This is a genomic window from Mesorhizobium sp. M7A.F.Ce.TU.012.03.2.1, assembly GCF_004006095.1.
In the GTDB taxonomy this organism is placed as follows: Bacteria; Pseudomonadota; Alphaproteobacteria; order Rhizobiales; family Rhizobiaceae; genus Mesorhizobium.
In genome coordinates, this window is record NZ_CP034779.1 from 607,149 (window position 1) to 717,314 (window position 110,166).

Consider the following 110,166-nt stretch of genomic DNA (forward strand, 5'->3'; position numbering starts at 1 on the left):
TCAAACACGTTCGGCAGTTTGTCAGCGGCTATGAGGTAGAAGCAGTGCCATTGTGGCTTTGGGAAGATGCGATCCTCCAAGGGTATGCAGCCTTCCGGTTTCTCCGGGAACACCGCCGAGGGTTGCTACATATTGATTCTACGCAGAGACGCCTCACGATCGAGGAGCTACCGTGATCACACCTCGCTCTTTCACCGCCGCGCTGGCCGAACTCGAGCTTCAGAACGTCTTCAATCCCTATCGTGAATGTTGCACCACGCATGATCGAGCCGATGCAGCTCAGATCCGTCGCGACAATTTCGAACGTTGTCTCTCGGCGGCGTTGGAAGCTCATGTCGATACAATCTGGATCGCACGGGACCTCGGCTATCGCGGTGGGCGCCGTACCGGGCTCCCTTTGACGGACGAAGTGCATCTCGATGATGCTTCTCGCTTAATTGGAGGGCACAGGCTCCAAAAAGCGACCACCGGTCCGGTTGTCGCAGAGCGGACCGCGGCCGTCGTATGGAATATGTTGTCGGCGATAGACGAACCTACCGTCCTTTGGAACGTCTTTCCTTTGCACCCGTACGACGCCGGCGATCCCTTCTCAAACCGGTGCCATACTCGCAAGGAGCGCGACATTGCGTGGCCGTTTTTGACGGCTCTTATTTCAATGATAAAGCCTCGCAGGATCATCGCGATCGGCCGGGACGCCGGCCTCGCTTTGGACGGGATCAGCGTGCCCGTATCCACTGTGCGGCATCCGAGCTACGGAGGTCAGGCCGATTTCATCTCCGGTCTTCGCAAGATCTACGGCCTAACGGCCACCAGCCGACAGGGCACCACTTTAGAGTTGCCTTTTTAGAGTAACATAGCATGCGCGACTTACGCTGAGTCGAAATCGGCAAGCAACTTCTCGATGTCAGCTCGCTTGGTCGCTTTGCCTGGCTGGTCTATAACAGCATGCGTTGAGATAACGGTCAGGCTTCCGAGTTCAACCTGACCTTCCCGCGCAACGAAATCCATCAACCTACCTAACCCGATCAGGTTTCCGAGCAGCTTTTCAATATAATAGTGGTTGCGGTACATCACCGTGAGGTTCAATTTCTTCCGATTGGCGCCTTGAGCAAGCTTGAAGCTTAAAAAGCTCAGGCACTGACCGCCATAGGGTGAGTCATCGATGTCGCGGAGGGGATCAAAAATGGCCAGCTCGAACTTGTTTAAAGCGGTGACGTCAGGATCCCTAATTCGTCTGACAATGTCCCAGAGCGGATTTGGCAAATTGTCACTTCCCCCAGGGAGGTGGGTCATCCGCTCAAAGTAGTAGCCCGACCATCGGTCATTCTTCCGTACTTTCGAAAGCACTTTTTCATCGAAGACTTTAAAAAAATCCGGAGCGCCGAAGCTATAATAGAGGCTTTGCGGGAAGATCGTATTTGCGACGGCCTCAACGGCCTTCTCGTGCTTTTCAAGGAAGCTATTGACGACAGCGATTTTCGGATTGGCGCGATCGGCCCCAGCTAGGGGGCTAACGACATCAATGATTACATTGTGCGCTTCATGGCCTGGATTCGCATCGACCAAACGAACGGCCTCGCGCCACGCGGTATCGCAATCAGGCTGCGGCGGAACTGCCAGATACATCTACGTCCTCCAGTAATTCGAGTGCGCCCCACAGACGCGGTGCTAGGAAGTCTTCGGTAAGCCAGGCATAACCAGACACTCCCCAGCGCTGCCCCCAGCTGTTGCGCACGAGCACAGAGCGCTTGTTGTCCACGAAGCCGTGGGCAACTGCGATGACAGCATGTCGGCGTTCTGGCTCCGGCTGCTCCCCTATCGCCGGCGTGACGACGCCTTCGCCCGTGGGACGGAAAAACGAACGGGAGAGGCTCATGAGCAGCACTAGTGGTGTGCCTTTATCGATCAAGCCGATCACATCAGCGATCGAAGCCGCTATCCCGCGGCCGTTGCGGCCGTAAAGCGGAATAGAATTGCCAGGGGGGTGCCATGTATTTTCGTCCTCCGGCGACTTGGGCAAGTATGGCCACCAATCCTCCTCGGGCTGTCCCGCCTTTTTCAGAGCGCCAAGGATTGCAGCCGGCAGAGCCCCCTGCGTGGGCAAGCGGCTGGATCGGCGTTGAGCCTGAAAGAACAGATATTCGCAGGATAGCGGGGACCATTCCCCGCGTGCCGCTGCGTGGGTATCGCTGGCGGCAAAGGCGAGACATGTCGGCCGTGCACCTTGGTTTCGCGCCGGCCCGAACTGCAGGCGAAGATCTTCAATAACGACGATATCGCTCATGCCGCCTCAAGCAAATCGCGACGCTCTGCCCGTGAGAGCCCTTCCTCTTCGGGGCCCGTAAGATCGAACTCCACTTCGAGAGAGGTCAGAGGTGCGTCATCGGGGTCCCAAGGTCGACGCTCGTCTAGCGCCATCGTTCCTCGATAAGAGGAAGCCGGTTGTGCGGTCACCCGGCGAACGACTGGCCCGCCGACCCCACCGCCATCAACCACCTCCAGTTCTTCACGGACGATTGCGAATCCGCTCGCATTTAGCTGATCCATGTCCCAGAGATAGCCGCCGCCGCTATGCTCCTTCAGCCGCAAAACGAAATGATCATTGCGACTGCCATCAATACGCGTGTTCGCGTCTCGCTCCGTCAGCAGCCAGACATCGCCTCGATAGTTCTCGGGTTCATAAGGTTCCAAAAGGGCGGCTTTCAGTTGCCGGGGCTTTGTCAGCAGCAGCTCGCGTGCCAATTTTCGGTCAACGAGGTTATTGCGAACGAGGGTCCAGCAGGTAGCCTCGTAACTGGCCCCCAAACGCAGCGCCAATTGGTAAACCGTACTTGGTCGCCGAAAATTCTCGACCGTCCATTCCTGCCGCATCATGTGCCAGCCTAACAGCCATACCGGCAACATAAAGGCTGCCGCAAATGCATCCGCTTCGACTTCTTGAAGGTCGGACGCCGGTTGCGCATTGATCGGCATCCGGCGCAGCATGCTCTCGTCATCTAAACTCGGCGCATGTTTCATAACATAATGACCGAGTTCGTGAGCAGCGGTGAACCGTTGGATACTCATGGGACGTTCGGTCGTGACAAGGATGCCTGGCGAGGGCTCATTTAGAAATGCACCAAGCAATCCCTTAAGCGGGCGAAGCAAGAGCGGCACATCAAGTTGATGAATCGCCTTGAACACGTCGATATTTCCGCCGCGTGCTTCAATCGTCCCCTTCAGGGTCATATCCCGGTGCACCCGCGCAGCCGCCATTGCGCCTGCCCTCACTGCCCCTGCGTAGTTTTGCGCGACCATTCAATGTCCCCTACTCGCTCGGGATCGCGAACGCAGATATTCGGCAAATTTTCCAAGTTCCGCTCGATCCTGAGTCGACAGGTCCGCAGCACGCCTTGCCAAATGGGCGACATCAACGGGCAGCTCCGACGTAGTTTTATCCTCGCCCGTGAAATAGCCAACAGGCTGGCGGTATAATTTCGCCAAACGACTAAGTTCGATGGCCTCCACCTTGCGTTGACCATTTTCTATATCTGTCAAAGCGGTTCTTGGGATTTTAAGATACTGAGCAACCTCTTCTTGCTTCAACCCAAGATATTTCCGAGATTCACGAAGGCGTTCACCCAAACGTCTTCGCTCGACATCATCATCATCGTCCTTAGCGATCGCGGAACTCTTCATACCTTGATACCTTTGTGTTTTTTCCACCTATCTTCGATTTTCGGCAGCAGATGCTGGATGGCCTCGTCGACCGATGAATATCCGCCCGATTTTACGACCTTGTCGGGCAGCAGGAACCCGAGCGTTGGTTCGACATTGCACAAGATTGAGACCACAACCAGGGAGTCTACCGGCACGGGCATGCTCGAGATCGCAGCGATAGTCGATGGGAGGACAATCCCCTTCATCGCCGCCTCATTCTTGATCGCATCGACCAAATCAGCGCGCAGCGTCGCCTCGATTGACGATGCAGGGAATGTAACACTGCCAAGCGTAGCGGTCGTAGTCGGCACGATGACGCCCCCGTCGTTAACCAGGACATTTTGGGATTATAATGTCGGAAATTCCGACATGCAAGAGTTTTTTACAAGACTGTCATGATGCCATAATTCTCAATTCACCGCCAAGATGACGATCATGATGGAAGCGGATGATGCCCGCCCGTCTGACATGGCTCACGCTTCAACTGCGTCAAAAATTGCCCTACTTATCTTGGGGCTGCGAAGATAAGCGGCGATATCGTGACGATCGTCTTCATTGTCAATAATATCGGTCACGTCTTCGACGCCCTCGAAGCCGATCGATTTCTTTGTGATCGCCTTACCCATCGTCACGAAATCTTCCTGGTTCCGACCATTAACCCATCTCGCAACGGGTGGGGACGGGAGCCGGCCCCGCTTCGGAAGGATCGGCCGGAACATGTCCACGCTCAAAGGCGATCCCACCGTCACAAAAAGGGGAAGCGAGCGCCCCGCAAATGCCTGCCCCGCAAGCATCCGGTAGCTGACGACGGAACCCAGAGAGTGACCAATGACGATGCTCGGATCCTGCTTTCCGGTGAAGACCTGCTTTGTAACGATGCTTTCAATTTTAGCGGCCAATGCCGGATCACCGATATAGATCGCGGCCTGTCTCAAGAATAGCCTTGCGACATATTTCCCTTTTGTCGGTAGCAGCCTCTCCAGGACCCTAGCGAAGGCAATGACCCATCCCTCGTGGGGCACGCCTTGGGCCACGGCCTCCGGCGGAATGCCTTCGGCAATCGCAGCGGCCCGAAGCTCTTCTTCGCTAACGTCGGCTTCGTCGGCATATGCTCTCAGAAATTCGATTGCCAAACCCGAGCTTACGTCGCCGTCACCCATTTCCACGGCCGCGTTCTTTCCATCGCTGGCCTGCGCGAGGATGTCTGCGTAATAAGCAGTGTCGACGGTGAACGTTCTGGTCGGAACGAGTTGCTGGTCCTGCCAGCCTTTTTGGAGTGCCGATAGCCATCTCTCTTTGATGTCATCGACCTTGTACGATTCATTATTGATCCCATGAACAAAAACTAATCTCACGATCAATCTCCTCTGAAGGCAGCGGCGATGTATTTGACGGGAAAGCGTCCGGTGAACGTAGTCACCGGCGACGGCGCTAAATGGTCGATGAATTTCCAGCAACTCTTGTGAAATGGATGGCGGCTCTCGCGGAGGTAGGGCCATCCCATCCGGAGAACAGGCGCTAGACCAGCAACGTTCCCCGATGCGTCAGGAGTGGCGACTTGCGTGAAGTTCGGCGCACCTTGATCTTGTTCAAGAGCTCTTGGTACCGCGGGAACCTCTACCGAGAAGCCATTGTCAGACGGGATAAGTTCAAGTCCCGCGAGCATGGCGATATCGAACGGAATCGGCTGGCCGCGTGTCGTGTAATAATAGGCCATGCGCCGGACGTTATCGATGTCGCCGACCCCATTGTAGAGATAGGCAGCCACGATACCCATCATTGGGTCAAGGTGCTTCGCGTAGCGAACTAGGCCGGCGATCTTTTTGGCGTCGGTGGATCGTAGGTACCCTTGAGACAGACCCTTAAGCGCCTCGGCCGAATGAAGTACGCGGTCTTCGCGACGATCGCCGTAAACAGACACCCAGCTAAGAAATTCAATCCCCTGCTCGTGCTCAAGATTCTCAACGGATGCTACTACGTGCATATCCGCAAAGATCGGAACGAGACTGAGCGAACGGCCCCCATACCGCAGGCAAGCCGTATCGCCGAATCGACGACTGATATTTCCAAGAGTGAAAAAATCAACCCGAGAACCGGGGGCGTCCGTGGACAACAGACGTCGGGCCTTAGCGTGTCTCGGCCCCTGGAACAGGATGTTGGGCCGGCGGCTTCCAACGATCGCAATCGATGATCTTTCTGGACTCGCCTTATAGAGTTCCTCCGCGATGAGCGTAACTAGCGGCGCGCGCCACTCCGAACGGGACAACTCAAACCGCTCTGCCTGCCCTCGCTTGATGCGGTCTTCTTCCTTCGACCGGTATTGCTTTCGGAGGTAGGCGGCAATGTCAGCAAAAACCGTGCGCTCAGACTGTTCCCTGTCGTCCCCACCTTCCCCGGATGCGCCATCGCTGAAATCGGGAAGGTCGGCGCTGCCGTTGCTGAAGGTTGCATTATCGACATCCGATTCTTGGTCGTGAGCGTGGGAAAATGAGAACTCTTCGTAGATGTGATTGAGTGGCCGAAAGCCCGGGTCACACTGTGGCGCCTGTTGTCGATCAACTCCCAACGCAGCTGCAGGGACGTTGCCCTCCAGATAGTCTGAAAGGCTTTGGCTGGTTACTGCCTGTCGGTTTAGTTGCGTTAGTAGGGGGTCGATGTTCGCGCCATCTGGGGCCGACAGCGCCCTCATCAAAACGGACGAGAAAATAAGATATGCCGGCTCGCTACCTGTCGCTGGCATTGCAAAGGAGCTTGTTCCCTCTCGGCACGAATAGAAAATATCCTTCTGCGGATTGCGGGAGCTCCCCTCGAGACGATCTAGTACCGGGTCTCCCGTTCCCGAAAGTGTGCCAGGTGACCGACAAGCATCACTTATGAAAGCGATCTGCAAAGGATCGTAGGATGCCAATACATCACGAAAGGCATTGGCACTTATGCGATCGCGAGATTGGTTTGGGCCAGGTGACAATATCCAGTACTGATCAGGCCACGCGGAAATACCATGCCCGCAGAAGTAGACCACGATACGGTCACGGTCCAACAATACTGATGGATCCGGTTCGTCCTCGCGGTTCGGCGTCAGGAGTTTCCGGATACGGTTAACGGTAACTGGAGCCTTCCTGTCATCTATCTGGACAACATCATAATTGCGTCGCGCCGCCCAGGCGCAAATTCTGTCGTTGGCTTCCAAAACCCCCGGAAGCGTCGCCATATAACGCGGTTTGTGAACTGCTATCCCAACAAAAAGCGGCTTCCCCACCTGAAGTATCTCCCAAATATGATTTACAACTACCTCTAAACGAGCTCCGCAATAAAGTCGCCACCTGTGATTTGCTAGTCAATAAGATCCGCAAGTCATTCTCAACATTCAATTCGCGTTTGCTGGGGACCAGTTAGACGCAGGTTCGGCGGGAGCCAGTCGATCCGCCTCCCGCTGCGAGGCGCCCCCGTGTCGAGGTCAGGCTCTGTGATAACTCTCCTGGGACGACACGAGATCGTCGTTTGCAATCGGTCGCAGCGGTCGCTGATGACAATTTGCTGGCTTCAGTTTTCGACAAAGGTCGAGCTTGCTAAGGAGTGGCGAGATGTCCATGGCCAGATAATTCTCGCACGGGACCTGTTCACTGGCGGTATCAGGGATTGGCTTCGCCCGGCGGACCTAGCCAATCGAACTTAGAGGCCTTTGGTTCGACTGCATTCAAAACCGGCGTCCCACAACTGCTCTTCTTCCTTTCGGACGTTGGCCGGCCATTGGCAAGGTGTCCGCGTTTGGGGGGGCAGTCAGGGACCTTGGACCTACCGGATTGAATGTCCGCTATCGCTATTTTGCTTGCCAGAAACTGCCTGTCGGCAAACGGGCCCCATGGCAGTCATCAAGCAGCGGATAGCCGCACACTACGGCCCCGCAGCTCGCACTTCAGGGTATGCCCTGAAGTGACGTAACATGGTCAGTGTCGGACGATGTAACATCGGAGTTGACACCGACTATTTGTGACAGTGTAGCCTCGGGCTTGAACCTTGAGGTGACACCACATGAGCCGGATCGGTTACGCCCGCGTCAGTACGATTGATCAGGATCTCGACACACAAATCGCCAAGCTCAAAGCTGAAGGCTGCGAAATTGTCCGTTCTGAGAAGGTGTCGGGAGGAAGTCGCGACGGGCGCACTGAGTTGGCAACCGTTTTGGATTTCTTGCGGCCAGGCGATGAGCTGGTGGTGACCAGGTTGGACCGGCTCGGCCGCGATACGCGCGACGTCCTCAACCTGATTTACGAGTGTGAGCAGAAGGGAGCATTTGTCACCGTCCTTGACCCACACGTCTCGACGAGAGGTGAGATGGGTCACATCGTGTTGACCGTTCTTGGGATGGTCGCCCAAATGGAGCGCCGTTTCATCAAGGAGCGGCAGCGGGACGGTATCGAACAGGCTAAACGTAATGGGGTCTACAGGGGTGGCCAGCAGCGCTTAGATTACCACTGTGTGATCCAACTCCACGGTGATGGGGTCAAACCCGCCGAAATCGCGAAAGCTGTTGGCTGTTCTCGAATGCAGGTTTATCGAATTCTGGGCGGCAGGACCAAGCTTCAACATGAACCTACCGAACCCTAACGCAGCAAAGCTCGGCGGCCATTGAATGACCGATATTGGCCGGAAGCAGTCCGACCGGTTCTGGTAGGAACGCACGGCAATGCAGACATTCAATCCGGTGGGTCCGAAGCCTCGAACTGACTCAAAGCAGACCCAGACTGAATGACAGGAACGCGCCGGAGTTGGCGTTCGACGCCGGGGGACATTGCGAAATTGAACTGGTCACCACTCGTCCGTGACGTGTCGTGTCCGCTCGTCAATCTGCGATTGCTGAATCCTGCATCTCCAAAGCTTCCCAAGGCAGGCCTGGCCGCCATACAAAGGCATCCGGGGCGATACCGCGACGAACAACAACGTCTCGCGCCTCTTGAGCGCGTTCGAGCGTGGTACAAGCGGCGACCATTGCTGTCCAATATTTGTTGCGGCCACGAGGTCGCCAAGCCTCCGCTGTCATGTCTGGATACGATTGGCGCAATCTTTCGACGGCCTGCCGAACGCTTTTCTCAGTCCGATAGGAGCCAGCGATAGTCCAATGAGGAGACCCCACCAATGGTTTCCCACATTGGAAATAGCGATCCAGGTATTGCTGACGGTTTGCTGTCTGAAACTCGCTGAGATCTCGATCCGGCTGCGCAAGACTGCTGCACGTCGTGTCCTCGGACAAGAGCCGCCCTGTTTGTGGGTCCTGAGTGTGCGGGAATGGATGCTGCTTGCAGGCGGGGAAGCGATAGTTTCCCCACTGCAGCTCTTTTCTCTGCCCAAGCGCGCCGAGTACCCCTTCCGGGAAGAGTTTCGAGAACACGCGCTCCCTAAGGTAGACATTGGTCCAGATTGGCATTCCTTGCGCGCTGTCTTTATATCCGTCCCTGCCGTAGGTAAGGCGCGCGGGTCCAGAGTGACCTACGCCAATCCTCCTGGGATAGGGAAGACCGTAGGCCTGCCACTGATGGTTCCCATCAATGCTGCGCACCGCATTCTGCAGAAGCGTGTAGTTTCCGCCAAGGGTCGGAAATATTTCTGAAGTGGGTGAGCCGGGTGCAATGTTTCCCACCAGTCGGTTAAGTTCGGGTGGAGCTAACAGGGTGAGCTTGGCTAGGGTAACGGCATTCATGAGCGCAGGAAACTTCTCGGGGGTTAGCTTTGAGTTCTGGATCGACAAATCCCTCTCCACAACACTCGCTACGTCGCCAAAGGTAATAAGTCCCTTTCCCGATTCATCTCTTCCGTAGACATCGTTCAATTTCTGCCTATCTGCATTTCCCTGATTCGTCAGCAATTCGAGAAATTGGGCGGTGCTACGATCAGTAAGGAACCTCACAATTTGGAACGTTGCCTTTACGATTTCAGGCCGTACCTTCTTCTCTACTTGCTTCCTAATTTCTCGTGTAGGCGCAACAATCCATCGAACGATCTCCGGAAGACCATCGATAACTCTATCGACTTCTCCTTGAACGTCCTCAACGAAATTGCGGACTAGGCATCCAGCCTGTCCAACTTCCTTCGGAGCGGCCACAAACACCTGCCCGTAGCACGCGTACCATTCTTGATACTCACCCAGAGGGTTGCCAGTGCTTTGCAACATCGACAATCCAGCTCGATGGCTGGCTTTTATATACTCCTCCATCGCGATGTCGATATCGTCTAGCCAATTTTGAATGAGCAGCGTAAGAGGATTGTAGCTGTCTATGGCCTTCTTGATCTCCGCAACTATCGGAATTATATTTTCCAACTCGTTCGATATCTTATCGCTAAGAGCTTCAGCTTCGATTACGATTTTCTTCTTCGCGTCAAGAATTTGCTCCTGCAATCTAACATCTGCCTCTGCTGCAGCAACCGCAGCATCGTATGTGCCTTCCGCAAGCCCTTTCGTAGCACGGTCTAGTTCAAGCCTCAAATTGTCCAAAATTCCTTTCGTGGCGTCTCTTAGTCGAGCTGCCTCATCGGCTATTCTCTGGGCAGCGTCCTTTCGACGGTGCCAATCTCCGATCTGTCTTCTTGCGCCGGATATTTTATCCTGCAGTTCTTTACATTCTGGCAAAAAGCCCAACAACGTATTGCAGACAAGGTTGCCTAGGCGATCTGCCCATCCAGTAATAGTGTCCTCTAACGCGTCTATTGCCCCCAGCGCTTGAGCCGCTATCCTTGCGGCTTCGGCAAGGGCGTCCGCAGCTATTATCCCCTGTTCGATCCAAAGCTGTTCATTAAAGGTGATGAGTCGCGGGTTTCGCTGAACGATGTTCTTCGCTTCTTCCAAGGCACCCAGCGCCGCCTGATATGCATCGCGCTTTAGGTTCATTGTGGCTTCCTCGGCCTGCAATGAGGTCTTAGCGGCTTGCACCGCGAGCTTTGCACTGGCGAGATCGATCTCGAGTTTGAGCTGCTGCTCAAAAAATTTCGCAGCCCACGACGTAAGCGTCTTGATGACTCCCTGTGTCCCTTTCTGCAGTTCTTCCACCGCGTGGCGGACCTCGTGCATTGAGGTCAGATGATAGCCCGCTTTCGACATTAGATTCTGACGAGCGACTTCGCCGCCCTTGATGAGTGTTTCGCGAAGGAATGATGTCGCGGTGCCAAGGTCTCGACTGAGGTCTATTTCGGCCCCGTTTATGTCGGTCGGATTAGGTGTAAGCCCCTCAATGTATTTCTCCAGAACAAAATGGCGGAGTTCGACCTCGGTTTCACCGTCTGTCAGCAAAAAAATGTCACCGGCATATGCATTTACATAAGAGTGCGCAAATATATCTGCCGCGGCATGACCAACAAATCCGTACGAGAAAGCAACTTCTTCCGACGAATTTGCGTTAGTCAGCAAATGTTTCAGCCAGTCATCGGTCTGCCAGCCACCTTCCACTCCAGGGTGTGTCGTCATCTGTCCAACGATAGGATCAGGAAAGACATCTGGCCCGAGGCTGCCCATTCTATAGCGATCAGGGTGCGCTCTTAGGGCTTGTAGGATGTTGGTCGGAACGTCGTAGTTGTCACCGGCAATCGTTAGGTGGCCATCAGCGGCGTCATTGAGCACTTGCTGAGATATCCAAACGTGAGTCTTCAAACTCCACGCGTGGGCCGACGGGCTGAAGTTGCCCAATATCATTGATACCGTTAGTACAAGGGCCGTTGATCTCCTCTGAAAGAGCAGTTTCATCATCCCCTCCGGTAAAAAGGGTGAGACTTAGGGCCTCGCCCATCTCGTAATAACAGCAACAGGAAAATCCTGAGGTCGGCACTCTGACACAAAGGTATCAGAGTTGCGAGTCGATATATTGTGGTCTGGGCCATCGATAAGTACTTATCGTAACATCGCGGGCGCCAGCGAGTTGAATGTGTTCATTCACAATGCCTCTCCTGCGAGGCGACGCGACGCGAAGGTCCGCTTCTGCAAGTTGAATGCCTCAACGTCTGCCGCGCGAATTGGACAACGTCCGCTCATGGCGCAACCGCGACCTCCAGCGCGGTCGCCGGCGACGTCAGCTTTAAGGAAGCGGCAAAGCTGATCTCTACGGCTGATATTGGGCGCATAGCGGATGTTCGTGCTAAGGCCGAAACTGGAGCCGGCTTATCGCCATTGTCACATCGAGGTTTAGGCTCAACGCTACCTTGTCACAAATAGTCGATATCAACCCAGATGTTACGCTGACGCGTCGCCGGCTGGTTACGTCACTCGGGGGTATACCCTGAAGTGCGAGTGACGGCACAAGGTGAGGGAGGGGAACTACCCGATAGTGGCATCCGGCTTGATCGAGCTAGCTGGCTCCAAGTTGTGTCGATCACTGACATTCTCTCGGCGATCGCCCGCACTGATCGATAGCACGAGCTGCGGTTTCTCTGCTGTGTCCGAACTACAACTTGGCCGCATCGGCCAGGTTCAGGAATCGGCCAGAGGTGCCGCCAGCCCGGCTAATCTATTTGCAGGCGGTCAGCTCCTCAGCGAAGTGAGACAAGGATAGGACATTCGGCAGAATTCTGCGACCCAACCATTTGGCCCCGACGTCATCTGTTCACCCGAACGCGTGTCAGATTGGTTGCTGCGGCGGTATGATTACCGCCGCAGAGTTTTAACGGTCACTTTCTATAAGTTCGTCTGCACCGCCAATCTTCGGCCCTGTCATCCAAGGCGGCGCCACGGGAACGTCTTCGATCACACCCACCCTGCGTGCCCAGGTCGCAAACGTCTTGTGCGCGGCCTCGACCGACTTGCGACCATCATATGCCGAGTAGCATGTATCACAGGCCGCTCCATGGAGGAGGCCGCGCCTTTCGACCGGCCATTCTTCCAGAAATTCTATGGCATCTATGACGCAACCGATCTTTCTAAGGACGAAACTGTCATCTCGTACAAGAATCGGCTGTTTGAACGTAGCGCTTTCCATCGTGACCTCCCTTCCAGCCTAAAGCGACGCTTGTGCCTCTTCGGGTGACGCAGGATGGTTCCTCGGCAAAAGTATGCCGGTCTGCGTGACGCCTTCTGGGCATAGAGAGGATATTGGAAATGGCTCTTTTCAGTTCAAGAGAGAATTGGCGGCCGAGCGCAGCAGCCCCTTTGTGTCGATGGCATCTGATACCCGGCCAGCGCGTCGCTTCAGTCCGCGAGGGCTTCGCACCACCAACCTGTACCTCGGCGCTCTTGGTGGCGTAGCAGGGCCTCGAACCGGCTATGGGGAATTGGCGTCCAGATGTACTGGAAGAGCACCAGCCCCGCGAACGCGCCGATCCTCTACCGGACGGTGAACTGTGTTTCTGTTACTCATGTCCGTTGCGGCCACTCCACACAGGTGCGGGATATAGGTCGCCAAACCGGGACGGCATCGATTGTGGTCTCGCGAAAAAAGAGCGGGCCCGGAAGATTCGGACCCGCCAGCGGCTATGATCAGGCTGCAGAGAGCGGTCGGTCGTTCGCCAGCCAAAGGCTGGCTGCTGCCAGGGCAGCAACCACAACGCCAGCGATGACGTGCGACCACATTGCTGCCGCCAGGCCGGCAAAGCCAAGCACCCAAGGTGCGGCCACAATCCACAGGCCGACGACAAGGTTCGCCCATTCTTCATATTTTTGGAACGCCACCAACGCGCGCGCCGCGATCAGAACGGTGATTACGCCCGCGATGAAGGCGTGCCAGACGGCAACAGCATCGGCAGCATAGCCAAGGAGCCAGGGCGAGAGCGCCAGCGCGATGCCGGCAAGGATGTTTACGACGTCGAGCGCCGGCCTGCTGCTGCCGGAAGTGAGGTTCTTCAACATCGATCATTCTCCTTTCCTGCGTTTCAGTACGTCAATGTACCGCCCTTGAGTCGAGGGCGGGTGCGGCAGCGGGCCTGTTCGGCCCGATGCCGCAAAGCTTCTTGGGTCCGGGTTTGAAACGGACGCAGTCCTTCGGCGAGATCGGCTCAGTCAGGAGGAAGGGTTCGATCTCCCGAGGTTCGAACGCATTGCCGGCGATCTCACTCAATGCGAGATGCGGCCGGCTCGTCGGGCTGGCCGCCAACCGGGGCGCTGCGCCGCGCGCCAGTGCGCGCGCCCGGCCCGCTGCCGCGACCGCAAGCGCGAAGGGGTTCGGGATGGTCCGTTCGGCGTCGAAGACGATCAGTGGGTCCATTCTTGCCTCCAATCATGCGGCTATCCGGGAGCATACCGGGCTGAGCCGAGTCTGGAATCTCTGGGTGTGGCCTTCCAAGGCCAGCAGAGCGAGTTCAACCTCGTCCAATCGCGTCGGACGTGCATTTTCCGGCATGCCTTCAGCGGTGGCCAGGTCGATCAGGTACTCGTTCCAGGCCCAGTTCTTGAGCACGGAACGTTTCTCGTCGGGTGCGAGTACCGGGTCATCCACCACCTCCATCGGGGAGGCGTAGAATGTCTCGGGCTCGGAAAGCGCCGTCTGTATGTGCGCTGCCTGTGCACCAGCGCCATAGTTGTGGCTTGCCTGAAGCCATGCCAATTGCAGACGCTGCCAAACCACGTCGGAAAAGGCGTGCCTCTCCTCCGAGGCTTGCCTGACCTTGGCCTGGCAGCCAGAAGATGGTGCCTGCACCACGTGGTTGAGGCCTTGGCGCTTCGCATAACGGATCGCCGCCTCCAGCGTCGGAAAATCCAGTTGAACCTGGGTCAGAGTGTCCCGGCCGCCCGTATATCCCATCAGCGGCTCGATGAACGGGGCTGTGCGAGGTTCGAAGATCAATCGCCACTCCTTGCGGGGCCTTGCCGAGGTCGTGGCCGAGCGGCATGGCTGGTAGATCCGTGCCGTCACGCCGTCCGGAAACACTGACCGCCCCATTGACAAAGCCGGCTCGTCGAGACGAGGCCGATTGTCATTGTCCGGCCGGACGGAGGTCCTGGTTGGGTTTCTGATGTCGCTGCTTTGAACTGTCTCCATTGTCTGTCCCTCCCATCATTGAAGGGTGGTACGAGCAGCGGCCGTGACGGCCGCTGCTCATACTGCCGTGCGTCAGCTCTTGCCGTTGATTGCGATCCGCTTGGCCTTCGCTTGCGCCCGCTCGGTCTTGGGCAAGGTCACGGTCAGCACCCCGTTCTTGAAGGCGGCGTTGACCTTGTCTTCTTCGACCTCGTAGCCGAGCGGAATGAGGCGCTCGAAGCGACCGTAGAAGCGCTCGGAGAATTGCCGGTCCTTGTCCTCGGTCTCGGAACGCTTCTCGCCTTTAAGCTTGAGCGCCCCGTTGTCCAGCAGGACTTCTATGTCGCTCTCGTCGAGGCCAGGTATTTCCGCCGTGACGCGGACTTCCTTGTCCGTGTCAGAAATTTCTACGCTGGGCCAAGTGGCGGCAAAAGAGGGACTGAAGTCCGGCAGTCTGGCGCCAAAGCTGCGGAAGGCGTCATCGAACAGCCGGTTTACCTCCCGGTGGAGGGAGACGAAGGGGTCTCGATCTCCATCAGGGAAGAGACTGGGCGCGGAGTTTCCGTTGCCCCGGCCCCATGGGATCAAGTCGCGCACGCTCATTGTCTTTCTCCTTTCGTTGGTCTCTGAGCCGGGCCGGACGCCCGGCTCAAGCGATGCCTTCACAGTGGATTGCTCAGGCCGCCAGCTTCTCGGTCTCGACCCTGGGCGCTTCGATCTTCGGCATGCGAGCCCCGCTGGAGATCTCGACCTTGCGCGGTTTCATCTCCTCGGGAACCTCGCGCTTGAGATTGATGCTCAGCAGCCCGTTCTCGAGGCTGGCGCCAGCAACTTTGACATGATCGGCCAGTTCGAACCGACGCTCGAAAGCGCGCCCGTTAATGCCGCGGTAGAGATACTGGCCGTTCTCATCGCCCGATTGCGACCCGCTCACAACCAGCATGTTGGGCTGGCAAGTGATCGTCAGCTGGTCCTGCGAGAAACCGGCGACCGCCATCGTGATGCGATAGGCATCATCATCAACCTTGGCGATATCGTAGGCCGGCCAGTTGTCGAACGAGGCCACACGGCTCGCATTTTCAAGCATGTCGACCATGCGGTCGAAGCCGATGCTGGACCGGTACAGGGGGGTAAAATCGAGGTTCATAACCACATCCTCCTTTGAGCAACATGGATCATAGGAGGCGCCAAGAGCCTTGCCGCCTCCTGGTCTGCCGGCCCCATTGGGCGACCGGCGACTATCAAATTTAGAATCGCGACTTGCACCTTCAAGAGGAAGAATAGGAAAATTTTCAGCGACAATCTGGGCAGACGCACCCATGCCACCCTCCCGCCGGCGGGGTCACTCGCCGACGGGTCCATGGTGCAGGAACATTATGTCGCGCTTAAATCCGATCGATGAATGGCACGAACCCGGCCACCACCGCGCCGTCACTGCCATCAGGACCGGCAAGCTCTTCCGATTGATCCAATTGTTGCAACGCATCCATGATCGCATCGAAGCTGACCGGTTCACCCGCCCCCGGCAGCATACGAAGCGCTGGCACGGATTCTACCGCGCAGGCATCCGACGCCCATGACGAAAGGATGGCGCGCTTCTCCTGAACGTCCAGGGCAACGTCGGCCAAAACGTCGTGGGGGTGTTTGAAATGCCGTGCCGGATGCAGCAAGCGGTCCAGAAAAACGTCAGGGGCCACGGGTTCAATCGAGGCAAAATGGGTCGAAATGGCTGCTTCCATTGATGGTCCTCCGCTTCAGACAATCTCCTGCGTGGTTGAATTTGGCGGCTCTCGCGATTCCCGCCAGACGAAATTTTGGAACGCCTCAAGCAACTTTCAATGGCTCGGCACGGGTCACATCCCCGTCGCAACGCCTTAGAACCATTTTATCGGGCCGGTGAAACAATCGGCGAGAATCTCAGTTCTGACGTCGGGCGAACGAAGGGCCGAATCCGGCAGGAGAACCAGTCATGTCTTACCTCCCAAGGAACTTGTGCATTGGCTTGATCACAGGAGCCCTGATGCTCTCGGCTGGCGGCCTTGCTCCGGCCACCGCACAGGAAATTCCGAACGACTTCAGCGTAATCGTGCGTCAGAAGCTGCCAGCGGTTGTCGCGATCACGACCAGGCAGATCATCCAGGATCAAACGACGCTCAACGACTTTCTCAATCCCTTCGACCGCGGAGGGCATATCCAGCCCCAGGTGCGGGAAGCACTCGGCTCCGGCTTTGTGATCCGTCCCGAAGGCTACATCGTCACCAATAACCATGTCGTCGCCGACGCAACTGAGATTCATGTCGTGTTCTCCGACAAGGAGACGGCGCCCGCGCGGGTGGTGGGCCGCGATCCGGCAACCGACATCGCGGTATTGAAAGTCGATCCTCGACCCAACATGACGGCGACGGCCTGGGGGGATTCGGACGCGATGCAACCAGGGGCTTGGACCATCGCCATCGGCAGTCCCTTCGGCCTCGGGGGCACGGTCACTGTCGGCGTCCTTTCTGCCCGCTCTCGCGATATCCAGGCCGGTCCTTACGACGATTTCCTGCAGACTGACGCCTCGATCAACAGAGGTAACTCGGGAGGTCCTTTGTTCAACGCGCGCGGCGAAGTCATCGGAGTCAACACGGCAATCGTGTCGCCGTCAGGCGGCAGCATAGGCATTGGGTTCGCGGTGCCCTCGCGCACAGCTCGGACCATCGTCGATCAACTGATCAGCACTGGCCGCATCGAGCGCGGCTTCATCGGCGTGCGTCTTCAGGAGATCACGCCCTCCATTGCCGAGGCGCTCGGAATGCCGGGCGCCAAGGGAGCGCTGGTTGCCTCGGTCGAGGCTGGCAGCCCGGCGCAGAAAGCGGGAATCCAGTCCGGCGACGTGATCACCCGGTTCAACGGCAAGGACATCCAAGGCGTCCATGACCTGACGCTGGCGGCAGCAAGCCAAAAGCCGGGATCGAAAGTGACCGTGACAACGAACCGGGGCGGCACAAATCAGGAATTGTCGCTGACTGTCGATCAACGCAGGGACCAGGAGGAACAGACCGGTGCCATTCCAAGCCTGGGGACTGAGGACCAGCGCCTTGGTCTGTCGCTGAGCGCCATTCCGGACGAAGCGCGCCAGCAACTCGGCCTGCAGGCCGACACCACGGGCGTGTTCGTCCAGGATGTCGCTCCCAACAGTCTTGCAGCCGAAAGCGGCATCCGGCCAGGCGACGTCATCGTGTCTGCCAACAACCGAAACATGACCCAGCCGTCCGACGTCCGTGAGGAATGGGCGAAATCCCGTCAGCAGAAAAAGCCAGTGCTATTCCGTATCGACCGGCAGGGACAATCGCTTTTCGTTGCTGTGGCAAACTCTTGAATGGCTGGGGGGCATTGGTCATGTGTCAAAGGGTAGGTCGACACGATCAGTTTACCAAGCAAGGGTCACGGTGATCGTGCCGACCAGCACTGGTCATAAGGAGGGACCCATGCATGTAACCTTTCCGGAACGAGGGATTGCCCAATTATCGCCGACACCCAGGAAGGGCGGTTGGAGCTAGGCATGGTCGGATCGGAGGGTCTGGCGGGAACGGCTGTCGTGCTCGGCGTCGACTGCACGCATCACCTAATGTCCGTTAGAAGTAGGCCCGCACCGCGGGGTGAGCACCGATGCGGGCCCGGCCGAGGGTTGCCTTTCCTCGGCTAGCAGCGCGCGGAGTCGCTGCCGCCAAGAACTGGCCAGAAGTTATTGGGTTCCGCTGATACAAAAAAAAGCCCGCCAGCCGTCAAGCAGCGGGCAGTTCTCATGGGGGAAAGCACTGAATGGGAACAGTGCAACGGCCGAAGTTCGACAGCGCGATTTTGTTCCACCATCCGTGAACCGGCCTGACGTGATTTGGTAAAACCCGTACAGCACCTTTCCGGCCTTTTCGATTTCCATGCGATATGGCTCGCCATGTCTTCGACCTTCCCGACACCGATGCCTGACCGAGATCCTTGCGGAGCTGGCGAGTTCTGGTGCTGGTTCGCGTCTCGATCTGATATGCAAGGTCTGCGATGACGAGGGCAACGAAATCCAGCAATTCAGGGTAGCGTTAAAGGTTCGTGAGAGCCCGGACCTGACGTTTACCGGCCAACCTGCCATTGAAAAAGCCCGCCACCTTTTCGGCAACGGGCAGCATCGGGAGGACGCCCGCCGACCGCCAGCGCTCGGTCAGACGCTCACTGCTTGCGCCACCCCTCGTATCGGATGCGGAGTTTAGTTGCGCATTCACGCTGATATTAAATGGAGCGATTTGAGCGCACGGGAGTTGAGGACCGTGATTATCATTTATGGGTGGGGTCCCGATGTCGCTACCTATAAGTGTTCTGGTTGTCGAAGACGAGCCGCTTATCCTCATGGACGTCGCGGATTTTCTCCTGGGTGACGGGTTTCTGGTTTTTGAAGCGGCCAATGCCAACGAGGCTATTGTTATACTTGAAGCCGGCGTAATGATTGAGGTGATGTTCACCGATATCGATATGCCTGCCGGTATGGACGGCTTGAAACTCTCGGCTGCTGTTCGTGATCGCTGGCCGCCGATCAAAATCGTCGCGACATCCGGCCGTCGCGTCGTGGCGGTGGCGGATCTTCCGCCAGGCAGCGTGTTCTTCGGCAAGCCATATGATCGTGCAGTGGTAGCCGCATGCCTGCGAGGCCTGGTTTCCCGGCCAAGGGTGGCCGGGCGAGGACATGATTAAATCAGTTCGCGCAGGTCGCTTTTGCGATCATTGACCAAGGCGTTCGGGCTGGACTTTCAACGTGACAACCAGTCCATCCTTTGCCCAATCATAATCGATCGAACCGCGCAAATGACCGGTGACGCTGCGTTCGACCAATTTGCTCCCGTAGCCTGGAGCGGCGGTCGGCGGCTTGACGAGAGGCCCCCCGCTCTCCGTCCAGACAATGGAGACGGCATCGGGTTGAGCCGAACAGGAAACGTCGAGCGCTCCCGTCTCGGTCGACAGGGCGCCATATTTCAGAGAGTTGGTTGCAAGTTCGTGGATGATAAGGGCGAGGATCGTTGTCGAAGACTCGCCAACGCTCATCCTGGGCACCGAAACCCGTATGCGACCGCTGAACGCACCCAGATCATCGTACGGCGCAAGAAGTACCGTCAGAAGGTCGCCAAGCAGCGCCGAGGCGGCCTCCGTCTGGCCGGGCACGGGCCTGACCAGATCATGAGCGCGCCCCAATGCAGTCAACCGCTGGGTGAGTTCGCGCGCCATGTCATTTGTCGTGGTCGTGGAACGGGAGGTTATATTGGTAAGGCCGGACGCGATGGTCAGCAGGTTCTTGACGCGGTGGCTCATTTCGCCGGCCAGAAGTTCCCTACCTTCCTCCGCCTGTTTTCTCCCTGTGACATCAAGAAAAATGCCGAACATTAGCCTCTGGACCATTCCCTCGTCATCGCCTTGGCCTCGGGCCGAAATCCACTTCAGTTCGTCACCGATCATGATTCGGAAATCGATTTCATAGGGGCCGACTATCGCCCGCGTCGCGTTGAATGCCGCTCGCACCCGGTCACGGTCGGCCGGATGAATGCGCGCGGACAAGTCCTCAAACTTAACGTCGGTGGCGCGGGGTATACCCCAAAGGTCATAGGCGCGATCGTCCATGGCCAACGCATCGCTATCGACATTCCACGACCAAAGCGTGACACCTGCCGCTTCTATGGCCCGGATCAGGTTCCTGGGCTCCCACAAGAGGGGCTTCAGTTGTTCGGTCGTGGTGGCCATCAACTCGCAAAAGTGTTCGTGGGGGAAATATCTGACGTATAGGAAGCGGACCCTCGGTCCGGTTATTCCAGATCTGCATAAAAGTCGCAGATCAGATCGGCGAGTTTGGTCGCTTCGAAATCCGTCATGTGCGCGGCCGTTTCGACGGCGGTCGTTTCGAGGTCGTCCTGATCCACAGCCAAAAGGTCGAGTATCCGGGCAAATCTGATCTTTAGCTCTCGCGTGCCTTCGAAGTCGTCAATCGTGACCTGAAGAATGCTCTGCGTCGCGTCGATGAGGCGGGTTTGAATGCTGTCGGGAGACGATGCGAGGGTACGGATAGCGGAGAAAAACTGGTCGCGCGCATTGGTGTGGAGTTCGTCCATGGGGAAAATACCTTCTCCGCTGAGGCATGCCTTGGACGTGAGGCGTGAAACGGAATTAGAGCTGGGGGCTATTGGTAGCGAGACGTTTGCCAATATCATATCTCTCAACGATTACCCAGCCTGCAAAAGGCCGGCACTGTCTCAGTTGAAATTGATCCGCCGTCAATCGGCGTCAACCCTCTGTCGCACGACGGGCCGATCTCCTGTATGCTTAGCGGAAAGCATGTGAGTGCCTATGCCCTTCACTGTCATCTGGTATGGAAGACGCGGCATCGTCGACAAAGTGTCCTTCGACGCGGAGAAGGCGGCAAAAGACCATGCCATCGCAATGTTCCCGACCCGTAAGGGTGACGATGGGATCATTTCCGTTGAAGTTCGTAAAGACAACGGCGCTGTCGTCTTTAGTCACGCGGAGAACTGAGAGAGTGAGACCAGCGCCACAGCCGTTATGCCGGTCCGCCTTTCAACAGCAGAGCTTGTGAGCCGGACGCTCAGTTTTTGGCCCGCTCATCGGTCCAGTTACGGCCTGCCTACAATCATGGTTGTGAATGTCAGTTCTAGACGTATTAGCCGCAAGCTGCGCGCTTTAGATTACCCCGCCCGTCGGTTTCGAGGTTCAGCCTCGTGTCGCTGTAGTTGTGAATGACGGCCTGGCCGGGCGCGATTACTCTGACGTCCCCTTTGGACCGGACCGGCGCGCCACCTACACGGACATCCTCAGCGGAATTGCCCGTGACGGGAAGGCCGATCTTGTTTTGCAGAGCGGCGGCTCCGCAGTCTGGTGGATGGCGTGCGGGCGGAGCAATACCAGTGCACCCGGCCATGGTGATCGTGCTCGCGATGAGACTGAAACCGAAACATGACCGCAACTGCATTTGGGCTGGTCTCCTTTGGGCAGGCATCCGCTCGTGCGGCCTTATCTATCGTTCTTGGTGGATATTCGAAGGCTTTGGTGCTCATGAACGAATTTTATGACGATATGCAGGCAAGGCTTGGAGATCCTTGGCGAATCGCGCGCCCCATTAACCACCTTCATGGATAGAGTGGACCCCAAAGGGCAAGCTGGGGGTTGAGGTTGCATGGAAAATCACCAGCACAGATTCTACTGTCATATTGAACGCGACGGATCGTGGGGAGTTTGGGATTGCGTCGCCAATAAGCCGGCAAGGTTGGGCGGTGGCGACCTTCTCGGGTGCACTGCCCAAAGGGCGGAAGCTGCTGAGCACGTCCTGACGAGAATTTACGATGGCGGACTTGATGCCGTCGCTATCCGCATCGCGGGGATTGTCAGATCTGCGGGTTCTGCGTGATCGATCTCCCGGAGTCACGTTGTCGGTTCCATCTCCATCTAAAGCTCCTTGAAGCCGCGTGTTAGCGTCACTTGGCTAAGCCAAAGCGCGGCCAGTCGCGGCGAGCTACCGGTCAAACTGACTGAGGGTGGAACCCCCGGCTCTCCAAAGCTCGGTTCTGTACTGCTTGTGCAGGCCGGAGCCTCAAGAACTCGACAAAGTGCGGAGCAGGCTGTTTCGCGCCATATCCGTCAGTGGATTACTTCAGAGACGATCCGCCGCCAACTTCGTCATTTACTGAAGCTGCCATATGTTCGCCTGGCAGCCTGCTGATGCGTGGGAGCGTCGGCTGAACATCTCGATGTGGGGTTACGCCGAGGGGACTTGCTAGTCCTCGAATGCTCAGGACCCTGAAGCGCAGGGTATCCCAAGATGACGGCCTAGGAGCTGGTTCGAGAGGTCCTTTTAGGATCCCAACCGGCGACATCATTTCCATGAAAGCAACCATTACATTGGTGCGCGCACAGCGGCATTTGGATGACCTATAATAGGCCGCAAGCGGCGGATGTGCGATAGCTAAATGCAAACGAGCAGGGAGGCGATTGAGTTGCCTCGCCAAGCTTTCCCAGCAACCATGAATCGGAATTGGACGGCAGCAGTAATTTTCTCTTAAGCCCGGGCCGATAGAAACCGGTATGGACGAGATTTCTGAAAACCTTTTCCACCTTTACGCCAACACGCCGGTGTTGATGGCGGCATATGATGGCTTCGACCGCCTCCGTTACGCAAATCAAGCATTCCGTTCAGCGTTTTTCCTCGACGACGATGAGACGCCGCTTTGGTCAAATCTGATGCGCCGCAACTTCAAGGCGGGTAGAGGGACCTTTGTCCGCGACCCCGACTTCGAAACATGGCTGATTTCCACGCAATCGCGGCGCGGCAAGACCGGGTTCAGAGAGTTCGAGACGGACCTTGTTGACGGCCGTTGGCTATGGATGACGGAAACGGTCCAAAACGACGGTTGGATGCTTTGCATTGCGACCGATATCACCAAATTGCAATCCGATGGACGGTCGGTCCGGCAAGACCGCGACAGAGCCATAAAAGCTTCTTATACGGACGAACTGACGGGCGTTGCCAATCGCCGCTTTGTGAACGCGCGTATGGAAGAAGTGCTCCAGCGACCGGGCGTTCTGAGCTGCGTCTGTCTGCTAGACCTCGACAACTTCAAATACATCAACGACAGGTTCGGGCATCACTCGGGTGACATCATTCTGCGCGACTTCGCGGTGCGGATTCAACGCCAAGTGCGACGGTCTGATTGTTTTGGTCGTGTCGGCGGAGAGGAATTCGTGTTGGTCTTACCAGCCACCTCGACGTCAGAGGCAGAATTGATTGTGGAAAGGATGCTCGCCGCCATTCGCAAATCGAGGCCGCTTAAGGAAAGAGCGGATTTCGGTTACACCTTTTCTGCGGGTATTGCGGCAGCGTTATCGGGCGACGCCATCCCCGATTTGCTGTCGCGCGCCGACACTGCGTTGTATTCCGCCAAGTTCGCGGGGCGTAATCGCATCCATCTGGCTGCTTAAAGTATGGACCCATAAGTCCATTCGTCTAGAGAGCTATGAGCGCTATTCCCGGCCATCAATGACAAAGAACGGGTTCAAAGCGTCGTTAACCATCATATCTTGGCCCTGTCGGCAGGGCTGCCGATGGGCGCTCGGCGGGCTCACACGCTGGAGCCCCCACAGCCTAAAAAGGAAAGCCGGGTAAGCTCAAAGCCCACTCAGCTTCTTCTGAAGGGTGATGCTCAAGCTCAGCAGCCCTTCACCAGTCTCGTCCCTGACGTAGATAGCTAATTGCTGGCCATCGAGATCCTTGAGGGATTCTCGGGCCAGATCTCTGAGTCCTTCTATGCCCTCACGACATGCTCCCTCGATGCCGTCACATTCAATTCCCACCTCGTCTTTCACGAGCTCGTCACAGTCAGCGCTGTCAAAGAAATATCTCGCCATGGAACACCTCTGTTGCAACAACGCTTCAGCGGCCTGTTTGGTGCAGATAGGTAGGGTCAAAATCTCCGGCGCGAATGAGCCCTGCCCAGTCGGTTGCATGAAAACGGGAACCAACGGTGGAGATCAGACCGTCGCGTCTAAGGTCCTGGAGCACTCGGTTTACATGCACGGTGGAAAGGCCAAGCGCATCACCAAGCGCAGCCTGCGTTATCGGAAGACGGGCCACATGATCTTCAATGCGGCCGACCGCCCGGAGGCGGACAATGAGTTCGCACAAAATGTGAGCCATACGAGTATAGGCGTCGCGTCTTCCAACGTTGGTGACCCACTCTCGATAGATCGCCGCATCAATTACTGTCGAGCGCCAAAAAACCCTCATGATGGAGGGGTGCTGGTCGCAAATAGCGCGAAGGGCGTCATGCCGCATGAAGCCTACGCGAGAGCGCATTAAAGGTGTAAAACTGCAGTCCATGACCGACAGGTGCAGTCCATGGAGGTCAGGAATATCGCCGGGAACGAAAAACGAGGTGATCTGGCGTTTGCCATCACCTGTCATTTTAGTCGAGCCTATCAGGCCGTCTAGAACAACAAAGGAAAGCGTCGGCTGGTCGCCGTCGCGCAGAATGTCCGCATTGGCCTGATATTCCTTCTCCTGAATTTCGACGTTTTCCAAAATCGCAGTGTCTGATTGTCCGAGGCCAGAGATCGTCTGGAGCTTACGGATCAAAATGTTCGAGGAAGGATTCTGTGCCATCGAGGACCTTATTGGGGTTGGAACCCAACTTACAGCGGGCGCTAATGTTCCGCTGCGCTGCCGAGCAGATGACGGCCGTGGCCAGAAAGCGCGGCCATTCTTGCGACCGAAGCCTTTTTTGCGACAATCGAGATGTCACTATCATAGTTGATTGTGGCTGCTGGTGACCTTGCGTAAGGGACAGCTATCGTAACTGTCCAACAGGGAAACGGTATGTTGTATCCGGGTAGGTTTTTGGAGCCGAGCGATATTGAGATGCTGGCCCGAGTTTGTCACATGGTCTGCAAAGAGCACGGCGTATCTCTTAGTTCGCAGAACGGAGAGCGCATAGCTGCGCACGTGCTCAGGCTTTTTATGAATGGTTTGACTGGGCAGAGTGAACTGCTCGACGCTGAAAGGAACTGGGCCAAGCAGCGTTCGGTCCAGCAGATCGATGTCAACTACGCAAACATGAGAGAGGCCGCGTGATACAGCACGGTTGTGGCAGCCGAACACCCGCCGCTACCCGAGATATACGGCGGGGTTGTTCTCCTTCAAGGATGTAGCCGGTTGCTGCAAGGATGAGACGAAGCCCGCCGCGCTCTTAACTGTGGCGGGTTCTCGTTGTCCGCGCTACCCAGCGGTAGGATAGCCGTGCTACATGGGGGATGACATTCCCGCAATGGCCGTTTAGTCGGGCGTGATTCCCGATATTCCGGACGGCTTCAACGAGATCGTGCTGGCGCGCGCTCTACGCGCCAGCCTTGCACACCAGAGGGCGCGAATGCGTGTGTTGCTTGACGAACTTGCCCGCCTGCGCATGGAGGTCAGGGACGCCTCTGCCTTCCGCTATCACGTGCGCGCAGACTTCCTCAGCAGCTTTGCTTCGCGGAGCAGCGAGGACCAATTGAGCCCAAGCAAAAATATCAGTTCTCGGGCTTGATCCTCGGTGATCCCGGCCTCTTTGACCAGCCTTTCAATCCATGCAGTAGCCGTGTCGTTTTTGGTCTCACCCATAAGCGAACCTTCGATTTGGCCCGCCTAACAACCACGTAAGTTGAAGGGCGTTCCACCCCTACGATTGACTGTCTGAAAGCGTAAGAAGATGAGCCGACAGTTGGAAGTGGCCTCATTGGGGTCCCAGCGCGTGACCGCGCTAAGCGGCTTTTCTAGAAAAGGCCTTGAACGGTTGTGCGAGCGTGAAGGCGTCCGGCCGGACCTAAGTCCCGCCGCCCAAACGCATTGGTCTGAGCTTGGCTTCCGGTAAGGAACTGTCTCGAGAGATCGATGTTGGGTGCGCAGCCGCAGCTACGTCCCTTCCTGCGTCGATTAGGTTCGCTCGTCGTTTCGCTCGGGGGGCGAACCCTAGGCTCAAAAGGGATGAGCGGTAGCGTGGGATGGACCTATGATTTTCTAATCTTCGACCATGGTCACCGGGCTTACCCTGACCGCAGTTTACCGGATGGATCAAAACTCCCCAAAAAGGACTTTCAATGCCCATACCTGACGAGTTGGGGGATGCGGAGCTTGTTTTCGACTGTCCCAAATGCTCACATCCTATTGTAAGGCGAGGGTCATGGTTCAAGGTAATATCCATGTTTCGCTGCGAGACGTGCGATGCTAAGATTCGTCTCGGCTACCCAGACAAGCTAGTGTTGTTCGAACGGCATCGCCATTTGGTAAAAATCCCACCAGCGGATGCATCGGCTCTTTGAATGAGTTCATAGATCGGTGGGACTATTCGGGAATTCCGGCGTCGAAGTGGGCGATGGCTTCCACGAAAATGCGGTAGAGGCTCTCCACATCCTCATCTAGCTCTATCCTCTTGATGCCGACCGCTTTGGCGTCGGCCAAGAGCTTGTGGGTGAGTTCTCCGATTGAGACCGCATCGGGAGGCGCTGTCTCTGGGATGTCGTTAGCAATCCATTTGTGCAGAAAGTTGATGCCGCGTGTGCTCATCTAAAGATCCACCAGCCGCCAAGAGCACAGAACGCGAGCACAACGACTGCGGCCGAGATCAAAATTCCCTTCCGGTTCTCCCACTTTGGTGCAGGGCCGGGTCCCAGCTTCTCGGCATGATCGTTCATATCGAGACAAGCAACGCCGGGAGATTAGGTTCCGCTAATTTGACGCGTTCGGCGAACGGCAGGTGCCGGAGAGGTAAGCTGGACCGCAGCTAGTCGGCTTTGTGCCTATCGCTTAACCTTTGTTATTGCGGTGGTTCTGCCCTGCGGTATTTACGCTGCGCCGCTGCGTCCTATGATCGGTCACCGAGAGCTTCCGAAATTGAGCACGTGAAGGAATCGACCTATTTTGGGTGATGCCGATGCTCGTCATTGTCCATCTTTCGAGTGTCGCGAACGCCGCAGATCAACAGGATGGATTTGGCCGTGAAAGGAAGCCGACCGAGTATTTCGTTGTTCGATTTTGACATACTCTCCCGGGCTCTAACGTCAGCCGTCCGGGATAGCCCGGACTCCGATTGGAAGGTCCAGGCGCGCGAGCTTGTGCGCCTATACACCGGCAAAAAGTCAGCCGACGAAAATTTGATCGCAGCATTGCTTCATGCCAGTCGCGCCCAGTTGGACTTGGAGGAATCCAAGGCCGGTCGGCCCGGCAAGATTGACTGAATACCTGCACCTGCTCGACGTGCTCTCACCGGGTTCTAGGTGGCGGTTTGATGCGAGGATTGAAATTCAGTGCGGCGGAATTTGACCTCGGGCATCTGAGTCACGAGACAACGTCTTTCTCAGCTGAAAATACGCTCAGCACCAGCGGGTGCACATGGAACAGTTCCAGCAAATCGAAGTTCGGCTCCGAACGGAGACGGACGTGGCGGTGACACAAAATTCCAACGACAATCGAATGCCAGAAAAGAAGCCGTATGGCCGCGCGGGAGAGATGTCGCGCGAGCAGGCGGAAGAAGCAGTCAGATCGCGACGCAGGTACAAGATGGCGAGACGGGCACGGGAGTCGAAGCGAGGCTCGGCCATGCCTCGCATCGTTGCTGTCAGAAGCCAAGAATAGGCCGTTGCCGCTTCCGCTGGTCTGGCTAACTAGAACGCCGCATCAGCCAACTACAGTTCAGCGGCGACAGAGCTACGAGCACGAACCACTCGCTGACGTGCAAACAGTCGAGGGCGCTTGGCTTAAGAAGGATAGCTCGTGAAGAGGACCGTCTTATATTCCATAGCTCAGCGCAAGCCATAGCGCGGGGACAAAGATCAGGCAGATCGCCATCCCAACTACCAATGCGATGGCCTTGCGCTCGGTCCGCCTGACGAGGTCAGCAATGGCTTCATCATCGTCTGCCAAATAGATGCCGTCGAGAGCCGAAAGGAATGCAGGAGCGGCATTATCGTTATCATTTGCAGGGCGGTTTGCGCCGTCACCGGCATCGGATCTCTGGATCAAGGTCAACGCTTCTTGCTCCCACTATTCATGACCGAAACTGGACCTACGGTCGGCGGCCCGGCGGTAACGCATCCGGTCCATACAGGTTGCACCGTAAGACCTCAGTCGGAGCGCTCCGCAGACCTTAGCCCCCCGGCGGAACGCAACGCGGCGGGCAACGTTGATGATCCGTAACCGATTGAAATAGGAGAGGAAATCATGGCCGATGGCCCAACTGTTGTTAATTCGGGAGGTGGCGGCGGCACTGCGGTCGCCGTTGTTCTCGGACTGATCGCAATCGTTGTCTTGCTGATTTTCACCGGCGTCATCAACATTCAAGGTGGAAGCGGCAAGGACATCAACGTCAAGGTTGAGGCGCCAAAAGTGGAAGCGCCAGCCGCACCCTCCAAGCCCTCAGCTCCTGCCCCTGCTGGCTAACGCCACTTGGCACCGCTGAGTTAGCTCCAAATCCTGAGAAGGACTTTCCAAATGAAAAAATTTGTCGTCAGCGCAACAGGCGCTCTCATGCTCATGGCCGGTATCGCCACTTCGTTTGCCGGTGACGTGCTGATCCTCAAGCCTGAGCAGCAGACGGTCGTTCGCGAATATATCCACAAGCAAAAGCTCGCATCGGTCAGCCTCCTAGGCGTGGAACTCAACGTCGGCACCGCGCTTCCTGATACCGTTGAGCTTCACACAATCGACGTCCCCGACGTGAGATACAAGTACACCGTCGTCGGCGATCATGCAGTGCTCGTAGATCCCGATACGCGCAAGGTCGTGCAAATCATCGAGTGATCCTATCCACCACGTGGAGGCCGCCCGCCGCTTGTTGAGGAGCGGCGGGCGTACTTTGTGAGGCAGCCGCCGGTGCCAGTTGGGTAGACAGCTCGAGGGGCGCCTTTGGTCCCGGCTCAGACTGAAGTCCTATACGGGAACGTTTGGCCTCGCTCCCTGTTCGGTCGGCGCACAGAGGATAATCGCTGTCGCTAGACACTTGAGGAGATAAACTATGAGGATGCACCTTTCCAGCGCCGCTGCGGGGCTCTTGCTGTTAGCCAGCGTCGGTTCGGTTGCGGCACAAGATGTTGTTATCACGCCGGAACAGGACACCGTCGTGCGCGAGTACGTGAAAAAGCAACCGATGGCTTCTGTTAAGCTTCCGGGTGTGGAGTTGACTGTCGGCACGGCCTTGCCAGACACGGTCGAACTCCACGAGGTTCCCAATGTTAAGTACCGGTATGTGGTGATCGACAACCGCACCGTTTTGGTGGACCCGAGCACCCGCAAAATCGTGAAAGTCTACGACTGAAAATCGAACTGATCAGCAACCCGCCGCTCGCCATGGCGGCGGGTTACGCATGTCAGCTCGCCACTCACTCGGACAACGAAAGATGATGAATCTTGAAGCCGAGACGTCGCAAGCCCTCTTTGCGCGCCTTGCTGATCTCCAAGCGAAAATGCGGGAAGGGCGTAAAGCGAAGGTCGACATGAAGACCTCCCAAAAGGTCGCATCGGACGAAGATCGCAGCCAGATTGATGGTGACAACCTGAAGGCGAGTGTAAACCGAACAACACCGTTGTCATGACGGCACCAAAGTCATCGAGTACTTTTCAAAGAGATAGATCGCGGACGATGGTGGCAAAATGTCTAGCTCGCGCAGCCGCGACCGATCAGTCGCTGACGGAGGTTCCATGGTTGGTAGCGGTGAAAGCAGGGGCACGAAGCTGAAACGGCTCGCGTCCTTGGTGCCCAAACATGAATTCGAATTCCTGATGAAGCTCGGCAAAATGACTCGAGAGGAAACATTGGCGTTGATCGAAAAGTACGACGGCGACCGGACAGAAATTTATGCCGATCTGGCGCGCAGGGCCGCTCGCTGAGGGTCTTCGCTGCCCTCAAGAGGGGGCGAGATTGCAGTCTCTCTGGCCTAGTCGCTACTCGAAATTCGCTTGCGGAACGCGTTCGACCGTCAATGTCAAATTGTTGTCCATCTGATGGAGCGAAGCCGTAAACCGCTCCGAGTTGGCTTCCCTGATGCCGACGTACTCTGTGTACTTGAACTGGTACGCTCCATCGCCGCGCATTTCCCAATGGCCAGACATGCCGTCCTCGAGCTCATAGGTCTCGGTGATCTGTCGCGCGAAATCGCCGATCGACATCCCATCGCCGATATCGAAATAGCACTGATAGAACCGCAGGCGAGCTGCAACACCGTCGCGCATTAAGATCTGCCCACAAGCTCGTTGGCCCTTGACGATAAACAGCATCTGGCCCTGCGGTCCGTTTGGGTTCAGGTCTTTGGCAAGAGCGGAAAACGCTTGCAGGGTGCCAGCCCACTTTGAGGTCAAAGCAAATGATTGATCCAACGATTGCGTAAGCTGGGCTTGTGTCATTCCCAACTGGACGCCGCGGAAAGTCGATCCATTCAAAGTGGCGTCCGTGACGGATTCTTCAGCCACGTTTGGGGCAGATTGTTCGGCGTCGTCAGGGCTGATTTCTTCGGCAAGCTCAGGAACGGGGTCTTCTCGATCGGCTCGCTCAACTCTGGCGGGACACAGCGCCTTGAACGCCTCAATCGCCACATCATAGTTGGCTCTGTAATCAAGCACTTCGTGCGGAACGACGTCTGGTTGAACTATGTAGGAATAATCGCCATTGGCAGCGCGGCCCTTGAATTGGAAGCCGTTGCCCCATGGGCTGGTGAATTTTCCTGTAAAACAATTTCCTACGATGCTCGATTGAACTTTAGCGGTGGCCAGCCTTTTGCCAACACATGTCTCACCGTTATCCCCGTTGGAATCGATACAGAAGCCCTTCGAGTTCGCGGCTGTGGGATCGAGGGTAATCTCGGCATGGTCGGTGTCGATGCCGGACCGGCCTGTGATCGTGACAGTCATCCCGGCGCGTGATCCGTACGACAGGAGATCTCCAGTCTGCGCTGCGTTGGCAACGCTGAGGCTCGGATCTATCGCCAACTCAGCGATCAGGAAGACCGCCGCGCAGGCAAGCCAGATCCAAAGGTATCTGAACGGTGCGCGTATGACGGCCGATCGACGCCAGAGATAGCCGACTGGGGTCAGCAGCATGAACGGAACGAGTGCCTTGCCCGTCGGGTTTTGCCCGGCGTTCTTGATCGCCTTGGCGTCCTTGTAAGCCAGCCAAAAAACGCCGATCGCTGCCCACAGCGATACGCCGGTGCTGATGGGCGGGATGTTGGGGTGGCCACCGGCGAGCAGGACGACCGTATCGGCGGCGAGGATGATCAGGGGCGAGAACGCGATCCATTTCGCCCATCTATCGACAACAGCGGTCGCGGGAACAGCCGTTTGAACAACACTCAACGGAGGCGGAGTTACCCTGACTTCTTTTGGGAAGATGTCCGTTTCGGAGGCCGCTTTCCACTGACTGCCGAGAGCATCCGTCCAAACCTGTGTATTTGCCGGAAGCGCTTTACTCGAGAGCATGGCAGCCAGATCGGTTTCTGCGATCGGGCCGCGGGGCTGTCCGTCTTCTTCGTAAAACCAAGCAGTCATTTTGGGGTCGCTCCCGAAGGCGTAGTCTTGGCCTTTCGAGCGCTTCTCCACGCGAAGTAGGCCATGGCAGCGAGGATCAGGTCGGCGAAGGCCCAAATCTTCATGTCGGTGAATGAGCTGGCCGCGATGAGAGCAAACAAGCTGCCGACGACGAAAATGATGGCCGAGACCAGCGGCAGGCCGAAGGCGAAGGCACCGCCGACGAAAAACAGCAAGCCGACCAACAGGCCGACTGATCCAGCGCCCGCCAGATCATGATTGGCTACGATGTTTCCACCTGTCGCGACCGCGCAGGACTGCAGCATCGAAATCATGCCAAGCAGAATTCCGATAATTCCAACTGCGATTTTCATTTCACTCCCCCAAGCAAGCACATGAATCGTGCGATCCCCCGAAATCGGAAATAGGGGACTATTGGTCCGTCGATTGTCAAGCCGTTTGTATTGCCTTCTTGCCTACGATGAACGTGCGCAAGATCATTGGTTGGAATCTCCGCAAGCTGCGTGTCGAACGCGGGCTGTCGCAAGAGCGGCTGGCGCTGGCGGCTGAGATCGATCGTTCGTATGTCGGTCGCGTCGAACGCGGTTCTGAAAACGTAACGACCGATACGCTCGAAGCTTTGGCGAAGGCACTTGCCGTTCCGGCCGCGGCTCTTCTGACCGAACCTCCGAAAGGGGCTCATGAGCCGCCGCCGCTTTCGTCGGGAAGAAAGCCAAAGGCAGGTTAGACGAGCGGGGAACTGCGCCCCTGTGCCCTGTGCAGGGGAAAACATCAGTATTCCTCCGGCAGCATGACGGTCATCACCCGGATAGTGACTGCGGGGTCCGAGGCGTCAGGCGACAGGTTCGCCAGAGCGCGGTCATAGTAGTCTATCTTGAAGAATAGCTGGCGATCGCCGACGTGCAGCAGCGCGCAATCGTGCTGGCCCCATGGATCGTTGTTCTCGTCAAATGCGTCGAATTTGGCGATGGCCAGCAGGATAGCGCCGATCTCTTGGGCAGGCAGGGCGGCGACACCGGCGGTCATCACCATGCGCCCGCCAGCGCCGGTCTGGCGCAGTTGGTCATTGAGGGTCCGAATACGCGCGGTTCGATCAGCCGCCGACAGCCGACCGACGCGCTCTGTTGAGCATGTCATTGGGTGGTTCCTTCGAATAGATGTCTGGTTGAGGGGTGACGGGCCAGGACGAACCTTGGCCCGTTTGCAAGGCCGATTACTTCTTCGCCAGCTGGCGGGGGTGAATGAGGCCGAGCTGGTAGTAGCTGCGATCGACCTGCGGGGCTTCCGGGTAGTCTCTGAACTTCAATGTGAAGATACCCTTGGCTTTCGCCTTCATGATGCGGGCCTCGAAATATCCCTCGTCGGGTCCTTCCGATGCCAGCACGACATCGCCAACAGCTAAGCGGGCCCAGGGGTCGGGCGAACCGCCGTCGCCGCCACCGTCGCCCGAACCACCCCCTTGGCCCTCGTCGGCATGGCTCGTCAGTGCCTCAGGCGAGCCCGCTGAAGCGTTTTCGGGGCTGTCGGGGTCACTCGCATCGGCCGAGTGGGGCCGAGGCTCGTCAGCAACCCCCGCCAGGGCGGCGATGCGAGTGTAAAGCTCCGATTTGACGAACGGCACGAAAGCCTTGCCACTGTCGAACAGCTTGCCCGCTGGCAGCCGCAGGACGATGTCGGGCGCATCGCCGGGTTCAACTCGATGCGAATGCATCCCCATCAGCCTCGCTGCGCTTTCTGCCGCTTCGACTTCGGGTAGCAGGAACACCGACGCGTGAGCCTTGCGGGACTCATCCCGGCCAAAAACGATCAACGAGCGGGTGGTTTCGGAGGCGACATTCATTCGCCGGCCCCCTGATATGCGAAGGGGGCCAGAAGGCCCCCGTCGAAGTTATTTTCGTGCCGCCGCCAAGGCGCTTTCGGTCGCTGGTCAAACGTCATTTTCATCTCCTGTTACGATCTGGCCCAGTTTGCAAAAATCGATGCAACTTGCCGTTGTCATCATAGCAGGAATATTTTCCTATGTCAATGAATCCCCTTTAATGCCGATCGGGATTGGGCCGAATTCACGGATCGAAGAGGCTCTCAAATCACCTCCCGCTCGGCAGCTTCGAGACCTCCCGAGTTTGGCACCCTCACATCCACAGAAGCTCCACGCGCTGCCTCGAACCTCCTTCGACTTCTTATCCGGACATGCTTCTTGGATTCGGTAACCCGTAACTTGGTCTGCAGCGACATAGCCTTGATCAGCACAAAAAAGAGGTAGTCAGCTCCAACGTCAGTGCCGCTTTGCATTCCCCGAGCAAGGATCAATGGCGGGATCCACTTCACGTAGGGGCTGCACCTGACCATCTTCGAGCTGTTCGCGAGGACGCCGAATGAATTTGCCAGGTTTTCTGACCATTGGTTGCCGAGGTGGACGTGACATCCATTGATCCGGAATTCGTCTATTGTCACATCGAACACCTCGATAAAGCCGTCCGGCACATCGATCTGGGGCGGAGACGACTTAACCTCTTGTACAAGTAGGTCAATCAGATCGTTGCACTCGGTGATTTTGCGCAGCGCTGGCGTGACGCGTCGAGCGTTTGGCATGTGAATTCTCCTTGCTTGTGGAAGTCGCTTTAACAGCGATGCGGAACCCGTGATCGACAAGGAATTGGCTTGTGCTGACGACCTCAAGCCCGGCCCCCCGTTCCCTAAATGTGGCGTTGTCATCTAGCTCGAGCATTGGCGTTAGGGACCGGACGAACGTGGCAGCCGTCACCTTGCCACCAGTCCGACCGCTGCTCACTAAGATGCCCCTAATAGACAGGATCGATGGGCTCCCTGAGCTTCTTAGGTATCGTGAGATCGATGGCCACCCCTTCCGCCCCGTCAAACTCGACGCACGACTGAAATCGGACACCCTTCTTGCCGAGATCCTTCACGTTGATTTTCAATTCAAGTGCTGCGACTAGAAAACGACAAAACTCGTGCAGTTCGATGTGAGGTTCCTCCGGCAGCAGCAACTCGTTGAAGACTTCCTCCAACAGCGATTGCAATCCGGCGTGGCAGGAAGCAGGCTTGCCTTGCCTGATGAACCCGTCCGCTACATGCTGCAGCAGCTCAAAACGACCCGATCCGAGTACGTAGCCATAAGCCCGCGCGCCTCTTATCAGCGCCTGAAAATAGGTCACGGCTTGTTCAGTCACTTGAATCTGTGGCTCTCGATGCAGCATGCAGCTTTCGAGCCAGCCGAGAAACTGGTCTACGTTGTAAATCCGGCGAAGTGGTTCGACATTTTGCATAGTTTGCTCTCCATTTGGGATGATTGGCAACACGAGGCTTCCATCGCAAAAGCGAAGCCAAGCTCGATGCCGTGCTGTGCTTTGCGGAATGAGAATTGGCCCTGGGCCGTTGTCAAAGATCGGCATCAAGAACTTTGCACTGCCAATCGGCTTCGGATATTAACGCGCCGGAAGCCGATCGTGCGTGAGCAGATCTCCCGTGCGAATAGGCTTCCGGAGTCGGTGAGCACTTACTGTCAGCATCGGGAATAACAGGCCGGGACCGCCACCATCTTGGCCATCCGGTGCGCTCAGCGCCGGCTACCTGCTTCTCTGTTGATGATGCCGCCTTGGTGCTTTACCGCGTTGGAATTGGCCATCGGAATGCGAAACGCTCAATCTGGCGGCCACCTCACGTCGTTAATCGACGTATTCCCCGTTCTTCACAGTCACGTCGCAGCGGAAGCCGAAGCGCTCGCGAAAACCTAGTGTGCTCTTGAAGCGGGTGCGGTCGTCACCTTTTGTTGCTACTACCCGTTTCGTCAGATCGAGCGCGTCGAGCATAAGGGCAATGAAGCACTCCGCTCCGGCATCACCATTTTGGAACACGTAGCCGAGTGCTTCGGCAGCAACCCAACGAACCCTGGCGGAACATTCTACTTTCTCGTCCTGGTCGGCAATATCGTCAAAGACCTCGCTAAGGTATTCTCCCGGCTCCATCGGGGCACAGAATCGCCCATATTTGAATTCCTCGGCGATCGAATCGAAGAGCTGGACTTCACGGGCTCCGACCAACGTCGGCTCGGTAGCTTTCACTTGCTCGACCAGCCAATCGATAAGTTCGACTTGATCCGTTATGGTGCGCACGACTTTCGTTGGATCTTTTGCCATGGGTTCTCCTAGATTTGCAGGTTGGGAAATTGGCTACATGCGACTCGTATGCGGCACAGCCCTTTACGCGTTGGGGATCTCATCGAAGGCCGCTGCTCGGATCTGGTAGGGAATGTTGGTCGTTCACCGGAAGCGACGGCGGCGGCGATTGTTGCCGCCCGATGCACTGCTGAGCTTCCGCAGTTGTCGCGGGAGCTTCACGCAGACAAGGATGCGGTGCGCTTCAGCCAAGGCCACGGGAGAGGAAATGACGACCTCGTCTCCTGCAACTTCGTCGGATGTCGTGAGGGTCAGGCCAGCGATGTCCGCCAGACGCTGTACGACCTCATGAAACTCGATTGGCTGCTCGAGGACGAGAAGCCGATGCATAAACTCTGCCAGCAACGGCAAGAGACTCTCGTTGCAGAGGAACGGTGCACTTGGCTGGGCAATGGTGGTGAGCGCTTCGCGAAGATAGTCTCCTGAAACTGCCGGAACGGGCAAGAACCCGACCTTATGGAGATGAGCGATCTCGTAATTGAGGAGATCCAGAACGCTGCCGGAAGCCTCAACGACGGGATCAGCGTTGACCGCCACATCGACGACCCAGTCGAGCAGCCTATCAGGGTCGATGATCACCTTCACCACGAACACGTTGCTGTTCATTGACAATTCTCCATACGAGTTTTCTGCTGGCAAAGCGCCGCGCTTAGACGTCGAGAAGTGGCGATCTGCGCGGTCGCTACGAGGACAGCGGTATTCGAAACGTGACATGGCGAGGACCGAGCAGCGGTTCGCCCTCCTTGGCAAAGAGCGAGACGTCGATGCTAACGCCGTGGCGGAGCTCGAACCCCTTCTTCGACTGAAGTCGCGTGTGTTCGCCGTCTTCCCAGAGCAGCAATTTGGTGCTCTTAGCGATGCCCCCGAGGAGGGTGAGAAGGGCATAGAGGTAGTGGACCCGAAGCTCCCGTGGATGGCGAACATCCCGCATGGTATTTGCAATCACGCCGACGAATTCCCCAACCTCGTTGCCGCATGACACAAGGCCGGCTTCCGGCTTCTCGACCCCGTCCAAAAGGGCTTGGATAAACTCGTCGTGCGATCCGTCAAAAAACCACCACCCTGTGGCTCCAAATGCTTCGATCATCTCGTCAAAGCGGCCGATCATGGGAGTGGGCATTTGTGTACGGGGCTTAGACAGCTTGCACTTATCGCCCAGCCAGTTGAAGAGCGCGGTTTGTGTAGTGATCTTCACCGGCTCTGCGGTTTTGATCTTCGGTTTGTCTGGAGGCGTTGTCATGTCACTTCCTTTCCGTTGTGGATGTTGGATGCGCAGCGCTTTACCGACCGGGAATTGGATTCCCGGCATCAGCAGTTTGGGTGATCAAACGTCAGGTATTTTGGGGATGAGACCCATCACAAGAGGGCGGGTCTCATCGGTCATCAAATGGCCCATCAGGGCGTAGTTGATGATGATATGACAGGGCTATAAGTGACCTATCGATGAACACATCAAAAACGGGCGATGAGTGAGTTGTTGATGAAGGCGGGGTAGTTGATGGGTTCAAAGGGGCAGTTGGTGATGGGTACATTACCTACTGCAAGCGCCCCTCATTCACGTCTCCGCATCCACCGTTGATAAGATTAAAACCCGCCCGCTCACCGTCTCCTTTTTCGCGGCACGACTCCTCCCCTCGACACCATCATCCCGCTCAAAAATGAACGGTCTCGCGGTCTCATCGTCATCATCCAGCGATCATGCTCAAGCAGAGCAGCGGCGGGCACATCGAAGGGCCGGCGGTTGGTGTTGCCGCGACCATCCAAAAAAGCTTCGCGCGTCCCCACTGTTGGCTTGAGGCTGTAGGCGATCGCGTTGGCGAGGTTGGTCACCCGCTCCACCGTGACCGGCCTGAAGGCGCGCCCGACCATGTCGGCCGGCGGTGCACGACGTGGCTTCAGTACCCGTCTAATCTCTTTGGCTTGCGCATCAACCGCGATCGCAAGGTGGATATGAGGTGCCCACCACTCACGACCGTCCCGCTCGCGATCGTAGGCCATATCTACGGCACCGACGATGCGAGCAGAGTTCCAGGTTTCCGGAGCTTCACGCAGGCGACGCCGCAAGCTCTGTATGAGCGCGCCGATCGAGAATCGGTTGAGGCGTCCAGGCCGCAGGAAATAGTGGGGATCGATGATGGTGACGAAGTATTGGTGGCCTTCCCCGCCCCTCACCAACCTCCGGCTCTGGCGCACGAGGCGGTTCAGCTCCTTGCGCTCGCCGAAAACACAGGCCGCCGAGCAGGTCTTGTGCGGACACTCGGACCCGCGGCAGCGCCTCAGATGGCTCCAACTCTGTTCGTCGACGCCGGCTAGGGAGAGCCTTTCGAGGCGCTCACCATGAACGTGAGCTAGTTCTTGAGGGCTCAGCACACACTGGACGCGTAGCCGTTGCAACGCTTCGGCGTCGCGGGCGGCATGAAGATCAAACTGCTGGGTTTGCCTAGTCATCCTGACCCTCCCGGTAGTTCCAGGGCGACTTCTCGTATGCGTCGGCCAAGCGACGGAGCAGCGTGGGCAGGGAGTCCGCGTTGGAGACGCGCGCCACCACACCGACGCGATTTTGGCTGGGTCCGTAGGCGATGACGTACTTGGGCACTGAGTTGTGCGTTCTGACAGCTACCCTGAGCTTGTAGCCGCTGTCTTCAGCGACGCGTCCTTCTGGGGCGCTCGGCATTTTCGCATCGGATTGTGCCCTGGGTTGGCCGACATCCCCATGAACGGCAGCGGTCCTTTTCGACTTGGCTGCTCGCTTCGCCCTGGTGGCTTTCTTGCAGTCGCCCAGTGTCGTGCTCGCCAACCAGGTTACGATCTGCTCAGGCTTGATCCCTTGATCATGCGCAGTTTCAAGAACGCAGGCGTAGTCTGAGCAAAGTGACTTTTCGCCTGTAGCCTCCGGCCGCGCAAAATATGTGATCGCGATGAGAGCGGCCTTTTCAAGATTGGGCTTTCGTTTGCGGGGCGGAAAAAAGGCGTCGGCGAGCACGTGCTCGACCGCTCTTTGACCACCAGCCTCCATCGCCAGAAACAGCCTGAACGGGGCAACGAAGGAGGCAAAGCGAGATCTCCAAGAGGGAAGCAACAGTTGTTCGTCGCGTCTAATGCGACACACTTCCATCGCCTTCACCAACTCTGGTGAGACGCTGACGGCCGCTACCGCTCCATCCGCATCGGTCAGGTCGTGCTGTTGGATCGGCACCGATGCTATTTCGGTTGCGCCGGAATAGGGCTGAATCGAACCGCGCTTGGCGTTTGCCAACAGCCCATTCGGCATCCTTTCTCCAGCGAAGATGCAGGTTCCTCCCAAGGTGAGGGGTCTAGCCGTAACAGGCATGTGTCACTCCGTTTCATAAATGATGGCCGGCGCCGGTTTCCGGCTGAGAAGGCGCAAAACGACCGCCCAGCCCTTCACGGACTGAGATCGTCGTCGCAGCGATGTTCAAAGACCCGCCCGCGAATCGCTCGTCGGCCGGTGGCCTAAGTCTTACTTGACTCAGAAAGTCTTTCGATAAGAGCCCTGACGTCCTGAACTTTCCATCCGTTCGTCCGAGGTCCGAGCTTGATCGGGCGTGGAAACTCTCCGGCTTCGACACGCGCCAGAAAGGCAGATCTCGAAATTGGGATCGGACCTCCCGGGCCAATGATGGCGGGTAGCCGAACGAAACCCTCGGCCGGTAGCGTTGATCCGAGCGAATTGTTGTTTCTGTCTGATGTCTCGTTCATTTGAGGCTCCGTTGTCGCCAAAAGATCTATCGACGAGAGCCGCAGTTGAATATTCTGCAAGTCGAGCTTGCACTATAAAAGGCGCTGCAAAATCCAATTGAATTTTCGCGATCCGCATCACCCGGAAAACTGGCGTCGGATATAATACTCTTCCTCAACCGAGAAGGGCGCGATCTCGAACCGGAGAGGCGGCACGGCTGGCAAGGCTTTCAACGCGTTCTGAGCCAATGAGTCGTCGCGCAGCCTGGAGAGAACTTCCTCGCCAACGTAACGGGCACGTCCGATTAATTCACCAATCAAAGTTGGCTTGCTCGCAAAGCGTTTTCCATCAAACATGGCGTCGATAAGTGTGCCATTAGCATACTCAATCGAACTCGCGCTGTACGCAATTGCTATGCTTTCCACGTGCCGAGCCCAATAACTCTTTAAAGATCTCGGTCCGGAAATCCAGTCAAAACCGGGTACACGCTGCCGAATATCCCCAGCGACCATTATAGCTCCGTTCAAGCTCGGCCTTCTTCCACCGTGTGATGATATTTTCTCAGCGACAAACTGCAATATTCGTATGACATAAATTAGATTCCTAACGGCATTTTTATTTCTACGCAACGAACGTAAGTGCGATTGTCGAGCGCTTGTCTTGTGAAAAGCTGCAGCACCGCCGATCGGATAGTATATCTCCTCGAAGAAATGTATTCCAATTTCCTGGTATCTGGCTAACAGGTCGATCGCCAGCCTGACCCTTGAGAATTCACCAATCAGCCTGGATTCTCCCTTGACCATTTAGCTGATGGCGGCCAATGCAATTGCATTTCGACGTAGCCGCAACTTGTCCGGTCTGATTATCCAAGCTGTATAGCCTTGCAACGCGGTTTCTTTCAGGCCAAAGAACGCGCGCCGTTTGTCTAGAAGAACTTCGGCTACCGAGACTGGGTCGAACACTTCCCATACAGAGTCTCGAAAGTTGAATTCTTCAATCGGCAGTTCTGGACTCTGTTGCCGTTTAAGTTCCGCATCAAATTTCAGCCAGACTTCTGCGGCCTTAGCTCGACTATCTGGTCGTTTCATGGTGCCGTGCCGACTACCCTGTTAGCCTACCTGCTCCAAATCGTAGCACGGGCGTGTTGGGTCCGCATGTCGCGATTCCACGCTTTACATCGCCCCAAAGCGACGAATTCAACAGTGTTTTAATATGGGGGCATTGTAGGGGGTATTTTGATTTTCCGCTTGAAAATTTCGCTTATATTATAGCTGGAAGTTAGTGCTGTTAGGTGCCCGCAAGCGGCACCATTCCTCCTCCATTTTTGTCGTCTGTCTGCCCCTTCGCAGCTGGTGCAAAGGATTGCGGCGCCGGCCTGGCAGATCTGCCATTGTCGAGACACCGGTTTGGTGTGAAAATCATGGCCTCAGCATGGGAGGTCAAAAATGCCCAACAATTTCAAGACCGGAGACGTCGTCAGGCTGAAATCCGGAGGTCCCAGGATGACGATCAGCGATGGGGCAGCCTCGGGCATGTATCTGTGCCACTGGTTCAATCGCGAGGGCGAGGTGTGGACCCCGCAACATGCCGGGTTCAAGCCGGAACAACTGATTGCGGCGGACCAGTCGGACTAGAGTTCCTTCCATCCCGATCGAGTCGGGATGGGCACCCTCTTTTGTCCGGGCGTGAACGGATCAGCAGGCGCGACCGACGGATTTTCCGGGTCGCGGCGTTTAACGGTTGAAGCGCGATGGCGGCACAAGCCGTCTGCGTCGCGCCAACCTGGAGAGACGCACAACATGATCAACCGTTCGATTCGTTGCCTTGAGTTTGCAGGCCGTTGCGGCTCTCGCCCAGGCAACGACGCCGCCTGCACCGCCGACCGCCGCGCCACTTGCCGCGCCAGGCGCCTCGGTGGCCAGGTCCGACATCACGCTGGCCAAAATTCCAGAAGCGGCGCGAAAAGGCGATCATGGCGGCCGACACGGATGGCGACGGCAAGATCAGCCTGCTGGAATGGGAGGCCTTTCAGACGAAGCGCAACGTCAAGGGCGACGCCGCCAAATCCTTCGCGCGGATCGATTCCAACCATGACGGCTTCATCGACCGCGCCGAACTCGATGCCTTCTTCGCCAGGCGCTTTGCAAGGCTGGACAAGAATGCCGACGGCATTCTGACGGCCGACGAACTGCCGGGCCATAAAACCGCTCCCAAGCCGGGGCAATGACCAAGAGGCAATGACGCGCGATGAATATCGGGAGTGCGCCGACTGATGGCTGCGGATCCGGACGAGGAGCTGGTTCGCCGTGTTGGCGCCGGCGAGCCCGCAGCCGTGCAAACCCTCGTCGCGCGCAAGCTGCCGCGTATCCTGGCGCTTGCCGTGCGCATGCTCGGCGATGCGGCGGAGGCCGAGGATGTCGCGCAGGAAACCTTCGTGCGGATCTGGCGCCATGCCGCGAGCTGGCGGCGCGGCAATGCGCGCTTCGACAGCTGGACCCACCGGGTGACGCTCAACCTTTGCTACGACCGGCTGCGTCGCAGGCGCGAGTGGGTGACCGGCGACCTGCCGGACGTGGTCGACCCTGCGGCACTTCCCGACGCCCCTCGCCAGGAGGACGCGCTTCGGGTCGAACGGGCGCTGCAAGCCATAGCGCCGCGCCAGCGCGAAGCGATCGTTCTGGTCTACTATCAGGAGATGTCCAATATCGAGGCGGCAGCGACCTTGCAGATCAGCGTCGATGCCCTGGAAAGCCTGCTTGCGCGCGGCCGGCGGTCGCTGCAGGCGATCCTGGCGGGGGATGGCACCGATGAGTAAGCGCCGGGCAAGCACCAACGCACCATTGCGCCTTGCTGGTGCCGCCTGGCGCTCGGCGCCGACGGGCAAGGGGGAGACACATGGCTGAAGGATCCAGGAACGAACCCGCAATGGATGCCAGGCGCTTTGCCGTCTTGGCCCAGGCCTATGGCGGCGACTTGCGGCGATGGCCCGCGGCTGAGCGAATGGCCGGCACGGTCTTTGCCGCGAGCGGCGCGGGCAAGGCCATCTTGAGGCAGGCCGGAACACTTGACGCGCTGCTCGACAGCTACCGCGTCGACGCCCCGGACAAGGCACTGCACGGCAGCATCTTGCAGGCTGCCGGCCGGCACCTCGTCCAGCGCCGGCGTCAGCGGTTCTGGTGGCTGGGACTTGGACTTGCCGGCATTGGTCTGGCCGGCGCCGTGGCAGGGCTGGCCCTGGTGACCATCGTCACGCCGGAGGTCCAGCCCGACCATACTGTGCTGGATGCCAATGTGACGGCGTTTGGTGATGCCGGCCCCGCTGCCGAGAACGGTGAGGAAAGCCTATGAGCACGCGCTGGGTCCGTGGTCTGGTCATTGCTTCCGTGGTGCTGAACGTCTTTCTTGCCGGCGCATTTGTCGGTGGTGCGGTCTGGCTGAGAAATGCCAAATCGGGTGTCTCGCTGGAATCGGCCGGCCGACAACTTCCCGACCAGGATCGCAAGGCGTTCCGCGAGGCGCTGCGCCAGGTTCGCGTGCAGTCCCGTCAGATCATTCTCGATGGCCAGCAGGCCAGGCAGCAGGCAGCGGACCTGCTGCAACAGCCTGTCATGGACAAGGCCGCCTTGTCCGCCGCCCTGGAGCGGGCACGCAACGCCGACGCGACGGTTCGCACCCGGCTCGAGCAGGCCATTGTCGACTTCGCGGCGAACACATCACCCGAAAACCGGAGCGTGCTGGCACAGGCATTGCTGCGCCATATGGAACGCCGCGCTGCCGTTGCGCCGAAAAAATCGCCATGACGACCGACGGAAAATGCTCGAGACGCCGTTTAACGAAGAGAAGGGACAAGCCTGCCCGATCGCACCGTGCCGGGCGGCCATCTTCAAACTCGAATGCACTCGGAGCCCAATTATGAGTCGCCTGAAAAACTATGCAGCAGCCGCTATCCTGGCGGTCAGTGGAACTGTCGTGACCGCCACCGCGTCCAGCGCAATGCCCATCGTGTCCGTTGCCCAGCCGGCCGCCCTGGTCGAGCATGTCCGCTGGGGTTGCGGCATCGGCTGGCACCCGAACCGATGGGGCCGTTGCGTGCCGAACGGCGTCGTCATCGTGCGCCCGCGCTACCACTACTGGCACGCTCCGGTCTATGGCTGGCACCCGCACCATCACTGGCGCCGCTGGCACCATTACTGATCAAAGCACCGCGGGGTCAGGCACCTGGCCCCGCGTCAGCGCCGGCGCACGGGCAATCCTGTCAGCCAGCCCGGAGTTAAGGTTAGCGCCGCTCCAATCCGTGGACGCCCGCTAGATATCTCAGCTGATTGGGTCCGGCCCCAGCGTCGCCACCGTCTTCAGCGCGCCGTCGAGCATGTCGCCCTTCTCGTCCTTCAGCGCCATCTCGCGCAGGCGGCGGATCCAGTCGGCGGCGTCCGTCCGGCCCTTGACCAGGTCGAGCGCCGACAGCACGCGGTCGAATTTCGACTGTGCCCGGACATGGGTGTCGCTGTAGCCCTTGATCAGCCGGCGGCAATTGAGGATCTCGACGGCCAGTGCGTAGTCCTGGGGCACATGGTCGAGAGCCAGCGCGTACCAGCGATCGAGATGCGCGACCTCGACCTTGTGGCGCAGCAGACTGCGACGCCAGCGGCGCAGGCCGCCGATGAACCACAAAGCCGCAAAGCCGGCAAAACTGTCGGTGCGGATGCGGCGGCCATGGTTGATGCGGCGGTCGAGAAAGGCGGCGAGCTTCGGCCGTTCCTCGATGTAGCTGCCCAGTCCCGCCGGCAGCGTGCCGCAGAACTCCTCGATGCGCGGGTGGAAATATTCGGTCACCTGCAGGATCGAGCCGTCCTTGACGCCGACCTCGCGGCGCACACGTTTGCCGCGCGTCGAGCGCGTCTTGAGATCGGCGACGCGGATCATATCGTCGTAGCATAGCGCGTTGGCCAGATGCTTGGCGGCGGCGATGGACAAGCCATAGCCCTGAAGCGGCCCGTCCAGCGCGACGGCCTTGTCCAACCGGTCGAGATACTCGCACCCATAGGCGATGTCCTGATAGTCGACGACCTTTCTCAAGCCCCGAAGTGCCATGTCGCGCACGGCTACCGGCAACAGGTCGATGCGGGCAGCCAAGGCCTGCCAGCCCTGCAGCAGGTTTTGCGGGCCACTCACCTGTCCTGTGCCCAAGGCAGATTCGACCATCGCGGGCTCGGCCGGCTTCGGCGCCGGCGCTGCCGTGCCGCGCGCGCGGTCAAACGCAGCGCCGAAGGCAGCGAGGCTGGCCTTGACGCCCCGGCCGCCGGCACCGATCGCCTGTTCGTAGCTCTCGCGGGTGAAGGGCAGCGCATCGGACCCCGCCAGCGCGCCAAGCAGGCTGGCCGAGATCATCGAGCCATTGTCGGCTGCGATCTTCTCCATGTCGAAAGCGATGAAGCGCTTCGATGCGGCTTCCGCCGTCGCATGCACCTTGGAGGACGAAGCCCGGCCATCGCCCGGTTCGATCTTTTCCGACACGGCGGCGATGCGGTGCGACGAGGCAATCAGCGTGGTCCGGTCGGGCGTGACGAAGCCGCGAATGATGGCACGGCCGGCTTCCATCAATTCGGCGGCGATCAGGATGTCGACGTCGCCCTGCGACGGCGACAGCGCGAAGACCGGCAGCCGGCCGGTGTCGCGGGCCATCTCGACATAATAGATGGTGGCGCCGGTACGCTGGGCGACGCCGGCGACCGAGGTCGATTGCCCAACATAGCCGTTGCGCTCGGCGACAGCGGTGATCCAGTCGGCGAGCACGCCACCGCCTTGGCCGCCGACCGCCAGCACGGCGAGCTTGATGACACGCTCGCTATCCTGAGCGCCGGCGCGGGCGCGAAGTGGGGGGACGGCGTCAAGCATCGGCGAAGGTCAGGCGCCGGCTTTCGCGGCGGCGTTGCAACAGGCTGATGGTGGCCCGGCGCGCGGCTTCCAGGAAGCGATCCCAGCGGCTCGGATTGTGCACGACATCGGCGCGGTAGAAGGATGGGCAGAGCACCGCCGCATCGGCGACGTCGCCACAATTGCCGCAGCCAACGCAGCTCTGGTCGATATGAGCGACCGGATCGTCGCGCAGCGGATCGTCTGTTGACTTGACCGACAGCGAGGGACAGCCGGACAGCCGCATGCAGGCATGGTCGCCCGTGCAGATGTCCTCATCGACGCCGAATTTCGGTTTCACCACACGCTCGCCGCCCTTGATCGCCTTGTCGACCAGCGGCTTTTCGCGGCGCTGCCGGTTGAGCATGCATTCGGACGAAGCGACGATGACCTTCGGCCCTTTCTCCTCCGTCGTCAGTGCTTCGCGCAGCGTGTCCTGCACCTTGGTCACGTCATAGGTGCGGTCGACATGGCGCAGCCATTTGACGCCCATGCCTTTGACCGCCTCGGTGATCGGGTGCTTCGTCGACTTGGTCTTGTTGCCGGCGCGCGATGACAGGATGTCCTGCCCACCCGTGGCCGCCGAATAAAAATTGTCGACGATGACGATGACGCCGTCGTTCTTGTTGAACACCGCATTGCCGATCGAGGAGGTCAGGCCATTGTGCCAGAAACCGCCATCGCCGACGAAGGAGATCGAACGGCGCTTGGCATCGGGCGAGTTGAAGGCTGAGGCAGAGGCCGGACCCAGGCCATAGCCCATGGTGGTGGCACCGAGCTCGAAGGGCGGCATGATCGAGAACAGATGGCAGCCTATGTCGGAGGCTATGTGGTGCTTGCCGAGCTCCTGCTCGACCAGCTTGGTCGCGGCAAAGATCGGCCGTTCCGGGCAGCCGATGCAGAAGCCCGGCGGACGGCCCGGCACGACATTGATCAGATCGGCTGCGTCGACGCCGTCACCGACCTTGTTGGGCGCGCGCACTTCGCCGGGCAGCAGATGCGGCGCCTCGGCGCGCAGGAAGGCGCCGATGCCGTCAAGCATGACCTGGCCGGTATATTCGCCGGCCATCGGCAGGTACTCCTTGCCGACCAGCCTGGTGCCGCGACCGGCCTTGTGCAGCATCGAAGCAAAGGCCTGTTCGATGTAGTTGGGCTGGCCTTCCTCGACGACCAGCACCGCCTGCTTGCCCTCGCAGAACGACAGGAACTCGTCATCGATCAGCGGATAGACGGCGTTGAGCACATAGAGCGGCACGTCGGTGTCGCCATAAATGTCGGCAAGGCCGAGCCGCTGCAGCGCGCGGATGACCGAATTGTACATGCCGCCCTGCAGGACGATGCCGACCGAACCATGATCCGAGCCGAAGAACTCGTTGATCTTGTTCTTGGCGATGAAGTCCACCGCCGCCGGCCAGCGCTTCTGCACCTTCTCCTTCTCATGCAGGAAGGACGCTGGCGGCAGCACGATGCGGCCGGTGTCGCGGCGCGGCGCGTCGAGCGCATCGGCGACGGTCATCGGCGGCCGCTTGTTGTCCTTGGCGATGAAATGGCCATGCACGTGGCAGCAGCGGATGCGCACCTGCAGCATGACCGGCGTGTTGGAAATCTCGGACAGTTCGAAACCATCCTCCACCGCCTTGACGATCGACGGCAGATTGGGTCGCGGGTCGAGCAGCCAGACCTGGCTTTTCATGGCGAAGGCATGGCTGCGCTCCTGCATGATCGAGGAGCCTTCGCCATAGTCCTCGCCGACAATGATCAGCGCGCCGCCGGTGACGCCGCCGGAGGCGAGGTTGGCCAGCGCATCGGAGGCGACATTGGTGCCGACCGTCGATTTGAAGGTGGCGGCGCCGCGGATGGGATAATGCACTGACGCCGCCAGCATGGCGGTGGCGGTGGCTTCCGAAGCGCTGGCTTCGAAATGCACGCCGAGTTCGCCCAGAATGTCCTGCGCGTCGGCCAGCACGTCCATCAGGTGACTGATCGGAGCGCCCTGATAGCCGCCGACATAGCCGACGCCGCATTGCAGCAGCGCCTTGGTGATGGCGAGGATGCCTTCGCCGGCAAATTCCTCGCCGGCGCCGAGCCGAAGCTTTTCGACTTCCCTGGCAAAAGAGCGTTCGGCCATTTTTCAATCCTTCCGTTGCCGCCCTGCGCTGGCGGCGCGTAGGTCTATCTGCTTGAGCATGACCTCTTCCGAAAACCGGGATCCACTTTTCGGGGTCATGTTAGATGTCGTGCTTGCGAATGTTCTTCAGCATCTTCAAAAGCGTGGCGATGAGTGCGGAATATTCGGCGTCGTTGATATCGTCGAACATCGCCTCGAAGGCGTCATGCATGGCCGGCCAGGCGCGCGCGAACTCGGCGCGGCCCTCGTCGGTCAGGAACACATGGCGGATGCGGCTGTCGGTGACACCCTGTTCGCGCCGTACCAGGCCCTGGCCCTCCAGTGAGTCGAGCGTCCGGCTCAAGGTCGATTGCTCGATGACCGTATAGACCGAGAGGTCGTTGACGGTGATGCCGTCGGTGACCGACAGCACGGCCAGCGTGCGGACCTGCGGAATGGTCAGGCCTTGCTTGCGGAAATCGTCGCGCAAAGTGGCGTTGTAGCGGCCCATGATGCGGTTCATCAGATAGGGCGCGAATTGCTGCAGGCCGATCTGCCCCAGGGTCGAAATGCGCTGGCGCTTCTCAGTGACCTTCTCTTCCATTACAGCCTCCCCGCCAGGAGAAAGCCGGAACCGCCGCCAAGGCCCGCGCCCGGGTGGGTCGAGGCGCCGATATGGTAGAGGCCCTTGATGCCGGTCTGATGGTTGCGGCTGGTCTTGAACGGCCGCCAAAGGAAGGACTGGTCGATGGTCGAGGAACCGCCATAGGGATCGCCGCCGATCAGATTGATGTTCATCGCCTCGAGATCGGCCGGCGAATAGGCGCGCCGCGCAATGACGCTGTCCTTGAAGCCCTCGATATGGCTGGCGAGGATCGCTTCAGCGCGATCGGCATAGGCTTCGCGCAGCACATCGGTCCATTGCCCGTCCGCTGGTGCCTGCAGCTTGCCGGCGGCGTCGCCCTTGATGTGGCGAGGCGCCTCGGGCAGTTGCAGCCAGAGGACCGCCTTGCCTTCCGGGCAGCGCGACGGGTCGAGCGCATGCGGCTGGCCGACACAGATGGTCGGCACCTCCGGCAGCATACCGCGCGCCGCCTCGTTGCAGGCTTTGGAGACGCCATCCAGCCCAGGCGTCAGATGCAGCAGTGCCACCTTGTCCAGGCCTTCGCCCCGCCATGCTGGCGATTTGTCCAGGGCGTAGTGGATCTGGAAATTGCCTTTGCCGTAGCGGTATTTCCGCGTCGCCTCGACATCGGCTTTGGGAGCATCCGCGCCAAGCAGCCTGCCATAGAGCTGCGTCGGCGTGACCGAGCAGATGACGCCCTTATTGGCCGTGATTGTCTCACCCGAGGCCAGCAGCACGCCGGTTGCCCGGCCATTGCTTTGAACGATCGAAGCGACGTCGGCGCCGGTGCGGATGTCGCCGCCGCGTTCCCGGATCAAAGCCTCGAAGGCCGCCAGCAGGTTTTTTGCCCCGCCCTTGACGATCGGCGCGCCCGCCGCCTCAAGCGCGAAGGCGATAACCCTGGCGATCTGGCCGGAGAACGCATCTTCAGGGCCTAATCCAGCATGCAGTACCCAGGGCGCCCACAGCGCACGGATGGTTTCAGACTGGTAGGTGCTTTCGAGCCAGCCGCGCGCCGGCACGAGCGCTTCGCCGAGAAAGGCGGCAAGGCCACGCGGGCCCCGCCGCCAGCCATCACCGGCAAGCAGCTTCGCTGTCGGGTAAGACCACAGGCTGCCGCCGAGCAGGCCGAAAAGCAGGCCGGCATTGCGCTCGATGCCGCCGACATCATCCGCGTGCCGGTCACCCTCGCCTGCCGCGATCGCATTAAGGGCGACGACGTTGGCGGCACGGTCGGTGGCGAGCACGGCATGGCTGCCGTCCGGCCGCAGCACGCCGGTCGGCGTGCCCGTGTGGCAGAACTCCAGCCCGTGGCGCGCGAGGTCGGCGCCCAGTGCCGCAAAGGCCGGCGAGGTGATGAACAGCACGAAGGTCGTCGCCATCACATCATGGATGAAGCCGGGCGCGGTGATCTCCTCGGTGCGCAGGCAGCCGCCGATGCGGTCGTTGCGCTCCAGGACGAGCACACGCGCCCCTTTGCCGCCGAGCATCGCCGCGCAGACCAGCGCGTTGATACCGCTGCCGACGATGATGTGATCCGGCTGGGTCACGGCAAACGCTTTCGCTTAGCCCTTCGAAACCAGCGCCAGCGCGCGGATCGGGCTGCCGGTGCCATGTTCGATCTTGAGCGGCGCCGCGATCAGGATGGCGCCCTTCGGCGGCAGCTGGTCGAGGTTGCAGAGGCTGGCAAGACCGTAGCGGTTGGCCTTGTGCATCAGCGTGTGCGCCGGGAATGGCGGCTCCATGCCGCCGGCCTTGCCGGCATCCGTGCCGATCGTCTCCGAGCCCCAGCCCTTGATGTCCTTGCCGATCAGGAACTGGATGGCTTCGGCCGTCGGCCCCGGCGTGTGCGGGCCGGTCTCGTTGGCGTTGAGGAACTCGGCTTCCGAGCCGTTGCGCTTGTACCAGTCGGTGCGCATCACCACCCATTCGCCGGCATTGATCGCGCCATGCTCGGCTTCCCAAGCCTTGATGTGGTCGACGGTGAGCAGGAAATCGTGGTCGGCGGCGGCTTCCTTCGAACAGTCGATGACATTGACCGGGCCGACGAAATTCTGCGCCGGAATGGTGTCGGTGGCGCCGTCCGGATAGTCCTTGCCGGAGATCCAGTGCTGCGGCGCATCGAAATGCGTACCCGAATGCTCGCCGAGCTTCAGCCAGTTCCAGGCCCACCACGGACCGTTCTTGTCGTAACGGGAGATATTGTGGATCTCGACCTTCGGCGTGTCGACGGCGAGTTCCGGCGGCAGCTTGATCAACGGCGTATCCGGCCCGAGCGTCGCCGACAGGTCGACCACCTTGATGGCGCCTGAAAGAAGCTGGCTGGCGACTTCGCCGAGGAGTTTTTGCGTGTCCATGGTTTGAAGTTCCCTCTTTCGTGTGATGATCAAGGCTCGTCTCGGCCCTTAATATCCTACTAGACGAAAACATATGCATCTGCAATTATCTTTAAGCATAAAGGAAATGGGGACGAGGCGTGAGCGAGTTCGACGCCATCTTTGTCGGGGCGGGCCACAACAGTCTGGCATGCGCCGCGCATTTGGCGCTCAAAGGCTGGAAAACCGGGATTTTCGAGCGCCGCGCAACAATCGGCGGCGCCGTCCAGACGCGCGAATTCACCCTCCCCGGCTTCCGCCACGATTTCGGCGCGATGAATCTCAGCCTCTTCGCCGGCTCGGCCTTCCACCGGAAATATGCAAATGAATTGAAAGCGCAGGGGCTGGAGTTCGCCCCGGTCGTCGACTGTTTCGCCAGCGCATTCCCCGACGGACGCTGGTTCGGCGTCAGCAACGATCTGGAAAAGACCGCCGCGCGCATCGCCGCCTTCTCCGCCGCCGACGCCCAGACATGGCGCAGGCTGGTCGCCGCCTTCCCGGCGGAGGCCGAACACCTGTTCCGGCTGCTGGGATCGCCGATGAGCGCCCGTGCGCTGGCCGGCACGGCGTGGAACCTGTGGCGCAAGAAAGGCATGTCTGGGGCGGTCGACACCTGCCGGCTGCTGTTGTCCTCGCCCCGCGCCTGGCTGGAGGAGAATTTCGAGTCGCCGCATATCAGGGCAACGCTCGCCACCTGGGGCATGCATCTCGACTTCGCGCCCGACATCGCCGGCGGTGCTGTGTTCCCTTATCTGGAATCGATGGCCAACCAGAGTTTCGGCATGGTGCTGGGCAAGGGCGGCGCCGACACCATCATCCGTGCCCTCTCGGGCATGGTGACCTCCGCCGGCGGCAGGATCGTCACCGGGGCCGAGGTAGCGGAAATCACGGTTTCAGCCGGCAAGGCGACCGGCGTGCGGCTCGCTTCGGGTGAAACGCATAGCGCCACCAAGGCGGTCATTGCCGGCGTCGCGCCCAAGGCGCTGACCGGCAAGCTGCTGGCGAACGGTTCGGGCGATGCCGGCTTCGATACGGCGATGCAAAAATTCCGCCACGCGCCGGGGACGATGATGATCCACCTAGCGCTCGACGATCTGCCCGACTGGCGTGCCGGAGCGGAGCTTCGGCAGTTCGCCTATGTGCATCTGTCGCCGTCGCTCGACGCCATGTCCCGCACCTATCAGCAGGCGATGGCGGGCATGCTGCCGGACGAGCCGGTGCTGGTCGTAGGCCAGCCGACGGCGATCGACCCGTCGCGGGCGCCTCAGGGAAAGCATGTGCTGTGGGTGCAGGTGCGCATGCTGCCCGCCGAAATCCTGGGCGATGCCGCCGGCAAGATCGCGCCGGACCATTGGGACAAGGTGAAGGAAGCCTACGCCGAGCGTGTCCTCGATATCATCGAGACCTATGCGCCCGGCCTGCGCAACAAGATCCTCGGCCGCGCCGTGTTTTCGCCCATCGATCTCGAGCGCGAGAACCCCAACCTCGTCGGCGGCGACCAGGTCTGCGGCAGCCATCATCTGGCGCAGAATTTCCTGTTCCGCCCGGCGCGCGGCTATGCCGGATGGAACACGCCGGTGGCCAATCTGCACCTCACCGGGGCCGCGACATGGCCGGGCGCCGGCACCGGTGCGGCGTCGGGCTTCATGCTCGCACAACAGCTTGGCGGGAGGTAGGAGCCGAGGATTTCCTTGAGGCTGCAAGGGGCAAGGCGCTGCTGCCCAAGAAGCCTGAACCAATGAACTAAGACGCCGCGCGCAGAAACAAAACCAACAAGGGGAACGACCATGACAATCAACAGACGTGAATTGCTGGGATACAGCGCCGCGGCACTCGGGGTGGCCGCCGTCGGCCTGCCGTCGATCGCTAGGGCGGCTGCCGGCGAACTGACCATCGCCTACAACGTCAACCTGCCATCCTGGGATCCAACCACCGGCCCCTCGGCCGTCAACCCGACCATCCAGGGGCTGTACCAGTCGGTGTTCGACCAGTTCATCCCACAGAAGCCCGACCTTTCCTTCGCGCCGGGCCTGCTCACCGAATGGGGCTGGAACGACGACCGCACCAAGATCATGATGACGGTGCGCGAGGGCGTGACCTGGCATGACGGCTCGCCGTTCACGGCCGAGGACGTCGTCTGGTCGCTGCAGCGGGCAGGCGACGAAAAGACCGGCAACCCGATCCAGTTCGTCTGGAAGAACGTCAACAACTTCAAGATCGACGGCAACAAGATCACCGGCGACGTCGTGCAGTTCGACCCAGTCTATTTCAAATGGATGTCGTTCCTGACCGGCTACATCATGCCGAAGGCCTACTACGAGAAGGTCGGCGCCGAAGGTTTCGAGAAGGCGCCGATCGGCACCGGCCCCTATATGGTCGAAAAATTCGAGCGCAACGCCTTCCTGCGGCTCAAGGCAAACCCGAACTACTGGGGCGGCAAGCCGGCCTTCGAGAATGTGACGATCAAGTTCGTCGCCGACGCGGCAAGCCGCGTCGCCGAGATCGAATCCGGCTCCTCGCAGGTGACGCTCGAAATTCCCTATGAGGAGTATGACCGGCTGATCGCCAAGGACGGGCTTGCCGGCTCGTGCAAGAACGTTTCCGACATCGGCATGATCTTCTTCAACGATATCGAGGCGATGCTGGACAAGAACGTCCGTCAGGCCGCCGTGATGGCCGTCGACAAGAAGCTGCTGGTCGATCGCCTGCTGCGCGGCTACGGGCAGCCGATCGATACGCTGGAAACGCCGGAATACGCATCCTACGACGCGTCGATCAAGGTCGAGCACAATCCGGAAAAGGCCAAGGAATTGCTCGCCGCTTCCGGCTACTCGCCGGAAAAGCCGGTCAAGTTCACCATCCAGACGACCAAGGGCTTCAAGCCCAAGGACTATGAGATGATCCAGGCGATCGTCGGCATGTGGCGCAAGGTCGGCATCGAGGCGACGATCGAGGTCTACGAGATCGCCAAGCACTACGAACTGCGCGCCGCCGACAAGCTGGCGCCGGCCGCCTTCTACAATTGGGGCAATGCCATCGGCGATCCGACCACCTCGACCGGCTTTGCCATGTACGGCCCGAGCCCGCATTCGGTGTGGGACAGCCAGGATCTGATCGACATGATCAACCCGCTGTGGGGCGAAAAGGACGAGGCCAAGCGCATCGCCGGCTGGAAGGGTGTCGACAAATACATCGCCGAGCAGGCCTATGTGCTGCCGCTGATGCAGTATGCGCAGCCGATCGTGCATGCCAAGGGCGTCAATGTGGTGCAGCATGTGTCCGGCGCGCTGCTGCCGGCCCTGATGACCCCGGCCTGACATCGGCCTGGAATTGCCGCGCGCCGTCCATAGCGACGGCGCGCATTTCTATCCGGCATACGAGCCAACGAGCTCCTGCAAAGATTTACATGCTCCTGCAACGATTCCTGATCCGCCTTCTGACGATGCTGATCACGCTGTTCGGCGTGGCCGTCGTCGTCTTTGTCGTGATCCGCGTCGCGCCCGGCGATCCGATCGCCATGATGCTGCCGCCCGGCGCGACGGATGCCGACATTGCCCGGCTGCGCGCGCTCTACGGCCTCAACAAGACCATCGTCCAGCAATTCTTCATCTGGCTGTCGGGCGTGGCCCGGGGCGATTTCGGCACTTCGATTTCGCTGCGGCAGGATGTGCTGGGCCTCGTCTTCAACCGGCTGCCGGCGACGCTGGAACTCGCCATCGTCGCACTTGTGATGGCGGTGGCGATCGGCGGCACGACGGCGATCATCGGCGCGCGCGAACGCGGCACGGCGGTCGAGACCGGCATCGACATCGCCAGCGGCGCGGCGCTTTCGATTCCCGATTTCCTGTGGGGCCTGGTGCTGATCCTGCTGTTCGGCGTGCTGGTGCCGATCTTCGACATTTCCGGGCGGGTGTCGCCGCAACTGGACCTGCCCTTCGTGACCCAGTTCTATCTGTTCGAGAGCCTGTTGCGCCTGCGCCTCGACCTCACCTGGGATCTGCTGAAGCACATGCTGATGCCGGCCGTGGCGCTGGCGCTGCCGCTGGCAGCAATCATCTCGCAGCTGCTGAAACAGTCGCTGAAGGAAGTGCTCGACCTCGACTATGTCGTGCTGGCGCGGGTCAAGGGGTTTTCGGAAACGCAGGTCATCCTGCGCGAGGCGCTGAAGAATGCCGCGCTGCCGACGCTGACGCTGGTCGGCGTGCAGTTCACCTTCCTGATCGGCGGCACCGTCATCGTCGAACGGCTGTTCTCCTATGAGGGTCTCGGCAATATGGCGATCGACGCGGTCATCAACCGCGACCTGCCTTTGATTCAAGGCATCGTGCTGGTCTTCGCGCTGCTGTTCGTGCTGATCAACCTCAGCGTCGACATGATGTATGCGCTGCTCAATCCGAGGCTGCGCCATGGATGAGGGCCGTGCTCGAAGGCGAGGTGTGTCGCCACGCCTGTGGCTGGCCGGCGGCTGGCTGCTGCTGGCGCTGTTGGCCGCGATCTTCGGTCCGCTTGTCGCGCCCCAGGATCCGCTGGCACAGGATCTGATGCTGGAACGACTGCCGCCATTCTGGATGAATGGAGCCGAACCCGGCTATTGGCTCGGCACCGACAGCCTCGGCCGCGATCTGTTGTCGAGGCTGATCTTCGGCGGCCGCATCGCCTTCATCGTCGCATTCGCCGCAGCCATCGCCGCCTGCGTGGTCGGTTCGACGCTAGGCCTGATCGCAGGCTATTTCGGCGGTTGGGCCGACCGCATCATCTCGCGCATCGTCGATGTCTGGATGGCGTTTCCGCCGGTGCTGTTTGCCATATTGCTGGTGGCGGTGCTCGGCACGGGCTTGAGTTCCGTCATCCTGGCCATCGCCATCATCGACTGGACGCGTTTCTGCCGGGTGATCCGTGCCGAGACGATGGGTCAGTCGCGCATGGACTATGTCGAGAATGCCCGCATTGCCGGCTACGGCCGCATCGGCATCATGCTGCGCGAAGTGCTGCCCAATGTGGTGCCGTCGATCGTCGCGCTGCTGTCGCTGGAAATGGGCATCGCCGTCATCGTCGAGGCGATCCTGTCCTTCGTCAATCTGTCGATCTCGACCGACGATCCGACCTGGGGCGGCATCATCGCCGAGGGCCGGCTGTCGATCCATCAGGCCTGGTGGGTGCTGGTGTTTCCGCTGATCACGCTGATCCTGACCGTGCTGTCGTTCAGCCAGTTCGGCGAGGCGCTGAAGACGCGTTTCGATCCGGTGCTGCGATGAGCGCCTGCCTCGACATCAGGGATCTGAGTGCGGTGCTGCCCAACGGCCAGCGCGTGCTGCGCTCGGTGTCGCTCTCCGTTCAGCCCGGCGAAGTGCGCGCGCTGGTCGGCGAGAGCGGCGCTGGCAAGACGATGATCGGCAAGGCGGTGCTCGGTGTGCTGCCGTCGAGCGTGCGCATTGTCGAAGGCGACATGCTGCTCGAGGGTGAAGACCTCGGCAAATTGCAACCCAAGGCACGACGCACGCTGATCGGGGCGCGCACGGCGCTGATCCCGCAGGACCCGCTGACCGCGCTCAACCCGTCGCGGCGCATCGGCTCGCAGATGACCGACCGGCTGGTGCGCATCCTCGGCTGGAGTGGCGAGAAGGCCGATACCCGCATCCGGCAATTGCTGGACGAGGTGCAAATCCGCGATCCCGACCGCGTGCTGAAGAGCTATCCGCACGAACTTTCCGGCGGCATGCGCCAGCGCGTGCTGATCGCTGCGGCCTTCGCCGCGGAGCCAAGGCTGATCGTCGCCGACGAGCCGACCACGGCGCTCGACGTCACCGTGCAGAAGCAGATCCTGCGGCTGATCGTGCAATTGCAGCGCGAGCATGGCACGGCGATCCTGTTCGTCACCCATGATCTCGGCGTCGTCGCCAAGATCAGCCAGAGAGTCTCGGTGCTTTATGCCGGCAAGGTGGTGGAGGAGGCCGACACGGCTGCCCTCTTCGCAGCACCGCAGCACCCCTACACGCGAGCGCTGATGGCGGCGACGCCACGCTACACCGATCCTTTCGCCTCGCTGAAGCCGGTGGACGAGGCGGTGCTGGCCGGGCTTGCTTCGGAGATCGCTGCCGCCGACCAAGCCTGGAGGCGGCCGTATGGTTGAACCGTTGTTCTCCGTGCGCGGGCTGAAGGTCGCGCTGCCCGACATGACGCGCAAGCCACTGATCGGCCGCGCGCCATTGGTCGAAATCCTGAAGGGCCTGGATTTCGACCTGCCCAGGGGCTCGGTGACCGGCATCGTCGGCGAATCCGGTTCCGGCAAGTCGACGCTCGGCCGCGCTTTGGTGCGCCTGCTGGAACCCAGCGCAGGCAGCATCACTTTCGACGGCCGCGACATCACGCATCTGCCGGAAGCGGAGCTCAGGCCTCTGCGCCGCAATCTGCAGATGATTTTTCAAGATCCGATGTCGTCGCTCAACCCGCGCCGCACCATTGCCAGCATCATCGCCGCACCGCTCAAGCAGAATGGCCTCGGCGACAATCTCAAGGCGCGCGTGGCTGAGGCGCTGCAGCGTGTCGGCCTGCCGCAAAGTTTCGCCAGCCGCTACCGCCACGAACTGTCGGGCGGCCAGCGCCAGCGCGTCGGCATTGCGCGCGCGCTGGCGCTGTCGCCGAAATTCGTGCTGGCCGACGAGATCGTCTCCGGCCTCGACGTGTCGACGCAGGCGCAGATCCTCACCCTGCTGGAGAAGCTGGCGGCGGAGATGGGCCTGACCGTCGCTTTCATCAGCCACGATCTGTCGGTCATTCGGCGGCTGTGCCGGCAAGTGATCGTCATGCGCGAGGGCGTGATCGTCGAGGCGAGCACCACCGACGTCTTGTTCGACAATCCACGGCAGGCCTACACGCGCGACCTGATCGCAGCCATTCCGCTGCCCGAGATCGATGCTGGCTGGCTGGACATCCCCGCCGCCGCCAAGGCGCCGACATGAATGCATACGCACGCCGAAGAGCGGGCCTCGGGCGTGCGACCACAAAGACCCAAGTCCCGCCAAATGGAGAGGACTGACATGAAGACCACTATCGCAATTGCAACGCTGGCCGCCGCGATGCTCGGCAGCGCCGGCATGGCCTCGGCGGATTCGATCCCGGGCATGCGCGGCCACGACCACACCGGCATCACCGTTCCCGACATGAAGCAAGCGGTCGACTTCTTCACCGAAGTGGTCGGCTGCAAGAAGGCGATGTCGTTCGGTCCGTTCGCCGACGACAAGGGCACCTTCATGCAGGATCTCCTGGGCGTCGACCCGAAGGCGGTGATCGAAGAGGTCACCATGGTGCGCTGCGGCTATGGATCGAACATAGAGCTGTTCAAATACACAGCACCGGACCAGAAGGACCTGACGCCGAAGAACAGCGACATTGGCGGCTTCCACATCGCCTTCTATGTCGACGACGTCGCTGCCGCCAAAGCCTATCTCGAAGGCAAGGGCGTCAAGACGCGGATGGGGCCGCTGCCGGTCAAGGAAGGGCCGGCCGCCGGCCAGACCATCCTCTATTTCCAGGCGCCGTGGGGACTGCAACTGGAAGCGATCAGCTATCCCGATGGCATGGCCTATGAGAAGGACGCCGAGACGGTGCTGTGGAGCCCGAAGAACCCGGAAAAGTGATCCGGCAGCGCGCTTGCGCGATGACACGCAGGCGCGCTTTCGCCATGTCAGGATAATCGTTTTGATATAAAACTTTAAGCTTGAAATATCTTGTTGCCGGCGCGATACTGAACTCCAGCAAGCGAAGAGGAGATCGCAGACATGAAGGTTGCGGTTCTCGGCGGCGGACCAGCCGGCCTCTACTTTGCCATTTCGATGAAGCTGAGGGACGCCGCGCACGATGTGACGGTGTTCGAGCGCAACCGCGCCGACGACACGTTCGGCTGGGGCGTCGTGCTGTCGGCCGAGACGCTCGACAATCTGTCGAAAAACGACCCGGTCAGCGCTGTCTGGATCAAGAAGCACTTTGCCTACTGGGACGACATCGCCGTCATCCATGACGGCGTGCGCACGGTCTCGTCAGGTCACGGTTTCTGCGGCATCGGCCGCAAGCGGCTGCTGGTCCTGCTGCAGCGCCGGGCGCGCGAACTCGGCGTTAAGCTGATGTTCGAGACGGACATCGCCGATCCCAAGCCCTACATGGAGACGCATGATCTGGTTGTCGCGGCCGACGGCCTGAACTCCAGGGCGCGCAACAGTTTCGTCGACATCTTCAAGCCCGACATCGACACCCGCAAATGCAAGTTCGTCTGGCTCGGCACCAACCAGAAGTTCGACGACGCCTTCACCTTTATCTTCGAGAAGACCGAGCATGGCTGGGTGTGGGCGCACGCCTACCAGTTCGACAGCGACACCGCGACCTTCATCGTCGAGTGCAGCGAACAAACCTGGGCTGCCTTCGGCTTCGGCGCGATGTCGCAGCAGGAATCGATCGTCCTTTGTGAGCGGATCTTCGAAAAACATCTCGGCGGCCACGCGCTGATGACCAATGCCAACCACATCCGAGGTTCGGCCTGGATCAATTTCCCGCGCGTGCTGTGCGAGCGCTGGTCCTACAAGAATCTGGCGCTGATGGGCGATGCGGCGGCCTCAGCCCATTTCTCGATCGGCTCCGGCACCAAGCTGGCACTGGAAAGTGCCGTGGCGCTGGCCGAATATGTCGAAACCGAGCCGGACCTGGATGCCGCCTTCCGTAAATATGAGGATGCCCGCCGCACCGAGGTGCTGAAGCTGCAATCGGCGGCGCGCAATTCGCTGGAATGGTTCGAGGAGGTCGAGCGCTATCTCGGCCTCGATCCGGTGCAGTTCAACTATTCGCTATTGACCCGCTCGCAGCGCATCAGCCACGAGAATCTGCGACTGCGCGATGCCGAATGGCTTGAAAGCGCGGAGGAATGGTTCCAGCGCCAGGCGGGCGCCGGCGGCAACAGCCTGCGCCGCGCGCCGATGTTCGCGCCGTTCAAGCTTCGCGACATGAGGCTGCAGAACCGCGTCGTCGTTTCGCCGATGGCGCAGTACAAGGCCGTCGACGGCTGTCCGACCGACTGGCATTTCACCCATTATGCCGAGCGGGCCAAGGGCGGCGCCGGCCTCATCTATATCGAGATGACCTGCGTCAGCCCGGAAGGGCGGATCACGCCCGGTTGTCCGGGGTTCTATGCGCCCGAGCATGAGGTGGCATGGAAGCGGCTGGTCGATTTCGTCCACACCGAGACCGAGGCGAAGATCTGCGCCCAGATCGGCCATTCCGGCGCCAAGGGCTCGACCCGGCTCGGCTGGGAAGGCACCGACATGCCGTTGACCTCGGGCAACTGGCCTGTGATGGCGGCCTCGGCTGTCGCGTGGTCGCCGCAGAATCAGGTGCCGAAGGCGATGGATCGCGCCGACATGGACCGTGTGCGCGACGAATTCGTCGCATCCACCGAGATGGCCGCTCGTTGCGGCTTCGACATGCTCGAGATCCACGCCGCACACGGCTATCTTTTGTCGTCCTTCATCACGCCGGTCACCAACCGGCGCACGGATGAACATGGCGGTTCGCTGGATAATCGCATGCGCTATCCCCTCGAAATCTTCCGCGCGGTGCGCGCCGCCTGGCCGGCGGAGAAGCCGATCTCGATGCGCATTTCGGCCAATGACTGGGTCGGCATCGAGGGCGTCACACCGGCCGACGCGGTCGAGATCGCACGGCTGCTGCACGAGGCCGGCGTCGACATCTGCGACGTCTCGGCAGGCCAGACCTCGGCACTGGCCAAGCCTGTCTATGGCCGCATGTTCCAGACGCCGTTTTCCGACCGCATCCGCAACGAAGTCGGCATGGCGACGATGGCGGTCGGCAACATCTACGAGCCGGACCATGTCAATTCGATCCTGATGGCCGGCCGCGCCGATCTGGTGGCGCTGGCACGGCCGCATCTCACCGATCCCTACTGGACACTGCATGCCGCCGTGACGCTCGGCGACCGTGGTGTCAAATGGCCAGATCCCTATCTGCCCGGGCGCGACCAGCTCTACCGTCTGGCCGAGCGCGACGCCGCAGCGGGGCTGAAAGTATGAGTACCGCCGCGACGATACCCGGCAAGCATGCGCTGGTCACCGGCGGTGGCTCCGGCGTCGGGCGGGCCATCGCGCTGGCGCTGGCTGCTGCCGGCATCGATGTCACCATCTGCGGCCGCCGGGAAGCCGAGCTCACTGAGGTGGCCGGGGAGAACGGCCGCATCTTCGGCATTGCCGCCGATGTCACCGACGAAGTGGCAATGGCGGCGCTCTACGAGACGGCGCAAGCCGCGCGCGGACCCTTCGACATCGTCGTCGCCAATGCCGGCATGGCCGGCAGCGCCCCGGCGCACAAAACCGCGCTCAGCGACTGGCAGCGAACGCTCGACGTCAATCTGACCGGCGCCTTCCTGACGGTGAAGCCGGCGCTGGCCGGCATGGCCGTGCGGAAAACAGGACGAATTGTTTTCATCGCCTCGACCGCCGGCCTGAAAGGCTACGCCTACGTCGCGTCTTACGTCGCCGCCAAGCATGGCGTCGTTGGCCTGATGCGGGCGCTTGCCGCCGAAACGGCGAAATCGGGCGTCACCGTCAACGCGGTGTGCCCAGGCTTTGTGGAAACCGAAATGCTGGAAGAGTCCATCCAGCGCATCATCGAGAAGACCGGCCGCTCGGTCGAGCAAGCGCGGTCAAGCCTCGCCTCGACCAACCCGCAAGGCCGCTTCATCCAGCCGGATGAGGTCGCCGCCGCCGTGCTGTGGCTGTGCGGCGACGCCGCCCAGTCGATAACGGGACAGGCGATTTCCATCTCAGGAGGCGAAACATGGTAGCCGGCCCCCTGCCCGCGCCGTCGGGACCCGGCAAAGACCGCTTGCGGCTGTGGATCAGGCTGCTGCGAGCCTCCCGCACGATCGAGGCCGAGCTGCGCGAGCGGCTGAAGAAGGAGTTCAACACGACGCTGCCGCGCTTCGACGTGATGGCAGCACTCTATAGGATGCCGGAAGGCATGCTGATGAGCGACCTGTCGCGCTTCCTGCTGGTCTCCAACGGCAATGTCACGGGCATCGTCGACCGGCTGGTTTCGGAAGGACTTGTCGCCCGCGCAAGGCGCAATGGCGACCGCCGCACGTCGATGGTGCGGCTGACCGAGGAAGGCGCGCAGGCATTTGCCGCCATCGCTGCGGCGCATGAAGGCTGGATCGGCGAATTGCTGGGCAAGGTCAGCGAGGACGACGCGCGCCGGCTGACCGGCATGCTGACCTCGTTCCGCAGCAACTGGGAGGGACGCGAATGACCGCAATGGCCGGGCGCAAGCCGAAGCATTTCCTGTGGGAGGTCGAGGGCAGGATCGCCAAGGTCCGGCTCGACCGGCCGGAGCGCAAGAACCCGCTGACCTTCGACAGCTATGCCGAGCTGCGCGACACGTTCCGCGACCTCGTCTATGCCGACGATGTCGACGCCGTGGTGTTCCTCTCCAATGGCGGCAATTTCTGCTCCGGCGGCGATGTCCACGACATTATCGGCCCGCTGGTCAAGATGGACATGAAGGAGCTCTTGGCCTTCACCCGCATGACCGGCGATTTCGTCAAGGCGATGCTGAATTGCGGCAAGCCGATCATTGCTGCGGTCGACGGTGTCGCGGTCGGCGCCGGCGCCATCATTGCGATGAGCTCCGATATCCGCATCGCCACGCCGGAAGCCAAGACCGCATTCCTGTTCACCCGCGTCGGCCTCGCCGGCTGCGACATGGGCGCCTGCGCGATCCTGCCGCGCATCATCGGCCAGGGCCGCGCCGCCGAACTGCTCTACACCGGCCGCACCATGACGGCGGCGGAAGGCGAACGCTGGGGTTTCTACAACCGGCTGGTCGATGCCGCCTCGCTGGAGCACGACGCGCTCGATATGGCGGCGCGCATCGTCTCCGGCCCGACCTTTGCGCACGGCATCACCAAGACGCAGCTCAACCAGGAATGGTCGATGGGTCTCGACCAGGCGATCGAGGCGGAAGCGCAGGCGCAAGCGATCTGCATGCAGACCCGCGACTTCGAGCGCGCCTACAAGGCGTTCGTGGCCAAGGAAAAGCCGGTGTTCGAGGGCGATTGAGGATGATGCATTCCGTGGAGACGTCGGCGGGACAGCGCCCCCCTCTGTCCTACCGGCGCCGCAGAGCGCAGGGCCTGGAGAATAGTGGTGGAAGCACCCATGCCTGACCGCTCCTTCCTCTCCTGGCCGTTCTTCGAAGACCGCCATCGCAAGTGGGCCGAGCAGCTCGACGTATGGTGCGCGAAAAACCTGCCGGTCTCCCACCATGATGTCGACGCCGCCTGCCGCGAGCTGGTCAGCAAGCTCGGGCGAGACGACTGGCTGAAGCCGACGGCGATCGACCCAGACAATCCTGGCCCCCTCGACGTCCGCACTTTGTGTATCACGCGCGAGACACTCGCCCGTCATGACGGGTTGGCCGATTTCGCCTTCGCCATGCAGGGGCTTGGTACCGGCGCGCTCAGCCTGTTCGGCACGCCGCACCAGCAGCAATGGCTTGCGAAGACGCGTGCCGGAAAGGCGATATCCGCCTTCGCCCTGTCGGAACCGCGCTCGGGATCGGATGTCGCCAACACGGAAATGACGGCGACCCGCGACGGCGACAATTACGTTCTGTCGGGTGAAAAGACCTGGATCTCCAATGGCGGCATCGCGGACCTCTATGTCGTCTTTGCCCGCACCGGCGAGGCGCCGGGCGCCAAGGGGCTTTCCGCCTTCCTCGTGCCTGGCGACGCCAGGGGCCTTGGCATCGCCGAACGGCTGGAAGTGATCGCGCCGCACCCGCTGGCGCGCCTGTCTTTCGACCAGGTCCGCCTGCCTGCCGCTGCGCGGATCGGCAAGCCCGGCGACGGCTTCCGTATCGCCATGTCGGTGCTCGACGTGTTCCGCTCGACCGTCGGTGCGGCGGCGCTCGGCTTTGCCCGCCGCGCGCTGGACGAGAGCATCAAACGCGTGGCCGAGCGCAAGCTGTTCGGTGCCCCGATGGGCGAACTACAAATGGTGCAGGGCCACATCGCCGACATGGCGCTCGACATCGATGCGGCGGCGCTGCTGGTCTACCGCGCCGCCTGGACCAAGGACATGGGCGCCGCGCGGGTCACCCGCGAGGCGGCGATGGCCAAGCTGTTTGCCACCGACAAGGCGCAAGAGGTGATCGACAAGGCCGTGCAGTTGCATGGCGGCGACGGCGTCCGCAAAGGCCATATCGTCGAAAGCCTGTATCGCGAGATCCGCTCGCTGCGCATCTACGAGGGTGCCTCCGACGTGCAGAAAGTGGTGATCGCGCGGCAAGTGATGGGCGCGGCCTGACGGCTGGAAATCGACGAGCGATTTTTGAGACTTGGTTTTTTGGGTACCGGGAGGTTTTGAATGCATACGATTCTGCAGCCGGAAGGCTGGGCAAAACCTGTCGGTTACGCCAATGGCGTCGCGGCACGCGGACAGCTCGTCTTCGTTGGTGGACAGGTCGGCTGGAACGGCCAATGCCAGTTCGAGACCGACGACTTCGTTGGCCAGGTGCGACAGACGCTTCAGAACATCGTGGCGGTGCTGGCCGAGGCCGGTGCGGGGCCGCAGCACATCACCTCGATGACCTGGTATTTCACCGACAAGGCCGAGTATCTGGCCAACCTCAGGGGCATTGGCGAGGCCTATCGCGAGGTGATCGGCCGGCACTTTCCGGCGATGGCCGCCATGCAGGTGATGGCGCTGGTCGAAGACCGCGCCAAGGTGGAGATTCAGGCAACTGCCGTCATCCCGGAATAGGTGTACTGATATTCAGGTGATGCCGGTCTGCAAACGGCAGCTTCCTGCGCTTCCGGTGCTCGCGTACGAAAAGTACGCTCCGCTCCGGTTCTCGTAACCCACCGTTTTCGACTCGGCCTGACCTGAATCTCAACACACCTTCGGCTATACGCGCAGTCCCGCTTGCCGTAAAATCGGCAGTACGTGATCGCAGAAATAGGGCAGTTCTTGCGTGTAGTTGACGAAGGACAGCGCGATGCCCTGGTAGCCGTGTCCGGCGATGGCGGCCATGTCGGCGGCGATCGTTTCAGGCGTTCCGATCAGCGGGTAGGTGCCGGCGCCGCCGGCGAAGCGCTGCCGGTAGCGGTCATAGGCGTGCGGGTCGTGGGACTGCGAGAATTCCTTCTTGCCGGCCATATGGGCATCGACCGCATCGTGGTCGGCCATATCGAGGGCATAGCGCGTGTAGTAGGCCTGCGCCTCTTCCATGGTAGGGCGGCAGACGACATGCGCCACCGTGTAGACACCGACATCACGGCCTGCCTTGTCGGCCCGCTCGCTGATATCGGCGACATGCTTGCCGGCATCGCTCATTTCCGAAAAGGTCGTGAACAGATAATCGCACCGGGCGGCGGCGAAATCGCGGCCCGGCCCGCCGAATGCGGCGTTCATGGTCACGGGGCGGGGAACCTGCAGGCTGGCCGGCCGGCTGACAGCCTCCTTGAGGCGATAATAGGTGCCTTCGTAATCGAGCGGTTCGGCCGAGGCATAGAGCTTTTCGAGGATTTCGATCCATTCGGCCGCCTGGTCATAGCCCTTCTCGACCAGCGGCGTGCCGAACATGCCGAATTCCTTCGGGTTCCAGCCGCAGACGATGTTCAAGCCCGCGCGGCCCTGGCTGATATGGTCGACCGTCGCCAGCGCCTTGGCGGCATAGAGCGGATGCACCAGCGGCACATGCACGGTCATGAACAGGCCGATCTGCTCGGTAGCCACAGCAAGCGCCGCCGCCCATGTGAAGGTTTCGAACGACCATTCGCGCACCTTGTTGCGGCCGCCAAAACCGCGCCAGCGCGCGATCGGCAGCATGAACTCCAGCCCTGCGCGGTCGGCGATCTGGGCCGCGGTCACATTGTCCTGCCAGTTTGCCGTCCAGCGTTCCGGAACGTCTGTGATAGCAAGGCCGCCATCGGCATTGGTCGAAAAGACGCCAAGCTTCAATCTGTTCGGGCCGTGCAAAGGGTGTGGTTTGTTCATGTCGCGACCTCCCGGCGAGAGAGCACACGCTAGGCCCGTGCCGAGATATTTCAAGCCTGAAATAGCTTCGGGTCGCCATCGCTCGCGGGTATCGGTTCCAGCGGGCCGCACGGTGTCCGCCACGCAACCGACACCGCAGCTTTTTAAGCTTAAAACTTTCGCCTTGAAAAGCGCCGCACTTTGGATAAGCATTCCACAGTCGATGGCGATTGCCTTGCCGGACGGGCTTGCCGGCCAGTCCATCGTGCAGACCAGTCCATCGTGCCGGCCAGTCCATCGTGGGTGCTCCGGGTGGGAGTCTCAGTTCTTGTCGTTCATACTGTCCCAGTCATCATCCAATGCGCGCCATGCCTTCGATGACGTGCGCGCGCAGATCCGCGATCTGCAACAAAAAACGTCGCCAACCATGACCGCATTGGTCGCTGCCATGAATTGACGCCCTGCGGTGCGGGGCGGCAAAAAACCGTGCGGGAGCAACCCGCCCGATCAACAACAGAGGGAACACAAATGAGCTTCACACGTCGCAAATTGCTTCTTCTCGCCGCCGCCATCGGCATCGCCGCCGGCCCCGCCACCGCTTATGCCGCCGATGTGCTCAATGTCGGCGCCTACCCGACCAATCCACCCTTCGAGTACAAGAACGAGAGCGGCACTTTCGAAGGCTTTGAAGTCGACATCGTCAACGAAGCCGCCAAGCGCATCGGCATGACCACCGACATCGCCGATCTCGGTTTCCAGGCACTGTTTGCCGCCACCACCTCGAAGCGCATCGACGTCGCCATCTCGTCGATCACCATCACGGCGGAGCGGCTGAAGTCACAGTCGTTCACGCAGCCCTATTATGATTCGGACATGGGCATCGCCACCAAGACCGACAGCGCGATCAAGGCCGAGGCCGACCTCAAGGGCAAGATCATCGGCGTGCTGTCCGGCTCGACCGGCGAAACCTGGGTCAAGGCGCATCAGGAAGCCGATGGCTTCAGCGACGTGAAGGGCTACGACACGCAGCAGAACCTGCTCCTCGACCTCAGCGCCGGCCGCGTCGATGCGGCCGTCAGCGACATTCCGGGCATGGAGTATTCCTTCACCAAGATGAAGGACCTGGTCGTCAAGGAGCGCATCAAGACCGGTGAGCAATACGGCCTGATGATGACCAAGGACCACCCGCTGCTCGGCAAGCTGAACGATGCGCTGAGCGCGATGAAGAAGGACGGCACCCTGGCCGCCATCCACAAGAAGTGGTTCGGCAGCGACGCGCCGGCCGACTCCTCGACCATGAAGGAAATGCCGCTGCCGAAGGCCTGATCTGAAAGCTGCGCTGACATCGTGCCGGCTTTCCAGGCCGGCACGATTCATTTCATGCTCCAGCGCCGGCTTCCGCGCCGACTGCCTCGCCATCTGCGAGGCATATTGGTTTTAACCTGAGCATGATTGCTCTCGGGTTCGGGAACGCTCCCATGTCGCTGCTGGATACCTTCTTTAACCCCGACGTCATCATGTCCAGCCTGCCGGCGCTGCTGCGCGGCTTCCTGAACACGCTGCTGCTCGGCATTTTGAGCATCGGCATCGGGATCCCCATCGGCCTGGGGATCAGCCTGGTGCGGCTCTATGCGCCGAAGCCGCTGCGCTGGCTCGCGGTCGGCTACACCGACATCTTCCGCGCCCTGCCGGTGCTGGTCGTGCTGATCCTGATCTACTACGCGCTGCCCTTCCTCGGCATACGCCTGTCGTCCTGGGCGTCGGCGGTGACTGCCTTCGCCTTCATCATGTCGGCTTACTCGGCCGAAGTGTTCCGCTCCGGCATCGAAAGCATTCCGCGTGGCCAGTTCGAGGCGTCGCAGGCGCTTGGCCTGCCGTTCCTCCTGACCTTGCGCAAGGTGGTGCTGCCGCAAGCGATCCGCGTCGTCATCCCGCCGATGACCAGCAACTGCGTCTCGATGTTCAAGGACACCTCGCTCGCCTCCACCGTGGCGCTGCCGGAACTCTTGAAGGAGGCGACCAACGCGCAGTCGCTCTACGCCAACCCCTCGCCGCTGATCGGCGCAGCCCTCGTCTATCTCATCTTCCTCTGGCCGATGGTCCGCCTCGTCAGCCTGCTTGAAGAGCGCTTCAAGACCGAAAAGAAGCGCTGACCTCCGCCACCTGATCCCCGCCCAAGTCCTTTGCAGGAGCCTACCCGTGAACAAGCACCAGACCGACAATGCGAATGCCACCGCGTTCCCCGTCGACGCCATCCGCGCCATGTTTCCAGCTTTACAGCGGGCTGGCGACTTCATCTTCTTGGACAATGCCGCCGGCGCGCAAATTCCGCAGAGCGTGCTCGACGCGGTGACCAACCATCTGGTTTCGCACAATGTGCAGCGTGGCGGCCGTTATGGCCGCAGCGTCACTGTCGACCAGTCGGTCGCCGATGCGCGGACAAGCGTCGCGCTGCTCATCAACGCCTATAGCCCGGCGGAAATCTGCTTCGGCATGAACGCCACCTCGTTCATCCGCCTGGTCAGCCTCGGCATCGGTCAGATGCTGCAGGAGCGCGACGAGATCGTCATCACCGACATGGACCATGATGCCAACATCGCGACCTGGCTGGCTCTGGAGTCCGCCGGTGCAAAGTTCAAATGGTGGCGCATGCGCGAGGACGGCAATCTGCATGTCGACGACCTTCGCCCGCTGGTTTCCGACCGCACCCGTCTCGTCGCCAGCACGGTCACCGCGCATTCGATCGGCTCGATCGTCGATGTCGCCGCGGTGGCCGAGATCGCACATGCGGCCGGCGCCGAAGTGTTCCTCGACTGCGTGCATTACGGACCGCACGGGCTGATCGACGTGCAGGCCTGGGATTGCGACTATCTCGTCTGCTCCGGTTACAAGAATTTCTCGCCGCATATGGGCTTCCTGTGGGGCCGTTTCGAAACGCTGAAGCGGCTGCCGACCTTCCGCGAGGATTTCATCCCCGACGAGCCGCCCTACAAGGTCGAGGCCGGCACCTTCATCTACGAGAACGTTTCCGGAATGGATGCCGCCGTGCAGTATCTTGAACTGATCGGCCGCAATCTGGCGCCGTCCAACAACCGCTCGCGGCGCGACAACATCGTTGCCGGCATGGGCGCCATCCGCGACTATGAGCTGGTGCTGGCGCGTGAGATGCTGGCCGTGCTGAAAGGTTGCGGCGCGACCATCTACGGCGTTGCCGACGAGGCCCGCATCAATGAGCGTGTGCCGACCTTCTGCTTCAACATCGGCAGACTGTCGCCGCAGCGGGTCGTCGAGGAAATGGCCGAGATGCAGATCGGCATCCGCGACGGCCACATGTACGCGCCGCGACTGATGAAGCGTCTCAACCTCTCAATGGACAGCGGCGCCATCCGCGCCTCCCTGGTCCACTACAACACCGTGGGCGAAATCCACAAGTTCGGCGAGGCGCTGCGCGCCATCATCGCCAAGCTGTCGTGATCGGCGTCTAGAGCGAGATGCAGTCAGGCCGAACCGGCGTGGGCTCCATCTACCTTCAGCGCATTTGGTGCGACGCCAAGTTATTCCACCTAGCTGAAAACGCTCCAAGTCAAAACTCGGTCGGCTGGCAGCCGCAAATGGCTGGTCAGAAATGGACGCTAGGACCGCGCCAGAAGCGGCCATTCGGATATGCATTTCGGAACGATGGGAACGGGGCCGACAACGGACTGTCAGCATTTATCGGTAGAATGGCTATTGGGTCGGCCAGGCTCTCATCGCGATATCAGCGATGCGGTGGAGTTCGTCTGGCTGGGCTCCGCTCGCGGCCTCGACGGCGATGCCGCGCAGAATTGCAACCAGGTATCCTGAGAGGGCAGCTGTATCGGTGTCCTTGCCGACATCACCGTCTATCTGAGCACGTTCGAGACGTTTAGCTATCTGGTTTCTAAGTTGCCCGCGTCGAAGATTTGTCTCCTTGCGGGCCGACGCGCTGTCGTCGCTCCCTATCAGGGCACCATGCACCATAAGGCAACCTGGCGGATTTCTCGTGTCGGAGTGGAACGCGCATGCACCATATATCAGCCCCGCAGCAAGCGCGCGTGCAGTTGGCGCGTCCAAGGCATTCTGGATGAAATGCGACGTCTCGCGGTCATAGCGGTCGAGCACCTTCAGGAACAACTCTTCCTTGTTGCCGAACGCCGCGTAGAGACTGGGGCGCGTAATGCCTAGCTCTTCAGTAAGGTCAGTCAGCGATGTGCCCTCGTAGCCCTTGCGCCAGAAAAGCCGCATCGCCTGCACGAGTGCTTTCTCGGTATCGAACTCTCTCGGCCTGCCCATAGTCACTCACTCTCTTTATTGTACCGACTGGTATATTATCGCTTGACGCGTGAATCGATCTGCCTTTTATATACCGATCGGTAGATAATGGGGAAGTGAAGCGATGTCGAAGCTGTTGATCTTTTGTACTGCGCTGTTGCTGGCCACGCAGACCGCCAGCGCCAACGTTAAACCGTTTCCGGCCAGCTTCGAAACGCGCGAGGTCAAGACGGACGGTGTGACGATCCACGTGCGCGTAGGTGGTTCCGGTCCTGCGGTACTAATGCTGCACGGGTACGGTGAGACGGGAGACATGTGGGAGCCGCTCGCCGTTGAAATGGCAAAGGATCACATGGTCGTCGTGCCGGATCTACGTGGCATGGGTCTGTCGTCTCATCCTGAGACTGGCTACGACAAGAAAACTCAGGCTGCCGACATGGAAGCAGTCCTGCGCAGCCTAAATATCCAAAGCGTCGATCTCGTCACGCATGACATTGGCAATATGGTGGGTTTTGCCTTTGCTGCGCAGCATCGGGATCAGGTGTCCAAATTTGTGCTGATCGACGCACCTGTTCCCGGCGTCGGCCCCTGGGAAGAAATACTCAAGAACCCGCTTCTCTGGCATTTCAGGTTCGGTGGACCGGATATGGAGCGGCTCGTGGCAGGTCGGGAGCGGATTTATCTCGACCGATTTTGGAACGAGTTTTCTGCCGATCCATCACATTTCGACGAAGCGTCCCGTGAGCACTATGCCGCTCTCTACGCTTTGCCGGGCGCGATGCACTCCGGCTTCGCGCAGTTCGCAGCCTTCGACCAGGACGCGCTCGACAACAAGGCGATCCTGGAAACGTCAGGAAAGCTGAAGATGCCCTTGCTGGCAATCGGAGGAGAAATGTCGTTCGGTACTCAAATGGCGACGGTGATGCGCTTCGCCGCGGACAACGTTACCGAGGGCGTCATTCCCGGTTCGGGACATTGGATCATGGAGGAGAATCCGGTCGCCACGGTGAAAGTGGTCACTGACTTCCTCAGATAAACGCGATCGGTTTGCTATCAGCTTTCAGGCATCGCGCAAACAGAGTTTGGTGGACGACTTGGGCGCAAAGCTGCCGTCCACTTCGCGGAAGACGTAAGTCGTGTTCGGGCAAAACTCAATCGTTCAGAGTAATTGGGTTTTGGCTCAAGCCGCCTTCTTCTTCGCCAGTCTTGCCTTGATCGAGGCGACGTCGGCGCGCGGGGTCGCGGCGAACAGCGTCCTGGTGTAGCTGTGCTTGGGGTCGGCGAAGACCTCGTCGCGCGAGCCGTATTCGACCGCTTCGCCGAAATACATCACCATCACATCGTCGGCGATGTAGCGCACCACGGACAGATCGTGGCTGATGAAGACATAGGTCAGCTGGAACTCGTCCTGCAGGTCGGCGAGCAGGTTGAGCACCTGTGCCTGCACGGAAAGATCTAGCGCCGAGACCGGCTCGTCCAACACCAGCAGGCTTGGGTTGAGCATCAGCGCACGGGCAATGGCAATGCGCTGGCGCTGGCCGCCCGAGAACATGTGCGGGTAGCGGTTGTAGTGCTCGTGACCGAGGCCGACTTTCTTCAGCATCTTCATCGCCAGGTCGCGCCGCTCGGCCGCCGGCTTGTCGGTGTTGATCAAAAGCGGCTCGCCCAGCACGTCGCCGATCTTCTGGCGCGGATTGAGCGATCCATAGGGGTTCTGGAAGACGATCTGGACCTTGCGGCGCATCTCTTTGGTCAATCCGCCCTTGGCGATATCGACCTTGTTGCCGTCGATGAACAGGTCGCCTGACGTCGCCGGATCGATCAGCGTGATGATGCGGGCGAGCGTGGACTTGCCGCAGCCGCTTTCGCCGACGATGGCCAGCGTCTTGCCCTTGTCGACCTTGAACGAGACGCCCTTGACCGCGTGCACGGTACGCGGCCCGGTGAACAGGCCACCACCGATGTGGTAGTCGCGGACAATGTTCTTGCCTTCGAGGACCGTGGTGTTCATGAGGCGGCTCCCGCGGCAGAGGGGGCCGGCTCGAACAGCATGTCGGAAACGGTCGGCAGCCGGTCGCCGACGGCGTTCTCCGGCAAAGCCGACAACAGCGCCCGCGTGTAATTGCTTTTCGGCGATTCGAACAACGACAGCACGTCGGCCTCTTCCATCTTGCGGCCCTTGTACTGGACGATGACGCGATCGGCGGTCTCGGCCACCACGCCCATATTGTGGGTGATCATGATCAGGCCCATGCCGTATTTGGCCTGCAGCGAAACCAGCAGATCGAGGATCTGCTTCTGGATGGTGACGTCGAGCGCCGTCGTCGGCTCGTCGGCGATCAGCAGTTTCGGATTGCAGGCGATAGCGATGGCGATCATGACGCGCTGGCATTGGCCGCCCGACATCTGGTGCGGAAACGAGCTCAGCCGTTCTTCCGGATCGGCGATGCCGACCAGCTTCATCAATTCGATGGCGCGGGCCCGCCGCTGAGCGCGATCCATACCCATATGGAAGCGCAGCACCTCCTCGATCTGGAAGCCGACGGTGAAGCACGGATTGAGGCTGGCGATCGGCTCCTGGAAGATCATCGAGATGTCCTTGCCGACGATCTTGCGGCGTTCGGACGGGCTGAGCTTCAGGAGATCGACGCCGTCGAAGGCCATGCGGTCTGCCTTGACGGTTGCCGTGTTGGGCAACAGGCCCATCACCGCGAGCATCGCCACGGACTTGCCGGAACCGGACTCGCCTACAATCGCCAGCACTTCGCGCGGCTCGATCGAGAGGTCGATGCCTTGCACGGCCATGAACGGTCCGGCCGCGGTGTCGAAGGAAACGGTGAGGTTCTTGATCTCGAGCAGAGGCATGCTCACGACCTCTTCAGCTTGGGGTCGAGCGCGTCGCGCAGGCCGTCGCCGATCAGGTTGATGGCGAAGACGGTGATCAGGATGGCGAGGCCCGGGAAGGTCACCACCCACCAGGCGCGCAGGATGAACTCGCGCGCTTCGGCCAGCATGGTTCCCCATTCCGGCGTCGGCGGCTGCGCGCCCATGCCGAGGAAGCCAAGGGCCGCCGCCTCGAGGATGGCGTTGGAGAAGGACAGCGTCGCCTGCACGATCAGCGGCGCGATGCAGTTGGGCAGGATGGTGACCAGCATCAGCCTGAGATGGCTGGCCCCGGCGACCTTGGCCGAGACGACATATTCGCGGGTCTTCTCGGCCATCACGGCGGCGCGGGTGAGCCGGGCGAAATGCGGCTGCAGCACAAAGGCGATGGCGATCATGGCGTTGACGAGGCCAGGGCCGAGAACCGCGACAAGCACCAGGGCCAGCAGCAGCGACGGGAAGGCCAGGATGATGTCCATGATGCGCATGATCAGCGTGTCGACCCAGCCGCGGCAGTAGCCGGCGAGCAGGCCGAGAATGACGCCTGAGATCAGCGCTGACGTGACGACGACGAAGCCGATGGCGAGCGAGAACCGCGAGCCGTAGATCAGCCGCGACAGCATATCGCGGCCGACAGCGTCGGTGCCGAGCAGGAACTGCGCGTTGCCGCCTTCCTGCCAGGCCGGCGGCGTCAGGAAGAAGTCGCGGAACTGATCGTCCGGCGAATGGGGCGCCAGCAGCGGCGCGAAGATGGCGATCAGGATCAGCAGCGCAAAGACGAAGAGCCCGATCACCGCGCCCTTGTTGACGGAGAAGTAATGCCAGAACTCGCCGAACATCTGCAGCCTGGCGTCCTGCGGCTTGACGACGGTCGCGGCTTCGATGGTGGCTGGGCCTTCGTTGCTCATGTCAGTTGGCCCGGATGCGTGGGTTGATGACGGCGTAGAGCACGTCGACGATGAGGTTCACCGACATGACGATCAGCGCGATCAAAAGCAACCCGCCCTGCACGGTGAAATAGTCGCGCTTGGAAATGGCGTCGATCATCCATTTGCCGATGCCGGGCCAGGAGAAGATGCTCTCGGTCAGGATGGCGCCGGTCAAAAGCGTGCCGACCTGCAGGCCGATGGTGGTGACGACCGGGATCAGCGCGTTGCGGAAGGCATGCAGGCCGATGACGCGGCGCGGCGCCAGGCCCTTGGCACGCGCGGTGCGGACATAGTCCTCACCCAGCACTTCGAGCATCGCCGAGCGCGTCTGCCTGGCGATGACTGCGAGCGGGATAGTGCCGAGCACGATCGTGGGCAGGACGAGGTGCGACAGTGCCGAGCGGAATGCGCCCTTCTGGCCCGAGATCAGCGAATCGATGGTCATGAAACCGGTCACCGGCTTGAAGAAATAGAGAAGGTCGATGCGGCCGGAAACCGGCGTCCAGTGCAGCGTGCCGGAGAAGACGATGATCAGCAGCAGGCCCCACCAGAAGATCGGCATGGAATAGCCCGCCAGCGCCGTGCCCATCGTCAGCTGATCGAACCAGGAACCGCGACGGATGGCGGCGAAGATGCCGGCGGCGACACCCAGGATGACGGCAAAGATCATGGCGAAGATGGCGAGTTCGACCGTTGCCGGGAAGCGCACCAGGAAATCCTTCAGCACCGGCGTCTTGGTGGAAAACGAGGTGCCGAAATCACCGCTGAGGATGTTGGTCAGATAGGTCAGATATTGTTGCCAGATCGGCAGGTCGAAACCGAACTGGTGCATCAGCGCCGTGTGGCGTTCGGGCGACAGGCCGCGTTCGCCCGCAAGCACCAGCACCGGATCACCGGGCAGGATGCGCACGAAGCCAAAGGCGAGGATGGTTATCCCGATGAAGGTCGGGATGATGAGGGCGAGCTTGCCGAGGATATAACGCAGCATGGCGGGCGAGTGGGGGCGTCACCATATGGTGGCGCCCCCGTTTCGCAACCTTATTCGGCGATATCGACGCCGTCGAAGCGGTGGATACCGAGCGGATCCATCGCAAAGCCGGTGACGGTCTTCTGCATCGGCATGAACACCTTGGAGTGAGCGAGCGTCGCCCAGGGTGCCTGTTCCTTGAAGATGACCTGTGCCTGTTCATAGAGCTTGGTGCGCTCGGCCTGATCCGAAACGGTCTTGGCCTTGTTGATGAGCGCATCGAAGTCCTTGTTGCACCATTCCGCGCGGTTGTTCGAACCGACGGAAGCGCAGCTCAGGAGCACGCCGAGGAAGTTGTCCGGATCGCCATTGTCGCCGGTCCAGCCGACGATGACGGCGCCGTCGTGATCGACCGCGGAAGCGCGCTTGAGGTATTCACCCCAATCGTAGCTGACGATCTCGACGGTGACGCCGACCTTGGCGAAGTCCGCCTGGATCAGCTCGGCGGTACGGCGCGCGTTCGGCATATACGGGCGCGACACCGGCATGGCCCAGACGTTCATCTTGAGGTCCTTGACGCCGGCCTCTTCAAGCAGCTTCTTGGCTGCATCCGGATCGTAAGGATCGTCCTTCACTTCCTTGTTGTAGGACCACATGGTCGGCGGGATCGGATTGATCGCCACCTGGCCGGCGCCCTGGAAGACGGCGTCGATGATGGCCTTCTTGTTGATGGCCATGTTGAGCGCCTTGCGGACGCGCACGTCGTCGAACGGCTTCTGCTGGGTGTTGTACATCAGCGCGCCGACATTGAGGCCTTCCTGCTCCTCGACCTTCAGGTTCGGATCGGCCTGCAGGCCTGCGATGTCGGCCGGTGCCGGGTACGACATGATGTTGCATTCGCCGGCCTTGAGCTTCTGCGCGCGCACCGCCGGATCGGTGGTGATGGCGAAGACCAGATCGTCGATCTTCTGCTTGCCGCCCCAATAGTCCGGGTTGGCCTTGTAACGGATGGCGGCGTCGGTCTGGTAGTCGACGAAGATGAACGGACCGGTGCCGATCGGCTTCTGGTTGAACAGCTCAGGCGTCTTGTCGGCCTGCAGCTTGTCGGCATATTCCTTGGAGACGACCGAAGCGAAATCCATGCCCAGCGTTGGAATGAAAGTGATCGCCGGCTCCTTGAGGGTGAACTTCACCGTCAGGTCGTCGACCTTCTCGACCTTGGCGATGTTTTCGCCGAACTGGTCATTGTAATACTGGTATGCAATGCCCGGAATGTACTGAAACCAAGCGCCGTTCTTGTCGACCTGGCGTTCGAACGAGAACACCACGTCGTCAGCGTTGAAGTCGCGCGTCGGGGTGAAATAGTCGGTCGCGGCGAACTTGACGCCCTTGCGCAGCTTGAAGACATATTCCTTGCCATCGTCGGAGATCGTCCAGCTCTCGGCCAGGCCCGGCGAGGTCGTCGTCTTGCCGTGATCGAATTCGACAAGGCGGTTGAAGACGGTGCGCGATGACGCGTCGAACGTCTGGCCTGCGGTATACGGCGCCGGATCGAAACCCTCCGGCGAAGCTTCCGCGCAGTAGACCAGAGTTTTCGCATTGGCCACGCCGCCCAGGACGCTTGCAGCCAGCAACGCGGCTGCAAAAGTCAGCTTCTTATTCATTGAGCACTCCCTGATGTTCTTCCAAGCCCCTCTATCAGGCTCGCGAAGCGCGCATATAAGCACCGTTTTTCCGGCTTTGGAACACCCCGTTTGCTTACCCCGCGGGAAGCAGGAAAAAAATCCGCTATTTTGCCAAATTGGAGAAAAAATTAGCAGTTTCTTCCATTCACGAGATTATTAACAACCGAATTTTTTTATTGATCGCCAAGCTGACGATATAATGTTCCCCGCGCTTCCGAGCGGCCGAGGGATGCGCCAGAACACCGTTTGGCAGCGCTGGCGGCGGCAAGGACTTTCGACGGCAAATCTTTCGCCGTGTTGCCGCAAGGGCAAGACTTGCACGGTCACCAAGGGAGGCAATACATAGGGTATAACGGCCGCAGCGGAGGGCGCCCTTGTCAATTCAGAGGCGAGGTCAATTCAGGGGCGAGCGCGGCGCGAATGAACAAGACTTGTCCAGGGAGGAACGGGTGGCAAAAGCATCAAGGACGACGACGGTGAAAGCGGGAGCCAAGGCGCCGTCGAAAGCAGCCGGTACTGCCAAGCCGAAAGCACCCGTTGCCAAGGTCGCCACGCCGAAGGCGGCCGCGGCGCCCGTAAGGGCAAGCACAAAGCCGGCGGTGAAAGCCCCGGCCAAGGCCGCGGCCGAAAAGACGGCGCCGGGGAGTAAAGCGGGTGCGGCAAAGCCCGCTGTCAGGCCGGCGTCGAAGGCTGCGGCGGCGGTGAAGGCCCCACCGGCGGCAAGGCCGACCGCCGCCACCGCCAACCGATTGCCGAAAGCATTGACGGCGCTGGCCGCCGGCTTGCCGGAAAAGCCGTGGCTCAAGAGCTATCCGAAAAACGTGCAGGCGGAGATCGGCGCCCTGCCCTACAGCTCGATCGGCGATTTCCTCGTCGGCGCCTGCAAGCAGTTTTCCGCGCAGCCGGCCTTCACCTGCATGGACAAGTCCATCAGCTACACCGATATCGAGCGGCTGTCGGCGGCCTTCGGCGCCTACCTGCAATCGAAGGGCCTGCAGAAAGGCGCGCGCGTCGCGCTGATGATGCCGAACGTGCTGCAATATCCGGTGGCGATGATGGCGATCTTGCGCGCCGGCTATGTCGTGGTGAACATCAATCCGCTCTACACGCCGCGCGAGCTCGAACACCAGTTGAAGGATTCCGGTGCGCAAGCCATCGTCATCCTGGAAAACTTCGCCAACACCTTGCAGGCGGTGATCGCGAGGACGGCGGTCAAGCATGTGGTGGTCGCCGCGATGGGCGACATGCTCGGCGGCCTGAAGGGCACCATCGTCAATTTCGTCGTGCGCCGCGTGAAGAAGATGGTGCCGGCATGGTCCTTGCCCGGCCATGTCAAGTTCAATGCCGCCATGAAGGCCGGCGCCGGCATGGGCTTCAAGCCGGCCAAGGTGGAAGCCGACGATGTCGCCTTCCTGCAATATACGGGCGGCACCACGGGCGTGTCGAAGGGCGCCACACTGCTGCACAGAAACGTGCTCGCCAACGTCGCGCAGAACGCGCAGTGGATGGAGGACGCCTACACGATCAAGCCGAAACCGGCGCACCCCAACTTTATCTGCGCGCTGCCGCTCTATCATATTTTCGCGCTGACCGTGAACGCACTGATGGGCATGCAGCAAGGCGCCCGAAATGTCCTCATTCCCAATCCGCGCGACATTCCCGGCTTCGTCAAGGAACTGCAGAAGTATCCGGTGCACATCTTTCCCGGCCTCAACACGCTGTTCAACGCGCTGCTCAACAATGAGGATTTCCGCAAGCTCGACTTCAAGCCGCTGGTGCTGACGCTGGGCGGCGGCATGGCGGTGCAGAAGGGCGTTGCCGAACGCTGGAAGACGCTGACCGGTTGTTCGGTCACCGAAGGCTACGGCCTCTCGGAAACTTCGCCGGTGGCCACCGCCAACAAGTTCACCGCCGGCGACTTCACCGGCACCATCGGTTTGCCGCTGCCCTCGACCGAGATCGCCATCCGCGACGACGACGGCAACAATTTGCCGCTCGGCGAGGTCGGCGAGGTCTGCATCCGAGGACCGCAAGTGATGGCGGGCTACTGGAACCGGCCCGATGAGACCGCCAAGGTGATGACCAAGGACGGCTACTTCAAATCCGGCGACATGGGCTTCATGGACGAGCGCGGCTACACCAAGATCGTCGACCGCAAGAAGGACATGATCCTGGTCTCGGGCTTCAATGTCTATCCGAACGAACTCGAGGAAGTCGTGGCCATGCATCCGGGCGTGCTCGAAGTGGCGGCGGTCGGCGTGCCGGACGAGCATTCGGGCGAGGTGCCGAAACTGTTCGTGGTCAAGAAGGATCCGGCGCTGACCGCAGAGACGCTCACCGCCTTCTGCCGCGAGAACCTGACCGGCTACAAGCGGCCCAAATACATAGAATTCAGGACCGAGCTGCCGAAGACGCCGGTCGGCAAGATCCTGCGGCGAGCTTTGCGCGAATGATTGCAGCCGGCGGCGCGGATGCCGTAAATGCACCTTGCCGTCCTGACCCGGCAGAATTCATCAGGACGAACATGCGCCTCGCCCCGGTGCCGTCGGTGCCTGAGATCCGGCTCTACACGCCGCACCCGGCCAGCGGCCTGAGGCGGCTTACCGATCCGCTCCAAGGCTCCGACGCCGATGACGACACATTCGAGGCGGACGAACCTGAGCCGCAGCCGCCTTACTGGGCTTATGTGTGGGCCGGCGGCGCGGTGCTTGCGCGCCACATCATGGATCACCCGCAAACGGTGGCCGGTCGCCGCGTGCTCGACCTTGGCGCCGGTTCCGGCCTCGTTGGCATCGCCGCAGCCAAGGCCGGTGCGCGCGAAGTGATCGCCGCCGAAATCGACCGCAACGGCGTTGCCGCAATCGGCCTTAACGCCGCGGCCAACGACATCGAGATCACCATTGTCGACAAGGACATCACGACGGCTCCCCCGCCGCCGGTCGACCTCGTGCTTGCGGGGGACGTGTTCTATGGCCGCGAGGTCGCTCTACGCTTCATCCCGTTCCTCGACCGCTGCCTGGCAGCCGGCATCGAAGTGCTGGTCGGCGATCCCCGCCGCAACGACCTGCCGCTGTCGCGGCTGCGGTTGCTCGCCGAATACAAGGTGCCGGATTTCGGCGACGCGAAGGGTGCCGCGAGCAAGCCGAGCGGTGTGTTTTCCTTCGAGGCGGATAACCGCTGGCGCTGAGATCAAAACCCAGTCAGTCGGAATGACCGGGTTCGACCTCCATCTTTGCCGCAACGACGTTGCTGGCCATTACCTGCAAGCAGACATTCGACTGCTGCACCACGTTGGCCGTTTTGCGCCTCATTTCGGCCGTTGCCGTCGTGACGGCCGCTGCCCAGAAGCGGACAAAGGCGAGGCAGAGCACCGTGGCACCTTTGCGCCAGAAGCTGCCATTGGCAAATGACCAAGTTAGGTCAATCCCCCTGCTCGACCGCCAGTCCTTCGATGAGAGTGTCCAGTGCCGCCTCGAGGGGGTTCGGCCCCACCTTTTCGGGCACGAGAAGGCCGTCAATAGCAAGCATGGCGATGCCGTGCAGCAAGGCCCAGCACGTCGCTGCCTGGCCCTGTATTGGTCGATTGCGAATAAGGCCGGCGGCCTGACCCCGTCGCAACAGCTCGACCGTCACCTCAAATACGCTGAGAGCACTATCGCTCAAGTGGAGGCCTGTCGATCGTCCCTCTTCAGCGCTGAACATCAGGCGATAGAGCGCCGGATTTTGCATGGCGAAGGCGATGTACGCCTGTGCAATCGGCACGACCTCATCGCGCAATGATGCAGTGTTTTTTGGTGTCGCACCGTTGAGTGTTGCCGCTAGTTCGGCAAATCCCAACTTCGCCAGCTCGGCCAACAACGCCGACTTGTCGTGAAAGTGCTTATAGGGCGCCGCGTGGCTCACACCGGCCCGGCGAGCGACTTCCCGCAGCGTGAACTGCCAGTCCTTCTCCTCCCGAAGCATGTCCTGTGCCGTGTCGATGACTGCACGACGGAGATCACCGTGATGGTAGGGGCGACTAATCGGGTCTGGCATGATAGCAAAGTTTCTCGTGGATACATTGTTGACAGTGACTACTTCAAGGCTTATGTAGAGGCATAAGTTTCTCTTGTCTACATCAGAGTGGATCATGAACGCCATATCAAAAACCACCGACGCCGATCACATAGGCGGTTTTCTGTCAGCCCAGCTGCGCGACGAGGCCCTGAGCCATGCCAAGGGCATCTATGAGCAGGTTCGGTGGAACACCATCAAGCTCCTGCACGCCCCCTCCGGGCGGCCGGTCGAAATCAGTCTCAACATGATGCTGCGGTGACCGGAATGGCGTCCCCAAATGAAACCCAGAAGCATCAGCACGTGACCGCCGACAGCTCGTTCCCGCTCACCGGCTCGTGCGAGTGCGGCGCCTGCTCGTTCGAAATCCAAGTCGCGCCAAAGGGCAGGTTCCGGTGTCATTGTCTCATATGCCAAGGCTTCACTGGCAGGCACTTTTCCGACGTCGTCGTCGTGCCGGCCAGGCATGTCACGCTGAATGACGCCTCGAACATCTCCTTCGCTAAGTATCGCCCGCCGCCGAACTTCAATCGCGGCAAATGCCGGACATGCGGAAAGCCCGTAGTCGAGGTCGCGGGGGTAGGCTCCCTGCAGCTGATGTTCATTCCGGTCTTCAATCTGCGGCCGACCGCGCCTTTGACTCCCGTTCGCGCCGACGTCTTCTACCACCGCCGCGTCGAGGACATGCATTACGGCGTCCCCCACTACAGCGGTTACTGGCCAAGCCAATATGCCATCACCCGCACGATTATCCGCAGCCTGTGACGAGCTGCTTCTCAGCGCTTGCTGCCATCACAAATCGAACCAACTGAAAGAGACATTCAAATGAGCAAAGACAACAAGGCAATCGCGCTGGTGACCGGCGCTTCCTCGGGCATCGGCCTGGCGACCGCCAAGGCACTGGTCAGGGCGGGCTACTGGGTGTTCGGCACGAGCCGCAAGGCCGTTGCAGACCGCGACGGGATCACCATGCTGGTCTGCGATGTCACTGAAGATGCATCGGTGGAGGCGCTGGTTGCCGAGATCGCGCGACGCGCCGGGCGCATCGACCTCGTCGTCAACAACGCCGGGATCGGCATGCTGGGTGGCGCCGAGGAATCATCCATTGGCCAGACTAAAAGACTGTTCGACGTCAATGTGTTCGGCGTCGCCCGCGTCGTCAACGCGGTGTTGCCCATCATGCGCCGTCAGAAGAGTGGTCGGATCATCAACATGAGTTCCATTCTCGGCCTGATCCCCTCGCCGTTCAACGCCTTCTATGCATCGACCAAGCACGCCATCGAAGGTTATTCGGAGTCGCTGGATCACGAAGTGCGGGGCTTCGGCGTCCGCGTCCTCATGGTCCAACCAGGCGTAACGCACACCGCCTTCGAGGAAAACCTGACGCGGGCGGACCAGCCTATTGACGTCTATGGCGTCGGCCGCGACCGCAGCGAGAAGCTGATGCGCAAATGGGTGGATGCTGGCGATGATCCGCAGGTGGTCGCCGATGCTGTGGTGAAGGCCGCAACCGCGGCCAACCCCCGGCTGCGTTATCCTGCAGGACCACAGGCCCGCCAGCTCAGCATGGTGCGCCGGTTCATGCCGCAGCGCATCATGGACCGCATGCTGCATCGGTATAACGGCTTCAACGGCTAACGCTCGCAAACCGAAGGCCCGCAGCCCGACCGCACCTTGGCGAAGCTCGCGACGGCGATCCGGCACACCCAAACAATCAATCAATCTGGAGGCGATGATCAATCGTGCCGTACTGCCGCCCGACGCCGACCTGGTCGCCGCGTATGGTGAGTTCAGCCGATCACTCACCTTGCCAGGATTTCTCGTGCGTGCCGCTGGGAGCCAGGCCTTGATCCAGCAAGCGGGCTCCGATATCGAGTACCGTCTAGGGCACTACCTCGGCATCGCCAATCAACGGGGCTGAGACAACGCCGGGTGACGAGCGCAACAGCGCTCCTCACCCCCACTGCTACACAAAGTGTGAGGCAGCTTTGGGCCACTTCCGGCCCTAGGCTTTCATCGGCGGTATGTCCGTTTCTCGATAAACGTCCCCCAATAGCGGCCTGTCTGCCACCGGCCCCATGACAGACATAGAAGCGAGCGAACTGCACGTCTGCTTTCCTGAACTGCTTCCCCGAAACCTGCCGTTCCGCTTTCCACCAATCAGCCGTTGGCGGGAAAGCCCAAGTTGATTTTGCCCCGCCTCGGCCGTCAGATCGCCTCCTTGACCCGCGCCGAGAGAAAATCCGGCAGGTCGGCGACCGAATCCAAGATCACATCGGCAATGCCGGCCAGCGATTCGCGGGTGCCGGTGCCGGAGAGCACGCCGACTGCCAGCCCGCAGCCACCGGCACGCGCCATTTCGAGGTCGTGCCTGTTGTCGCCGACCATGGCGATCTCCGCCGGCCTGAGGCCGGTGAGGTCGCTGAAAGCCAGGATGGTGTCGGGCGCCGGCTTCGGATTGGCCACCGCGTCGTAGCCATAGGCCGCGTCGAACAATTGGGCGACGCCGAGCGTCACCAGCGTCTTTTCCGCGCCGCTGGTCGAATCATTGGTGGCGACGCCAAGCCGGTAGGATTTCCTGTGCAAGGCCGTCAACGTGTCGACGATGCCCGGCAGCGCCACGGCCATCGCCGAGCCCTGCACAGAGGTGATCTCGTTGAAGCGGGCAACCGCAAGCATCTGGTCCTCGTTGGACAGGCGCGGAAACCACAATTCGACGACGTCGAGATTGGTGCCGGACGCAAAGATCGAGTCGGGCTTGAAGCGTTTGTTGGCGAAATCGAAGCCGGCGGCGGCCAGCAGCCTGTCGGCTTTCCAGCGATCGCCTTCGGACGCATCCATGGCCATGAAGTCGGCAACGCCGAGCCAGGTTGCGTTGAAGTCGACAAGCGTGCCGTCCTTGTCGAACAATATTCCCTTGATGTCTGCCAAGCTTTTCACTCCGCGCCACGCAAATGGTGGATGAATCCCACAAGGCCAGCGGTCGATGCATCCCGCTTGGCGGCACTTTCCTTGCCCTCCACGACAGGCAGAAGGCCGGTGGCCAGTTCCTTGCCGAGCTCGACGCCCCACTGGTCGAAGGAGTTGATGTCGAACAGCGTGCCCTCGACGAAGACGCGGTGCTCGTAGAGCGCGATCAGCCGGCCGAAGGTGCGTGGGTCGAGTTTGCGGTAGAGGATGGTCAGCGAGGGCCGGTTGCCCGAGAAGACGCGGTGCGGCGCTATCTTGTCGACGTCGGCCGGCTTCATGCCCTTGGCCAGCATCTGGGCGCGGGCTTCGTCCAGCGTGCGGCCCTTCATCAGCGCTTCCGACTGCGCCAGGCAGTTGGCGAGCAGCAGATCGTGCTGGTGTTTGAGTTCCGGCTCGTGGCCGACCGCCGCGGCGAGGAACTCGACCGGGATGAAATCGGTGCCCTGGTGCAGCAGCTGGAAGAAGGCATGCTGGCCGTTGGTGCCGGGCTCGCCCCAGACCAGCGGTCCGGCCGGCGTCGTCACCTCTGTGCCTTCGAGGGTGACGCTCTTGCCGTTCGATTCCATGTCGAGCTGCTGCAGATAGGCCGGCAGCCTGGACAGGCGCTGGTCATACGGGATGACGGCGCGCGCCGGGTAGCCGCAGATGACGCGATGCCACCAGCCGACCAGTCCAAGCAGCGCCGGCAGGTTCTCCTGCACCGGCGCGGTGCGGAAATGCTCGTCCATCTCATGCGCGCCATCGAGGAAGGCGCGAAAATTCCGCGGGCCGACAGCGATCATCACCGGCAGGCCGATGGCGCCCCAGAGCGAATAGCGGCCGCCGACCCAGTCCCAGAAGCCGAAGACGCGATCCGGCTCGATGCCGAACTTGGCCACCAGGTCGAGTGCGGTGGAGACGGCGGCGAAATGCTTGCCGACCGCTTCCTTACCCAGTGCTTCCTGCACCCATTTCCGAGCGGTTTCGGCGTTGGTCATCGTTTCGACGGTGGTGAAGGTCTTGGAAGCGATGATGAAAAGCGTGGTTTCGGCGGAGAGGCCCTTCAGCGTGTCGTGGATATGGGCGCCGTCGATGTTGGAAACGTAATGTGCGCGCGGCCCGTCATGATAGGGCGCCAGCGCCAGCGTCGCCATGGCCGGGCCGAGATCGGAACCGCCGATGCCGATGTTGACGATGTCGGTGATCTTCTTGCCGGTGGCGCCAGCCGCCTTGCCCGAGCGCACGGCATCGGCAAAGGCGCCCATGGCGTCGAGCACGGCGATGACGTCAGCCTTGACGTCCTGGCCATCGACGGTGACGCCCTTGCCGGTCAGGTTGCGCAGCGCCGTGTGCAGCACGGCACGGTCCTCAGTGACGTTGATCTTCTTGCCGGCGAACATGGCGGCGCGGCGGCCTTCGAGATCGGCGGCCTGGGCGAGCTTTTCCAGCAGCTCCATGGTGGTCGCGTCGACCGCGCATTTCGACCAGTCGAGCAGCAGATCGCCGTCGGCAGCGGAGAATTCCACGAAGCGCTTGGGATCGGCGGCGAAGGCCTGGCGCATGCTGGCGGGCGCCGCCGCGCGGTGGTCACGCAAGGCGGCGAGCTGTTTTTGAAAGGACGATTGATCCACTGCCAAACTCCGAGACCTCGAGCCATCATTACGGACCGGATGTTTCCGGCGCGTGTCGTCGCGACAATCTATCGGGCCGAACTCCACCCGTTTCAATGCGCAGCGATGACGCACACCGTCACCCCAGCGATGACGCAGACGTCACGCGGCGATCACGCAGACGTCACGTACGGTGTCATCGCCGGGATGAGGCGCCGCGTCACCCCAGGATGCCGCAACGCGGCATCAAAAGGACGTGAAGGATCACTGGCATAAATCCCAACGATCAGAAAAATTGATTGGCGCAACCCCTTGTGCCACGGTTACGTTCGGCTGGTCCAGCCAAGCGAAAAAGGCTGGCCATCGAGGAAATCTCCCATGCCACAGCGAAACGACACGGCGATATGGTCCGGCCTGTTCCGGATTTCGGCCGAATCCGGCCAAACCCTGCAGGCGCAGATCCGCCAGGCCATCGTAGCCGCCATTCTCGACCGCCAGATCGCCGCTTCGATGCCGCTTCCTTCCTGCCGGATCCTGGCCGAAAAACTTGGCGTGGCTCGCGGAACCGTGGTGCTGGCGTTCCAGCAGCTCGTCGACCAGGGTTTCCTGGTGGCGCGCGAGCGGCGTGGCCATTTCGTCAATCCCGATGTGCTGGCGACACCGGCCAAGCCCCACCAGAAGGCGCCCGACCAGGCCAACGAGATCGACTGGAAGGCACGCCGCAAGATCGCCGCAAGCGACATGCCGCCGCCAGCGAAGCACGAGAACTGGATCAAGTCGTCCTATCCCTTCGTCTACGGGCAGTTCGACCCGGCGCTGTTCCCGACCGCCGAGTGGCGCGAGTGCAACCGCATGGCGCTTGCCGTGCTGGAAATCCGTAACTGGGCGTCCGACATGGTCGACCGTGACGATCCGCTGCTGATCGAGCAGATCCAGGCGCGGCTCCTGCCCCGGCGCGGCATCTTCGCCAATCCGGACGAGATCATCGTCACGCTGGGCGCTCAGAACGCGCTCTACATGCTGGCGACGCTGCTGATGTCCAAAGGCTCCAAGGTGGCGATGGAAGACCCGGGCTATCCCGACGCCCGCTCGATCTTCCGCCTTGCGGGCGCGGAGATACAGCCGGTACCGGTTGACCAGTCCGGCATCGTAACTGCTTCTATCCCCAACGATTCCGGCTTCGTCTTCGTCACGCCCAGCCATCATTGCCCGACCATGGTGCCGTTGTCGGCGGAGCGGCGGCAGGATCTTCTGGCGCGCGCCAACCGCTACAACCAGATCATCATCGAGGACGGCTATGACAGCCAGCTTCTCGACGAGGCACCGCAGCAAGCGCTGAAGAGCCTCGATCGCTCCGGCCGCGTCGTCTATGTCGGCTCGATGTCCAAGACGTTGGCTCCCGGCCTGCGGCTCGGGTACATCGTGGCGTCCGCTGGACTAATCTCCGAGCTGCGGGCTCTGCGCCGCTTCATGCTGCGTCACCCGCCGGCCAACAATCAGCGCGCCGTAGCGCTGTTCCTGTCGCTCGGCCACCACGAGGCGCTGGTGCGGCGGCTGTCTTCAGCCTTCGATGAGCGGCGCAAGCGGCTGGTCCATGCGATTTCCGCCTTCCTGCCGGAATGGCGTTCGACCGATTCGGCCGGCGGCACGTCGCTGTGGCTCGAAGGGCCGCGCGGCACCGATTCGCGCGGGCTGGCCGAGGCAGCCGCCTCGCGCAGCGTCATCATCGAGCCAGGCGACCGTTTCTTCGATCGCACTGAAAAGCCTTCGCGTTTCATGCGGCTGGGCATCTCGTCGATCGCACTGCAGCACATCGAGCCAGGCATTCGCGAACTGGCCACGGCCGCCGGACGCAGACCCGCGGCCGCCTGATCCATCGTCGATCTCTCGTGACCGGAGCCGTTCGCAGCGGCTCCGGTATTTTAGCTCTGGCACATGGAACTGGGCCAGCTGGCCCATAGGATGAGCCAGTGCCAGCGGCATAGTCGGCGTCAGGGGAAGAAGCAGGCCGATAGTGGAGCAACCGCCACGAGTCCCTGCCGACGACGGTGGAGTGCTTCCATGCCAGTGGCTGTCGAACAGCAGGACACGCCGGCGAACCGTCGTCCGCAGCGCTCCGGTCTTCGCGAAACAGGACATGCCATGCGATCATCTCCCCTGGTGGAGGATACCAGACCCCAGCACAAGGCCATCGAGGGCGGCGGCTACGGGCCGCTGCGCGGGGATGACCGCGAGCGTATCCACGAGGGCGTGATGACGCTTTTGGAGACAGTGGGTTTCGCCAACGCCATTCCTTCCTGCATAAAGGTGCTGACCAAGGTGGGGGCGGTCCACGGCGACGATGGCCGGGTCCGCTTTCCGCGCGCGCTCGTGCTCGACACCATCAAGCGGGCGGCACGACATTTCACGCTTCATGGCCAGGACCCCAGGCACGACATGGTGGTCCAGGGCAAGCGCGTGCACTACGGCACGGCAGGCATCGCCGTGCACCTGGTGGATCTGGAGAAGCGCGAGTACCGCGAGTCCAAGCTGCAGGATATTTATGATGCCGCCCGCATCGTCGACGGGCTGGACAACATCCATTTCTTCCAGCGGCCGATGGTGGCGCGCGACATCGCCGATCCGCTCGAGATGGATTTCAACACGCTTTATGTCTGTGTGATGGGAACATCGAAGCACGTCGGAACATCCTTCACCGTGCGTGAGAACGTGAAGCCTGCGCTTGAAATGCTGTACGCCATCGCCGGCGGCGAGGAGAATTTCCGTGCCCGGCCGTTCGTTTCCAACTCCAACTCATTCGTCGTGCCGCCAATGAAGTTCGCCGAGGATGCCTGCGGCGTGCTTGAGGCCTGCGTCGAAGGCGGCATCCCGATCCTGCTGCTGTCGACCGGCCAGTCCGGCACCACGGCACCCGCGGCGATGGCCGGCGCCGTCGTGCAAGCAGTGGCCGAAGTGCTGGCCGGCCTGGTCTATGTCAACGCGCTCAAGCCCGGCCATCCGGCGATCTTCGGCGCATGGCCGTTCATGTCGGACCTGCGCACCGGCGCCATGGCGGGCGGGTCGGCCGAGCAGTCGGTGGCAACGGCGGCCTGTGCCCAGATGGCGCAATTCTACGACCTGCCCGGTGGCTCCGCCGCCGGCATGACGGATTCGAAATTGCCCGATATTCAGTCCGGCTACGAAAAGGGCATCACCAATGTGATGGCCGGCCTCTCCGGCCTCAACCTCGTCTACGAGGCGGCCGGCATGCATGCCTCGCTGCTCGGCTTCTGCCTGGAGAGCCTGGTCATCGACAACGACATGCTCGGTCATTGCCTGGGCTGCGCGCGTGGCATCGACGTGACTGACGAGGCCCTGTCGATCGACAGCATCGCCGAGGTCTGCCTCAAGGGGCCGGGCCACTATCTCGACAACGAACAAACGCTCAAGCTGATGCAGACCGAGCACTTCTATCCCGCCCTCGGCGATCGTTCCTCGCCGAAGGAATGGAACGAAAAAGGCCGGCCTGATATATTGCTGCGTGCGATCACCGAGAAGAAACGCATTCTTGCCGAGCGATTTCCGCGCCACGTGCCAAAACAGGTCGACGACAGATTGCGTGCCCGCTTCGGCAACCTGATCCACCTGCCGCGCACGCAAATGGGCGGCTGACCGGAGACGAGTTCGTGCAGCCATACAGCCACCACCCGGAGCCAATTCAGGACGGAAAACCGCTTCACACTTTTCCTGGAATTGCGCTCTTCGTTTGACGCAATTCCTAACAGAAAACCGCTTCACACTTTTCCTGGAATTGCTCCGGGATCAACCATCGGGCAGAACGACAAATGAGTGTGCATCCTATCCAGCAAGCACCCACCGACGGCGACGCGATCGATCGGCTGGTGGCATCTCATCGGCCAGGTCACGGCCTGGTGCGTGCCTTCTATCATGATTCGGCGATCTTCGAGCGCGACATGGAACGTGTCTTTCGCCGCCACTGGCACTGCCTGGCGCATGCCAGCGTCATCGCGAACCCGGGCGATTTCGAGCTGTTCAAGCTGGGTGACGAGGCGGTCATCCTGACGCGCGGCATGGATGGCACCGTGCATGCCATGCTCAATGTCTGCCGCCACCGTGGTGCCGAGGTCTGCACCAAGGAGAAGGGCAATGCGAAGATGTTCGTGTGCCCCTACCACGCATGGGCCTATTCCAATGACGGATCCTTGCGTGCCGCGCGCCTGATGCCAAAGGATTTCGACCGCTCGGCGCACGGGCTGAAGAAGCTTCATGTCCGCGTCGCTTCCGGGCTGGTCTTCATTTCCTTCGCCGAGACGCCGCTCGATTTCGATCCGATCGAACAGTCGCTGCGCACGAGTTGCGGCCAATATGGCTGGGGCGACGCCAAGGTGGCGTATCGTCAGTCCTATGCGCTCGACGCCAACTGGAAGCTCGCCGTCGAGAACTATGTCGAATGTTACCATTGCGGGCCGGCGCATCCGGAATATTCGCAGACGCATGCGCTGGAAAAACCGGCCGAGATGATCGAGCAGCTCAATGCGGCGATGGAGCAACGCACCTGCGCGCTCGGCATCGAGATCGGCAGCGCCAACCGCTGGCAGAACTCGGCCGCCGGACAGGAGGCGATCCACACTTTCCGCTATGCGCTCTATGACGGCGTTTCCAGCGGCAGCAAGGACGGCTCGCCGGTCGCGCCGCTGATGGGCCGTTTCACCGACTATGATGGTGGCGTGACATCGATCCATCTTGGCGGTACGACCTTTCTCGTCTGTTATCCCGATCACGGCATGATCTATCGTTTCATCCCGAAAACAGCTGGTACCTGTGAGATGGAGCTGATCTGGCTGGTGCGCGGCGACGCGGTCGAGGGCCAGGACTACGATCTGGAGAAGCTGACCTGGCTGTGGAAGGTCACCACCGAAGAGGACAAGAAGATCATCGAGCACACCGCGCGCGGCGTGCGTTCGCACTATTTCGTGCCCGGACCGATCGCGCCGATGGAATACAACGAACTGCGCTACATCGGCTGGTATCTCGAGGAGATCAGCCGGGCCTGATCGGCTCGGCTGCCGCGGGGGATCAGGCAGATCTTGCCTTTCGCGTCATTCCGCGCTGAGCCCGTATCGGTCGACGACTTCAGCGTTGATGAGCTTGGCATGCAGCGTCATCAGCACGATCTGCGCGTCGAGGCTGTCGCCGGTTTCAAGCGCCGCCTCGATGCGACGCTCGGCTTCCAGCGTCCGCTCATGGCCATTGGCTTGCTCGAAGGTTTCCGGACCCGCGATGCAATAGCTGCATAATTGTGCCACCGACGCATAGGTGCCCGGCGGCGGCTCGTCGGGCCAGCGATCCTTCATCAGGTTGACGATGGTAAGCTTCACGCCCTCCGGCACAAGGGCTGGATGCAGATCGGCGCCGCGCAAGGCATCGTCGAGTTGCCTCAAGTCGCCCGAACGGCCGAACATTCCGAGGAAGCCGAGGGAAGAGCGCCGTCCGGCCATGATGTTTCCTTCCGTTTCCAGCCCACTTATGTGGTGGGCAAGCGGATTACAAAGGCGGTGCTGGCTAACCAGCCGCCGCCAGCAAGACCCCTGCAAGGGCGGATAGCGCGAGTGTCGGCAGCATGCCGACTTTCAGCTTCAGGATGGCGACCATGGCGGCCACGGATAGCAAGGCCGCACGCCAGTCGATGGACGAAAGCACCGGCACGTTCATGCCAAGCCCCGTCGCGTGCACCTCACGGAAAATGACATGCAAAGCAAACCATAGGGCCAGATTCATGATCACCCCAACAATTGCGGCAGTGATCGCGCCCAGTGCGGCCGACAATGCCTTGTTGCCGCGCAAGGCCTCGATGTAGGGCGCCCCGAGGAATATCCAGAAGAAGCAGGGCGTGAACGTCACCCACAGGGTGAGCAGCGCCCCCAGCGATCCGGCAAGTAACGGGTCGAGCGAGCCGGAATGGCGGAACGCGGCGATGAAGCCGACGAACTGCAGCACCAGGATGAGCGGTCCTGGCGTCGTTTCTGCAAGTCCAAGACCGTCGACCATTTCACCCGGCGCCAGCCAGCCGAAGGACTGGACGGCTGCCTGGGCGACATAGGCGAGCACCGCATAGGCGCCACCGAAGGTGACGACAGCCATCAGGCTGAAGAACCGGCCTATCTCGGTCCAGACGCTTGCGGAGCCGGTGAACCACCAGATCAAAAGAACAGGCCCGAGCCAGATCGGCAGCCAGATGGCGAGGGTGCGCGGCGCGTGCCATTTGGTCGGTTTGACATGGGCCAGTTCGCCCCGCTCGAACATCAGGTCGACCGCTCCCTTGGAGTCGGCAACACCGTCCTTGCCATGGGCCGAGCCGGAAAACAGGCCGGGAGCAACGCGGTCCCCCAGCCATCCCGTCAGGCCGGCGAGAAGGACGATGAGCGGAAACGGCACATTCAACGCATAGATGGCGATGAACGCCGCGACCGCGATCGACACCATGACCGGATTTTTCAGGGCGCGTCGCCCGATCCGGATCACCGCCTCGATGACGATGGCGAGCACCGCCGCCTTGACCCCGAAAAATAGCGCCGCGACGAGCGGCATGTCGCCATAGAGGACGTACAGGCTGCTCAAGGCGAGCATGACGAGCGCGCCCGGCACGACGAACAGGATGCCGGCGACAAGGCCACCGGCCGTCCTGTGCAGCAGCCAACCGATGTAGATGGCGAGTTGCTGGGCTTCCGGGCCAGGCAGCAGCATGCAGTAATTCAACGCATGCAGGAAACGCCGTTCCCCGATCCAGCGCCGCTCCTCGACCAGTTCCTTGTGCATCAGCGCGATCTGCCCGGCCGGTCCGCCAAAGCTGAGCAATCCGATTTTCGCCCAGACCTTCGTGGCTTCCGCGAAGGTCGGCGCAGCCGGCGGCTCGACGGTCACCGCCTTATTGTCGGGGACAAGAATGGTCATGATGGTTTACCTGCAGCGGGCCAGTTGTGCGTTTCTTCGGTGGCGTCGCGACACCAGCGGAAGAACGCGTCGTAGAGCAGCATGCCTGCTTCCAGTTGTTCCAAATCGTCGCGGAACATACGCGACAGGCCCAGCGAGGCAGCCAGAAAACCGGCCGCCTGGGGCACTAGGTCGAGGCTTGCGGTGTCGGCCGCGCGCACGATTGCGGCGAGGCGATCGAGCGCCCCGGATTCCAACCCGAACTCCTCGATCATCGTGTCGAAGGTGCAGCGTTCGCCGCGATGGCTCCAGAACACATTGTCGATGTCGAACGGCACGGCCTGAAAGCGGTCGGCAACAGCCAGTACTTCAGCGGGTTCGACAAACAGGAACACCGCGTCAGGGTCGAGGAAACGCCGGATCAGCCATGGGCAAGCGATGCGGTCGACCTTCGGGCGGGATCGCGTCACCCAGACGGTGGCGCCCTTTTCATTGCGTGGCGGCAACTTGGCGGTGCGGACCAGAAGCCCCCCGGCATCGCGCCAGGCCTCAAAGCCGCCTTCAAGGGATTCGGCTGATATCCCCTCATGGCGCAGCCATGCGACGACGCCTTGCGAGAGCTTTTGCCCCTTCTGGCAGACGACGGCCACCGGCTTGCCGGCGAATGCAGCGGCCCAGGTCGAAACGGTTTTGAAATCGCGCCGGCAGGAGGCCGGCAACAGGCGCGGATCGGCTTCGAAATCTTCTTCGATGCGAACATCGATGATGACAGGTGCACCCGGCAGACCTATGAGCCGGGACAATTGCGGTACGGTGATAGCGGTTGTTGACGGCATGGCGTCCACCTCCTGAAAAGAGAAGCTTGGACGCGAACGTTGGGCTGACGCCTCACGGGGTCGTCGCGATGCACCCCTTGTCATGATGGTGGATTTGTTGGGCGCGCTTGTCAAGGACGGTGACCGTTCTCGACCTACCCGGCCGGGATGCGACACGCCGACCGGAAAAACCGATGGCGGCCTGATTTGATCAAGCCGCCGTCCGTCGATCCAGAATCAATGATTGTCTCTGGGGACACCGCTGGTGTGCGCGACATCCTGGTATTTCACCGCCGGCTTCAGCACCATTCCCTCCGAGAACTGCGCGACCATGCCGCGCTGGATCTCCTGCCAGGGTGTCTGGTGCTTGGGATAGTGGAAGCCGCCATTGTTCTGCAACTCGGCGCGGCGCCGGGTGATCTCGTCGTCGGTGACGAGGATGTCGGCCGTACCCTTGCGCAAGTCGATGCGGACACGATCGCCCGTCTTGAGCAGCGCCAGTCCGCCGCCAATCGCCGCTTCCGGCGAGGCGTTGAGGATCGAGGGCGAACCCGACGTGCCCGACTGGCGGCCGTCACCGATGCAAGCGAGCGCGTGGATGCCCTTCTTGATGAGATAGGCCGGCGGCTGCATGTTGACGACCTCGGCACCGCCGGGATAGCCGACCGGGCCAGCGCCGCGCATGAACAGGATGGTGTGTTCGTCGATGCCTTGCGCCGGGTCGTCGATGCGGGCGTGGTAATCCTCCGGCCCGTCGAAAACCATGGCGTTACCTTCGAAAGCCTCGGGATCCTTGGGGTTGGAGAGATAGCGTTCGCGGAATTCCGGCGAAATGCCGCTGGTCTTCATGATCGCCGAATCGAACAGATTGCCCCGAAGATTGATGAAGCCGGCATTGGCCTTCAGCGGCTTGGCGACAGAGCGGATGACGTCGGGATTTTCGTTGGCAACGCCCTCGCTGTTCTCACCGATCGACTTGCCGTTGACGGTGCGCGCGCCGGGATGCGGCAACAGCCCGCCCTTCATCAGTTCGGCGATGACCGCCGGCACGCCGCCGGCATGATGGTAGTCCTCGCCGAGATATTCGCCCGTCGGCTGCAAATTGACCAGCAGCGGCACATTGAGGCCGACCGTCTGCCAGTCGTCATTGTCGAGCTTGACTCCAAGGTGGCGGGCGATGGCGTTGAGATGGATAGGCGCGTTGGTCGAGCCGCCAATGGCCGAATTGACGACGATGGCGTTCTCGAAAGCCTCTCTCGTCATGATATCGGACGGCTTCAGATCCTCATGCACCATCTCGACGATGCGTTTTCCGGTCTCATAGGAAATCTGGCCGCGCTCGCGGTAGGGCGCGGGAATGGCGGCCGAGCCCGGCAACTGCATGCCAAGCGCCTCGGCCAGCGAGTTCATCGTGGTGGCGGTGCCCATGGTGTTGCAATAGCCGGTGGACGGCGCCGACGAGGCGACGATATCCATGAACTCGTCATAATCGATCTCGCCGGCCGACAGGCGCTGGCGTGATTCCCAGACGATGGTGCCGGAGCCGGTGCGCTTGCCCTTGTGCCAGCCATTGAGCATCGGGCCGACCGACAGGGCGATCGCCGGGATGTTGACGGTGGCCGCCGCCATCAGCAGGGCCGGTGTCGTCTTGTCGCAACCGATGGTCAGCACGACGCCATCGAGCGGATAGCCGTAGAGCACCTCGACAAGGCTGAGATAGGCAAGGTTGCGGTCAAGTGCCGCGGTCGGGCGCTTGCCGGTCTCCTGGATCGGATGGCAGGGAAACTCGAAAGGAATGCCGCCCATCGAGACGATGCCTTCGCGCACACGCTTGGCGAGTTCGATATGGTGACGGTTGCAAGGCGACAGATCCGAGCCGGTCTGGGCGATGCCGATCAGCGGCTTGCCGGACATCAATTCGGCGCGCGTCAGACCGTAATTGAGATAGCGCTCGAGATAGAGCGCCGTCATGCCCGGGTTGTCGGGATTGTCGAACCACTCCTGCGAGCGAAATTTTTTCTTATGGGTGGGGGCGCCTGCCATCATGGTCTCCGTATTTGTAAGACAAATCGATATGGCAACGCGCGGGAGCAGGCAAGAGGGCGTGCGGTCGCAACCGGACTTTGGTGCGATAGACACGCACCGAGCCGTGCGTTACGGGTTCGGGCAGTCTTGTCCGGGAGGTTTTCATGGCTTTGGTGATCGAAGGCGAGGAGCGCATTGCCGCACCGCTGCAAAAAGTGTGGGAAGCGCTGAACGATCCCGAGGTCTTGAAGGCGACGATTCCCGGCTGCCAGAGCCTGGAGATGAAGTCGCCGACCGAGATGGCGGCGACCGTGGTGGTGAAGATCGGACCGATCAAGGCGACGTTCAACGGCGAAGTGACGCTGAAGAACCTGAAGCCGCCGCACTCCTACACCATCCAGGGCGAAGGCAAGGGCGGCATTGCAGGATTCGCCAAGGGTGGCGCCGACGTGACGCTGACGGCGGATGGACCCGACGCCACGATATTGAACTACGCGGCCAAGGCCGATGTCGGCGGCAAGATCGCACAACTCGGCAGCCGCCTGATCGAATCGACCTCGAAGAAACTGGCTGGACAGTTTTTTTCCAGCTTTGGCGAGAAGGTCGGCGCGGCCTAGGCTGCAGCACGGCGGCGCCTGCTATTCAAACACAATACTCGGCACGGCAGCAGCAGCCGCACCACGCTCTTCGTTGACCCGGTCCCAAACCTTCGAGGCGATGTCGCGGTAGATTTTCGCCTCGGCGCCGTCAGGCTTGGAGACGACAACCGGCGTGCCGGCATCCGAGCTTTCGCGAATGCCCATTTCGAGCGGCACCTCACCGAGGAAGGTGACGCCGAGGCGCTCGGCCTCGCGGCGGGCGCCGCCATGGCCAAAGATGTCGTAGCGCTTGCCGGTGTCCGGGGCGATGAAATAGCTCATGTTCTCGACGATGCCGAGCAACGGGACGTCGACCTTCTTGAACATGTTGAGGCCTTTTCGCGCGTCGATCAGGGCCAGGTCCTGTGGCGTCGAGACGATGACGGCACCAGCCAGCGGCACCTGCTGGGCCATGGTCAACTGCGCGTCGCCAGTGCCGGGCGGCATGTCGACGACGAGCACGTCGAGACGGCCCCATTCGACCTCACGCAGCATCTGCGTCAGCGCCGACATCACCATCGGGCCGCGCCAGATCATCGGCGTTTCCTCGTCGACGAGGAAACCCATCGACATTACCTTCAGGCCGTAATTCTCCATCGGTTTCAGGATCTTGCCGTCGACGGTCTGCGGCCGGCCGTGGATGTTGAGCAGCCTTGGCATGGACGGTCCGTAGATGTCGGCATCCAGCACGCCGACGCGCAGGCCGTTGGCGGCGAGGCCGAGCGCGATGTTGACGGCGGTGGTCGACTTGCCGACGCCGCCCTTGCCGGAAGCAACGGCAATGATCGCCTCGATACCGGGCACGCCACGTTTGCCCGAACTGTGCGAGGCGGGCGCGTGCGGAGCCGCACGCGGCGCGGCGGCAGCGGGCGCAGCCGGCGGAACGGGCCTGGGTGCGGCGCGCGACGGAACCGGCGCCTCCATGCCGCCGCCCTTCTTCTCGGCCGTCAGCGCGACGACCGCGCCGGCGACCCCGGGGATTGCCTTGACGACGCGCTCGGCGGCGGCGCGCAGCGGCTCCATTTCCTGGGCACGAGCGGCGGGAACGGTAATCGAGAAGAAGACCTTCCCGTCGGCGATGAAAATCTCCGAAACCATGCCGAGGTCGACGATGTTGCCGGTGAAATCCGGCCCGTTGACCGTCTTCAGACGCTCGGTGACGATTTCCTTGGTGACGGACATGGCAGTTTTTCCTTACGCAGCTTGCGCCTGAGATGCAGCTTGCACCTGAGATAATGCAGTTTCCGGACAGAACCAAGCCGTGGAGCAATGGCTGCCTTGGCGTGTCTGGAAAAGCGGCGGGTCCTGTCGGATTTCATCCGCGCCAAACGTCTTCCAGATAATCGAGCGCCGATGCGGCCAACAATCAGGTCGAGCGACAGTCGTCAAACGATCGCGGCGACCTATTTCGGTGACCAGCACGGGGTCGACAACCAGGAAAGGAGACCATCATGCTCGCAAACAGCAATGCAACGGCCAATCTCGCGGTGAAGGATCTCGCGAAAGCCAAGGCTTTCTATGAGGGAACGCTTGGCCTGAAACAGGTGCACGATGAGGGCGGCGAACTGATCGTCTACAAAAGCGGCGATACCACCCTCAACGTCTATCATTCTCAATTTGCCGGAACCAACAAGGCGACAGCGGTAACCTGGATGGTTGGCGACGAGATCGGCAACATCGTCAAGGAACTGAAGTCGAAGGGCGTCGCCTTCGAGCACTATCAGATGCCGGGCTTGACGCTGGAGGGCGATCTCCACGTCGGTTACGGAATGAAGGTCGCCTGGTTCAAGGACCCGGACGGCAACATCCTGAACCTTGTGGACAGGTAGATTTCTTTACGTCACCTCGCCAGGCCAACCGCCAGGTAGGTGAGCGCCGAAATCAAAGCGGTGGCCGGCAAGGTGACGATCCAGGCAATGACGATGTTGCCGGCAATGCCCCAGCGTACGGCCGAGACGCGGCGTGCGGCGCCGACGCCGACGATGGCGCCGGTGATGGTGTGCGTGGTCGATACGGGAATGCCGAGCCAGGTCGCCGCAAACAGCGTGATCGCCCCGCCGGTCTCGGCGCAAAAACCCTGCATCGGGTTCAGCCGGGTGATCTTCGAGCCCATGGTGTGGACGATGCGCCAGCCACCGAACAGGGTGCCGAGCGCCAGCGCGGACTGACAGGTGAGGACGACCCAGAGCGGTACGTAGAAAGTCGCGCCGAGCATGCCTTGCGAATAGAGCAGCACGGCAATGATGCCCATGGTCTTCTGGGCGTCGTTGCCGCCGTGCCCGAGGGAATAGAGCGAGGCGGAAAAGAACTGCATGACGCGGAACGTGCTGTCGACCGCAAACGGCGTCTGGCGCACGAAGAGCCACGAGACGACGAGAATCAGGACGAGCGCCAGGATAAAGCCGGTCGCCGGCGACAGGACGATTGCCGCAACCGTCTTGCCAAGCCCGGTCCAGACGATGGCGCCCACGCCTGCCTTGGCCACACCGGCGCCGACCAGGCCGCCGATCAGCGCATGCGAGCTACTCGAAGGGATGCCGGCGATCCAGGTGACGATGTTCCAGACGATGGCGCCGACGAGGGCTGCAAAGATCACCGCCGGGGTGACGATGCTGACGTCGATGATACCTTTGCCTATGGTCTCGGCAACGTGGAGGCCAAAGAACATGAAGGCGATGAAATTGAAGAATGCCGCCCACAGCACCGCATATTGCGGCCGCAGCACCCTGGTGGAAACGATGGTAGCGATGGAATTGGCGGCATCGTGCAAGCCGTTGAGAAAGTCGAAGAACAGTGCGACGCCGACGAGGCCGACCAGCACGGGAAAGGCAATGGTGGCTTCCATCACCTAGACATTCTCAATGACGATGCCGCTGATCTCGTTGGCGACGTCCTCGAAGCGGTCGACCACTTTTTCCAGTTGGCCATAAATCTCGCTGCCGATCATGTAGGCCATCGGATCGCTGCTGCCGTGCTTCCTGAAGAGATCCTTCAGCCCTTGCTCGTGCAGGTCGTCGGCCCGGCTTTCGACGCGCATCACCTCTTCGGCGATGGCGTTGAGGCGCACCGTGTGCGTCGCGACCTTGTTGAGCAGTGGGATCGCCTCGGCCACCAGCTTGGCGGCGGCGACGATGACGCCAGCCATTTCCTGCATCAGCGGATCGAACTCCTTGCGCTCGAACAGCTTCACCGTCTTGACCGTCTTGTGCATCATGTCGATGGCATCATCCATCGACTGGATCAGGTCCTTGATGTCGCCGCGATCGAAAGGCGTGATGAAGGAGCGCCGCACCGCCAGCAGGACTTCCGCGGTAATGTGGTCGGCCTCATCTTCGAGATCGATGATTTTCTGGCACCAGAGGTCGATGTCCCTGCCCTGGAGAAGCTGCTCCAGCGCCTCGGCGCCGCCGACCACGGTGCGGGAATGTCGTTCGAACAGGTCGAAGAAGCGATCTTCGCGCGGCAAAAGCTTGCGGAACCAGCCCAGCATGGTCGATCTCCCAGTTTCATCCACATAGCGCCGCATCGCGCCGCGGGAAACAGGTAGCCGGCTTAAAGGTGTGGATGCAGGGCAATTGTGCATCGCGCTTGCGGCGAGGCGCGATTTCCCCGACCTTGCAGCGAACCACCGGAAAGATCGCATGATCGACAAACTGGAATTCTTCATCGCGCTCGCCAGGGAGGAGCATTTCGGCCGGGCGGCGGAGGTATGCGGCGTCACCCAGCCGACGCTCTCGGCCGGCATCAAGCAGTTGGAGGGCCAGCTTGGCGTCATGCTGGTCCTGCGCGGCTCACGCTTCCAGGGCCTGACGCCGGAGGGAAAACAGGTGCTGGTGTGGGCACGCCGCATCGTCGGCGACACCAGGACCATGCGCGAGGAAATGCGCGCGGCGCGCCACGGACTTTCCGGCCGCATCCGCATCGCCGCCATCCCGACGGCACTCGCCATGCTGCCGCGGCTGACGACGCCGTTTCGCGAAAAGCATCCCGGCGTCACCTTTTCGGTGCTGTCGCGGACCTCGATCGAGGTGCTGTCGCTGCTCGGCAATTTCGACATCGATGCCGGCATCACCTATCTCGACAACGAGCCGCTGGGGCGGGTGACCAGCGTGCCGCTCTATGACGAGCGCTATCAATTGATCACCGCGATGGGAAATCCCTATTCCGACCGCGACAAAGTGACATGGGCGGAGCTCTCAAGCCTGCCGCTGTGCCTGTTGACGCCGGACATGCAGAACCGCCGCATCATCGATCAGCATCTGGCCGAAGCCGGCGTGCAGGTGCGGCCGACGCTGGAATCCAATTCGATGATCGTGCTGTTTTCGCACATCCGCACCGGCAAATGGTCGTCGATCATGCCGCTCAACCTTGCGGAAACATTCGGTTTTTCCGAGCCGATCCGGGCCATTCCGATCGTCGAGCCAGACGCCAGCCACACGGTCGGCCTGGTGGCGACACCGCGCGAACCGCACACACCTTTGGTCTCGGCGCTGCTGGACGAGGCAATGGCGCTGGCGGACGATTTCCATGCCAACCGTTCCGCTAGACAGGATTAGTCAAACGGAGCGATAGAAAATTTCTATCGTGCAACGAAACCGCTTTATTGATTTCAGAGGTTTTCTCTGGTTTCTTAAGCACTTAGCGATAAAGCGGCACGCGCATGTCGTTGTTCCAAAACAGCTTGATGCTTCTGGCCGATATGTATGGGTCGCTACGATAGGGAGGGCGCTGCATGACAATGCAGCCTGCAAGTACCGAGATTACATCGCGCACGGTCGCGATCATCCAGGAGATGAAGGGCCTTGAGGGCCCGTTGCTGCCGATCCTCCACGGCATCCAGGAAGAGTTCGGCCATGTGCCCAAGGATGCGCTGCCGGTTATCGCCGAGGCGCTGAACATTTCCAGGGCCGAGGTGCACGGCGTCGTCAGCTTCTATCATGATTACCGCAGCCACCCGGCAGGCCGGCATGTGCTGAAGCTCTGCCAGGCGGAATCCTGCCAGTCGATGGGTTCGGACGCCATCGCCGCCAAGCTGAAGCAATTGCTGGGCATCGGCTTCCATGAGACGACCCGCGACGGTTCGGTGACGCTGGAGCCGGTCTATTGTCTCGGCCTGTGCGCCTGTTCGCCCGCCGCTATGCTGGATGGCGAGGTGATCGGGCGGCTCAATGACGAGAAGCTCGACGAGATCGTTGCAGAGGTGCGCTCATGATCCCGCGCATCTACATTCCCGGCGATTCCGGTGCGCTGGCGCTTGGCGCCGAAAAGGTCGCCAAGGCGATCGCCGGCGAACTCGCCGAGCGCGGCATCGAAGCCAAGATCGTGCGCAACGGGTCGCGCGGCGCCTATTTCCTCGAACCAATGGTCGAAGTTGCGACAGCGAACGGCCGCGTCGCCTATGGGCCGGTAAAGCCGTCCGACGTCAAAAGCCTGTTCGACGGCGGCTTTCTCACCGGCGGCCATCACAAGCGCTGGCTGGGCTCACCGGACAAGATCCCCTTCTTCGCCAAGCAGACGCGGCTGACCTTCGCGCGCTGCGGCGTCACGGATCCGCTTTCGCTCGAATCCTACAAGAAGCATGGCGGGTTGAACGGACTGACGAACGCGCTGGCGCTGACGCCTGCCGACATCGTCGCCCAGGTTACCGAATCGGGCCTGCGCGGGCGCGGCGGCGCCGGCTTCCCGACCGGCATCAAGTGGAAGACGGTGCTCGATACCGTTGGCGACCGCAAATACATCGTCTGCAACGCCGACGAGGGCGATTCAGGCACCTTCGCCGATCGCATGATCATGGAGGGCGATCCCTTCGTGCTGATCGAAGGCATGACGATCGCCGGTATAGCCACGGGCGCGACCAAGGGCTTTGTCTATATCCGCTCGGAATATCCGCATGCGGTGGCGGTGATGAACAAGGCCGTCGAGATCGCCCGCAAGGCTGGCGTTCTTGGCGCCAGCGTGCTGGGCTCAGCCTACGCCTTCGACATGGAGATCCGGGTCGGCGCAGGCGCTTATGTCTGCGGCGAGGAGACGGCGCTGCTCGATTCGCTCGAGGGCAAGCGCGGCATGGTGCGGGCAAAGCCGCCGCTGCCGGCGCATAAGGGGCTGTTCGGCAAGCCGACGGTGATCAACAACGTCATCTCGCTGGCCTCGGTGCCTGTCATCATGGACAAGGGTGCGGCCTTCTACAAGGATTTCGGCATGGGCCGCTCGCGCGGCACGATCCCGATCCAGATCGCCGGCAACGTCAAATATGCCGGCCTGTTCGAAGCCGCTTTCGGCATGACGCTGGGCGAGATCGTCGACGAGATCGGCGGCGGCACCGCTACCGGCCGGCCGGTGAAGGCGGTGCAGGTAGGCGGACCGCTCGGTGCCTATTTCCCGCGCGCGCTGTTCGACACGCCATTCGATTATGAAGCCTTCGCCGCCAAGGACGGGCTGATCGGCCATGCCGGCATCGTGGTGTTCGACGACACCGCCGACATGCTGAAACAGGCCCGCTTCGCCTTGGAATTCTGCGCCATCGAAAGTTGCGGCAAGTGCACGCCCTGCCGCATCGGCTCGACGCGCGGTGTCGAGACCATCGACAGAATAGCCGCGGGCATCGAGCCGGAGAAGAACCTCGCTCTGGTCACTGACCTCTGCAACACGATGAAATTCGGCTCGCTGTGCGCGCTGGGCGGCTTCACGCCCTACCCTGTAATGAGCTCGATCACCCATTTCCCCGACGACTTCAAGCCAGCGCCCGTGCGCGTGGCTGCCGAATAGGAGCTGGCAGATGAACATCAAGGCCGACTTCCCTTCCCTCGTCGAAGAGATCGACTACGGAACCCCGCAATCGAAGGCGCAGAAGCAGGTCACGCTGAACGTCGACGGCCGCAGCATCACCGTGCCGGAAGGCACCTCGATCATGCGTGCCGCGATGGAAGGCGGGGTCGAGATCCCGAAGCTTTGCGCCACCGACATGCTGGACTCCTTCGGTTCGTGCCGTGTCTGCCTTGTCGAGATCGAAGGACGCGGCGGCACGCCGGCATCGTGCACGACGCCCGTCGGCGAAGGCATGATCGTGCGCACGCAGACCGAGCGGCTTGACGCCATTCGCCGCGGCGTCATGGAACTCTATGTCTCGGACCATCCGACCGGCTGGAACGAACAGGCCGGAACCGGCGCGAGCGAGTTCGATGCGGTGGCGAAGTCGATCGGCCTGACCGAGAACCGCTACGGCATCGAAGGCCGCAACCACGTCAAGCCGGAAGGTGGCGTGGCGCCCGGCCATGGCTCGCTGGCGGTCGACTACATCGCCCGCGATGAATCCAACCCCTATTTCACCTATGATGCCTCGCAATGCATCGTCTGCTCGCGCTGCGTGCGGGCCTGCGAAGAGGTGCAGGGCACCTTCGCGCTGACCATCGAGGGACGAGGCTTCGAATCCCGGGTTTCGGCGGGGATGCACGAGGCGTTCATCGATTCGGAATGCGTGTCCTGCGGCGCCTGCGTGCAGGCCTGTCCGACCGATGCGCTGCGCGAGAAGACGGTGCTTGCCAAGGGCCTGCCGGAGCGCTCCGCCGTCACCACCTGCGCCTATTGCGGCGTCGGCTGCTCGTTCAAGGCCGAGGTGAAGGGTGACGAAGTCGTTCGCATGATGCCCTATAAGGAGGGGAAGGCGAACCACGGCCATTCCTGCGTCAAGGGCCGTTTCGCCTATGGCTACGCCACCCACAAGGACCGCATCCTGTCGCCGATGATCCGCGAAAAGGTCACCGACCCGTGGCGCGAGGTGAGATGGGAAGAGGCGATCGCCCATACGGCCAAGGAATTCCGCCGCATCCAGTACCAGTATGGACGCACCTCGATCGGCGGCATCACCTCGTCGCGCTGCACCAACGAGGAAACCTATCTCGTCCAGAAGATGGTGCGGCAGGGTTTCCGCAACAACAATGTCGACACCTGCGCACGCGTCTGCCATTCGCCGACGGGCTACGGGCTCGGCCAGACCTATGGCACCTCGGCCGGCACGCAGGATTTCGATTCCGTCGACTTCACCGACGTCGCCGTCATCATCGGCGCCAATCCGGCTTCCGCTCACCCGGTGTTCGCCTCGCGGCTGAAGAAGCGGCTGCGCCAGGGCGCCAAGCTGATCGTGCTCGATCCGCGCCGCACCGAGATGGTCAAGTCGGCCCATATCGAAGCGGATTACCACCTGCCGCTGAAGCCCGGCACCAATGTGGCCGTGCTGACGGCGCTGGCGCATGTGATCGTCACCGAGGGCCTGTTCGACGAAGCCTTCATCCGCGAACGCTGCGACTGGACGGAGTTCCAGGATTGGGCATCGTTCGTCGCCTTGCCGGAAAACAGCCCCGAAACCGTCGGCAAATTGTCCGGCGTCGATCCCGAACTGATCCGCGGTGCCGCCCGCCTCTACGCCACCGGCGGCAACGGTGCGATCTATTACGGCCTCGGCGTGACGGAACACAGCCAGGGCTCGACCACTGTGATGGCAATCGCCAATCTCGCCATGGCCACCGGCAATATCGGCCGGCCCGGCGTCGGCGTGAACCCACTGCGCGGCCAGAACAACGTGCAGGGCTCCTGCGACATGGGCTCCTTCCCGCACGAACTGCCGGGCTATCGCCACATCTCCGGCGAAGCCGTGCGCGATATCTATGAGACCTTGTGGGGCGTGAAGCTGGACGACGAACCCGGCCTGCGCATCCCCAACATGCTGGATGCCGCCGTCGACGGCAGCTTCAAGGGCATCTACATCCAGGGCGAAGACATTCTGCAGTCCGATCCCGACACCAAGCATGTCGCCGCCGGCCTTGCCGCGATGGAATGCGTCGTCGTGCATGACCTCTTCCTCAACGAGACGGCGAACTACGCGCATGTCTTCCTGCCGGGCTCGACCTTCCTGGAGAAGGACGGCACCTTCACCAACGCCGAGCGCCGCATCAACATGGTGCGCAAGGTTCTTGAGCCGAAGGCGCGCTACGCCGATTGGGAGGCGACACAGGAACTTGCCCGTGCGATCGGGCTGGACTGGAACTATCAGCATCCCTCCGAGATCATGGACGAGATCGCGATGACCACGCCGAGCTTCGCCGGCGTCTCCTTCGAGCTGCTCGACCGTGTCGGATCCGTGCAATGGCCCTGCAACGAGAAGGCGCCGCTCGGCACCCCGATCATGCATATCGACGGGTTCGTGCGCGGCAAGGGCAAGTTCATCCGGACCGAATATGTGGCGACGGACGAAAGGACGGGGCCGCGCTTCCCGCTGCTGCTCACCACCGGCCGCATCCTGTCACAGTACAATGTCGGCGCGCAGACCAGGCGCACCGACAACAGCATGTGGCACTCGGAGGACCGGCTGGAGATCCATCCGCACGATGCCGAGAACCGCGGTTTGCGGGACGGCGACTGGGTCCGGCTGACCAGCCGATCGGGCGAGACGACGCTGCGCGCGCTGATCACCGACCGGGTGTCGCCCGGCGTGGTCTACACGACGTTCCATCATCCGGACACGCAGGCCAACGTCATCACCACCGACTTCTCCGACTGGGCGACCAATTGTCCGGAATACAAGGTGACGGCGGTGCAGGTCGGCGCCTCCAACGGACCGTCGGAATGGCAGCGCGACTATGACGAGCAGGCCAAGCAGAGCCGGCGCATCGCGTCTTTGCAGGCGGCGGAGTAGTCTTGAGCGCGCGCCGCAAAGCCACGACGCAGGTATCGCGGCTGGCGCACCGCGCGGTTGGGACGACGGCTGCCAACCGGATGGTGCCGGAAGAGACGCCGGTGGCGTTCTCCTTTGCCGGCACCACGCATGCGGTGATGATGGCAAGCCCGGCCGATTTCGAGGATTTCGCGCTTGGCTTCTCGCTGACCGAAGGCATTGTGGCTGCGCCGGAAGAGATCGAAGCGATCGAGGTCGGGGACCATGGCGCCGGCATCGACATTCAGATCCGGCTGAAGGACCGAGCCAACACACGTTTCGAAGCGCGGCGGCGAAGGCTCGCCGGCCCGGTCGGCTGCGGGCTTTGCGGCATCGAATCGATCGAGGAAGCAATGCGCTCGGTCGATGCGGTTGGTGCCTCAAAACTTACACTTGACGCCGACGACATCGTCCGCTCGGTCAAGCTTCTGTCGAAAGTGCAGCCGCTGCACACCGAGACCGGAGCCGTGCACGCCGCCGGTTTCTATATGCCTGGCAAGGGCATCATCATGGCGCGCGAAGATGTCGGCCGTCACAATGCGCTCGACAAGCTGGCCGGTGCACTCGCCAGGGCCGGCATCGATGGCGCATCCGGTGCCGTCGTGGTGACATCCAGGGTGTCGGTCGAAATGGTGCAGAAAACGGCTTCTATCGGCTCGGCCTTCATCATCGCCGTCTCGGCGCCGACCGCACTTGCCATCCGCACGGCGCAAGAGGCCGGCATGACGCTGGTGGCGCTGGTTCGCGGCGACGATTTTGATATTTTCACCCACCCCGACCGGGTGGTTTGCGGAGTTGCCAAGCATGTCGCATGACGAAGAACACATTATGAGCACCGCCGAGAAGCTGGTGCGCATGGCAAACCAGATCGCCGATTTCTTCCATTCCAAGCCGCGCGAGGAAGGCATTGCCGGCGTCGCCGAGCACATCAACAAGTTCTGGGAGCCGAGGATGCGGCGGCAGTTCTTCGAAATGCTGGACGACGGCACCGGGAACTTCAACGAGTTGGTGGTGGCCGCCTCCGCCAGGATCAGGCGGCCGATCACGCCGGCTGCGGCCGACCTCAAACTCGGACTCGAGCCCTCCCCTGCCGACGTCGCCGCCTCGCAGGAATAATCGCCAAGCCGCGCCGGCTTACATTCGTCATCGCTAAAGTTTAAGCTGCCGCATCCGCGCTGTTCTGCTATGGTTTGACGACCAGAAATCGTCAGGCCGGGGTGGAAATCTCGTGAGGCCGATCGAGACGCGATACGCCCGTAGCGGCGATATGAGGATCGCCTATCAGGTGGTCGGGCAGGGATCGCTCGATCTGGTCTTCGTGCCGGGCTTCATTTCCAACCTCGACCTGCACTGGGAAGACGAGGGCTATACCAGGCTCTTGAAGCGGCTTTCGGCATTCTCGCGGCTGATCCTGTTCGACAAGCGCGGCACGGGTCTGTCCGACCGCGTCGACGCGCATAACCTGCCCAGTCTCGAAACGCGGATGGACGATGTGCGCGCGGTTATGGACGCCGCCGGCAGCGGCCGTGCAGCCCTGCTCGGCTCCTCCGAAGGCGCGCCGATGGCGATGCTGTTCGCCGCCACCTATCCGGAGCGGACGCGGGCGCTGGCGCTCTATGGCGGCTATGCGCATTTCCACAAATGGGTGATGTCGCCCGAACGCCTCGACGCTTTCATCGAGATGGCGGAGACAGCCTGGGGCACCGGCGCCACTCTGCCCCATTTCGCGCCGAGCCGGGTCGACGACGCGCATTTCGCCCAGTGGTGGGCACGTTTCGAACGATTGTCGGCGAGCCCGACGGCGGCGGCGGCGCTGGCGCGCATGAACGCCGACGTCGACATCCGCCACATCCTGAACGTGATCAGCGCGCCGACGCTTGTGATTCATCGCCGCAACGATGCGCGGGTCGACCCCGATGCCAGCCGCTTCCTTGCACAGAAGATTCCCGGCGCCCGGCTGGTCGAGATTGCCGGACGCAACCATCCGATCTGGACCGGCGATGTCGACGGGGTGGCCGATCTGATCGAGGAATTCCTGACCGGCGAGCGCGCCGTAGGCGAAGTGGACCGCGTGCTGGCGGCACTTCTGGTGACACGCATCTACGATACGGCGCGGCTCGGCGACCGCATGTGGAGCGAACGCAGCCAACGTTTCCAGGAAACCTGGCGGCTGCTGGTCGGACGCCATGGTGGGCGCTCTGTGGGCCTGCATGGCGAGTTGATGATTTCGCGCTTCGACGGCCCGGCACGCGCCATACGCTGCGCGGCAGCCCTGCGCGAGGCGGCGCAGGAAATCGGCGTGGCAAGCGCGCAAGGGGCGCATGTCGGCGAGATCGAAATGCGCGGTCCGCCCGTCGGGATGACGGCGCGGGTGGCGATGCAACTGGCCGCCCATGCCGGCCGCGGCGACATTATCGCGTCGCGTCTGATCGCCGATCTGGCGGCTGGGTCGGGCCTGCATTTCACCGACGCCGGGCGCATCAGCGTCGACGAGTTGGAGGAGCCGCTGGCGCTGGTCCATGCGACGTCCGAACAGCATCTGGAACCCGCCTGCCGGCCCAAACCCAGGGTTGCCGAGCCGGCCGCATTGACGGCGCGCGAAGGCGAGGTGGTGAGCCTCGTCGCCGACGGCAAGAGCAATGCCGCGATCGCCGCCGAATTGAGGCTGAGCGAACACACGGTCAAGCGCCATGTCGCCAACATACTGCTCAAGCTGGACCTGCCGTCGCGGGCGGCGGCGGCGGCGTTTTCGGCCAGGCACCCTGGCCCGCACGGGCCATGAGAGCCATGGCGCTTTCGGGCGAAGCGGCCATGGGCGGGTCAGCGCTATCAATTCTCTCCATGCAGGCCAGGCGGATGTCGTCGGGAAAGGTGCTGCGAACGGAGGAGGAAATGCTGACGTCGAACCAAACACTCAAATCGCTTGCGATAGCGGCAGGGCGCCAGCGATGAGGAGATCAAGGAGGCGGTGGCGATGTCTGCGATCGTGCGCCACTGGCCGACGATGCTCAACGGCAGCCAGGTCGATCTGACGACCTTCAAGGAGCAGGCCGACGACGTGTTCGCGGCCGTCAAGGCGAAGTCGCAGTAACAACCACTGCCCGGCGACGAGCGCCGGGCAGCCCTTCGACCATCAACCGCCCGGTCGCAAGACGGGCCAATGGAGGATGACATGCTGACCAAGACCCAAACAGTGGATGGCGCATCGATCAAGAAGGCCATCGAAACCCGTGACGGCAAGATGCTGTCGAGCTTCTACGCCGACGACGCGCTGGTGCGGGTGATCGACCGCAACAACCCGCCGAGCAAGCCGCGCGAGATCCGCGGACGCGCGGCGATCACCACATTCTGGGACGACATCTGCAGCCGGGCGATGACCCACAAGGTCGATACCACCATCGCCGACGGCGACAGTCTCGCCTTCACCCAGGCCTGCGCCTATCCGGACGGCACCAAGGTGTTCTGCGCGGCGATGCTGGAGCTGAAGGACGGGCGGATCGCAAGGCAGACCGTCGTGCAGGCCTGGGACGAGTAAATCAACAAGCCGGTGGATCAACCGCGGCCTGGGCCGCAAACTTGGAGGAGAAGACAATGTTCAGCGCCAGATGGCAGATCGACGCCAAATTCGGACACAAGCAGACCGTGCTCGACCTGTTGAAGAAATGGGAACGCGAGATCGGGTCACAGGTCGGCCTCGCCGAGCTGGAGTTCCAGATCATGACCGGTTCGATCGGGGCGCGGGAGGCGACGGTAGAGTCCCATCATCAGGTCGAAAGCCTGGCCCAGTTGGAGGCGTTCTTTGCCAAGATCGGCAAGATCGACGCGCATGCCAAATGGGGCAAGGAGATCGAGCCCTATGTCGTGTCGGGCACCAGCCTGTGGAATATTTACCGCATTGTGGAGTAGTGATTCTTCTCCTCGTTTCACGGGGAGAAGATGCCGGCAGGCAGATGAGGGGCGGAGCCGGCTTTGCCAGCGACGCGCTGCTCCTCATCCGGCCCTTCGGGCCACCTTCTCCCGTAAAACGGGGAGAAGGGAAGGCGCTAGCTGTGAGCCACCATCACATGGCGCACGGCGGTGTAGTCTTCCAGCGCGTAGAGCGACATGTCCTTGCCGTAGCCGGACTGTTTCAGCCCGCCATGCGGCATCTCGTTGGTCAGCATGAAATGCGTGTTGATCCAGGTGCAGCCATATTGCAGGCGGGCGGCCGTCGCCATGGCGCGCGAGACATCCTTGGTCCACACCGATGACGCCAGGCCGTAGTCGCTGTCATTGGCCCAGTTCACCGCCTCGTCGACCTCCGAAAAACGGGTAACCGAGACGACCGGGCCGAAGACTTCGCGGCGGACAATCTCATCTTCCTGCAGCGCGCCGGCGACGACGGTCGGCTGGTAGTAGAAGCCAGAACCCTCGCCCGGCTTGCCGCCGGTGGTGATCTCGATGTGCTTCAGTTCCGAGGCGCGCTCGACGAAACTCGACACGCGGTCGCGCTGGCGGCGGGAGATGAGCGGGCCGATCTCGTTTTCAGTGTCGTCGGGACGGTTGTACTTGATGGTCGAGACGGCCGAGGAGAGATCGGCGACGAGTTTGTCGTAGATCTTCTTGCCGGCGTAGATGCGGCAGGCGGCGGTGCAGTCCTGGCCGGCATTGTAATAGCCGAAGGCGCGCAGGCCGTTGACCACGGCACCGAGGTCGGCGTCATCGAAGACGATGACCGGCGCCTTGCCGCCGAGCTCGAGATGCGTGCGCTTGACCGACTTGGCAGCCGCCTGCAGCACTTTCTTGCCGGTGGCGACGTCGCCGGTGATCGAGATCATGTTGACCTTGGGATGATTGATCAGCGTGTTGCCGACGCTGTCGCCGCGGCCGAGCACGACGTTGACCACGCCCACCGGCAGAATATCGGCGAGGATTTTCGCCAGCTTCAGCGCCGTCAGCGGTGTCTGCTCGGATGGTTTGAAGACGACGGTATTGCCGCCGGCGATCGCCGGCGCCAGCTTCCAGGCCATCATC

At 61.0% G+C, this 110,166-nt stretch carries 116 protein-coding genes and 1 pseudogene (2 of these 117 running past the window's edge); 58 read left to right on the forward strand and 59 right to left on the reverse strand.

The window, feature by feature from the left end; genetic code table 11:
- Positions 1–176 carry the 3' portion of a nucleoside triphosphate pyrophosphohydrolase family protein gene (locus EJ079_RS02870; RefSeq protein ID WP_127808004.1) on the forward strand. Its footprint begins 979 nt before the window's first position, so 176 of the gene's 1,155 nt are visible here — the last part of the coding sequence; its start codon lies off the left edge, out of view; it ends in the stop codon at positions 174–176.
- Positions 173–847, forward strand: coding sequence for a uracil-DNA glycosylase (locus tag EJ079_RS02875; RefSeq protein ID WP_245481805.1), 675 nt, complete (start codon positions 173–175; stop codon positions 845–847). Before EJ079_RS02870 ends, EJ079_RS02875 begins: the two co-directional genes overlap by 4 nt.
- Positions 848–867: 20 nt before the next feature.
- On the opposite strand, the gene EJ079_RS02880 is transcribed toward EJ079_RS02875, so the two are convergent.
- From EJ079_RS02880 to EJ079_RS02910, 7 genes are all read right to left on the reverse strand, one after another.
- The gene (locus EJ079_RS02880) at positions 868–1,626 is read right to left on the reverse strand and encodes a hypothetical protein (RefSeq protein ID WP_210214654.1); all 759 of its coding nucleotides are present in this window, start codon (positions 1,624–1,626) and stop codon (positions 868–870) included.
- Positions 1,598–2,284 carry a C1 family peptidase gene (locus EJ079_RS02885; RefSeq protein ID WP_127808005.1) on the reverse strand — a complete coding sequence of 229 codons (687 nt, stop codon included), beginning with the start codon at positions 2,282–2,284 and terminating at the stop codon, positions 1,598–1,600. Before EJ079_RS02885 ends, EJ079_RS02880 begins: the two co-directional genes overlap by 29 nt.
- Positions 2,281–3,297, reverse strand: coding sequence for an ImmA/IrrE family metallo-endopeptidase (locus EJ079_RS02890; protein WP_127808006.1), 1,017 nt, complete (start codon positions 3,295–3,297; stop codon positions 2,281–2,283). The genes EJ079_RS02885 and EJ079_RS02890 overlap by 4 nt, the downstream gene beginning before the upstream one ends.
- The gene (locus tag EJ079_RS02895; RefSeq protein WP_127808007.1) at positions 3,298–3,678 is read right to left on the reverse strand and encodes a helix-turn-helix transcriptional regulator; all 381 of its coding nucleotides are present in this window, start codon (positions 3,676–3,678) and stop codon (positions 3,298–3,300) included.
- Positions 3,675–4,010 (reverse strand): hypothetical protein, encoded by a 336-nt coding sequence (locus EJ079_RS02900; RefSeq protein WP_210214655.1) that lies wholly within the window; start codon positions 4,008–4,010, stop codon positions 3,675–3,677. The genes EJ079_RS02895 and EJ079_RS02900 overlap by 4 nt, the downstream gene beginning before the upstream one ends.
- Positions 4,011–4,172: 162 nt before the next feature.
- A complete protein-coding gene (locus EJ079_RS02905; protein WP_127808008.1) occupies positions 4,173–5,054 on the reverse strand; it encodes a hypothetical protein in 882 nt (293 codons plus the stop codon).
- A gap of 2 nt (positions 5,055–5,056) precedes the next feature.
- Positions 5,057–6,958: a caspase family protein gene (locus EJ079_RS02910; protein ID WP_127808009.1), complete on the reverse strand. Its 1,902-nt coding sequence runs from the start codon at positions 6,956–6,958 to the stop codon at positions 5,057–5,059.
- A 773-nt stretch (positions 6,959–7,731) separates the two neighbouring features.
- On the opposite strand from EJ079_RS02910, the gene EJ079_RS02915 reads away from it, so the two are divergent.
- Positions 7,732–8,307, forward strand: coding sequence for a recombinase family protein (locus EJ079_RS02915; RefSeq protein WP_127808010.1), 576 nt, complete (start codon positions 7,732–7,734; stop codon positions 8,305–8,307).
- Between the two features lie 235 nt (positions 8,308–8,542).
- Here the strand turns inward: EJ079_RS02915 and EJ079_RS02920 are convergent, their stop codons facing one another.
- The 8 genes from EJ079_RS02920 to EJ079_RS02955 all read right to left on the reverse strand — a co-directional run bounded on the left by EJ079_RS02920 (position 8,543) and on the right by EJ079_RS02955 (position 16,369).
- Complete coding sequence (locus EJ079_RS02920) at positions 8,543–11,434, reverse strand: zinc dependent phospholipase C family protein (RefSeq protein WP_127808011.1); 2,892 nt, start codon at positions 11,432–11,434, stop codon at positions 8,543–8,545.
- 907 nt (positions 11,435–12,341) lie between these two features.
- Positions 12,342–12,656 carry a DUF982 domain-containing protein gene (locus EJ079_RS02925; protein ID WP_127808012.1) on the reverse strand — a complete coding sequence of 105 codons (315 nt, stop codon included), beginning with the start codon at positions 12,654–12,656 and terminating at the stop codon, positions 12,342–12,344.
- A 497-nt stretch (positions 12,657–13,153) separates the two neighbouring features.
- On the reverse strand, positions 13,154–13,522 hold the full coding sequence (locus EJ079_RS02930; protein WP_127808013.1) for an SPW repeat protein: 369 nt from the start codon (positions 13,520–13,522) through the stop codon (positions 13,154–13,156).
- A gap of 31 nt (positions 13,523–13,553) precedes the next feature.
- On the reverse strand, positions 13,554–13,877 hold the full coding sequence (locus tag EJ079_RS02935; protein ID WP_127808014.1) for an RNA polymerase rpb6: 324 nt from the start codon (positions 13,875–13,877) through the stop codon (positions 13,554–13,556).
- A 12-nt stretch (positions 13,878–13,889) separates the two neighbouring features.
- Complete coding sequence (locus tag EJ079_RS02940) at positions 13,890–14,651, reverse strand: NADH dehydrogenase ubiquinone Fe-S protein 4 (RefSeq protein ID WP_127808015.1); 762 nt, start codon at positions 14,649–14,651, stop codon at positions 13,890–13,892.
- Positions 14,652–14,723: 72 nt separating this feature from the next.
- Entirely contained in the window at positions 14,724–15,233 is a 510-nt protein-coding gene (locus EJ079_RS02945; RefSeq protein ID WP_127808016.1) for an Hsp20/alpha crystallin family protein, read from the reverse strand.
- A 73-nt stretch (positions 15,234–15,306) separates the two neighbouring features.
- Positions 15,307–15,783, reverse strand: a complete 477-nt coding sequence (locus EJ079_RS02950; RefSeq protein ID WP_164873915.1) for an Hsp20 family protein — start codon at positions 15,781–15,783, stop codon at positions 15,307–15,309.
- A 232-nt stretch (positions 15,784–16,015) separates the two neighbouring features.
- Entirely contained in the window at positions 16,016–16,369 is a 354-nt protein-coding gene (locus EJ079_RS02955; RefSeq protein WP_127808017.1) for a hypothetical protein, read from the reverse strand.
- A 281-nt stretch (positions 16,370–16,650) separates the two neighbouring features.
- Between EJ079_RS02955 and EJ079_RS02960 the strand changes: the two genes are divergently transcribed.
- Positions 16,651–17,991, forward strand: a complete 1,341-nt coding sequence (locus tag EJ079_RS02960; protein WP_245481806.1) for a Do family serine endopeptidase — start codon at positions 16,651–16,653, stop codon at positions 17,989–17,991.
- Positions 17,992–18,959: 968 nt separating this feature from the next.
- The gene (locus EJ079_RS02965) at positions 18,960–19,352 is read left to right on the forward strand and encodes a response regulator (RefSeq protein WP_127808019.1); all 393 of its coding nucleotides are present in this window, start codon (positions 18,960–18,962) and stop codon (positions 19,350–19,352) included.
- A 27-nt stretch (positions 19,353–19,379) separates the two neighbouring features.
- Here EJ079_RS02965 and EJ079_RS02970 read toward each other — a convergent pair whose 3' ends face one another.
- Positions 19,380–20,390 (reverse strand): sensor histidine kinase, encoded by a 1,011-nt coding sequence (locus EJ079_RS02970; RefSeq protein WP_127808020.1) that lies wholly within the window; start codon positions 20,388–20,390, stop codon positions 19,380–19,382.
- Between the two features lie 62 nt (positions 20,391–20,452).
- Positions 20,453–20,755: a hypothetical protein gene (locus EJ079_RS02975; RefSeq protein WP_127808021.1), complete on the reverse strand. Its 303-nt coding sequence runs from the start codon at positions 20,753–20,755 to the stop codon at positions 20,453–20,455.
- A gap of 229 nt (positions 20,756–20,984) precedes the next feature.
- On the opposite strand from EJ079_RS02975, the gene EJ079_RS02980 reads away from it, so the two are divergent.
- Together EJ079_RS02980 and EJ079_RS02990 are read left to right on the forward strand one after the other, a co-directional pair.
- Complete coding sequence (locus tag EJ079_RS02980; RefSeq protein WP_127808022.1) at positions 20,985–21,176, forward strand: hypothetical protein; 192 nt, start codon at positions 20,985–20,987, stop codon at positions 21,174–21,176.
- Between the two features lie 1,563 nt (positions 21,177–22,739).
- Positions 22,740–23,633, forward strand: coding sequence for a GGDEF domain-containing protein (locus tag EJ079_RS02990; RefSeq protein ID WP_127808024.1), 894 nt, complete (start codon positions 22,740–22,742; stop codon positions 23,631–23,633).
- Between the two features lie 186 nt (positions 23,634–23,819).
- On the opposite strand, the gene EJ079_RS02995 is transcribed toward EJ079_RS02990, so the two are convergent.
- The 5 genes from EJ079_RS02995 to EJ079_RS03025 all read right to left on the reverse strand — a co-directional run bounded on the left by EJ079_RS02995 (position 23,820) and on the right by EJ079_RS03025 (position 28,212).
- Entirely contained in the window at positions 23,820–24,059 is a 240-nt protein-coding gene (locus tag EJ079_RS02995) for a hypothetical protein (RefSeq protein ID WP_127808025.1), read from the reverse strand.
- Between the two features lie 25 nt (positions 24,060–24,084).
- On the reverse strand, positions 24,085–24,813 hold the full coding sequence (locus EJ079_RS03000) for a Crp/Fnr family transcriptional regulator (RefSeq protein WP_127808026.1): 729 nt from the start codon (positions 24,811–24,813) through the stop codon (positions 24,085–24,087).
- A gap of 831 nt (positions 24,814–25,644) precedes the next feature.
- Positions 25,645–25,809: a hypothetical protein gene (locus EJ079_RS33170; protein ID WP_164873719.1), complete on the reverse strand. Its 165-nt coding sequence runs from the start codon at positions 25,807–25,809 to the stop codon at positions 25,645–25,647.
- A 720-nt stretch (positions 25,810–26,529) separates the two neighbouring features.
- Positions 26,530–26,751, reverse strand: a complete 222-nt coding sequence (locus tag EJ079_RS03015) for a DUF768 domain-containing protein (RefSeq protein WP_127808029.1) — start codon at positions 26,749–26,751, stop codon at positions 26,530–26,532.
- Between the two features lie 1,221 nt (positions 26,752–27,972).
- On the reverse strand, positions 27,973–28,212 hold the full coding sequence (locus EJ079_RS03025; RefSeq protein WP_127808030.1) for a hypothetical protein: 240 nt from the start codon (positions 28,210–28,212) through the stop codon (positions 27,973–27,975).
- A gap of 192 nt (positions 28,213–28,404) precedes the next feature.
- Here EJ079_RS03025 and EJ079_RS03030 point away from each other — a divergent pair, with 192 nt between their 5' ends.
- The 5 genes from EJ079_RS03030 (at position 28,405) to EJ079_RS03050 (ending at position 30,069) form a co-directional block, all read left to right on the forward strand.
- Positions 28,405–28,623, forward strand: a complete 219-nt coding sequence (locus EJ079_RS03030; protein ID WP_127808031.1) for a hypothetical protein — start codon at positions 28,405–28,407, stop codon at positions 28,621–28,623.
- 51 nt (positions 28,624–28,674) lie between these two features.
- Positions 28,675–28,983 carry a DUF1236 domain-containing protein gene (locus tag EJ079_RS03035; RefSeq protein ID WP_127808032.1) on the forward strand — a complete coding sequence of 103 codons (309 nt, stop codon included), beginning with the start codon at positions 28,675–28,677 and terminating at the stop codon, positions 28,981–28,983.
- A 214-nt stretch (positions 28,984–29,197) separates the two neighbouring features.
- A complete protein-coding gene (locus EJ079_RS03040; protein WP_127808033.1) occupies positions 29,198–29,497 on the forward strand; it encodes a DUF1236 domain-containing protein in 300 nt (99 codons plus the stop codon).
- Between the two features lie 82 nt (positions 29,498–29,579).
- Positions 29,580–29,774 carry a hypothetical protein gene (locus EJ079_RS03045; RefSeq protein WP_164873720.1) on the forward strand — a complete coding sequence of 65 codons (195 nt, stop codon included), beginning with the start codon at positions 29,580–29,582 and terminating at the stop codon, positions 29,772–29,774.
- A 106-nt stretch (positions 29,775–29,880) separates the two neighbouring features.
- Positions 29,881–30,069 (forward strand): hypothetical protein, encoded by a 189-nt coding sequence (locus EJ079_RS03050; RefSeq protein ID WP_127808034.1) that lies wholly within the window; start codon positions 29,881–29,883, stop codon positions 30,067–30,069.
- 54 nt (positions 30,070–30,123) lie between these two features.
- Here the strand turns inward: EJ079_RS03050 and EJ079_RS03055 are convergent, their stop codons facing one another.
- Both EJ079_RS03055 and EJ079_RS03060 read right to left on the reverse strand, forming a co-directional pair.
- Positions 30,124–31,722 (reverse strand): DUF4339 domain-containing protein, encoded by a 1,599-nt coding sequence (locus tag EJ079_RS03055; protein ID WP_127808035.1) that lies wholly within the window; start codon positions 31,720–31,722, stop codon positions 30,124–30,126.
- Positions 31,719–32,036, reverse strand: a complete 318-nt coding sequence (locus EJ079_RS03060) for a hypothetical protein (RefSeq protein WP_245481808.1) — start codon at positions 32,034–32,036, stop codon at positions 31,719–31,721. Before EJ079_RS03060 ends, EJ079_RS03055 begins: the two co-directional genes overlap by 4 nt.
- 146 nt (positions 32,037–32,182) lie before the next feature.
- Here EJ079_RS03060 and EJ079_RS03065 point away from each other — a divergent pair, with 146 nt between their 5' ends.
- Positions 32,183–32,449, forward strand: a complete 267-nt coding sequence (locus tag EJ079_RS03065; protein ID WP_127808036.1) for a helix-turn-helix transcriptional regulator — start codon at positions 32,183–32,185, stop codon at positions 32,447–32,449.
- 44 nt (positions 32,450–32,493) lie between these two features.
- Here EJ079_RS03065 and EJ079_RS03070 read toward each other — a convergent pair whose 3' ends face one another.
- The 12 genes from EJ079_RS03070 to EJ079_RS03125 all read right to left on the reverse strand — a co-directional run bounded on the left by EJ079_RS03070 (position 32,494) and on the right by EJ079_RS03125 (position 40,706).
- Positions 32,494–32,859: a DUF3768 domain-containing protein gene (locus tag EJ079_RS03070; RefSeq protein ID WP_127808037.1), complete on the reverse strand. Its 366-nt coding sequence runs from the start codon at positions 32,857–32,859 to the stop codon at positions 32,494–32,496.
- A gap of 76 nt (positions 32,860–32,935) precedes the next feature.
- Positions 32,936–33,562: a hypothetical protein gene (locus EJ079_RS03075; protein ID WP_127808038.1), complete on the reverse strand. Its 627-nt coding sequence runs from the start codon at positions 33,560–33,562 to the stop codon at positions 32,936–32,938.
- A 242-nt stretch (positions 33,563–33,804) separates the two neighbouring features.
- Entirely contained in the window at positions 33,805–34,314 is a 510-nt protein-coding gene (locus tag EJ079_RS03080; RefSeq protein ID WP_127808039.1) for a hypothetical protein, read from the reverse strand.
- A 209-nt stretch (positions 34,315–34,523) separates the two neighbouring features.
- Complete coding sequence (locus EJ079_RS03085; protein ID WP_127808040.1) at positions 34,524–35,009, reverse strand: hypothetical protein; 486 nt, start codon at positions 35,007–35,009, stop codon at positions 34,524–34,526.
- Positions 35,010–35,408: 399 nt separating this feature from the next.
- Positions 35,409–35,879, reverse strand: a complete 471-nt coding sequence (locus tag EJ079_RS03090) for a hypothetical protein (RefSeq protein ID WP_127808041.1) — start codon at positions 35,877–35,879, stop codon at positions 35,409–35,411.
- Positions 35,880–36,002: 123 nt separating this feature from the next.
- Complete coding sequence (locus EJ079_RS03095; protein WP_127808042.1) at positions 36,003–36,524, reverse strand: hypothetical protein; 522 nt, start codon at positions 36,522–36,524, stop codon at positions 36,003–36,005.
- 76 nt (positions 36,525–36,600) lie between these two features.
- Positions 36,601–37,158 (reverse strand): hypothetical protein, encoded by a 558-nt coding sequence (locus EJ079_RS03100; RefSeq protein ID WP_127808043.1) that lies wholly within the window; start codon positions 37,156–37,158, stop codon positions 36,601–36,603.
- A gap of 359 nt (positions 37,159–37,517) precedes the next feature.
- Positions 37,518–38,366 carry a hypothetical protein gene (locus tag EJ079_RS03105; protein WP_127808044.1) on the reverse strand — a complete coding sequence of 283 codons (849 nt, stop codon included), beginning with the start codon at positions 38,364–38,366 and terminating at the stop codon, positions 37,518–37,520.
- Entirely contained in the window at positions 38,359–39,189 is an 831-nt protein-coding gene (locus tag EJ079_RS03110) for a hypothetical protein (protein ID WP_127808045.1), read from the reverse strand. The genes EJ079_RS03105 and EJ079_RS03110 overlap by 8 nt, the downstream gene beginning before the upstream one ends.
- A gap of 203 nt (positions 39,190–39,392) precedes the next feature.
- A complete protein-coding gene (locus EJ079_RS03115; protein WP_127808046.1) occupies positions 39,393–39,638 on the reverse strand; it encodes an AlpA family phage regulatory protein in 246 nt (81 codons plus the stop codon).
- Between the two features lie 117 nt (positions 39,639–39,755).
- The gene (locus EJ079_RS03120) at positions 39,756–40,130 is read right to left on the reverse strand and encodes a hypothetical protein (protein ID WP_127808047.1); all 375 of its coding nucleotides are present in this window, start codon (positions 40,128–40,130) and stop codon (positions 39,756–39,758) included.
- Positions 40,131–40,421: 291 nt separating this feature from the next.
- Positions 40,422–40,706 (reverse strand): hypothetical protein, encoded by a 285-nt coding sequence (locus EJ079_RS03125; RefSeq protein ID WP_127808048.1) that lies wholly within the window; start codon positions 40,704–40,706, stop codon positions 40,422–40,424.
- A gap of 357 nt (positions 40,707–41,063) precedes the next feature.
- On the opposite strand from EJ079_RS03125, the gene EJ079_RS03130 reads away from it, so the two are divergent.
- The 6 genes from EJ079_RS03130 to EJ079_RS03155 all read left to right on the forward strand — a co-directional run bounded on the left by EJ079_RS03130 (position 41,064) and on the right by EJ079_RS03155 (position 43,812).
- Entirely contained in the window at positions 41,064–41,252 is a 189-nt protein-coding gene (locus EJ079_RS03130) for a DUF2158 domain-containing protein (protein ID WP_023811455.1), read from the forward strand.
- Positions 41,253–41,590: 338 nt separating this feature from the next.
- On the forward strand, positions 41,591–41,845 hold the full coding sequence (locus EJ079_RS33710; RefSeq protein ID WP_245481809.1) for a hypothetical protein: 255 nt from the start codon (positions 41,591–41,593) through the stop codon (positions 41,843–41,845).
- Between the two features lie 45 nt (positions 41,846–41,890).
- Positions 41,891–42,433 (forward strand): RNA polymerase sigma factor, encoded by a 543-nt coding sequence (locus tag EJ079_RS03140; RefSeq protein ID WP_127808049.1) that lies wholly within the window; start codon positions 41,891–41,893, stop codon positions 42,431–42,433.
- A gap of 80 nt (positions 42,434–42,513) precedes the next feature.
- Positions 42,514–42,966 carry a hypothetical protein gene (locus EJ079_RS03145; protein ID WP_127808050.1) on the forward strand — a complete coding sequence of 151 codons (453 nt, stop codon included), beginning with the start codon at positions 42,514–42,516 and terminating at the stop codon, positions 42,964–42,966.
- On the forward strand, positions 42,963–43,418 hold the full coding sequence (locus tag EJ079_RS03150; protein WP_127808051.1) for a periplasmic heavy metal sensor: 456 nt from the start codon (positions 42,963–42,965) through the stop codon (positions 43,416–43,418). Before EJ079_RS03145 ends, EJ079_RS03150 begins: the two co-directional genes overlap by 4 nt.
- A 112-nt stretch (positions 43,419–43,530) precedes the next feature.
- Complete coding sequence (locus tag EJ079_RS03155; RefSeq protein WP_127808052.1) at positions 43,531–43,812, forward strand: hypothetical protein; 282 nt, start codon at positions 43,531–43,533, stop codon at positions 43,810–43,812.
- Between the two features lie 120 nt (positions 43,813–43,932).
- On the opposite strand, the gene EJ079_RS03160 is transcribed toward EJ079_RS03155, so the two are convergent.
- The 5 genes from EJ079_RS03160 to EJ079_RS03180 all read right to left on the reverse strand — a co-directional run bounded on the left by EJ079_RS03160 (position 43,933) and on the right by EJ079_RS03180 (position 50,620).
- Positions 43,933–45,513: an indolepyruvate oxidoreductase subunit beta family protein gene (locus EJ079_RS03160; protein ID WP_127808053.1), complete on the reverse strand. Its 1,581-nt coding sequence runs from the start codon at positions 45,511–45,513 to the stop codon at positions 43,933–43,935.
- On the reverse strand, positions 45,506–47,659 hold the full coding sequence (locus EJ079_RS03165; RefSeq protein ID WP_127808054.1) for an indolepyruvate ferredoxin oxidoreductase subunit alpha: 2,154 nt from the start codon (positions 47,657–47,659) through the stop codon (positions 45,506–45,508). The genes EJ079_RS03160 and EJ079_RS03165 overlap by 8 nt, the downstream gene beginning before the upstream one ends.
- 100 nt (positions 47,660–47,759) lie before the next feature.
- On the reverse strand, positions 47,760–48,242 hold the full coding sequence (locus EJ079_RS03170) for a MarR family transcriptional regulator (RefSeq protein ID WP_127808055.1): 483 nt from the start codon (positions 48,240–48,242) through the stop codon (positions 47,760–47,762).
- Positions 48,242–49,813 (reverse strand): NAD(P)/FAD-dependent oxidoreductase, encoded by a 1,572-nt coding sequence (locus tag EJ079_RS03175; protein ID WP_127808056.1) that lies wholly within the window; start codon positions 49,811–49,813, stop codon positions 48,242–48,244. The genes EJ079_RS03170 and EJ079_RS03175 overlap by 1 nt, the downstream gene beginning before the upstream one ends.
- 15 nt (positions 49,814–49,828) lie before the next feature.
- The gene (locus tag EJ079_RS03180) at positions 49,829–50,620 is read right to left on the reverse strand and encodes a cyclase family protein (RefSeq protein WP_127808057.1); all 792 of its coding nucleotides are present in this window, start codon (positions 50,618–50,620) and stop codon (positions 49,829–49,831) included.
- 119 nt (positions 50,621–50,739) lie between these two features.
- Here EJ079_RS03180 and EJ079_RS03185 point away from each other — a divergent pair, with 119 nt between their 5' ends.
- From EJ079_RS03185 to EJ079_RS03245, 13 genes are all read left to right on the forward strand, one after another.
- Positions 50,740–52,314, forward strand: coding sequence for an NAD(P)/FAD-dependent oxidoreductase (locus tag EJ079_RS03185; RefSeq protein WP_127808058.1), 1,575 nt, complete (start codon positions 50,740–50,742; stop codon positions 52,312–52,314).
- A 111-nt stretch (positions 52,315–52,425) separates the two neighbouring features.
- Entirely contained in the window at positions 52,426–53,955 is a 1,530-nt protein-coding gene (locus EJ079_RS03190) for an ABC transporter substrate-binding protein (protein ID WP_127808059.1), read from the forward strand.
- An 89-nt stretch (positions 53,956–54,044) separates the two neighbouring features.
- On the forward strand, positions 54,045–55,052 hold the full coding sequence (locus EJ079_RS03195; protein WP_127808060.1) for an ABC transporter permease: 1,008 nt from the start codon (positions 54,045–54,047) through the stop codon (positions 55,050–55,052).
- The gene (locus EJ079_RS03200) at positions 55,045–55,893 is read left to right on the forward strand and encodes an ABC transporter permease (protein WP_127808061.1); all 849 of its coding nucleotides are present in this window, start codon (positions 55,045–55,047) and stop codon (positions 55,891–55,893) included. The genes EJ079_RS03195 and EJ079_RS03200 overlap by 8 nt, the downstream gene beginning before the upstream one ends.
- Positions 55,890–56,768, forward strand: coding sequence for an ABC transporter ATP-binding protein (locus EJ079_RS03205; RefSeq protein WP_127808062.1), 879 nt, complete (start codon positions 55,890–55,892; stop codon positions 56,766–56,768). Before EJ079_RS03200 ends, EJ079_RS03205 begins: the two co-directional genes overlap by 4 nt.
- A complete protein-coding gene (locus EJ079_RS03210) occupies positions 56,761–57,597 on the forward strand; it encodes an ATP-binding cassette domain-containing protein (protein WP_127808063.1) in 837 nt (278 codons plus the stop codon). Before EJ079_RS03205 ends, EJ079_RS03210 begins: the two co-directional genes overlap by 8 nt.
- Before the next feature lie 78 nt (positions 57,598–57,675).
- Complete coding sequence (locus EJ079_RS03215; protein WP_127808064.1) at positions 57,676–58,275, forward strand: VOC family protein; 600 nt, start codon at positions 57,676–57,678, stop codon at positions 58,273–58,275.
- Between the two features lie 141 nt (positions 58,276–58,416).
- Positions 58,417–60,711: a bifunctional salicylyl-CoA 5-hydroxylase/oxidoreductase gene (locus EJ079_RS03220; RefSeq protein WP_127808065.1), complete on the forward strand. Its 2,295-nt coding sequence runs from the start codon at positions 58,417–58,419 to the stop codon at positions 60,709–60,711.
- The gene (locus EJ079_RS03225; protein WP_127808066.1) at positions 60,708–61,481 is read left to right on the forward strand and encodes an SDR family NAD(P)-dependent oxidoreductase; all 774 of its coding nucleotides are present in this window, start codon (positions 60,708–60,710) and stop codon (positions 61,479–61,481) included. Before EJ079_RS03220 ends, EJ079_RS03225 begins: the two co-directional genes overlap by 4 nt.
- A complete protein-coding gene (locus EJ079_RS03230; RefSeq protein WP_127808067.1) occupies positions 61,475–61,945 on the forward strand; it encodes a MarR family transcriptional regulator in 471 nt (156 codons plus the stop codon). The genes EJ079_RS03225 and EJ079_RS03230 overlap by 7 nt, the downstream gene beginning before the upstream one ends.
- Positions 61,942–62,754 carry an enoyl-CoA hydratase family protein gene (locus tag EJ079_RS03235; RefSeq protein ID WP_127808068.1) on the forward strand — a complete coding sequence of 271 codons (813 nt, stop codon included), beginning with the start codon at positions 61,942–61,944 and terminating at the stop codon, positions 62,752–62,754. Before EJ079_RS03230 ends, EJ079_RS03235 begins: the two co-directional genes overlap by 4 nt.
- Before the next feature lie 99 nt (positions 62,755–62,853).
- A complete protein-coding gene (locus EJ079_RS03240) occupies positions 62,854–64,002 on the forward strand; it encodes an acyl-CoA dehydrogenase family protein (protein ID WP_127808069.1) in 1,149 nt (382 codons plus the stop codon).
- Positions 64,003–64,062: 60 nt separating this feature from the next.
- Complete coding sequence (locus EJ079_RS03245) at positions 64,063–64,458, forward strand: RidA family protein (RefSeq protein WP_127808070.1); 396 nt, start codon at positions 64,063–64,065, stop codon at positions 64,456–64,458.
- Positions 64,459–64,602: 144 nt separating this feature from the next.
- Here the strand turns inward: EJ079_RS03245 and EJ079_RS03250 are convergent, their stop codons facing one another.
- Positions 64,603–65,694, reverse strand: a complete 1,092-nt coding sequence (locus EJ079_RS03250) for an LLM class flavin-dependent oxidoreductase (RefSeq protein WP_127808071.1) — start codon at positions 65,692–65,694, stop codon at positions 64,603–64,605.
- A gap of 112 nt (positions 65,695–65,806) precedes the next feature.
- Between EJ079_RS03250 and EJ079_RS03255 the strand changes: the two genes are divergently transcribed.
- The 4 genes from EJ079_RS03255 to EJ079_RS03270 all read left to right on the forward strand — a co-directional run bounded on the left by EJ079_RS03255 (position 65,807) and on the right by EJ079_RS03270 (position 69,147).
- Positions 65,807–66,130 carry a hypothetical protein gene (locus EJ079_RS03255; RefSeq protein ID WP_127322019.1) on the forward strand — a complete coding sequence of 108 codons (324 nt, stop codon included), beginning with the start codon at positions 65,807–65,809 and terminating at the stop codon, positions 66,128–66,130.
- A 71-nt stretch (positions 66,131–66,201) separates the two neighbouring features.
- Positions 66,202–66,999 carry an ABC transporter substrate-binding protein gene (locus EJ079_RS03260; RefSeq protein WP_127268313.1) on the forward strand — a complete coding sequence of 266 codons (798 nt, stop codon included), beginning with the start codon at positions 66,202–66,204 and terminating at the stop codon, positions 66,997–66,999.
- 152 nt (positions 67,000–67,151) lie between these two features.
- On the forward strand, positions 67,152–67,826 hold the full coding sequence (locus EJ079_RS03265; protein WP_023811481.1) for an amino acid ABC transporter permease: 675 nt from the start codon (positions 67,152–67,154) through the stop codon (positions 67,824–67,826).
- 46 nt (positions 67,827–67,872) lie between these two features.
- Positions 67,873–69,147: a cysteine desulfurase-like protein gene (locus EJ079_RS03270; protein WP_127808072.1), complete on the forward strand. Its 1,275-nt coding sequence runs from the start codon at positions 67,873–67,875 to the stop codon at positions 69,145–69,147.
- Positions 69,148–69,399: 252 nt separating this feature from the next.
- Here EJ079_RS03270 and EJ079_RS03275 read toward each other — a convergent pair whose 3' ends face one another.
- Positions 69,400–69,984, reverse strand: a complete 585-nt coding sequence (locus tag EJ079_RS03275) for a TetR/AcrR family transcriptional regulator (protein WP_245481810.1) — start codon at positions 69,982–69,984, stop codon at positions 69,400–69,402.
- A 103-nt stretch (positions 69,985–70,087) separates the two neighbouring features.
- Here EJ079_RS03275 and EJ079_RS03280 point away from each other — a divergent pair, with 103 nt between their 5' ends.
- Positions 70,088–70,999 carry an alpha/beta hydrolase gene (locus EJ079_RS03280; RefSeq protein WP_127397773.1) on the forward strand — a complete coding sequence of 304 codons (912 nt, stop codon included), beginning with the start codon at positions 70,088–70,090 and terminating at the stop codon, positions 70,997–70,999.
- Positions 71,000–71,143: 144 nt separating this feature from the next.
- On the opposite strand, the gene EJ079_RS03285 is transcribed toward EJ079_RS03280, so the two are convergent.
- The 5 genes from EJ079_RS03285 to EJ079_RS03305 form a co-directional block, all read right to left on the reverse strand.
- On the reverse strand, positions 71,144–71,974 hold the full coding sequence (locus EJ079_RS03285) for a dipeptide ABC transporter ATP-binding protein (RefSeq protein WP_127397772.1): 831 nt from the start codon (positions 71,972–71,974) through the stop codon (positions 71,144–71,146).
- Complete coding sequence (locus tag EJ079_RS03290) at positions 71,971–72,828, reverse strand: ABC transporter ATP-binding protein (protein ID WP_127267322.1); 858 nt, start codon at positions 72,826–72,828, stop codon at positions 71,971–71,973. The genes EJ079_RS03285 and EJ079_RS03290 overlap by 4 nt, the downstream gene beginning before the upstream one ends.
- Before the next feature lie 2 nt (positions 72,829–72,830).
- Positions 72,831–73,685, reverse strand: coding sequence for an ABC transporter permease subunit (locus EJ079_RS03295; RefSeq protein ID WP_224618710.1), 855 nt, complete (start codon positions 73,683–73,685; stop codon positions 72,831–72,833).
- A gap of 70 nt (positions 73,686–73,755) precedes the next feature.
- Positions 73,756–74,763 carry an ABC transporter permease subunit gene (locus EJ079_RS03300; RefSeq protein WP_127398204.1) on the reverse strand — a complete coding sequence of 336 codons (1,008 nt, stop codon included), beginning with the start codon at positions 74,761–74,763 and terminating at the stop codon, positions 73,756–73,758.
- Between the two features lie 50 nt (positions 74,764–74,813).
- The gene (locus tag EJ079_RS03305; protein ID WP_127808074.1) at positions 74,814–76,406 is read right to left on the reverse strand and encodes an ABC transporter substrate-binding protein; all 1,593 of its coding nucleotides are present in this window, start codon (positions 76,404–76,406) and stop codon (positions 74,814–74,816) included.
- Between the two features lie 470 nt (positions 76,407–76,876).
- Here EJ079_RS03305 and EJ079_RS03310 point away from each other — a divergent pair, with 470 nt between their 5' ends.
- The gene (locus tag EJ079_RS03310; protein ID WP_127397300.1) at positions 76,877–78,880 is read left to right on the forward strand and encodes a long-chain fatty acid--CoA ligase; all 2,004 of its coding nucleotides are present in this window, start codon (positions 76,877–76,879) and stop codon (positions 78,878–78,880) included.
- A complete protein-coding gene (locus tag EJ079_RS03315) occupies positions 78,877–79,614 on the forward strand; it encodes a methyltransferase (protein ID WP_127808075.1) in 738 nt (245 codons plus the stop codon). The genes EJ079_RS03310 and EJ079_RS03315 overlap by 4 nt, the downstream gene beginning before the upstream one ends.
- 233 nt (positions 79,615–79,847) lie before the next feature.
- On the opposite strand, the gene EJ079_RS03320 is transcribed toward EJ079_RS03315, so the two are convergent.
- A complete protein-coding gene (locus tag EJ079_RS03320) occupies positions 79,848–80,462 on the reverse strand; it encodes a TetR/AcrR family transcriptional regulator (RefSeq protein ID WP_127397304.1) in 615 nt (204 codons plus the stop codon).
- Between the two features lie 94 nt (positions 80,463–80,556).
- Here EJ079_RS03320 and EJ079_RS03325 point away from each other — a divergent pair, with 94 nt between their 5' ends.
- The 4 genes from EJ079_RS03325 to EJ079_RS03340 all read left to right on the forward strand — a co-directional run bounded on the left by EJ079_RS03325 (position 80,557) and on the right by EJ079_RS03340 (position 82,401).
- On the forward strand, positions 80,557–80,742 hold the full coding sequence (locus EJ079_RS03325) for a hypothetical protein (protein ID WP_127808076.1): 186 nt from the start codon (positions 80,557–80,559) through the stop codon (positions 80,740–80,742).
- Between the two features lie 41 nt (positions 80,743–80,783).
- Positions 80,784–81,245: a GFA family protein gene (locus tag EJ079_RS03330; RefSeq protein ID WP_127808077.1), complete on the forward strand. Its 462-nt coding sequence runs from the start codon at positions 80,784–80,786 to the stop codon at positions 81,243–81,245.
- 60 nt (positions 81,246–81,305) lie between these two features.
- Complete coding sequence (locus tag EJ079_RS03335) at positions 81,306–82,118, forward strand: oxidoreductase (protein ID WP_127808078.1); 813 nt, start codon at positions 81,306–81,308, stop codon at positions 82,116–82,118.
- Between the two features lie 94 nt (positions 82,119–82,212).
- Entirely contained in the window at positions 82,213–82,401 is a 189-nt protein-coding gene (locus EJ079_RS03340) for a hypothetical protein (RefSeq protein ID WP_174800301.1), read from the forward strand.
- 287 nt (positions 82,402–82,688) lie between these two features.
- Here the strand turns inward: EJ079_RS03340 and EJ079_RS03345 are convergent, their stop codons facing one another.
- Both EJ079_RS03345 and pgi read right to left on the reverse strand, forming a co-directional pair.
- A complete protein-coding gene (locus tag EJ079_RS03345; RefSeq protein ID WP_127808079.1) occupies positions 82,689–83,411 on the reverse strand; it encodes an HAD family hydrolase in 723 nt (240 codons plus the stop codon).
- 5 nt (positions 83,412–83,416) lie between these two features.
- On the reverse strand, positions 83,417–85,060 hold the full coding sequence (gene pgi, locus EJ079_RS03350) for a glucose-6-phosphate isomerase (protein ID WP_127808080.1): 1,644 nt from the start codon (positions 85,058–85,060) through the stop codon (positions 83,417–83,419).
- Positions 85,061–85,417: 357 nt separating this feature from the next.
- Between pgi and EJ079_RS03355 the strand changes: the two genes are divergently transcribed.
- From EJ079_RS03355 to EJ079_RS03365, 3 genes are all read left to right on the forward strand, one after another.
- Positions 85,418–86,911, forward strand: a complete 1,494-nt coding sequence (locus tag EJ079_RS03355) for a PLP-dependent aminotransferase family protein (protein WP_127399042.1) — start codon at positions 85,418–85,420, stop codon at positions 86,909–86,911.
- Positions 86,912–87,100: 189 nt separating this feature from the next.
- Positions 87,101–88,690 (forward strand): trimethylamine methyltransferase family protein, encoded by a 1,590-nt coding sequence (locus EJ079_RS03360; RefSeq protein ID WP_127808081.1) that lies wholly within the window; start codon positions 87,101–87,103, stop codon positions 88,688–88,690.
- Between the two features lie 173 nt (positions 88,691–88,863).
- Complete coding sequence (locus tag EJ079_RS03365) at positions 88,864–90,093, forward strand: aromatic ring-hydroxylating dioxygenase subunit alpha (RefSeq protein ID WP_127808082.1); 1,230 nt, start codon at positions 88,864–88,866, stop codon at positions 90,091–90,093.
- A gap of 45 nt (positions 90,094–90,138) precedes the next feature.
- Here EJ079_RS03365 and EJ079_RS03370 read toward each other — a convergent pair whose 3' ends face one another.
- The 4 genes from EJ079_RS03370 to EJ079_RS03385 form a co-directional block, all read right to left on the reverse strand.
- Positions 90,139–90,537, reverse strand: a complete 399-nt coding sequence (locus tag EJ079_RS03370; RefSeq protein ID WP_127317745.1) for a hypothetical protein — start codon at positions 90,535–90,537, stop codon at positions 90,139–90,141.
- A gap of 64 nt (positions 90,538–90,601) precedes the next feature.
- Entirely contained in the window at positions 90,602–91,990 is a 1,389-nt protein-coding gene (gene chrA / locus EJ079_RS03375; protein WP_127808083.1) for a chromate transporter, read from the reverse strand.
- Positions 91,987–92,805, reverse strand: coding sequence for a chromate resistance protein ChrB domain-containing protein (locus EJ079_RS03380; RefSeq protein WP_127808084.1), 819 nt, complete (start codon positions 92,803–92,805; stop codon positions 91,987–91,989). The genes chrA and EJ079_RS03380 overlap by 4 nt, the downstream gene beginning before the upstream one ends.
- 216 nt (positions 92,806–93,021) lie before the next feature.
- Entirely contained in the window at positions 93,022–94,827 is a 1,806-nt protein-coding gene (locus tag EJ079_RS03385) for an IlvD/Edd family dehydratase (protein ID WP_023811496.1), read from the reverse strand.
- 146 nt (positions 94,828–94,973) lie between these two features.
- Between EJ079_RS03385 and EJ079_RS03390 the strand changes: the two genes are divergently transcribed.
- Positions 94,974–95,426 (forward strand): carbon monoxide dehydrogenase subunit G, encoded by a 453-nt coding sequence (locus tag EJ079_RS03390; RefSeq protein ID WP_013528005.1) that lies wholly within the window; start codon positions 94,974–94,976, stop codon positions 95,424–95,426.
- 21 nt (positions 95,427–95,447) lie between these two features.
- Here the strand turns inward: EJ079_RS03390 and EJ079_RS03395 are convergent, their stop codons facing one another.
- Complete coding sequence (locus EJ079_RS03395; RefSeq protein WP_127808085.1) at positions 95,448–96,629, reverse strand: Mrp/NBP35 family ATP-binding protein; 1,182 nt, start codon at positions 96,627–96,629, stop codon at positions 95,448–95,450.
- A 269-nt stretch (positions 96,630–96,898) separates the two neighbouring features.
- Between EJ079_RS03395 and EJ079_RS03400 the strand changes: the two genes are divergently transcribed.
- The gene (locus EJ079_RS03400; protein WP_027039668.1) at positions 96,899–97,276 is read left to right on the forward strand and encodes a VOC family protein; all 378 of its coding nucleotides are present in this window, start codon (positions 96,899–96,901) and stop codon (positions 97,274–97,276) included.
- Between the two features lie 11 nt (positions 97,277–97,287).
- On the opposite strand, the gene EJ079_RS03405 is transcribed toward EJ079_RS03400, so the two are convergent.
- On the reverse strand, positions 97,288–98,292 hold the full coding sequence (locus EJ079_RS03405; protein WP_127811270.1) for an inorganic phosphate transporter: 1,005 nt from the start codon (positions 98,290–98,292) through the stop codon (positions 97,288–97,290).
- Between the two features lie 3 nt (positions 98,293–98,295).
- Positions 98,296–98,937, reverse strand: coding sequence for a DUF47 domain-containing protein (locus EJ079_RS03410; protein WP_127808086.1), 642 nt, complete (start codon positions 98,935–98,937; stop codon positions 98,296–98,298).
- A gap of 151 nt (positions 98,938–99,088) precedes the next feature.
- Here EJ079_RS03410 and EJ079_RS03415 point away from each other — a divergent pair, with 151 nt between their 5' ends.
- The 10 genes and pseudogenes from EJ079_RS03415 to EJ079_RS03460 all read left to right on the forward strand — a co-directional run bounded on the left by EJ079_RS03415 (position 99,089) and on the right by EJ079_RS03460 (position 109,059).
- Positions 99,089–100,003, forward strand: a complete 915-nt coding sequence (locus EJ079_RS03415; RefSeq protein ID WP_127808087.1) for a LysR family transcriptional regulator — start codon at positions 99,089–99,091, stop codon at positions 100,001–100,003.
- Between the two features lie 176 nt (positions 100,004–100,179).
- The gene (locus EJ079_RS03420) at positions 100,180–100,659 is read left to right on the forward strand and encodes a formate dehydrogenase subunit gamma (RefSeq protein WP_127267009.1); all 480 of its coding nucleotides are present in this window, start codon (positions 100,180–100,182) and stop codon (positions 100,657–100,659) included.
- The gene (locus tag EJ079_RS03425; RefSeq protein WP_127808088.1) at positions 100,656–102,212 is read left to right on the forward strand and encodes an NADH-quinone oxidoreductase subunit NuoF; all 1,557 of its coding nucleotides are present in this window, start codon (positions 100,656–100,658) and stop codon (positions 102,210–102,212) included. The genes EJ079_RS03420 and EJ079_RS03425 overlap by 4 nt, the downstream gene beginning before the upstream one ends.
- Positions 102,213–102,222: 10 nt before the next feature.
- The gene (fdhF, locus tag EJ079_RS03430) at positions 102,223–105,135 is read left to right on the forward strand and encodes a formate dehydrogenase subunit alpha (protein WP_127808089.1); all 2,913 of its coding nucleotides are present in this window, start codon (positions 102,223–102,225) and stop codon (positions 105,133–105,135) included.
- A gap of 2 nt (positions 105,136–105,137) precedes the next feature.
- Positions 105,138–105,968, forward strand: a complete 831-nt coding sequence (fdhD, locus tag EJ079_RS03435; RefSeq protein WP_127808090.1) for a formate dehydrogenase accessory sulfurtransferase FdhD — start codon at positions 105,138–105,140, stop codon at positions 105,966–105,968.
- Entirely contained in the window at positions 105,958–106,269 is a 312-nt protein-coding gene (locus tag EJ079_RS03440; protein WP_023811684.1) for a formate dehydrogenase subunit delta, read from the forward strand. Before fdhD ends, EJ079_RS03440 begins: the two co-directional genes overlap by 11 nt.
- Positions 106,270–106,381: 112 nt before the next feature.
- Entirely contained in the window at positions 106,382–107,935 is a 1,554-nt protein-coding gene (locus EJ079_RS03445) for an alpha/beta fold hydrolase (RefSeq protein ID WP_127808091.1), read from the forward strand.
- Between the two features lie 156 nt (positions 107,936–108,091).
- Positions 108,092–108,244: pseudogene (locus EJ079_RS03450) on the forward strand (carboxymuconolactone decarboxylase family protein); the annotation flags it as partial.
- An 81-nt stretch (positions 108,245–108,325) separates the two neighbouring features.
- Complete coding sequence (locus EJ079_RS03455; protein ID WP_127267880.1) at positions 108,326–108,688, forward strand: nuclear transport factor 2 family protein; 363 nt, start codon at positions 108,326–108,328, stop codon at positions 108,686–108,688.
- A gap of 56 nt (positions 108,689–108,744) precedes the next feature.
- The gene (locus EJ079_RS03460; protein ID WP_027039679.1) at positions 108,745–109,059 is read left to right on the forward strand and encodes a hypothetical protein; all 315 of its coding nucleotides are present in this window, start codon (positions 108,745–108,747) and stop codon (positions 109,057–109,059) included.
- A 137-nt stretch (positions 109,060–109,196) separates the two neighbouring features.
- Here EJ079_RS03460 and EJ079_RS03465 read toward each other — a convergent pair whose 3' ends face one another.
- Positions 109,197–110,166 carry the 3' portion of a gamma-aminobutyraldehyde dehydrogenase gene (locus tag EJ079_RS03465; RefSeq protein ID WP_127808092.1) on the reverse strand. It continues 458 nt past the right edge of the window, so only the last 970 of its 1,428 coding nucleotides appear in the window; its start codon lies beyond the right edge, outside the window; its stop codon occupies positions 109,197–109,199.

What these genes read in the sequence shown, in the direction of transcription:
- EJ079_RS03260 (WP_127268313.1), top strand. Translation starts at nt 66,202, where the DNA reads ATGAGCTTCACACGTCGCAAATTGCTTCTTCTCGCCGCCGCCATCGGC.
- EJ079_RS03250 (WP_127808071.1), bottom strand. Translation starts at nt 65,694, where the DNA reads ATGAACAAACCACACCCTTTGCACGGCCCGAACAGATTGAAGCTTGGC.
- EJ079_RS02965 (WP_127808019.1), top strand. Translation starts at nt 18,960, where the DNA reads ATGTCGCTACCTATAAGTGTTCTGGTTGTCGAAGACGAGCCGCTTATC.
- EJ079_RS03170 (WP_127808055.1), bottom strand. Translation starts at nt 48,242, where the DNA reads ATGGAAGAGAAGGTCACTGAGAAGCGCCAGCGCATTTCGACCCTGGGG.
- EJ079_RS03015 (WP_127808029.1), bottom strand. Translation starts at nt 26,751, where the DNA reads ATGAGCACACGCGGCATCAACTTTCTGCACAAATGGATTGCTAACGAC.
- EJ079_RS03325 (WP_127808076.1), top strand. Translation starts at nt 80,557, where the DNA reads ATGAACGCCATATCAAAAACCACCGACGCCGATCACATAGGCGGTTTT.
- EJ079_RS03265 (WP_023811481.1), top strand. Translation starts at nt 67,152, where the DNA reads ATGTCGCTGCTGGATACCTTCTTTAACCCCGACGTCATCATGTCCAGC.
- EJ079_RS03075 (WP_127808038.1), bottom strand. Translation starts at nt 33,562, where the DNA reads ATGAATGTCGCCTCCGAAACCACCCGCTCGTTGATCGTTTTTGGCCGG.
- EJ079_RS03280 (WP_127397773.1), top strand. Translation starts at nt 70,088, where the DNA reads ATGTCGAAGCTGTTGATCTTTTGTACTGCGCTGTTGCTGGCCACGCAG.
- EJ079_RS03455 (WP_127267880.1), top strand. Translation starts at nt 108,326, where the DNA reads ATGCTGACCAAGACCCAAACAGTGGATGGCGCATCGATCAAGAAGGCC.
- EJ079_RS02960 (WP_245481806.1), top strand. Translation starts at nt 16,651, where the DNA reads ATGCTCTCGGCTGGCGGCCTTGCTCCGGCCACCGCACAGGAAATTCCG.
- EJ079_RS03195 (WP_127808060.1), top strand. Translation starts at nt 54,045, where the DNA reads ATGCTCCTGCAACGATTCCTGATCCGCCTTCTGACGATGCTGATCACG.
- chrA (WP_127808083.1), bottom strand. Translation starts at nt 91,990, where the DNA reads ATGACCATTCTTGTCCCCGACAATAAGGCGGTGACCGTCGAGCCGCCG.
- EJ079_RS03410 (WP_127808086.1), bottom strand. Translation starts at nt 98,937, where the DNA reads ATGCTGGGCTGGTTCCGCAAGCTTTTGCCGCGCGAAGATCGCTTCTTC.
- EJ079_RS03110 (WP_127808045.1), bottom strand. Translation starts at nt 39,189, where the DNA reads ATGCCGAATGGGCTGTTGGCAAACGCCAAGCGCGGTTCGATTCAGCCC.
- EJ079_RS03295 (WP_224618710.1), bottom strand. Translation starts at nt 73,685, where the DNA reads ATGTTCGGCGAGTTCTGGCATTACTTCTCCGTCAACAAGGGCGCGGTG.
- EJ079_RS03400 (WP_027039668.1), top strand. Translation starts at nt 96,899, where the DNA reads ATGCTCGCAAACAGCAATGCAACGGCCAATCTCGCGGTGAAGGATCTC.
- EJ079_RS02995 (WP_127808025.1), bottom strand. Translation starts at nt 24,059, where the DNA reads ATGGCGAGATATTTCTTTGACAGCGCTGACTGTGACGAGCTCGTGAAA.
- EJ079_RS03050 (WP_127808034.1), top strand. Translation starts at nt 29,881, where the DNA reads ATGGTTGGTAGCGGTGAAAGCAGGGGCACGAAGCTGAAACGGCTCGCG.
- EJ079_RS03035 (WP_127808032.1), top strand. Translation starts at nt 28,675, where the DNA reads ATGAAAAAATTTGTCGTCAGCGCAACAGGCGCTCTCATGCTCATGGCC.
- EJ079_RS02915 (WP_127808010.1), top strand. Translation starts at nt 7,732, where the DNA reads ATGAGCCGGATCGGTTACGCCCGCGTCAGTACGATTGATCAGGATCTC.
- EJ079_RS03180 (WP_127808057.1), bottom strand. Translation starts at nt 50,620, where the DNA reads ATGGACACGCAAAAACTCCTCGGCGAAGTCGCCAGCCAGCTTCTTTCA.
- EJ079_RS03315 (WP_127808075.1), top strand. Translation starts at nt 78,877, where the DNA reads ATGATTGCAGCCGGCGGCGCGGATGCCGTAAATGCACCTTGCCGTCCT.
- EJ079_RS03230 (WP_127808067.1), top strand. Translation starts at nt 61,475, where the DNA reads ATGGTAGCCGGCCCCCTGCCCGCGCCGTCGGGACCCGGCAAAGACCGC.
- EJ079_RS03240 (WP_127808069.1), top strand. Translation starts at nt 62,854, where the DNA reads ATGCCTGACCGCTCCTTCCTCTCCTGGCCGTTCTTCGAAGACCGCCAT.
- EJ079_RS03285 (WP_127397772.1), bottom strand. Translation starts at nt 71,974, where the DNA reads ATGAACACCACGGTCCTCGAAGGCAAGAACATTGTCCGCGACTACCAC.
- EJ079_RS03070 (WP_127808037.1), bottom strand. Translation starts at nt 32,859, where the DNA reads ATGACATGCTCAACAGAGCGCGTCGGTCGGCTGTCGGCGGCTGATCGA.
- EJ079_RS03385 (WP_023811496.1), bottom strand. Translation starts at nt 94,827, where the DNA reads ATGGCAGGCGCCCCCACCCATAAGAAAAAATTTCGCTCGCAGGAGTGG.
- EJ079_RS03120 (WP_127808047.1), bottom strand. Translation starts at nt 40,130, where the DNA reads ATGGTCGCTGGGGATATTCGGCAGCGTGTACCCGGTTTTGACTGGATT.
- EJ079_RS03085 (WP_127808040.1), bottom strand. Translation starts at nt 35,009, where the DNA reads ATGCAAAATGTCGAACCACTTCGCCGGATTTACAACGTAGACCAGTTT.
- EJ079_RS03100 (WP_127808043.1), bottom strand. Translation starts at nt 37,158, where the DNA reads ATGACAACGCCTCCAGACAAACCGAAGATCAAAACCGCAGAGCCGGTG.
- EJ079_RS02935 (WP_127808014.1), bottom strand. Translation starts at nt 13,877, where the DNA reads ATGGACCCACTGATCGTCTTCGACGCCGAACGGACCATCCCGAACCCC.
- EJ079_RS03125 (WP_127808048.1), bottom strand. Translation starts at nt 40,706, where the DNA reads ATGAAACGACCAGATAGTCGAGCTAAGGCCGCAGAAGTCTGGCTGAAA.
- EJ079_RS02940 (WP_127808015.1), bottom strand. Translation starts at nt 14,651, where the DNA reads ATGGAGACAGTTCAAAGCAGCGACATCAGAAACCCAACCAGGACCTCC.
- EJ079_RS02930 (WP_127808013.1), bottom strand. Translation starts at nt 13,522, where the DNA reads ATGTTGAAGAACCTCACTTCCGGCAGCAGCAGGCCGGCGCTCGACGTC.
- EJ079_RS02890 (WP_127808006.1), bottom strand. Translation starts at nt 3,297, where the DNA reads ATGGTCGCGCAAAACTACGCAGGGGCAGTGAGGGCAGGCGCAATGGCG.
- EJ079_RS03190 (WP_127808059.1), top strand. Translation starts at nt 52,426, where the DNA reads ATGACAATCAACAGACGTGAATTGCTGGGATACAGCGCCGCGGCACTC.
- EJ079_RS03220 (WP_127808065.1), top strand. Translation starts at nt 58,417, where the DNA reads ATGAAGGTTGCGGTTCTCGGCGGCGGACCAGCCGGCCTCTACTTTGCC.
- EJ079_RS02970 (WP_127808020.1), bottom strand. Translation starts at nt 20,390, where the DNA reads ATGGCCACCACGACCGAACAACTGAAGCCCCTCTTGTGGGAGCCCAGG.
- EJ079_RS03040 (WP_127808033.1), top strand. Translation starts at nt 29,198, where the DNA reads ATGAGGATGCACCTTTCCAGCGCCGCTGCGGGGCTCTTGCTGTTAGCC.
- EJ079_RS03290 (WP_127267322.1), bottom strand. Translation starts at nt 72,828, where the DNA reads ATGCCTCTGCTCGAGATCAAGAACCTCACCGTTTCCTTCGACACCGCG.
- EJ079_RS03165 (WP_127808054.1), bottom strand. Translation starts at nt 47,659, where the DNA reads ATGGCCGAACGCTCTTTTGCCAGGGAAGTCGAAAAGCTTCGGCTCGGC.
- EJ079_RS03320 (WP_127397304.1), bottom strand. Translation starts at nt 80,462, where the DNA reads ATGCCAGACCCGATTAGTCGCCCCTACCATCACGGTGATCTCCGTCGT.
- EJ079_RS03365 (WP_127808082.1), top strand. Translation starts at nt 88,864, where the DNA reads ATGAGTGTGCATCCTATCCAGCAAGCACCCACCGACGGCGACGCGATC.
- EJ079_RS03275 (WP_245481810.1), bottom strand. Translation starts at nt 69,984, where the DNA reads ATGGGCAGGCCGAGAGAGTTCGATACCGAGAAAGCACTCGTGCAGGCG.
- EJ079_RS03090 (WP_127808041.1), bottom strand. Translation starts at nt 35,879, where the DNA reads ATGGCAAAAGATCCAACGAAAGTCGTGCGCACCATAACGGATCAAGTC.
- EJ079_RS03420 (WP_127267009.1), top strand. Translation starts at nt 100,180, where the DNA reads ATGACAATGCAGCCTGCAAGTACCGAGATTACATCGCGCACGGTCGCG.
- EJ079_RS03055 (WP_127808035.1), bottom strand. Translation starts at nt 31,722, where the DNA reads ATGACTGCTTGGTTTTACGAAGAAGACGGACAGCCCCGCGGCCCGATC.
- EJ079_RS03095 (WP_127808042.1), bottom strand. Translation starts at nt 36,524, where the DNA reads ATGAACAGCAACGTGTTCGTGGTGAAGGTGATCATCGACCCTGATAGG.
- EJ079_RS33170 (WP_164873719.1), bottom strand. Translation starts at nt 25,809, where the DNA reads ATGGGTGAGACCAAAAACGACACGGCTACTGCATGGATTGAAAGGCTG.
- EJ079_RS03065 (WP_127808036.1), top strand. Translation starts at nt 32,183, where the DNA reads ATGAACGTGCGCAAGATCATTGGTTGGAATCTCCGCAAGCTGCGTGTC.
- fdhF (WP_127808089.1), top strand. Translation starts at nt 102,223, where the DNA reads ATGAACATCAAGGCCGACTTCCCTTCCCTCGTCGAAGAGATCGACTAC.
- EJ079_RS03405 (WP_127811270.1), bottom strand. Translation starts at nt 98,292, where the DNA reads ATGGAAGCCACCATTGCCTTTCCCGTGCTGGTCGGCCTCGTCGGCGTC.
- EJ079_RS03140 (WP_127808049.1), top strand. Translation starts at nt 41,891, where the DNA reads ATGGCTGCGGATCCGGACGAGGAGCTGGTTCGCCGTGTTGGCGCCGGC.
- EJ079_RS03000 (WP_127808026.1), bottom strand. Translation starts at nt 24,813, where the DNA reads ATGGCACAGAATCCTTCCTCGAACATTTTGATCCGTAAGCTCCAGACG.
- EJ079_RS03160 (WP_127808053.1), bottom strand. Translation starts at nt 45,513, where the DNA reads ATGCTTGACGCCGTCCCCCCACTTCGCGCCCGCGCCGGCGCTCAGGAT.
- EJ079_RS03340 (WP_174800301.1), top strand. Translation starts at nt 82,213, where the DNA reads ATGATCAATCGTGCCGTACTGCCGCCCGACGCCGACCTGGTCGCCGCG.
- EJ079_RS03030 (WP_127808031.1), top strand. Translation starts at nt 28,405, where the DNA reads ATGGCCGATGGCCCAACTGTTGTTAATTCGGGAGGTGGCGGCGGCACT.
- EJ079_RS02925 (WP_127808012.1), bottom strand. Translation starts at nt 12,656, where the DNA reads ATGGAAAGCGCTACGTTCAAACAGCCGATTCTTGTACGAGATGACAGT.
- EJ079_RS03150 (WP_127808051.1), top strand. Translation starts at nt 42,963, where the DNA reads ATGAGCACGCGCTGGGTCCGTGGTCTGGTCATTGCTTCCGTGGTGCTG.
- EJ079_RS03130 (WP_023811455.1), top strand. Translation starts at nt 41,064, where the DNA reads ATGCCCAACAATTTCAAGACCGGAGACGTCGTCAGGCTGAAATCCGGA.
- EJ079_RS03460 (WP_027039679.1), top strand. Translation starts at nt 108,745, where the DNA reads ATGTTCAGCGCCAGATGGCAGATCGACGCCAAATTCGGACACAAGCAG.
- EJ079_RS02885 (WP_127808005.1), bottom strand. Translation starts at nt 2,284, where the DNA reads ATGAGCGATATCGTCGTTATTGAAGATCTTCGCCTGCAGTTCGGGCCG.
- EJ079_RS03145 (WP_127808050.1), top strand. Translation starts at nt 42,514, where the DNA reads ATGGCTGAAGGATCCAGGAACGAACCCGCAATGGATGCCAGGCGCTTT.
- EJ079_RS02920 (WP_127808011.1), bottom strand. Translation starts at nt 11,434, where the DNA reads ATGATGAAACTGCTCTTTCAGAGGAGATCAACGGCCCTTGTACTAACG.
- EJ079_RS03060 (WP_245481808.1), bottom strand. Translation starts at nt 32,036, where the DNA reads ATGATTTCGATGCTGCAGTCCTGCGCGGTCGCGACAGGTGGAAACATC.
- EJ079_RS03225 (WP_127808066.1), top strand. Translation starts at nt 60,708, where the DNA reads ATGAGTACCGCCGCGACGATACCCGGCAAGCATGCGCTGGTCACCGGC.
- EJ079_RS03440 (WP_023811684.1), top strand. Translation starts at nt 105,958, where the DNA reads ATGTCGCATGACGAAGAACACATTATGAGCACCGCCGAGAAGCTGGTG.
- EJ079_RS02895 (WP_127808007.1), bottom strand. Translation starts at nt 3,678, where the DNA reads ATGAAGAGTTCCGCGATCGCTAAGGACGATGATGATGATGTCGAGCGA.
- EJ079_RS03380 (WP_127808084.1), bottom strand. Translation starts at nt 92,805, where the DNA reads ATGCCGTCAACAACCGCTATCACCGTACCGCAATTGTCCCGGCTCATA.
- EJ079_RS03360 (WP_127808081.1), top strand. Translation starts at nt 87,101, where the DNA reads ATGCCAGTGGCTGTCGAACAGCAGGACACGCCGGCGAACCGTCGTCCG.
- EJ079_RS03080 (WP_127808039.1), bottom strand. Translation starts at nt 34,314, where the DNA reads ATGCCAAACGCTCGACGCGTCACGCCAGCGCTGCGCAAAATCACCGAG.
- EJ079_RS33710 (WP_245481809.1), top strand. Translation starts at nt 41,591, where the DNA reads ATGGCGGCCGACACGGATGGCGACGGCAAGATCAGCCTGCTGGAATGG.
- EJ079_RS03115 (WP_127808046.1), bottom strand. Translation starts at nt 39,638, where the DNA reads ATGAACGAGACATCAGACAGAAACAACAATTCGCTCGGATCAACGCTA.
- EJ079_RS03210 (WP_127808063.1), top strand. Translation starts at nt 56,761, where the DNA reads ATGGTTGAACCGTTGTTCTCCGTGCGCGGGCTGAAGGTCGCGCTGCCC.
- EJ079_RS03425 (WP_127808088.1), top strand. Translation starts at nt 100,656, where the DNA reads ATGATCCCGCGCATCTACATTCCCGGCGATTCCGGTGCGCTGGCGCTT.
- EJ079_RS03205 (WP_127808062.1), top strand. Translation starts at nt 55,890, where the DNA reads ATGAGCGCCTGCCTCGACATCAGGGATCTGAGTGCGGTGCTGCCCAAC.
- EJ079_RS03355 (WP_127399042.1), top strand. Translation starts at nt 85,418, where the DNA reads ATGCCACAGCGAAACGACACGGCGATATGGTCCGGCCTGTTCCGGATT.
- EJ079_RS02880 (WP_210214654.1), bottom strand. Translation starts at nt 1,626, where the DNA reads ATGTATCTGGCAGTTCCGCCGCAGCCTGATTGCGATACCGCGTGGCGC.
- EJ079_RS03305 (WP_127808074.1), bottom strand. Translation starts at nt 76,406, where the DNA reads ATGAATAAGAAGCTGACTTTTGCAGCCGCGTTGCTGGCTGCAAGCGTC.
- EJ079_RS02955 (WP_127808017.1), bottom strand. Translation starts at nt 16,369, where the DNA reads ATGGAAGCAGCCATTTCGACCCATTTTGCCTCGATTGAACCCGTGGCC.
- EJ079_RS03370 (WP_127317745.1), bottom strand. Translation starts at nt 90,537, where the DNA reads ATGGCCGGACGGCGCTCTTCCCTCGGCTTCCTCGGAATGTTCGGCCGT.
- EJ079_RS02990 (WP_127808024.1), top strand. Translation starts at nt 22,740, where the DNA reads ATGGACGAGATTTCTGAAAACCTTTTCCACCTTTACGCCAACACGCCG.
- EJ079_RS03105 (WP_127808044.1), bottom strand. Translation starts at nt 38,366, where the DNA reads ATGACTAGGCAAACCCAGCAGTTTGATCTTCATGCCGCCCGCGACGCC.
- EJ079_RS03300 (WP_127398204.1), bottom strand. Translation starts at nt 74,763, where the DNA reads ATGCTGCGTTATATCCTCGGCAAGCTCGCCCTCATCATCCCGACCTTC.
- EJ079_RS03245 (WP_127808070.1), top strand. Translation starts at nt 64,063, where the DNA reads ATGCATACGATTCTGCAGCCGGAAGGCTGGGCAAAACCTGTCGGTTAC.
- EJ079_RS03155 (WP_127808052.1), top strand. Translation starts at nt 43,531, where the DNA reads ATGAGTCGCCTGAAAAACTATGCAGCAGCCGCTATCCTGGCGGTCAGT.
- EJ079_RS03335 (WP_127808078.1), top strand. Translation starts at nt 81,306, where the DNA reads ATGAGCAAAGACAACAAGGCAATCGCGCTGGTGACCGGCGCTTCCTCG.
- EJ079_RS03045 (WP_164873720.1), top strand. Translation starts at nt 29,580, where the DNA reads ATGATGAATCTTGAAGCCGAGACGTCGCAAGCCCTCTTTGCGCGCCTT.
- EJ079_RS03415 (WP_127808087.1), top strand. Translation starts at nt 99,089, where the DNA reads ATGATCGACAAACTGGAATTCTTCATCGCGCTCGCCAGGGAGGAGCAT.
- EJ079_RS03395 (WP_127808085.1), bottom strand. Translation starts at nt 96,629, where the DNA reads ATGTCCGTCACCAAGGAAATCGTCACCGAGCGTCTGAAGACGGTCAAC.
- EJ079_RS02945 (WP_127808016.1), bottom strand. Translation starts at nt 15,233, where the DNA reads ATGAGCGTGCGCGACTTGATCCCATGGGGCCGGGGCAACGGAAACTCC.
- EJ079_RS02975 (WP_127808021.1), bottom strand. Translation starts at nt 20,755, where the DNA reads ATGGACGAACTCCACACCAATGCGCGCGACCAGTTTTTCTCCGCTATC.
- EJ079_RS03215 (WP_127808064.1), top strand. Translation starts at nt 57,676, where the DNA reads ATGAAGACCACTATCGCAATTGCAACGCTGGCCGCCGCGATGCTCGGC.
- EJ079_RS03235 (WP_127808068.1), top strand. Translation starts at nt 61,942, where the DNA reads ATGACCGCAATGGCCGGGCGCAAGCCGAAGCATTTCCTGTGGGAGGTC.
- EJ079_RS03200 (WP_127808061.1), top strand. Translation starts at nt 55,045, where the DNA reads ATGGATGAGGGCCGTGCTCGAAGGCGAGGTGTGTCGCCACGCCTGTGG.
- EJ079_RS03390 (WP_013528005.1), top strand. Translation starts at nt 94,974, where the DNA reads ATGGCTTTGGTGATCGAAGGCGAGGAGCGCATTGCCGCACCGCTGCAA.